The sequence below is a fragment of the Denitromonas iodatirespirans genome (assembly GCF_018524365.1).
Classification (GTDB): Bacteria; Pseudomonadota; Gammaproteobacteria; order Burkholderiales; family Rhodocyclaceae; genus Nitrogeniibacter; species Nitrogeniibacter iodatirespirans.
In genome coordinates this window covers 55,577-166,218 of record NZ_JAEKFT010000004.1, presented here as the reverse complement: position 1 = coordinate 166,218, position 110,642 = coordinate 55,577, and the positions used below count along the sequence as shown (strand labels likewise).

Annotated in this window: 115 protein-coding genes and 1 pseudogene (1 of these 116 cut by a window edge); 63 read left to right on the top strand and 53 right to left on the bottom strand. The window is 67.2% G+C overall.

What is annotated here, in order from left to right:
• The 19 genes from nifS to rsxA form a co-directional block, all read right to left on the bottom strand.
• Positions 1–132: the 5' end (the start) of a cysteine desulfurase NifS gene (gene nifS / locus I8J34_RS05115; protein ID WP_214360306.1), read on the bottom strand. It extends 1,077 nt beyond the left edge of the window; 132 of the gene's 1,209 nt are visible here — the first part of the coding sequence; the start codon lies at positions 130–132; its stop codon lies beyond the left edge, outside the window.
• A gap of 34 nt (positions 133–166) precedes the next feature.
• Positions 167–1,060: a Fe-S cluster assembly protein NifU gene (gene nifU, locus I8J34_RS05110; protein WP_214360305.1), complete on the bottom strand. Its 894-nt coding sequence runs from the start codon at positions 1,058–1,060 to the stop codon at positions 167–169.
• Positions 1,061–1,072: 12 nt separating this feature from the next.
• The gene (locus tag I8J34_RS05105) at positions 1,073–1,396 is read right to left on the bottom strand and encodes a HesB/IscA family protein (protein ID WP_214360304.1); all 324 of its coding nucleotides are present in this window, start codon (positions 1,394–1,396) and stop codon (positions 1,073–1,075) included.
• A gap of 123 nt (positions 1,397–1,519) precedes the next feature.
• Positions 1,520–1,792: a hypothetical protein gene (locus I8J34_RS05100; protein WP_214360303.1), complete on the bottom strand. Its 273-nt coding sequence runs from the start codon at positions 1,790–1,792 to the stop codon at positions 1,520–1,522.
• 152 nt (positions 1,793–1,944) lie between these two features.
• Positions 1,945–2,295, bottom strand: coding sequence for a hypothetical protein (locus I8J34_RS05095; protein ID WP_214360302.1), 351 nt, complete (start codon positions 2,293–2,295; stop codon positions 1,945–1,947).
• Entirely contained in the window at positions 2,292–2,561 is a 270-nt protein-coding gene (gene fdxB / locus I8J34_RS05090; protein WP_214360301.1) for a ferredoxin III, nif-specific, read from the bottom strand. Before fdxB ends, I8J34_RS05095 begins: the two co-directional genes overlap by 4 nt.
• Complete coding sequence (locus tag I8J34_RS05085; protein ID WP_214360300.1) at positions 2,558–2,782, bottom strand: CCE_0567 family metalloprotein; 225 nt, start codon at positions 2,780–2,782, stop codon at positions 2,558–2,560. Before I8J34_RS05085 ends, fdxB begins: the two co-directional genes overlap by 4 nt.
• Positions 2,783–2,797: 15 nt before the next feature.
• Positions 2,798–3,259: a NifX-associated nitrogen fixation protein gene (locus I8J34_RS05080; RefSeq protein ID WP_214360299.1), complete on the bottom strand. Its 462-nt coding sequence runs from the start codon at positions 3,257–3,259 to the stop codon at positions 2,798–2,800.
• 22 nt (positions 3,260–3,281) lie between these two features.
• Entirely contained in the window at positions 3,282–3,716 is a 435-nt protein-coding gene (locus tag I8J34_RS05075; RefSeq protein WP_214360298.1) for a SoxR reducing system RseC family protein, read from the bottom strand.
• Positions 3,713–4,171 (bottom strand): NifB/NifX family molybdenum-iron cluster-binding protein, encoded by a 459-nt coding sequence (locus I8J34_RS05070; RefSeq protein WP_230411716.1) that lies wholly within the window; start codon positions 4,169–4,171, stop codon positions 3,713–3,715. Before I8J34_RS05070 ends, I8J34_RS05075 begins: the two co-directional genes overlap by 4 nt.
• Complete coding sequence (nifN, locus tag I8J34_RS05065; RefSeq protein WP_214360296.1) at positions 4,149–5,543, bottom strand: nitrogenase iron-molybdenum cofactor biosynthesis protein NifN; 1,395 nt, start codon at positions 5,541–5,543, stop codon at positions 4,149–4,151. Before nifN ends, I8J34_RS05070 begins: the two co-directional genes overlap by 23 nt.
• A gap of 10 nt (positions 5,544–5,553) precedes the next feature.
• Positions 5,554–6,951: a nitrogenase iron-molybdenum cofactor biosynthesis protein NifE gene (gene nifE, locus I8J34_RS05060; RefSeq protein ID WP_214360295.1), complete on the bottom strand. Its 1,398-nt coding sequence runs from the start codon at positions 6,949–6,951 to the stop codon at positions 5,554–5,556.
• A 153-nt stretch (positions 6,952–7,104) separates the two neighbouring features.
• On the bottom strand, positions 7,105–7,377 hold the full coding sequence (locus tag I8J34_RS05055; RefSeq protein ID WP_214360294.1) for an RnfH family protein: 273 nt from the start codon (positions 7,375–7,377) through the stop codon (positions 7,105–7,107).
• Positions 7,378–7,401: 24 nt separating this feature from the next.
• Positions 7,402–8,085 (bottom strand): electron transport complex subunit E, encoded by a 684-nt coding sequence (locus I8J34_RS05050; protein ID WP_214360293.1) that lies wholly within the window; start codon positions 8,083–8,085, stop codon positions 7,402–7,404.
• Positions 8,082–8,753, bottom strand: coding sequence for an electron transport complex subunit RsxG (gene rsxG / locus I8J34_RS05045; protein ID WP_230411715.1), 672 nt, complete (start codon positions 8,751–8,753; stop codon positions 8,082–8,084). Before rsxG ends, I8J34_RS05050 begins: the two co-directional genes overlap by 4 nt.
• 1 nt (position 8,754) lies before the next feature.
• The gene (locus I8J34_RS05040) at positions 8,755–9,849 is read right to left on the bottom strand and encodes an RnfABCDGE type electron transport complex subunit D (RefSeq protein ID WP_214360292.1); all 1,095 of its coding nucleotides are present in this window, start codon (positions 9,847–9,849) and stop codon (positions 8,755–8,757) included.
• Positions 9,846–11,357 carry an electron transport complex subunit RsxC gene (gene rsxC / locus I8J34_RS05035; RefSeq protein WP_214360291.1) on the bottom strand — a complete coding sequence of 504 codons (1,512 nt, stop codon included), beginning with the start codon at positions 11,355–11,357 and terminating at the stop codon, positions 9,846–9,848. The genes I8J34_RS05040 and rsxC overlap by 4 nt, the downstream gene beginning before the upstream one ends.
• On the bottom strand, positions 11,348–11,896 hold the full coding sequence (locus I8J34_RS05030; RefSeq protein ID WP_214360290.1) for an RnfABCDGE type electron transport complex subunit B: 549 nt from the start codon (positions 11,894–11,896) through the stop codon (positions 11,348–11,350). Before I8J34_RS05030 ends, rsxC begins: the two co-directional genes overlap by 10 nt.
• A gap of 12 nt (positions 11,897–11,908) precedes the next feature.
• The gene (rsxA, locus tag I8J34_RS05025; RefSeq protein ID WP_214360289.1) at positions 11,909–12,487 is read right to left on the bottom strand and encodes an electron transport complex subunit RsxA; all 579 of its coding nucleotides are present in this window, start codon (positions 12,485–12,487) and stop codon (positions 11,909–11,911) included.
• Between the two features lie 266 nt (positions 12,488–12,753).
• On the opposite strand from rsxA, the gene nifL reads away from it, so the two are divergent.
• The 12 genes from nifL (at position 12,754) to draG (ending at position 22,983) form a co-directional block, all read left to right on the top strand.
• On the top strand, positions 12,754–14,286 hold the full coding sequence (gene nifL / locus I8J34_RS05020; RefSeq protein ID WP_214360288.1) for a nitrogen fixation negative regulator NifL: 1,533 nt from the start codon (positions 12,754–12,756) through the stop codon (positions 14,284–14,286).
• A 19-nt stretch (positions 14,287–14,305) separates the two neighbouring features.
• Complete coding sequence (nifA, locus tag I8J34_RS05015; protein ID WP_214360287.1) at positions 14,306–15,913, top strand: nif-specific transcriptional activator NifA; 1,608 nt, start codon at positions 14,306–14,308, stop codon at positions 15,911–15,913.
• Positions 15,914–16,070: 157 nt separating this feature from the next.
• Positions 16,071–16,400 carry a (2Fe-2S) ferredoxin domain-containing protein gene (locus tag I8J34_RS05010; protein ID WP_214360286.1) on the top strand — a complete coding sequence of 110 codons (330 nt, stop codon included), beginning with the start codon at positions 16,071–16,073 and terminating at the stop codon, positions 16,398–16,400.
• Positions 16,397–16,675, top strand: coding sequence for a nitrogen fixation protein NifZ (locus I8J34_RS05005; RefSeq protein WP_230411714.1), 279 nt, complete (start codon positions 16,397–16,399; stop codon positions 16,673–16,675). The genes I8J34_RS05010 and I8J34_RS05005 overlap by 4 nt, the downstream gene beginning before the upstream one ends.
• Positions 16,676–16,829: 154 nt before the next feature.
• The gene (gene nifB / locus I8J34_RS05000; RefSeq protein WP_214360285.1) at positions 16,830–18,341 is read left to right on the top strand and encodes a nitrogenase cofactor biosynthesis protein NifB; all 1,512 of its coding nucleotides are present in this window, start codon (positions 16,830–16,832) and stop codon (positions 18,339–18,341) included.
• 10 nt (positions 18,342–18,351) lie between these two features.
• Complete coding sequence (locus I8J34_RS04995) at positions 18,352–18,633, top strand: 4Fe-4S dicluster domain-containing protein (protein ID WP_214360284.1); 282 nt, start codon at positions 18,352–18,354, stop codon at positions 18,631–18,633.
• A 20-nt stretch (positions 18,634–18,653) separates the two neighbouring features.
• Positions 18,654–19,100, top strand: a complete 447-nt coding sequence (locus I8J34_RS04990; protein ID WP_214360283.1) for an ArsC/Spx/MgsR family protein — start codon at positions 18,654–18,656, stop codon at positions 19,098–19,100.
• On the top strand, positions 19,093–20,367 hold the full coding sequence (locus I8J34_RS04985) for an FprA family A-type flavoprotein (protein ID WP_214360282.1): 1,275 nt from the start codon (positions 19,093–19,095) through the stop codon (positions 20,365–20,367). The genes I8J34_RS04990 and I8J34_RS04985 overlap by 8 nt, the downstream gene beginning before the upstream one ends.
• Positions 20,368–20,512: 145 nt before the next feature.
• Positions 20,513–20,800, top strand: a complete 288-nt coding sequence (locus I8J34_RS04980) for a 2Fe-2S iron-sulfur cluster-binding protein (RefSeq protein WP_214360281.1) — start codon at positions 20,513–20,515, stop codon at positions 20,798–20,800.
• 60 nt (positions 20,801–20,860) lie between these two features.
• Positions 20,861–21,226 (top strand): 2Fe-2S iron-sulfur cluster-binding protein, encoded by a 366-nt coding sequence (locus tag I8J34_RS04975; protein ID WP_214360280.1) that lies wholly within the window; start codon positions 20,861–20,863, stop codon positions 21,224–21,226.
• A gap of 58 nt (positions 21,227–21,284) precedes the next feature.
• Complete coding sequence (locus tag I8J34_RS04970; protein ID WP_214360279.1) at positions 21,285–21,857, top strand: nitrogen fixation protein NifQ; 573 nt, start codon at positions 21,285–21,287, stop codon at positions 21,855–21,857.
• 250 nt (positions 21,858–22,107) lie between these two features.
• Positions 22,108–22,983: an ADP-ribosyl-[dinitrogen reductase] hydrolase gene (gene draG / locus I8J34_RS04965; RefSeq protein WP_230411713.1), complete on the top strand. Its 876-nt coding sequence runs from the start codon at positions 22,108–22,110 to the stop codon at positions 22,981–22,983.
• A 48-nt stretch (positions 22,984–23,031) separates the two neighbouring features.
• On the opposite strand, the gene I8J34_RS04960 is transcribed toward draG, so the two are convergent.
• From I8J34_RS04960 to I8J34_RS04950, 3 genes are all read right to left on the bottom strand, one after another.
• Positions 23,032–23,433: a bacteriohemerythrin gene (locus tag I8J34_RS04960; protein ID WP_214360277.1), complete on the bottom strand. Its 402-nt coding sequence runs from the start codon at positions 23,431–23,433 to the stop codon at positions 23,032–23,034.
• Complete coding sequence (locus I8J34_RS04955) at positions 23,427–24,293, bottom strand: SIR2 family protein (protein WP_214360276.1); 867 nt, start codon at positions 24,291–24,293, stop codon at positions 23,427–23,429. Before I8J34_RS04955 ends, I8J34_RS04960 begins: the two co-directional genes overlap by 7 nt.
• A gap of 146 nt (positions 24,294–24,439) precedes the next feature.
• Positions 24,440–25,339, bottom strand: a complete 900-nt coding sequence (locus tag I8J34_RS04950; protein ID WP_214360275.1) for an NAD(+)--dinitrogen-reductase ADP-D-ribosyltransferase — start codon at positions 25,337–25,339, stop codon at positions 24,440–24,442.
• 115 nt (positions 25,340–25,454) lie between these two features.
• Here I8J34_RS04950 and nifH point away from each other — a divergent pair, with 115 nt between their 5' ends.
• The 17 genes from nifH to I8J34_RS04865 all read left to right on the top strand — a co-directional run bounded on the left by nifH (position 25,455) and on the right by I8J34_RS04865 (position 38,703).
• Positions 25,455–26,339, top strand: a complete 885-nt coding sequence (gene nifH / locus I8J34_RS04945) for a nitrogenase iron protein (protein ID WP_214360274.1) — start codon at positions 25,455–25,457, stop codon at positions 26,337–26,339.
• Positions 26,340–26,513: 174 nt separating this feature from the next.
• Positions 26,514–27,989, top strand: a complete 1,476-nt coding sequence (gene nifD, locus I8J34_RS04940) for a nitrogenase molybdenum-iron protein alpha chain (protein WP_214360273.1) — start codon at positions 26,514–26,516, stop codon at positions 27,987–27,989.
• A 118-nt stretch (positions 27,990–28,107) separates the two neighbouring features.
• Positions 28,108–29,676 carry a nitrogenase molybdenum-iron protein subunit beta gene (gene nifK, locus I8J34_RS04935; protein WP_214360272.1) on the top strand — a complete coding sequence of 523 codons (1,569 nt, stop codon included), beginning with the start codon at positions 28,108–28,110 and terminating at the stop codon, positions 29,674–29,676.
• Positions 29,677–29,785: 109 nt separating this feature from the next.
• On the top strand, positions 29,786–30,013 hold the full coding sequence (gene nifT / locus I8J34_RS04930) for a putative nitrogen fixation protein NifT (protein ID WP_214360271.1): 228 nt from the start codon (positions 29,786–29,788) through the stop codon (positions 30,011–30,013).
• Positions 30,014–30,030: 17 nt separating this feature from the next.
• On the top strand, positions 30,031–30,222 hold the full coding sequence (locus I8J34_RS04925; protein ID WP_214360270.1) for a 4Fe-4S binding protein: 192 nt from the start codon (positions 30,031–30,033) through the stop codon (positions 30,220–30,222).
• A 66-nt stretch (positions 30,223–30,288) separates the two neighbouring features.
• On the top strand, positions 30,289–31,023 hold the full coding sequence (locus I8J34_RS04920; RefSeq protein ID WP_214360269.1) for a dinitrogenase iron-molybdenum cofactor N-terminal domain-containing protein: 735 nt from the start codon (positions 30,289–30,291) through the stop codon (positions 31,021–31,023).
• Positions 31,020–31,283: a DUF6129 family protein gene (locus I8J34_RS04915; RefSeq protein WP_214360268.1), complete on the top strand. Its 264-nt coding sequence runs from the start codon at positions 31,020–31,022 to the stop codon at positions 31,281–31,283. Before I8J34_RS04920 ends, I8J34_RS04915 begins: the two co-directional genes overlap by 4 nt.
• Before the next feature lie 4 nt (positions 31,284–31,287).
• Positions 31,288–32,067: a 4Fe4S-binding leucine-rich repeat protein gene (locus I8J34_RS04910; protein WP_214360267.1), complete on the top strand. Its 780-nt coding sequence runs from the start codon at positions 31,288–31,290 to the stop codon at positions 32,065–32,067.
• Between the two features lie 62 nt (positions 32,068–32,129).
• Positions 32,130–33,032 carry a hypothetical protein gene (locus I8J34_RS04905; protein ID WP_214360266.1) on the top strand — a complete coding sequence of 301 codons (903 nt, stop codon included), beginning with the start codon at positions 32,130–32,132 and terminating at the stop codon, positions 33,030–33,032.
• 158 nt (positions 33,033–33,190) lie between these two features.
• The gene (nifV, locus tag I8J34_RS04900; RefSeq protein ID WP_214360265.1) at positions 33,191–34,315 is read left to right on the top strand and encodes a homocitrate synthase; all 1,125 of its coding nucleotides are present in this window, start codon (positions 33,191–33,193) and stop codon (positions 34,313–34,315) included.
• On the top strand, positions 34,315–35,112 hold the full coding sequence (gene cysE, locus I8J34_RS04895) for a serine O-acetyltransferase (protein ID WP_214360264.1): 798 nt from the start codon (positions 34,315–34,317) through the stop codon (positions 35,110–35,112). Before nifV ends, cysE begins: the two co-directional genes overlap by 1 nt.
• 10 nt (positions 35,113–35,122) lie before the next feature.
• Complete coding sequence (locus I8J34_RS04890; protein ID WP_214360263.1) at positions 35,123–35,659, top strand: hypothetical protein; 537 nt, start codon at positions 35,123–35,125, stop codon at positions 35,657–35,659.
• Between the two features lie 10 nt (positions 35,660–35,669).
• On the top strand, positions 35,670–36,011 hold the full coding sequence (gene nifW, locus I8J34_RS04885; RefSeq protein ID WP_214360262.1) for a nitrogenase-stabilizing/protective protein NifW: 342 nt from the start codon (positions 35,670–35,672) through the stop codon (positions 36,009–36,011).
• A 9-nt stretch (positions 36,012–36,020) separates the two neighbouring features.
• On the top strand, positions 36,021–36,491 hold the full coding sequence (locus I8J34_RS04880; protein WP_230411711.1) for a nitrogen fixation protein NifZ: 471 nt from the start codon (positions 36,021–36,023) through the stop codon (positions 36,489–36,491).
• 4 nt (positions 36,492–36,495) lie between these two features.
• Positions 36,496–37,338, top strand: a complete 843-nt coding sequence (gene nifM / locus I8J34_RS04875; RefSeq protein ID WP_214360261.1) for a nitrogen fixation protein NifM — start codon at positions 36,496–36,498, stop codon at positions 37,336–37,338.
• A gap of 90 nt (positions 37,339–37,428) precedes the next feature.
• Positions 37,429–38,205, top strand: a complete 777-nt coding sequence (locus I8J34_RS04870) for a ComF family protein (protein ID WP_230411710.1) — start codon at positions 37,429–37,431, stop codon at positions 38,203–38,205.
• Between the two features lie 33 nt (positions 38,206–38,238).
• Complete coding sequence (locus I8J34_RS04865) at positions 38,239–38,703, top strand: tRNA (cytidine(34)-2'-O)-methyltransferase (protein ID WP_214360260.1); 465 nt, start codon at positions 38,239–38,241, stop codon at positions 38,701–38,703.
• A gap of 13 nt (positions 38,704–38,716) precedes the next feature.
• Here the strand turns inward: I8J34_RS04865 and I8J34_RS04860 are convergent, their stop codons facing one another.
• Genes I8J34_RS04860 through I8J34_RS04835 form a run of 6 tightly spaced genes read right to left on the bottom strand, consistent with a single transcriptional unit; the run spans position 38,717 to position 41,737 of the window.
• Complete coding sequence (locus I8J34_RS04860) at positions 38,717–39,700, bottom strand: NAD(P)H-dependent glycerol-3-phosphate dehydrogenase (protein ID WP_214360259.1); 984 nt, start codon at positions 39,698–39,700, stop codon at positions 38,717–38,719.
• A gap of 60 nt (positions 39,701–39,760) precedes the next feature.
• Positions 39,761–40,201 (bottom strand): SH3 domain-containing protein, encoded by a 441-nt coding sequence (locus I8J34_RS04855; protein ID WP_214360258.1) that lies wholly within the window; start codon positions 40,199–40,201, stop codon positions 39,761–39,763.
• A 2-nt stretch (positions 40,202–40,203) separates the two neighbouring features.
• Positions 40,204–40,665 (bottom strand): protein-export chaperone SecB, encoded by a 462-nt coding sequence (gene secB / locus I8J34_RS04850; RefSeq protein ID WP_214360257.1) that lies wholly within the window; start codon positions 40,663–40,665, stop codon positions 40,204–40,206.
• Between the two features lie 33 nt (positions 40,666–40,698).
• Positions 40,699–40,968 carry a glutaredoxin 3 gene (gene grxC / locus I8J34_RS04845; protein ID WP_214360256.1) on the bottom strand — a complete coding sequence of 90 codons (270 nt, stop codon included), beginning with the start codon at positions 40,966–40,968 and terminating at the stop codon, positions 40,699–40,701.
• Position 40,969: 1 nt separating this feature from the next.
• Complete coding sequence (locus I8J34_RS04840) at positions 40,970–41,386, bottom strand: rhodanese-like domain-containing protein (protein WP_214360255.1); 417 nt, start codon at positions 41,384–41,386, stop codon at positions 40,970–40,972.
• A gap of 21 nt (positions 41,387–41,407) precedes the next feature.
• Positions 41,408–41,737 carry an ArsR/SmtB family transcription factor gene (locus I8J34_RS04835; RefSeq protein WP_214360254.1) on the bottom strand — a complete coding sequence of 110 codons (330 nt, stop codon included), beginning with the start codon at positions 41,735–41,737 and terminating at the stop codon, positions 41,408–41,410.
• Between the two features lie 116 nt (positions 41,738–41,853).
• Here I8J34_RS04835 and gpmA point away from each other — a divergent pair, with 116 nt between their 5' ends.
• Genes gpmA through I8J34_RS04810 form a run of 5 tightly spaced genes read left to right on the top strand, consistent with a single transcriptional unit; the run spans position 41,854 to position 46,556 of the window.
• Positions 41,854–42,603, top strand: coding sequence for a 2,3-diphosphoglycerate-dependent phosphoglycerate mutase (gene gpmA / locus I8J34_RS04830; protein ID WP_214360253.1), 750 nt, complete (start codon positions 41,854–41,856; stop codon positions 42,601–42,603).
• A 4-nt stretch (positions 42,604–42,607) separates the two neighbouring features.
• Positions 42,608–43,858: a murein hydrolase activator EnvC family protein gene (locus tag I8J34_RS04825; RefSeq protein ID WP_214360252.1), complete on the top strand. Its 1,251-nt coding sequence runs from the start codon at positions 42,608–42,610 to the stop codon at positions 43,856–43,858.
• Between the two features lie 47 nt (positions 43,859–43,905).
• Positions 43,906–45,297 carry a S41 family peptidase gene (locus tag I8J34_RS04820; RefSeq protein WP_214360251.1) on the top strand — a complete coding sequence of 464 codons (1,392 nt, stop codon included), beginning with the start codon at positions 43,906–43,908 and terminating at the stop codon, positions 45,295–45,297.
• A 30-nt stretch (positions 45,298–45,327) separates the two neighbouring features.
• Positions 45,328–45,783 (top strand): hypothetical protein, encoded by a 456-nt coding sequence (locus I8J34_RS04815; RefSeq protein WP_214360250.1) that lies wholly within the window; start codon positions 45,328–45,330, stop codon positions 45,781–45,783.
• Positions 45,784–45,800: 17 nt separating this feature from the next.
• Positions 45,801–46,556 carry a HesA/MoeB/ThiF family protein gene (locus I8J34_RS04810; RefSeq protein WP_214360249.1) on the top strand — a complete coding sequence of 252 codons (756 nt, stop codon included), beginning with the start codon at positions 45,801–45,803 and terminating at the stop codon, positions 46,554–46,556.
• Here the strand turns inward: I8J34_RS04810 and ribD are convergent.
• The 4 genes from ribD to I8J34_RS04790 all read right to left on the bottom strand — a co-directional run bounded on the left by ribD (position 46,541) and on the right by I8J34_RS04790 (position 50,148).
• Positions 46,541–47,638, bottom strand: a complete 1,098-nt coding sequence (gene ribD / locus I8J34_RS04805; RefSeq protein WP_214360248.1) for a bifunctional diaminohydroxyphosphoribosylaminopyrimidine deaminase/5-amino-6-(5-phosphoribosylamino)uracil reductase RibD — start codon at positions 47,636–47,638, stop codon at positions 46,541–46,543. The genes I8J34_RS04810 and ribD overlap by 16 nt on opposite strands.
• An 8-nt stretch (positions 47,639–47,646) precedes the next feature.
• Entirely contained in the window at positions 47,647–48,120 is a 474-nt protein-coding gene (gene nrdR, locus I8J34_RS04800) for a transcriptional regulator NrdR (protein ID WP_214360247.1), read from the bottom strand.
• 52 nt (positions 48,121–48,172) lie between these two features.
• Complete coding sequence (glyA, locus tag I8J34_RS04795) at positions 48,173–49,423, bottom strand: serine hydroxymethyltransferase (RefSeq protein ID WP_214360246.1); 1,251 nt, start codon at positions 49,421–49,423, stop codon at positions 48,173–48,175.
• 77 nt (positions 49,424–49,500) lie between these two features.
• Positions 49,501–50,148, bottom strand: a complete 648-nt coding sequence (locus I8J34_RS04790; RefSeq protein WP_214360245.1) for a histidine phosphatase family protein — start codon at positions 50,146–50,148, stop codon at positions 49,501–49,503.
• Between the two features lie 140 nt (positions 50,149–50,288).
• Here I8J34_RS04790 and I8J34_RS04785 point away from each other — a divergent pair, with 140 nt between their 5' ends.
• Both I8J34_RS04785 and I8J34_RS04780 read left to right on the top strand, forming a co-directional pair.
• Positions 50,289–50,864: a TRAP transporter small permease subunit gene (locus I8J34_RS04785; RefSeq protein ID WP_214360244.1), complete on the top strand. Its 576-nt coding sequence runs from the start codon at positions 50,289–50,291 to the stop codon at positions 50,862–50,864.
• A complete protein-coding gene (locus tag I8J34_RS04780) occupies positions 50,861–52,420 on the top strand; it encodes a TRAP transporter large permease (protein ID WP_214360243.1) in 1,560 nt (519 codons plus the stop codon). Before I8J34_RS04785 ends, I8J34_RS04780 begins: the two co-directional genes overlap by 4 nt.
• A gap of 67 nt (positions 52,421–52,487) precedes the next feature.
• Here the strand turns inward: I8J34_RS04780 and I8J34_RS04775 are convergent, their stop codons facing one another.
• The 3 genes from I8J34_RS04775 to I8J34_RS04765 form a co-directional block, all read right to left on the bottom strand.
• Positions 52,488–53,072 (bottom strand): DUF3501 family protein, encoded by a 585-nt coding sequence (locus tag I8J34_RS04775; protein WP_214360242.1) that lies wholly within the window; start codon positions 53,070–53,072, stop codon positions 52,488–52,490.
• A gap of 13 nt (positions 53,073–53,085) precedes the next feature.
• Entirely contained in the window at positions 53,086–54,435 is a 1,350-nt protein-coding gene (locus I8J34_RS04770; protein ID WP_214360241.1) for a heterodisulfide reductase-related iron-sulfur binding cluster, read from the bottom strand.
• Between the two features lie 73 nt (positions 54,436–54,508).
• Complete coding sequence (locus I8J34_RS04765; RefSeq protein ID WP_214360240.1) at positions 54,509–54,934, bottom strand: rubrerythrin family protein; 426 nt, start codon at positions 54,932–54,934, stop codon at positions 54,509–54,511.
• Positions 54,935–55,146: 212 nt separating this feature from the next.
• On the opposite strand from I8J34_RS04765, the gene pepN reads away from it, so the two are divergent.
• A complete protein-coding gene (pepN, locus tag I8J34_RS04760) occupies positions 55,147–57,810 on the top strand; it encodes an aminopeptidase N (RefSeq protein ID WP_214360239.1) in 2,664 nt (887 codons plus the stop codon).
• On the opposite strand, the gene I8J34_RS04755 is transcribed toward pepN, so the two are convergent.
• Entirely contained in the window at positions 57,811–59,199 is a 1,389-nt protein-coding gene (locus I8J34_RS04755; RefSeq protein ID WP_214360238.1) for a heavy metal sensor histidine kinase, read from the bottom strand. It lies immediately after the preceding gene.
• Positions 59,196–59,879, bottom strand: a complete 684-nt coding sequence (locus tag I8J34_RS04750) for a heavy metal response regulator transcription factor (RefSeq protein WP_214360237.1) — start codon at positions 59,877–59,879, stop codon at positions 59,196–59,198. Before I8J34_RS04750 ends, I8J34_RS04755 begins: the two co-directional genes overlap by 4 nt.
• A 146-nt stretch (positions 59,880–60,025) precedes the next feature.
• Between I8J34_RS04750 and I8J34_RS04745 the strand changes: the two genes are divergently transcribed.
• The 7 genes from I8J34_RS04745 to I8J34_RS04715 all read left to right on the top strand — a co-directional run bounded on the left by I8J34_RS04745 (position 60,026) and on the right by I8J34_RS04715 (position 68,332).
• Positions 60,026–60,751 carry a c-type cytochrome gene (locus tag I8J34_RS04745; RefSeq protein WP_214360236.1) on the top strand — a complete coding sequence of 242 codons (726 nt, stop codon included), beginning with the start codon at positions 60,026–60,028 and terminating at the stop codon, positions 60,749–60,751.
• A gap of 214 nt (positions 60,752–60,965) precedes the next feature.
• Positions 60,966–61,202, top strand: a complete 237-nt coding sequence (locus I8J34_RS04740; protein WP_230411709.1) for a copper-binding protein — start codon at positions 60,966–60,968, stop codon at positions 61,200–61,202.
• Positions 61,203–61,306: 104 nt separating this feature from the next.
• On the top strand, positions 61,307–62,551 hold the full coding sequence (locus I8J34_RS04735) for a TolC family protein (protein ID WP_214360234.1): 1,245 nt from the start codon (positions 61,307–61,309) through the stop codon (positions 62,549–62,551).
• Positions 62,548–64,074 carry an efflux RND transporter periplasmic adaptor subunit gene (locus tag I8J34_RS04730; RefSeq protein WP_214360233.1) on the top strand — a complete coding sequence of 509 codons (1,527 nt, stop codon included), beginning with the start codon at positions 62,548–62,550 and terminating at the stop codon, positions 64,072–64,074. Before I8J34_RS04735 ends, I8J34_RS04730 begins: the two co-directional genes overlap by 4 nt.
• 1 nt (position 64,075) lies before the next feature.
• Entirely contained in the window at positions 64,076–67,243 is a 3,168-nt protein-coding gene (locus tag I8J34_RS04725; protein ID WP_214360232.1) for an efflux RND transporter permease subunit, read from the top strand.
• 83 nt (positions 67,244–67,326) lie between these two features.
• On the top strand, positions 67,327–67,791 hold the full coding sequence (locus I8J34_RS04720; RefSeq protein ID WP_214360231.1) for a hypothetical protein: 465 nt from the start codon (positions 67,327–67,329) through the stop codon (positions 67,789–67,791).
• Positions 67,792–67,972: 181 nt separating this feature from the next.
• Entirely contained in the window at positions 67,973–68,332 is a 360-nt protein-coding gene (locus tag I8J34_RS04715; RefSeq protein WP_230411708.1) for a c-type cytochrome, read from the top strand.
• 54 nt (positions 68,333–68,386) lie between these two features.
• Here the strand turns inward: I8J34_RS04715 and I8J34_RS04710 are convergent, their stop codons facing one another.
• From I8J34_RS04710 to I8J34_RS04700, 3 genes are all read right to left on the bottom strand, one after another.
• Positions 68,387–70,756, bottom strand: a complete 2,370-nt coding sequence (locus tag I8J34_RS04710; protein ID WP_214360229.1) for a heavy metal translocating P-type ATPase — start codon at positions 70,754–70,756, stop codon at positions 68,387–68,389.
• A 273-nt stretch (positions 70,757–71,029) separates the two neighbouring features.
• The gene (locus I8J34_RS04705) at positions 71,030–71,506 is read right to left on the bottom strand and encodes a cyanophycin metabolism-associated DUF1854 family protein (protein WP_214360228.1); all 477 of its coding nucleotides are present in this window, start codon (positions 71,504–71,506) and stop codon (positions 71,030–71,032) included.
• Between the two features lie 7 nt (positions 71,507–71,513).
• Positions 71,514–73,871 carry a cyanophycin metabolism-associated ABC transporter gene (locus tag I8J34_RS04700; RefSeq protein ID WP_230411707.1) on the bottom strand — a complete coding sequence of 786 codons (2,358 nt, stop codon included), beginning with the start codon at positions 73,869–73,871 and terminating at the stop codon, positions 71,514–71,516.
• Between the two features lie 194 nt (positions 73,872–74,065).
• On the opposite strand from I8J34_RS04700, the gene I8J34_RS04695 reads away from it, so the two are divergent.
• Complete coding sequence (locus I8J34_RS04695; RefSeq protein WP_214360227.1) at positions 74,066–76,225, top strand: cyanophycin synthetase; 2,160 nt, start codon at positions 74,066–74,068, stop codon at positions 76,223–76,225.
• 13 nt (positions 76,226–76,238) lie between these two features.
• Entirely contained in the window at positions 76,239–78,809 is a 2,571-nt protein-coding gene (gene cphA, locus I8J34_RS04690; protein WP_214360226.1) for a cyanophycin synthetase, read from the top strand.
• Between the two features lie 78 nt (positions 78,810–78,887).
• On the opposite strand, the gene I8J34_RS24815 is transcribed toward cphA, so the two are convergent.
• Positions 78,888–79,019 carry a hypothetical protein gene (locus I8J34_RS24815; protein ID WP_255553114.1) on the bottom strand — a complete coding sequence of 44 codons (132 nt, stop codon included), beginning with the start codon at positions 79,017–79,019 and terminating at the stop codon, positions 78,888–78,890.
• Between the two features lie 105 nt (positions 79,020–79,124).
• Here I8J34_RS24815 and I8J34_RS04685 point away from each other — a divergent pair, with 105 nt between their 5' ends.
• A complete protein-coding gene (locus tag I8J34_RS04685; protein ID WP_214360225.1) occupies positions 79,125–79,643 on the top strand; it encodes a L,D-transpeptidase family protein in 519 nt (172 codons plus the stop codon).
• A 10-nt stretch (positions 79,644–79,653) separates the two neighbouring features.
• Entirely contained in the window at positions 79,654–80,016 is a 363-nt protein-coding gene (locus tag I8J34_RS04680; protein ID WP_214360224.1) for a DUF2195 family protein, read from the top strand.
• A gap of 45 nt (positions 80,017–80,061) precedes the next feature.
• Here the strand turns inward: I8J34_RS04680 and I8J34_RS04675 are convergent, their stop codons facing one another.
• Both I8J34_RS04675 and I8J34_RS24605 read right to left on the bottom strand, forming a co-directional pair.
• A complete protein-coding gene (locus I8J34_RS04675) occupies positions 80,062–80,391 on the bottom strand; it encodes a contact-dependent growth inhibition system immunity protein (protein WP_214360223.1) in 330 nt (109 codons plus the stop codon).
• A 235-nt stretch (positions 80,392–80,626) separates the two neighbouring features.
• Positions 80,627–80,719 (bottom strand): alpha-hydroxy-acid oxidizing protein, encoded by a 93-nt coding sequence (locus I8J34_RS24605; protein ID WP_230411706.1) that lies wholly within the window; start codon positions 80,717–80,719, stop codon positions 80,627–80,629.
• On the opposite strand from I8J34_RS24605, the gene I8J34_RS24810 reads away from it, so the two are divergent.
• The 5 genes from I8J34_RS24810 to I8J34_RS04650 all read left to right on the top strand — a co-directional run bounded on the left by I8J34_RS24810 (position 80,720) and on the right by I8J34_RS04650 (position 86,643).
• The gene (locus tag I8J34_RS24810) at positions 80,720–80,845 is read left to right on the top strand and encodes a hypothetical protein (protein ID WP_255553113.1); all 126 of its coding nucleotides are present in this window, start codon (positions 80,720–80,722) and stop codon (positions 80,843–80,845) included.
• Positions 80,846–81,074: 229 nt separating this feature from the next.
• Positions 81,075–81,593, top strand: a complete 519-nt coding sequence (locus I8J34_RS04665) for a sigma-70 family RNA polymerase sigma factor (RefSeq protein WP_214360222.1) — start codon at positions 81,075–81,077, stop codon at positions 81,591–81,593.
• 72 nt (positions 81,594–81,665) lie between these two features.
• Positions 81,666–82,796, top strand: a complete 1,131-nt coding sequence (locus tag I8J34_RS04660; RefSeq protein WP_214360221.1) for a FecR family protein — start codon at positions 81,666–81,668, stop codon at positions 82,794–82,796.
• Positions 82,797–83,033: 237 nt separating this feature from the next.
• Positions 83,034–85,391, top strand: a complete 2,358-nt coding sequence (locus I8J34_RS04655) for a TonB-dependent siderophore receptor (protein WP_214360220.1) — start codon at positions 83,034–83,036, stop codon at positions 85,389–85,391.
• A 1-nt stretch (position 85,392) separates the two neighbouring features.
• The gene (locus I8J34_RS04650; protein ID WP_214360219.1) at positions 85,393–86,643 is read left to right on the top strand and encodes a PepSY-associated TM helix domain-containing protein; all 1,251 of its coding nucleotides are present in this window, start codon (positions 85,393–85,395) and stop codon (positions 86,641–86,643) included.
• Between the two features lie 42 nt (positions 86,644–86,685).
• Here the strand turns inward: I8J34_RS04650 and I8J34_RS04645 are convergent, their stop codons facing one another.
• The 5 genes from I8J34_RS04645 to I8J34_RS04625 all read right to left on the bottom strand — a co-directional run bounded on the left by I8J34_RS04645 (position 86,686) and on the right by I8J34_RS04625 (position 93,196).
• Positions 86,686–87,786 (bottom strand): alpha-hydroxy acid oxidase, encoded by a 1,101-nt coding sequence (locus I8J34_RS04645; protein ID WP_214360218.1) that lies wholly within the window; start codon positions 87,784–87,786, stop codon positions 86,686–86,688.
• On the bottom strand, positions 87,783–89,162 hold the full coding sequence (locus tag I8J34_RS04640; RefSeq protein WP_230411705.1) for an efflux transporter outer membrane subunit: 1,380 nt from the start codon (positions 89,160–89,162) through the stop codon (positions 87,783–87,785). The genes I8J34_RS04645 and I8J34_RS04640 overlap by 4 nt, the downstream gene beginning before the upstream one ends.
• A 2-nt stretch (positions 89,163–89,164) precedes the next feature.
• Positions 89,165–91,141, bottom strand: a complete 1,977-nt coding sequence (locus tag I8J34_RS04635; protein ID WP_214360216.1) for a MacB family efflux pump subunit — start codon at positions 91,139–91,141, stop codon at positions 89,165–89,167.
• A gap of 5 nt (positions 91,142–91,146) precedes the next feature.
• On the bottom strand, positions 91,147–92,334 hold the full coding sequence (locus I8J34_RS04630; protein ID WP_214360215.1) for an efflux RND transporter periplasmic adaptor subunit: 1,188 nt from the start codon (positions 92,332–92,334) through the stop codon (positions 91,147–91,149).
• Positions 92,335–92,467: 133 nt separating this feature from the next.
• Positions 92,468–93,196 carry an SDR family oxidoreductase gene (locus I8J34_RS04625; protein ID WP_214360214.1) on the bottom strand — a complete coding sequence of 243 codons (729 nt, stop codon included), beginning with the start codon at positions 93,194–93,196 and terminating at the stop codon, positions 92,468–92,470.
• A 200-nt stretch (positions 93,197–93,396) separates the two neighbouring features.
• On the opposite strand from I8J34_RS04625, the gene I8J34_RS04620 reads away from it, so the two are divergent.
• The 5 genes from I8J34_RS04620 to I8J34_RS04600 all read left to right on the top strand — a co-directional run bounded on the left by I8J34_RS04620 (position 93,397) and on the right by I8J34_RS04600 (position 101,882).
• Positions 93,397–95,487, top strand: coding sequence for a TonB-dependent receptor plug domain-containing protein (locus tag I8J34_RS04620; RefSeq protein ID WP_214360213.1), 2,091 nt, complete (start codon positions 93,397–93,399; stop codon positions 95,485–95,487).
• Between the two features lie 50 nt (positions 95,488–95,537).
• Positions 95,538–97,481 carry a carotenoid biosynthesis protein gene (locus I8J34_RS04615; RefSeq protein WP_214360212.1) on the top strand — a complete coding sequence of 648 codons (1,944 nt, stop codon included), beginning with the start codon at positions 95,538–95,540 and terminating at the stop codon, positions 97,479–97,481.
• A 163-nt stretch (positions 97,482–97,644) separates the two neighbouring features.
• On the top strand, positions 97,645–98,217 hold the full coding sequence (locus tag I8J34_RS04610; protein ID WP_214360211.1) for a YfiR family protein: 573 nt from the start codon (positions 97,645–97,647) through the stop codon (positions 98,215–98,217).
• Entirely contained in the window at positions 98,204–100,975 is a 2,772-nt protein-coding gene (locus tag I8J34_RS04605; protein WP_214360210.1) for a hybrid sensor histidine kinase/response regulator, read from the top strand. The genes I8J34_RS04610 and I8J34_RS04605 overlap by 14 nt, the downstream gene beginning before the upstream one ends.
• Positions 100,968–101,882 carry a GGDEF domain-containing response regulator gene (locus I8J34_RS04600; RefSeq protein WP_214360209.1) on the top strand — a complete coding sequence of 305 codons (915 nt, stop codon included), beginning with the start codon at positions 100,968–100,970 and terminating at the stop codon, positions 101,880–101,882. The genes I8J34_RS04605 and I8J34_RS04600 overlap by 8 nt, the downstream gene beginning before the upstream one ends.
• 168 nt (positions 101,883–102,050) lie before the next feature.
• Here the strand turns inward: I8J34_RS04600 and I8J34_RS04595 are convergent, their stop codons facing one another.
• Together I8J34_RS04595 and I8J34_RS04590 are read right to left on the bottom strand one after the other, a co-directional pair.
• On the bottom strand, positions 102,051–102,608 hold the full coding sequence (locus I8J34_RS04595; RefSeq protein ID WP_214360208.1) for a hypothetical protein: 558 nt from the start codon (positions 102,606–102,608) through the stop codon (positions 102,051–102,053).
• A gap of 176 nt (positions 102,609–102,784) precedes the next feature.
• On the bottom strand, positions 102,785–103,744 hold the full coding sequence (locus I8J34_RS04590) for a LysR family transcriptional regulator (protein WP_214360207.1): 960 nt from the start codon (positions 103,742–103,744) through the stop codon (positions 102,785–102,787).
• Between the two features lie 93 nt (positions 103,745–103,837).
• Between I8J34_RS04590 and I8J34_RS04585 the strand changes: the two are divergent.
• The 4 genes and pseudogenes from I8J34_RS04585 to I8J34_RS04570 form a co-directional block, all read left to right on the top strand.
• Positions 103,838–104,512, top strand: a pseudogene (locus tag I8J34_RS04585) (NADPH-dependent F420 reductase); the annotation flags it as partial.
• Positions 104,513–104,594: 82 nt separating this feature from the next.
• Entirely contained in the window at positions 104,595–105,515 is a 921-nt protein-coding gene (locus I8J34_RS04580; protein WP_214360205.1) for an ABC transporter ATP-binding protein, read from the top strand.
• Positions 105,512–106,273: an ABC transporter permease gene (locus tag I8J34_RS04575; protein WP_214360204.1), complete on the top strand. Its 762-nt coding sequence runs from the start codon at positions 105,512–105,514 to the stop codon at positions 106,271–106,273. The genes I8J34_RS04580 and I8J34_RS04575 overlap by 4 nt, the downstream gene beginning before the upstream one ends.
• Positions 106,270–106,902, top strand: coding sequence for a glutathione S-transferase (locus I8J34_RS04570; RefSeq protein ID WP_214360203.1), 633 nt, complete (start codon positions 106,270–106,272; stop codon positions 106,900–106,902). The genes I8J34_RS04575 and I8J34_RS04570 overlap by 4 nt, the downstream gene beginning before the upstream one ends.
• Here I8J34_RS04570 and I8J34_RS04565 read toward each other — a convergent pair.
• Complete coding sequence (locus tag I8J34_RS04565) at positions 106,899–107,405, bottom strand: MarR family winged helix-turn-helix transcriptional regulator (RefSeq protein WP_214360202.1); 507 nt, start codon at positions 107,403–107,405, stop codon at positions 106,899–106,901. The two genes, I8J34_RS04570 and I8J34_RS04565, sit on opposite strands and share 4 nt — an antisense overlap.
• A 79-nt stretch (positions 107,406–107,484) precedes the next feature.
• On the opposite strand from I8J34_RS04565, the gene I8J34_RS04560 reads away from it, so the two are divergent.
• Positions 107,485–108,417, top strand: a complete 933-nt coding sequence (locus tag I8J34_RS04560; protein ID WP_214360201.1) for an EamA family transporter — start codon at positions 107,485–107,487, stop codon at positions 108,415–108,417.
• A gap of 10 nt (positions 108,418–108,427) precedes the next feature.
• Here the strand turns inward: I8J34_RS04560 and I8J34_RS04555 are convergent, their stop codons facing one another.
• Complete coding sequence (locus tag I8J34_RS04555) at positions 108,428–108,937, bottom strand: DNA-deoxyinosine glycosylase (RefSeq protein ID WP_214360200.1); 510 nt, start codon at positions 108,935–108,937, stop codon at positions 108,428–108,430.
• A gap of 10 nt (positions 108,938–108,947) precedes the next feature.
• Positions 108,948–110,579 (bottom strand): nitroreductase family protein, encoded by a 1,632-nt coding sequence (locus tag I8J34_RS04550; RefSeq protein WP_214360199.1) that lies wholly within the window; start codon positions 110,577–110,579, stop codon positions 108,948–108,950.
• Positions 110,580–110,642: the final 63 nt, after the last annotated feature.

The following is a 110,642-nucleotide window of genomic DNA, read 5'->3' as shown; positions in this document are numbered from 1 at the left end:
CCCCACCTGACTGCCGAACGCGTGCATGGACGAGGCGTTGCCGAAGTGCTCGGTGAAGAAGGGCAGCATGGCCTCGACCACCGCCGGGTCCACGCGGGTGGTGGCGTTGTTGTCCAGATAGATGGGTTTCATGGGGCGACTCCTCTCAAACCTGTCGGGGCGGGGGTCAGACGTCGACCGGCATGTGCGAGGCCGGCAGGACCTGAACCAGTTCGCCGAGCGCTTCGATCATCTTTTGCTGAATGCCGCCGAGGGTGGCCGCTTCCATCATGCAGCCGGCGCAGGCACCGGTCAGATGCACGTAGATCTTCTTGCCCTGCACATCGGCCAGCGCCACGTCGCCGTGATCGCGCTGGAGCATCGGGCGCACCGATTCGAGCACTTCCTCGATCTTGTGGATCTTCTGTACCAGCGTCATTTTTGCCGCGGGTGCCGGCGCCTCGGCGGTGTTCCCGGCTGGGCGTGGCGGCGGAGCCTCGCCATCGCTGGCGTGTTCGGTCAGCACCTTGGCGAGGATGTCTTCGATGCCTTCATGACAGGCGGCGCAGCCGCCGCCGGCTTTGGTATAGAAGGTGACGTCCTGGACGGTCGTCAGGTTGTTGGCGCGGATCACCTCCTCGATCATCACGGCGTCGATGGCAAAGCACTTGCAGATCAGCGCGCCTTCCTCGTGGTCGTCGCTCCATTCTTCTCCCCGGTAGTTGGCCACTGCCGCCTGCAGGGCTTCCCGGCCCATCACTGAGCAGTGCATCTTCTCCGGCGGCAGGCCGTCGAGATAGTCGGCGATGTCCTGGTTCGACACGTTCAGGGCCTCGTCGAGCGTCATGCCCTTGATGATTTCGGTCAGCGCTGATGACGAGGCGATGGCTGACCCGCAACCGAAGGTTTGGAAATGCGCGTCCAGGATCACCTCGGACTGCGGGTCGACCTTGAGCATCAGGCGCAGCGCGTCACCACACTGGATGGAGCCCACGTCGCCGATGCCGTTGGCGGCGTCCAGAGGGCCGGAATTGCGCGGGTTGTAGAAGTGCTCGCGCACCTTGTCTGAGTATTCCCACATGGCGCTCTCCAATCAGACGGTGAAGGACTGGCCGCAGGCACAGCTGCCGGCCGCGTTGGGGTTGTCGAACTTGAATCCGGTGTGCGTGAGGGTGTCGATGAAGTCGATAGTGACGTTGTCGATCATTGGCAAGGTCATCGGGTCGACCAGCAGCGTGATGCCGTCGATGTCCATTTCCCAGTCATCGGCGTCCTTCTGCGCTTCGAGCTTCATGCCATATTGCAGCCCCGAACATCCCCCGCCGGAGACGACCAGACGCAGGCCGGCCACGGGAGTCTCGGAACCACGGATGAAGCGTTCGACGGCCTGGATGGCTGCAGGGGTGAGGGTGATCATGATCGGTCTCCAAGGATTGACGAGCAGATATGTGCAATCCCTGTGCCACCCCTGAAAAGTGTTGTAAGTGTTTGATAAGAAGTGATTGTTGCATTGCGGCATGTTGTCATGTTTACGACAATGTCAGCCCATGGCGTGCTCGTAGACACGTCCCAGCAACAAGCGCTCGATCGGGGACAGGGCGCGTGCCTCGGTGAGGGCGATGAAATGTGCGCCGACCCGCTCCGCGGCCGCAAACGGGGGGTCGATGGTGGTGAATCGGGCCAGGCCGATGAGGATCTTGCAGGTCGGGGTGTCCGCCCAGGCGTGAAAGCCGGTGTCGGCGACGAGTGCGTCCGGGGCTAGCGCCAAGTGCGCGACGGCCTGGCGGAGTGCGGCGGCCGGGTGAATGGACACCGGAGGCGCCTCGTCCGGTGGGCGCAGGCGGGCATGGGGGGGAAGCGGGGAAAACCCGACAACGCCGTGGGTACCGCACAGAAATCGCACGCGGGCACTGGTGGCTTGTTTGTGCAGCAGCACGAGGCGTGTTTCCGGGGGTGGCATGGGACTCAAGCGGGTTGTGCCACGATCACCGCATCGCCGCGCAGCGCGTCTGCGCTCCCCCATACCTGCACCGCCTCGACATAGTAGTCGGGGCGGGTCGGGTGGGCGGCGAGCACCTGGTAGTCGGCGAACACGCGACCGTCGGCAAAGAACGTGGCTGTGCCAAAACGCGGGCCGCCGCGCCAGGTCACCACCACGGCCGGTGCGCGGGAAAAGGGATCCTCCCGCGTTTCGGACGTGGTGGCCGGCCAGGTGGGTTCGTTGCCGAGGCAGATGCCGATCTTTGCCGCCTGCGCGCGCAGCGCGGAGCACACCGCACGGCCGAACGCCTCGGTCGGGGGCAGGGCGGCGCTCATGCCGGTGCGTAGCGGTAGCAGTTCTTCGGGCAGACACGACCGCAGGCGCCGCAACCAATGCAGTCCATGGCGTTGGCAATGGCCATCACCATCATGTTGTCTTCGTCGTCGTCCTCATCCTCGTCGAGTTCGCGCTCGACCAGATCGAGCACATTGCGCGGGCACACCTTGTAGCAACGCCCACAGCCGATGCACCGGGTCTGATCCAGATCGGTGACGAAGTGCGGCGTCCATTCCGCGCCGCCACGGGTCAGCCCGGTGATCATGATGGACTCGCCGTGTGCCGATGCGCGGCCTGCAGGCGCGCGTTGGCTTCGGCCCATGCCTGGCAGGCATCGAACGTGGATTGAGCGATGTCGGGAATCTCGTGGTAGGACGCCGGCAGGCGATCTTCCACCAGGTCGTGCAATTGCGAAGCCCACTCGGCGGCAACACGCTTGCGCTTCTTGACTTCCTTGTCGAGTTGCTTGAGCTCGTCATCGGTCATGGCAGCGCTCCTCCCTTACATGCCGGCCACATCGGGATGCTGGCCGATGCGTTCGATGGCGACCGACAAGAGCTTGTCGGCTTCGTCCTTCATCTTCGACAGGCTGGCAAACCCGAAGCGATGGACGTCGCGCAGGGTCTTGTCCACGACCACCAGACGGCCCACCGTGATCAGCGCCCGTCCGAAGCCCTCGTGGGTCAGATGGATCAGCGGAACGGCCAGCTGCTTGCACTCCTTCTCGATGAGCACGGCGATGGCGTTGTAGAACGCTTTGACCCGAGACAGGGTTTCCTCGTCCGGGTCGCCGACCAGCGGAATCTGTGCCTTGCGCTCCTTGGTGAGCACGAAGGGATCGAGCAACTTCTCGATCCCGTACCCGGCGTAGGTGCCGTAGGTGTCGAGCGCCCGTGTCTGGCGCGACATCTCCTTGATGAAATCCGTCTCCAGGATGGGATCGGCGGCAATCGTTTCAGTCATGGTGGAACTCCTCGGTCAAGAATCAGGAAGTCGGCGTCAGGCGCGACAGTGTCGGTGTCGGTGTGAGCCCGGGGATGCGTGCGCTCAGTGTCCGCCCGAGCCGAACCGCGACCGCGAAACCGGTCGCCGCGCCGAGCGCCGCGCCCAGGTTGCCGCCGCTGGCATGCCCGATGCCGGCGCCGATCAGCAGGGCCAGTGCCGGGAGCAGGTAGCCGAGCACCGCGTTGAGCACCAGCGCGCGCGCCGTCAGGCGCACCATCACCGGCTCGCCGGTGCGGACGCCGTCGACCGTCGCCAGGCGCAGTATCGTGGCCGGGCGCCCGGCGGCCGACCGGGCGATCCCGCAGTGGCTGCCGTGGCCGCAACTGCGGCAACCGCCGGTCTCGACGCTCACCAAGGCGTCCCCGCCGTCGATCCGGACGACCACGCCGCGGTGCTCGATGGTGTCGGCGCTCATCCGTCCCAGCCCTCGTCTTCCATCGCGCTGAAGCGGTCGTCGCTGCGCCGCTGGGCCGCCATGGCTTTATCCACCCAGGCCACGCCGCCGTCGCGCATCGCGTCCGACAGCTCCTCGAGCAGGACCGGGATGGCGTCGAGTTCGCCAATGCGGATCGGCTGGATGCCGCGGGAGAGCAGTTGCTTGATCGCCGAGGCGCCGATCGCCATGGTGTAGACGGCGTGGCAGCCGGCGAGAAAATCCACCTTGGCGGCCAGCTTCCCTTCGTTGCCATCCATGGCCTCCGCGGCGAACTCGCCGAGCGCGACAAACGAAGCCCGGCCCGGTGCCACCTCGTAGATGGCGAAGGCCTCCGCGGCCCCGAAGTGCTGATTGACGCGCTGACGATCGGTCGTCGCGAACGCGATGCGCAGCACGGTGGACGGCGCCTGCTTAATGGACCAGGCCAGTTGCATCCGGCGCGTGGGGGGCCTCGGCGTCGGCTGCACCTGTCCGATAGGAGGGCTGATAGGGTTCGATGTCATGGTGTGCTCCCAAAAGCAGGTTGGCGAGGTCGAACAGGGCCTGCCGCGAGCCGCGGTAGCCCACCCAGGTCCGCGCGTAGCCGCCCACCAGGTCGTACTGCGGAAACCCCGCTCGCAGCAGCGGCAGGTTGAGGCGGCGTGCGGTTTCGGCGGCGTGGGAATTGGCGATGAGCAGATGTGCGCCGCCGCGGCGGGCGGCGATTTCGAGGTCTTCGAGGTCGCCCACCACGACCTCGGCGAGCGGCAGATGGGTCAGCGCCGGGCCCTTGGCCGGTGTGACGGCGCTGACGATCTCCGCGCCCATGCCGAGCAGGAAGCGTGACAGCTGGCCGAGCACGTCGGGGTCGGCGGCCAGGGCGACCGGCGCGAAGCCGAGCATGAAGTGGCTGTCCACCATGGCGTCCTGCAACTGGGCGCGATGGCGTTCGATGCGCTCGGGGACCGGCCGGCCGGAGATGGTGGCCAGCGCCTGGGTGAAGGCGTCGCAGGCGTCCAGCCCCATCAGGCTGTCGAAACGATAGTCCGGCACGCCGGTGCGCGCCCGCAGCGTGTCGGCTGCGGCGTACAGCGACGGTCCGATCACCAGCGTGGCCGCCGATTCGCCCATGATGGCAATCTCGGCGCGGGGCGTCCCGCCGAGGGTCAGGGCCGAGTACTGTGCCTCGGTGAGATGGCCGTCCAGTGCATCGCCAATGTCCGGCAGCACCACGGCGCGCAGACCGAAGGCCTCGGCCCACTCGCGGATCGCTTCGATGTCACCGGGCGTCAGCATGGCCGAGGCCAGCACGTTGACCTGCCGCGGCCGGCGACCGCCTGCGGTGCCTTCGGGCACCAGGGTGTTGATGATCGCTTCGACCGCCAGCGCATGGCCCGATTCCAGGCAGCCGACGTAGTCCGGCGTGTTCACCGGCACCACGGTCACCCCGGCGAACTGCGGGCATTGGGCGCGGAATTCGCGTACCGCGCGGAGAATGTCCGTCCCCTGGGTCTCCGACAGGCCGGTGGTGACCAGGCCGATCACGTCCGGCGCACTCTTGTCGCACAGCGTGTGCAGCGCCTCGACGATGTTGTCGTCGGCGCCCATGATGCTCGAGACCTGATCCATGGCCGTCGTCTGCAGCGGGATCGGTTCGCGGAAGTGGCGCACGAAAAAGACCTTGCCGAAGGCGGTACATCCTTGCGAGCCATGCATCAGCGGCAGGGCGCGTGCCAGCCCGAGGAAGGCCAGCGAGGCCCCGACGGTCTGGCTGACCTTGAGCGGGCTGACCGCCAGTGCTTTTTTTGAATGGACGATGTGTGCCATGGCGGATTCCTTACACGCTCATCAGGGTGCCGCTGACCGGTTGCGCCCAGGGCGCCGGGCGGCGGACTGCGTCCCACACCGGGCTCTCGATCGACAAGGCCATCTGCCGTGCCAGCTCGACCATGCCGGTGTAACCGGCGTAGGCGAATTCGCGCTCCTGGTTGATATCCAGAAAGGGGATCCTGGCCTTGAGCGCGGTGTACAGGTTGCGGCCGCCGGCGATCAGGATGTCGGCGCGGTACTCGTGATAGACCGAGAGCAGCGCCTTGGGGCTGCCGTCGTCGATCATCCGGGTGTCGTCGCCCATCAGTTCGCGGATGCGCGCCTTGTCTTCTTCGGTCGACTTCTTGGTGCCAGTGGCGACCACCTTCATGCCCAGATCCTGGAGCGCCGAGACGATCGACCAGGACTTCACCCCGCCGGTATAGAGCAGCACCCGTTTGCCGCGCAGGCGCTCGCGCCACGGCGCCAGGGCGGCGTCGGCACGGGCCTGCTCGCGTGCGATGAGCGCTTCGGTGCGGGCGGCCAGATCGGCATCGCCGATCAGGCGGGACAGATCGCGCAGTGCGTTGTTCATGTCCTCGACGCCGTAGAAGCTGCCCTCGAAGTACGGGATGCCGTATTGCTCCTCGAGCTTGCGCGCCACGTTGAGCAGTGCCTTGGCGCAAACCACCATGGTCGCCTGCGCGCGGTGCATGGTCTGCACCTCGGCGAAACGCGCATCGCCCGAGAGGGTGCACAGCACCCGGTAGCCCAGCGCGTCGAGCAGCGGCAGCACATGCCAGAACTCGCCGGCGATGTTGTACTCACCGATGAGGTTGATGTCCCACGTCGGGAGGCCGTCGGGGCGGGCGGGTGCGGTGTCCGGTTCGCGCGTGCCGATCACGTGCTTGAACATCGCTTCGCCAGCCAGGCGGTTGCCCAGATTCTTGGTGCCGTAGAAACCGGCGGCATCGACCGGGACGACGGGTGTGCCCCAGTGTGCGGTGGCTGCCCGGCAGGCCGCCTCCACGTCATCGCCGATCAGTGCCGTGACGCAGGTGTTGTACACAAACACGGCCGCGGGCGAGTAGGAATCGATGGCTTGCTTGATGGCATGGAACAGGCGCTTTTCCCCGCGGCCCATGATCACGTCGGTTTCCGACAGGTCGGTCGTCATGCCGATGCGGAACAGCGCGGGGCCGGAAGCGCGTGTGCCCCGATTGTCCCAGCTCGATCCGGCGCAGGCGATGGGGCCGTGCACGATGTGCGCCACGTCGGCGATGGGGAGCAGCGCGATCTGGGCGCCGTCGAAGGCGCAGCCACCGGCTGCAGCGCCGGGCTTGGGGCGCGCGCAACCCGATTTTTCCTTGCTGTTGTGGTGACAGGCCGGCTCGTCGAGCAGGGCCTGGATCTCGCTGGTCTTCATGGCGTTCTCCACGGTCTCGATGACGATTCAGCAAGTTGAGTGCCAGGTGCAAGGCTTTGATAATCAACGATGTTGCGTGGTGCCACGTGTCGTGAATACGACAACTTAGGGGGAGGTCCGACATTCGCCACGGGGCGACGTCCGGGGGCCGGCTCAATCCGCCTCGTCGATGTCCTTGCGCCGGATGGTGGCTGGATCGGCGATGATGCCGCGGTAGATCTCGACCCGGTCGCCGGCGCTCAGGGGGGCATCGAGCTTCACCATGCGACCGAAGACGCCGACCTTCTGCGTATCCAGATCGATATGCGGGAATTGCTTGAGAATGCCCGAACGCTCGATCGCGTCGCGTACGGTCGACGCGTCCGGCACCTCGATGTTGAGCCATACCTGTTGGCCGGGCTCGGAGTAGGCCACGCCAATCTGCATCAGATGTTCTCCCGGCTTCCGTTGTCAGGCCGTGACCGGGGGCGAGTCGGTCGCCACCGTCGGGGTCGGTGCGTCGCTGCGACGGTTTTCCAGCAGGCGCTTGCCGGCCAGCATGAAGCCGAGCACCGCAAAGCCGCCCGGCGGCAGGATGACCAGCAGTGCGCCGCCGACGCCGGGCAGCGTGAGCTCCAGAAACGCAAAGCCTGGCCCGAGCAGGCTGGAGGCCTGAGCAAACAGGGTGCCGGCGCCGAGGAATTCGCGAACCAGGCCGATCGCGGTCAGCGCACCGGTAAAGCCCAACCCCATGGCCAGCCCGTCGACCGCCGACGGCAGGATCGCCGACCTGGCGGCAAAGGACTCCGCCCGGCCGAGGATGGCGCAGTTGACCACGATGAGCGCAATGAACAGGCCGAGCACCTTGTGCAGATCGTGCAGGTAGGCGCGCATGGTCATATCCACCAATGTGACCAGCGAGGCGATGATGACCACGAAGACCGGGATGCGCACCTGGGGACTGAGCAGCTTGCGGATCGAGGAGACCGCCATGTTGGACAGCACCAGCACGGCGGTGGTGGCCAGCCCCATGCCGAGGCCGTTGGTGCCGCTGGTGGTCACCGCCATGGCCGGGCACAGCGCCAGCATCTGGGTGAGGACCACGTTCTGGTCCCACAGACCCGCTTTGACGATTTCCCCGTAGCGTGTGCTCATGACCCATCTCCCAACATCTGTTCGCGATGTGCGGCGAAAAAATCCAGGCCACCCTTCACCGCGCGGACCACGGCGCGCGGCGTGACGGTGGCGCCGGCAAACTGGTCGAAGACGCCGCCATCCTTTTTGACGGCCCACTGCGCGGGGGCCGGATCGTCCAGCGACCTGCCGGCGAAGCCCTGCGCCCAGTCCGATTTGGCGGGCTCGATCTTGTCGCCCAGCCCGGGGGTCTCGCTGTGCTTGATGATGCGCACGCCGAGGGTCCGGCCATCGGCGTCGACCGCCATCAGCAGCTGGATCTGCGCGGCATAGCCGCGTTCGGACACCTGGAACACGACGGCGCTCACGCGGCCGTTGCGGCGCGCCCGGTAGACGGTGACCGACGTGTCGCCCCGCGGGATCTCGATGACATCGGTCAGGATGTCGTTGTCGGCCAGCCCCTCGGGCAGGACTCGGGTGAGCGACTCGCGCAAGTCGCGCGCTTCGGCGGCGGCAATGGCGTCGTGGGTGAGCAGCGAGGCCAGCGCCAGGGCCCCGCTGGCGAGCAGAGCAACCACCCCGAGCAACACCGGCTGGTAGCCGATTCGCTCGCGAAATCCGGCGCCTGGGGCTGCGTCGGCGCCGGCGGCGGTCATCGGCTCCGGTGTCGCAGGGCTGTCGTGGCGCATGTCAGGTGCCCTCCCGTTCGGGCAGGTCGAGCGGACGGCCGCGGCGGTCGCGCCCCAGCACGCGCGGTTTCACGAAGCGATCGAGGATCGGCGTGAGCGCGTTCATCAGCAGCACGGCGAAGCCCATGCCTTCGGGGTATCCGCCCCAACTGCGGATGATCCAGGCGATCAGGCCGATGCCGAAGCCGAAGACTAGCTGCCCGCTGCGCGTGTTGGGCGACGTGACATAGTCGGTGGCGATGAAGAAGGCGCCGAGCATGGCGCCGCCGCCGAGCAGGTGTACCGACGGGGCCAGGTAGCGGGCCGGATCGAGGCTGTGACCGATGAGCGCCGGCAAGGCCAGCCCGGCCAGCAACGCCAGGGGCGCATGCCAGCTGATCACACCACGGACGATCAGGTATAGACCGCCGGCGAGCAGCAGGACGGCCGACGATTCGCCGAGGCTGCCGGCGCGCAGCCCGGTCCAGGGCAGGGGCGGGGCGGTGTCGCTGCCCGTCACCTGCAGCAGATCCACGCCGCGCATCAGTTCGGTCTTGGCGTGGCCCAACCATGTCGCACTGGTCATCGCATCGGGGATCGGCGCGCCAAGGAAGATCCGCAGGCTGTCGAGCAGCTCCGGTGCCGGCAGTGCGTGGAGCGGCAACGGGCTGATCCATGCCGTCATGGGCAACGGGAAGGACACCAACAGGGCGACCCGCGCCACCATGGCCGGGTTGAAGACGTTCTGCCCGAGACCGCCGAAGACCTGTTTGCCGATGACGATGGCGATGAAACCGCCCACCACCGCCAGCCACCATGGGGCCCACGGCGGCAGGGTCATTGCCAGCAGCCAGCCGGTGAGCGCGGCCGAACCGTCGAACAGCGTCTCGCGCACACGGCCGACGCCCTGCAGGCGCAGGCAGACCGCTTCCCAGAACAGGCAGGCGGCGATGGTGCCCACCCACAAGATGAACGCCGGCCAGCCATAGAGCCAGAAGCCGAACAGCGTGGCGGGGGTGAGCGCCAGCTGCACGTCGAGCATGCAACGGGCGACCGAATTGCCCCCGTGGGCATGCGGGGAGGCGACCGTGGCGGCGCCCTGGGTGAGCGGATTCATGCGGACTCTCCCGCGGTGGCGGTGTCGGTCTTGGCGGCTGCCTTGGCTTCGCGTTCGGCGCGCCGCCGGGCGGCGGCCTCGGCTTTTTCACGGGCCTCGCGCGCCAGCCGGTCGGTACGCTGCTGGGCGAGCCGTTTGGTGGCTTCGTTGCGCAGGCGGTTGCGGTCCTGCCGGGACAGCTCGCCCTTGGCATGCACGAAGTACTGCACCAGCGGAATGCGCGAGGGGCAGACATAGGCGCAACAGCCGCAGGCGATGCAGTCCTTCAAGCCCAGGTCGACCGCGTCGGTGAGCGCATCGTTGCGGATGCGCGCGCTCATCTCGAGGGGTAGCAAGCCCATCGGGCAGGCCTGCACGCAGCGGCCGCAGCGGATGCACGGGTGGCTCTGGCGGGCGGCCGCCTCGTCGGCGTCGAGCGCCAGAATGCCACTGGTCCCTTTGACCACCGGTACGCGCCAGTGCGGGACCTGCAGGCCCATCATCGGCCCGCCGAGCACCCGCCGCGCCAGGCCGAGCCCATCGCCCTTGAGGCCGCCGGCGAAAGCGATGACGTCTTCGGCCAGCGTCCCCAGGCGCACTTCGACGTTGCCCGGCGCATTCATGCAATTGCCGTTGAGCGTGACCAGACGCGACACCAGCGGCTTGCCCTCGACGACGGCCGCGCGCACCGCTCGCGCCGTACCGACGTTATGCACCACCACGCCGATGTCGGCCGGCAGGCCCTCCGCCGGCACTTCCACGCCGGTCAATACCTGCACCAGCTGTTTTTCGGAGCCCATCGGATAGCGGGCGGGTACCGGCCGGATGCGCACGCAGTCGTGCCCTGCGGCGGCCGTGCGCATGGCCGCGATGGCTTCCGGCTTGTTGTCCTCGATGCCGACCAGGGCCGAGGTGGCGCCGGTGGCGCGCAGCATCAGCCGGATGCCCTCGACCACTTCGTCGGCGAAGTCGCGCATCTGGCGGTCGTCGCAGGACAGGTAGGGTTCGCACTCGCCGCCGTTGATCACCAGCGTGTCGACCCGTGCGCGTGCCGCGCCGTCGAGCTTCACCGCGGCGGGAAATGCGGCACCGCCCATGCCGACGATGCCGGCCGCGTAGACCCGTTCGCTGATGGTCTGGGGGGCGAGCTCGAACGGACGCGGACAGGGGCTCAGGGTGCCCCAGACATCGTCGCCGTCGGCCTCGATGACGATGGCCGGCAGGCTCAGTCCCGAGGGGTGCGGTGCGGTGATGTCGGTGACGGCCACGACGGTGCCGGAGGTGGGGGCATGGATCGGTGCCGACACCATGCCTTGCGCGTCCGCGATCCGTTCGCCCTTGCGGACCTTCTGGCCGACCACGACCGTCGGCCGCGCGGCGCCACCCAAGTGCTGCTGCACTGGCAGGTACAGTCGCGCGGGGAGGGGCATCACGCGCAGCGGGGCGTCGGCCGCCGGGCGTTTGTGGTCGTCCGGGTGGATGCCCCAGTCACGACCGGAAAATGGCTTGAGCAGGCGGGTCAGGCGCATGGCATCCCCCGATAGTGCAGGGCGGGCTTGGGCATCACCCAGTGCTGCAGAGTGATCGGCGTCGGGCGCATCGCCAGCGCGTCGGTGGGGCATTTTTCAATGCAGTTGCTGCAGCCGGTACAGGCGTCGCGCATGACGTTGTGGATCTGTTTGGCTGCGCCGATGATCGCGTCGGTGGGGCACACCTTGCTGCAGCGGCAGCAGCCGATGCACAGCTCCTCGGCGACCACGGCCACTTTCGGCCCCTCGTCGGCCACGGTTGTCAGATCGAGCGTCAGGCCCAGTTTGGCCGCGATGGCCGCGGCCAGCGGCTTGCCGCCGGGTGGGCAGCAGGTCGGCGGCGCCGTGCCGTCGATGATCGCTTCGGCGGCCTTGCCGCAGCCAGGAAAGCCGCATTGCCCGCAGTTGGAGCCGGGCATCATGTCGGTCAGCTCATCGACGATCGGATTGCCCTCGACACGCAGCCAGCGACTGGCGGCGCCCAGCAAGAGGCCGAGGGCGGCACCCAGGAGCGCGAGGCTGGAGACAGCGGCAAGCATGAGCAAATCTCCTTAGACGTTGAGGCCCGAGAAGCCCATGAAGGCCAGGGCCAGCAGGCTGATGGTGATGAAGGCGATCGGCGCGCCGGTGAACGCGGCGGGCACCTGCGCAAGCGCGATGCGCTCGCGCAGCCCGGCAAAGATCAGCAGCACCAGGGTGAAGCCGAGCGCCGAGCCGAAGCCGTAGAGCAAGCTCTTGAAGAGCCCGAACTGCTGCTCGACGTTGAGCAGGGCGACGCCGAGGACGGCGCAGTTGGTGGTGATCAGCGGCAGATAGATGCCCAGCGACTGGTAGAGCGCGGGCGAGCGCTTGCGGACGAACATCTCGGTGAATTGCACCACCGAGGCAATCACCAGAATGAAGGTGAGAATGCGCAGGTAGCCCAGCCCCAGCGGCTGCAGCAGCCAGTTGTCGAGCATCCATGAGGCGGCCGAGGCGAGCGTCAGCACGAAGGTGGTGGCCATTCCCATCCCCAAGGCACTGTCGGTGCTTTTCGACACGCCCATCACCGGGCACAAGCCGAGAAACTTGATCAGTACGACGTTGTTGACCAGTGCCGTGCTCAGCAGCAGGAGGAGGATTTCCTTCATGACATTCCACGCTCGGGGTGTTGCATACCGCATTGCACAAGACGTGCCAGTGCCCGGCGGCGACGCCATCGCCCTGACGTTGCGCTGGTTTTGGCGCCTGCGCCCCAGAAAGGTGCGTGGGCGCGGCGCTTTTTTGTGGCAAATCCGACAAAGACTGCGTGGGATTTGCCCCAGTATTTCCCCCTTGTGGCCAGAACGCCCGTGTGTTGCGGTGCGGCATGAAACCTGCTTCGACTCAGGCATCGCCGATGCGAGGAGTCCGACACATGACGGCTGCGACACAAGGAAAAGCCCTTCAGCCCGGCGTGGAGGTGGAGTTGCCGCCCGAGGTCTACCGGCAGGCCGTAGACCAGGCCGACATCGCCATCTCCATCACCGACCCGAAGGCCAACATCCTGTTTGCCAACGAGGCGTTCGTCCGCATCACCGGCTATGAAGCGGCCGAGGTCGTGGGACGCAACGAGTCGTTGCTGTCCAACCACACCACGCCGCCGGCGCTCTATCGCGACATGTGGGCGCACCTGGGCGAGCGGCGCGCGTGGACCGGGCGGGTGCTCAACAAGCGCAAGAACGGCGAGCTGTACCTGGCGGATCTGGCGATTTCGCCGGTGGTCAACTCGGCGGGCAAGGTGACCCACTTCCTCGGGATCCACCGTGACGTGACCGAACTGCACCGGCTCGAACGGATCGTGCGCAACCAGAAAAAGCTCATCGAGTCGGCCGTCGATGCCGCGCCGGTCGCGCTGGTGCTGCTCGACCAGAACGGCCGCGTGATGCTCGACAATCAGGCCTACAAGAAGCTGGTGTCCGATCTGGGCGTCAGCGAGCCGGCGGAACACCTGCTCGACGCCACACGGCCCGACTGGCGCACCGCGCTGGCGGCCACCGAGCCGGGCACGGCATTGTTCATCAACAGCGAAACGCGGGTCGATCGCCACGGCGGCGGGGCGCGCTGGCTGTCGATCACGGCGTCGGTGATCGAGATGCAGAGCGACTGCGCTGACACCTACTTCTGTGTCAGTAGCATGAGCGGACTGCTGCTGGTCATCGCCGACGTTACCCGCGTGCATGAGGAGCGCGAGCGCGCCCGTGCCGCCGCGCTCAAGGTGACGCTCATCGACGAGGAGCGAACTGCGGCCATTCGCGAGGGGCTGTCGGCGGCGGTGTTCCGCATGGATGAGCCGCTCAACATGATGCGCTCGGCGGTGGCCGTGCTGCGCCGGCGCGACCCGGCTGCCGCCAGCGTGCTGGACGAGGCGCTGACCGCCAGTCGCGAACATCTGGACCAGTTGCGCCAGGTGATCCCGCCCGCGCTGCCCGAGATCATGGTCAGCGTGAACCTCAACGAGATCCTGCGCGACGTGCTCGAGGTGAGCACGTCGCGGCTGCTGGCCGCCGGCATTACCGTGGATTGGCGGCCGGCGGCGACCTTGCCGGCGATTGCCGGCCGGCCGTTGCAACTGCGCACGATGTTCAAGGCGCTCGTCGACAACGCGATCGAGGCCATGAACATCAAGGGCTGGGTGCGGCGCGAGCTGTCGATCACCAGCGGCACGGCCGACGAGCGCATCGTGGTGTGCGTGCTCGATACCGGCCCCGGCGTGACGGACGAGGTTCGCCAGCACGCTTTCGAGCCCTTCTTTTCCGCCAAGGCGGGTGGCGGACGCCATCTGGGCACCGGCCTGTCGCGTGCGTTGCATGTCGTCGCCGACCACGGTGGCATCATCGATCTGAATCCGCGCCCGCAAGGCGGCTGCGCGGCGATCGTGGAACTACGCATCGATGGCGACCCGATCTGAAGCGGAGGGTGGGCGGCTCATGCACGATCATGCCAAAGCCCATCTCGACCTGAACCCGGCCACCGGCTTCTGCCGCGCCCACGAGCTCAATCACCTGTTGCTGGGCGCCCTGTATGCGGTCAGCCGGGCGCTGAGTCGATCGCTGGATTTCGGCGGTACGCTCAGCGAAGTGCTGCGCGTGCTTGCCGAGGAGGCGGAGCTCAGGCACGGCCTGATCGCCGTGGTCGACGCTGACAGCGGCGATCTGGTGGCGCATGCCGCCCACTTGCCGGAGGCGGAAGTGCTGCCGGACATCCGCTATGCATCGGGGGAAGGGGTGCTCGGCCGGATTCTCGACAAGCCGCGTACCGTCAAGCTGGTGCGCGTGGCCGATGAACCGCGCTTCCTGAACCGTCTTGGGGTCTATGCGCCCGAACTGCCCTTCATCGCCGTGCCGATCCGTATCGGCAGCGACCTCAAGGGCGTGCTGGCCGTGCAACCCGAGGCGCCCGACGAGGGCCTGCTCGACGAGCGCGTGCAGTTCGTCGAAATGGTTGCCAATCTGATCGGTCAGAACCTGCGCCTGGCCACCGAGGTCGAGCAGGAGAAGAGCCATCTGCGCGAAGAGCGCGATGCCCTGCGCCGCACCGTGCGTCACCAGCATGGTTTTGACAGCATGGTCGGCCATTCGGCGCTGATGCGCCGCGTGTTCGATCAGGCGCGTCAGGTCGCCAAATGGAACACCATCGTGCTCATCCGCGGCGAGACCGGTACCGGCAAGGAGTTGATCGCCAACGCCATCCACTACAACTCCCCGCGGGCACGCAATCCGATGGTGCGGCTCAACTGCGCGGCGCTGCCGGAGAACCTGCTCGAGTCGGAGCTGTTCGGTCACGAGCGGGGCGCATTTACCGGCGCGGTCGAAAGCCGCAAGGGCCGCTTCGAGCAGGCCCATGGAGGCACGCTGTTTCTCGACGAGATCGGCGAGATCTCGCCCGCCTTCCAGGCCAAGCTGTTGCGCGTATTGCAGGAGGGAGAGTTCGAGCGCGTGGGTGGCAGCCGCTCGATCAAGGTGGATGTGCGCGTGATTGCCGCCACTCACCGCGACCTCGAAAGCGCCGTGGAGAGCGGCGACTTCCGCGAAGACCTGTTCTACCGACTGAACGTGATGCCGCTGTTTCTGCCGCCGCTGCGTGAGCGGATTGAAGACATTCCCGATATCGCCCGCCACCTGCTGGGCAAGATCGGCACCGATCAGCAGCGCCGCCTGAGTCTGAGCGACATGGCGATCCGTCGCCTCGCCAAGCATGCCTGGCCGGGCAATGTGCGTGAGCTGGAAAACTGCCTGGAGCGCGCCGCGGTGCTGTCCGAGGATGGCAACATCGACGTGGATCTGATCCAGTTCTCCGTGATCCGCGAGCGTGGGCTCGGCCGCGCTCCCGCGCTCGCCGGGACGTCGTCGCCAGCGCCCGGTCAAGCCCCGGTGGCGGATCTCGACGACCCCGCCTTGTCCGAGCGCGAGCGCGTCGTCGTGGCGCTGGAGCAGGCCGGCTGGGTGCAGGCCAAGGCGGCCCGCCTGCTGAACATGACGCCACGCCAGATCGCCTATCGCATCCAGACACTGGGCATCGAGGTGAAGCAGTTCTGAGGCAGGGCGGGTGGGCCCTGCGGCCCGCCGCTGTCTGACGTCTGCCACCGTTTGTCGCAAAGGCGACAGACCGCCGATCCGGCAAGTTGCTGATTCAAAGCGACTTTCAATCTGGCACTTCCCTTGCAATGCCTGCGTTGTCCCACAGGAGAACGTTATGGCAAAACCGAAGAAACATGTCCTGGTCTGCGTCCAGGGGCGCCCGCCGGGGCATCCGCGCGGGTCTTGTCAGGACAAGGGCTGCGCTCAGGTGTGGCAGCAGTTTTCGGACGCCTTTGCCGCCCGCAAGCTGTGGGAGTCGGGGTTGCAACTGACTCACACCAGCTGTCTCGGCCCCTGTCATCTGGGGGCGAGCGTGCTGGTCTACCCCGAGGGCGTGATGTACACCGGCGTGCAGCCCGACGATGTGGCCATGCTGATCGACCAGCACCTGCTGAACGACACACCGGTCGAACGCTTATTGGCGCCGGCAGAGGTGTGGGCATGAGCGGGCGGATCTTGGGCGCAGCCCGGTACGCGGCGGGTGAGCGGGTGTTTGCTGCCGAAGACATCGTGAACGACGGCGGTATGCCGGGCCTGGCCGAAGACGCCGTGATTGCCCCGGCCGGTACGTGCGGGATGGTGGTCCAGTCCGGGCATGCCGAACTGGACCCTTCGCAGACGGTGTACCTGGTGCGCTTCGAGAATGGGCCGGAGGGTGCGCTCGGCGATCCGGTGGGGGTCTTGCCGGAGGAACTGAGCCAACACTGGCCAGCGCGTTGAGCGATCCCGGTCGGCCGCGGGCTTGTGTCATATGCGACAAAAACCCGACAAGCCGCCGCAAACAGCGCCGCAACATGCTGATTTTCAGCGAATTCACTTCTGGCACAACGATTGCTGCAGTGCAATCAACTGCCCATCAGGAAGGAGAGGCATCGTGGAACTGCCGGTCATCAGCAATGCTCCAAGCGGCGCCCAGGGAGGCGGTTGCGCATCCAGCGGGTGCGGTACCGCACCCGACGCCCTGTCGCATCTGCCCGATCACATCCGCGCCAAGGTGCAGGACCATCCCTGTTATTCCGAAGAGGCCCACCACTACTTCGCCCGCATGCACGTGGCGGTGGCGCCGGCCTGCAACATCCAGTGCAACTACTGCAACCGCAAGTACGACTGTTCGAACGAATCGCGTCCGGGTGTGGTGTCGGAGCTGCTGACCCCTGACCAGGCGATCCGCAAGATCAAGGCGGTGGCGGCACAGATTCCGCAGATGACGGTGCTGGGCATCGCCGGCCCCGGGGACCCCCTCGCCAACCCGGCGCGCACCTTCGAGACCTTCCGCATGCTCTCGGCGCAGACGCCCGACATCAAGCTGTGCGTGTCCACCAACGGGCTGAACCTGCCCCAGTACGCGGACGAGATCGCCAAGCACAACATCGATCACGTGACCATCACCATCAACTGTGTGGCCCCGGAGATCGGCGCCAAGATCTATCCGTGGATCTACTGGGAGAACAAGCGCATCCGCGGTATCGAAGGCGCGAAGATCCTCATCGAGCAACAGCAGAAGGGCCTGGAGGCGCTGACTTCGCGCGGCATCCTGGTGAAGGTCAATTCGGTGATGATCCCGGGCGTGAACGACGCGCACCTCAAGGAAGTGTCGAAGATCGTCAAGGCCAAGGGCGCCTTCCTGCACAACGTGATGCCGCTCATCGCCGAGGCCGAGCACGGCACCTACTACGGCCTCATGGCACAGCGCGGCCCCACCGACGAAGAGCTGCAGGCGCTGCAGGACGAGTGCTCGGGCGACATGTCGATGATGCGCCACTGCCGCCAGTGCCGTGCCGACGCGGTCGGCCTGCTGGGCGAGGATCGCGGCGACGAGTTCACCCTCGACAAGATCGACGTCATGGACGTGGATTACGAGGCCGCGATGGCACGGCGCAAGGTGGTGCACGACGACATCCTCAGCAAGCTGGAAGCCGACCGGGCCGCCAAGAACACCAAGGTACCGGTGCATCTGTCCATCGCGGCCGATGCCCGGCCGGTGCTGATGGCGGTGGCCGGCAAGGGCGGCGTGGTGGCCGAGCACTTCGGTCATGCCAGGGAGTTCCTCATCTACGAGGCCTCACCCGACGGCGTGCGCTTCATCGGTCACCGCAAGACCGAGCTGTACTGCGCCGGCCTGGATACCTGTGGCGAGGGAGGCGTGGCCACCGAGGACGAACCCGAATCGGTGCTCGAGCGCAACATCAAGACCCTGTCGGGCTGCGAAGTCGTGCTCTGTTCCAAGATCGGTTACGAGCCCTGGGGCATGCTCGAAGCGGCGGGCATCGCGCCCAACGGTGAGCACGCCATGGCGCCGATCGAGGACGCCGTGATGGCGGTGTACAAGGAAATGTTCGACGCCGGCAGGCTTGCTGCGCCGGTGGCGGCGGGCAAGGCCGCCTGAGGAGAGCGACATGGCATTGCAAATCACCGCCCAATGCGTCAATTGCTGGGCCTGTTACGACGTCTGCCCCAACGACGCCATCTATGACGACAAGCCGCACTTTCTCATCGACGACGACAAGTGCACCGAGTGCCTGGGCGACCACCCGGACCCGCAGTGCGCCGCCATCTGCCCGATCGAATGCGCCATCGTCGATGAGCTGGGCGAGGCCCTGAATCCCCCCGGATCGCTCACCAACATCCCGATCGAGAAGCTGCACGCGCTCGGGCTGGTGCCGCCGGAGTTTGCTTGATCCCGAAGGGGGAATACGCCATGGCCCACGTCATCTTCTTCGAAAAGCCCGGCTGCGCAGGCAATGCGCAACAAAAGGCACTGCTCGCAGCGGCGGGCCACACCCTAGAGGTGCGCAGCCTGCTGGCCGAGCCGTGGACCGCGGACAGCCTGAGCGCCTTCCTCGCCCCCCTGCCGGTGAGCGAGTGGTTCAACCGCAGCGCACCGGCCGTGCGCGATGGCGCCATCGTGCCCGAGCGGCTCGACGCCGCGCAGGCCATGGCCTTGCTGCTCGAAGACCCCCTGCTCATCCGCCGCCCGTTGATGGCGGTCGACGGCACCCGCCTGGTCGGTTTCGACACCTTCGCGGTCGATGCCTGGATCGGGCTGGTCGACGTGGCGGTGCCCGAACGCAACATGGAAGGCTGCGTCAAGGGCGATGTGCCGCACGCGGCCTGCCCCGATCCCAAGGGGGCGACCCATGGCTGATCGGGGGCTGTCCGACGACGCCGTCGAGCTGGCCCCGGGCGTCCACTGGGTGGGCGCCCTCGACCCGCATCTGCGCAGCTTCGACATCATCCTCAAGACCGCCAACGGCACCAGCTACAACAGCTACGTGGTGCGTGGCGAACAAGGCGTGGCTGTGATCGACACGGTGAAGGAGAACTACGCCGAGGTGTTCTTCCGCCGGCTCGAATCGGTGGCCCGCTATGACGAGATCTCCACCCTCGTGCTCAACCACCTCGAGCCCGATCACAGCGGCGCATTGCCCGAACTGCTGCGCCGCGCCCCGCAGGCCAAGGTGTATCTGTCCACCCGCGCGCAGATGATGCTCAAGGCCCTGCTCAAGCCGCCCATGAGCGATCTGCCCGACTACACGCCGGTGAGCACCGGCGACGAGGTGGACCTGGGCGGGCGCACGCTGCGCTTCCTGCACACGCCCTACCTGCACTGGCCGGACACCCAATGTACCTACCTGGTCGAGGACGGCTTTCTGTTCTCCGGCGACGTGTTCGGCTGCCACTTCTGCGATGCGCGCCTGTTCAACGATCAAGCCGGCGACTTCCGCTTCTCGTTCGAGTACTACTACGCGCACATCATGCGGCCCTTCCGCGAGCATGTACTCGATGCGCTGGCCCTGATCGAACCGCTCGCCATCCACCTCATCGCGCCGGCCCACGGCCCCATCCTGCGCCACCGCCCGCGCGACTACGTGCATCGCTACCGCGAGCTGGCCACGCCGCGCCTGACCAACGAGGCGCGCAGCGAAAAGACCCTGGTGGTGTTTTACCTCTCCGCCTACGGCAACACCCGGCGCATGGCCGAATGCCTGGCCGAAGGCGCCGAGCGCGTCGGCGGGGTGCGCGTCTCGCTGTACGACCTCGAAGGCGGCGAACCCGATGTGTTCTGCGATCTGGTCGAGGAGGCCGACGGCCTCGCCTTCGGCAGCCCCACCATCAACGCCGATGCGGTCAAGCCCATCTGGGATCTGCTCTCCTCGCTTACCTCCGTCAACGTCAAGGGCAAGCTCGGCGTCGCCTTCGGCTCCTACGGCTGGAGCGGCGAGGCCGTGCGCCTGATCGAGGACCGCCTGCGCGGGCTCAAGCTGCGCGTGCCGGTCGACGGCCTGCGCGTCAAGCTGGTGCCCGACCACGACGAGCTGGACGCCTGCCGGGCGCTGGGCCAGGACGTGGCGCGCCACCTCACCGGCACGGTCGAACACCGCGCCATCGACATGTCGGCGCTGGTCGGATGAAGACGCACGATGCTCGCAAGCACGTAGGTCGGAAAAGCGAAGCGCCTTCCGACACCGCAAGCTCACGACGGCCCCAAACGTCGGATGGCGCTTCGCTTATCCGACCTACCCCCCCATTCCATTCCCCGCGAGCCTGAGGCCCCCCATGCCCAAAGCCAAAGTCACCTTCGAAGACATCGGCGTCACCGTCACCGTACCGGCCGGCACCCGCCTGATCGAGGTGTCCGAGCGCGTCGGTGCCGGCATCACCTACGGTTGCCGCGAGGGCGAGTGCTGCACCTGTCTGACGAAGATCGTCTCCGGCGGCGAACACCTGGCCAACCCGTCGGTGCTCGAAGACCAGGTGCTCAAGGACAACCTCGCCCCCCGCGGCCACCGACTCGCCTGCCAGGCGCAGGTCCTCGGCGGCGACATCACCGTGCGCCCCGGCTGATCACTACCCGACAACCGCAACAGAGAGTCCCTCGAACCATCAAGATTTGGAGGTTTTGTCATGTCACTCGTGACTTTCAGCAGCACCCTGCACAAGGACAAGACGGTCTATGCCGTCGCCGGCAGCCACACCCAGACCATCCTGGCGCTGGCCAAGGAGCACCACATCCCCATCGACTTCGGCTGCGGCGAAGGCGACTGCGGCACCTGTCTGGTCAAGGTCTCCTCGGTGGACGGCAAGCGCCGGCCCATGGGCGGCCCGCTGAACGTGCGCGAAGTGGCGGTGCTCAAGGAGATGGGCCGGATCACCCAGGAAGAGATCGACAAAATGTATGTGGACGACATCCCGCCCAACCACTGGCGTCTGGCCTGCCAGATGATCGTGCGCGGCGGCGAAGACCTGCTGGTCGAATACCCCAGCAAATGACCGCGACCGCTGCCCGCCGCCAAGCGCCGCGGGCAGCACCCCACCGGAGGGCTGCGCCATGAACGCCACCGACCCCATCGCCATGCGTGCCAATCTGCATGCCGAGCTGCTGCGCCGACCGGTCGACACCGCCGTCGCCCAAGACCCCAACCGGCGCGTCTTTGCCAGCATGGTCGCCGGCCAGAGCGCCGGCTTCGGCTGTCTGCCGGCCGACCTCGGCCTGGGCACGGTTGCCTTCGTGCGTATGCTCAACCACTTCTTCCCCGGCCCGGTGCCGCGCACCCTGGGCCGCGAAGTCGAAGACATTCCCGAGTGGGAGGATCTGCAAAAGCTGTTGCTCACGCACCGCGCCAACCAACATCGTGCCGAGCTATGGATGGCCGACATCGTCGCCACCGCCTGCGCCGGACGCGACCACCTGTGGCAGGACCTCGGCCTGGCGGATCGCGGCGAACTGTCCCTCCTGCTCACGCACAACTTCCCGGCGCTGGCCGGGCAGAACAGCGGCGACATGAAGTGGAAGAAGTTCCTCTACCGCCAGTTCTGCGCGGCCGAAGGCATTTACGTGTGCCCCGCGCCGTCCTGCGGCGAGTGCGCGGACTACGCCAAGTGCTTCGGACCTGAAGCGTGAAGGCTCAAGTGGACGCTGACCAACGCTGGCCGGATGAATCCGGCCCTACGAATGCCGCCGAAGCCTACCCACGCGTAAGGCCGGATTCATCCGGCCGCCGACGGTGGATAGGCGCATGACCGATCACCTCCCCCTTCAAGGGGGAGGCCGGGAGGGGGATGGGGTGCCGTTGCGTGCGCTCCCGGCCTCAACACGGTCCATCGGATAAATGTCCACGCACCCGACAGCTCCGGGCAGACACCCTGACACCTTGCGCGACCGCGCCGTCGGCGCCTATCTCGGCCTGGCGGTCGGCGATGCGCTGGGCGCTACGGTCGAGTTCATGACGCCACGCGAGATCGCAGACCGATACGGCGTGCACAAGCACATCGTCGGCGGCGGTTGGTTGAAGCTCAAGGCCGGCGCGGTCACCGACGACACCACCATGACCCTCGCGCTCGGCGAGGCCATTCTCGCCCATGACGGCCAGGTGGTGCCCGAGGCCTGCGCCCGCGCCTTCGACGCCTGGATGCGCGCCAAGCCGGTGGACATCGGCAACACCGTGCGCCGCAACCTCATCGCCTGGCGACGTACCGGCGACCCGGTCGCACCCGAATCCGAACACGATGCCGGCAACGGCGCCGCCATGCGCCTGCTGCCGGTGGCCCTGGCCACCTTTGGCCTGCCGCCTGAGGCCATTGCCGCGGCCAATCGCGCCCAGGCGCATGTCACCCATCACAACCGGCTGTCCGACGCCGCCTGCGAGTGCCTCATTGCGCTCATCCATGCCGGCCTTGCCGGTCGGCCGACAGACGCCCTTCGCGCCATCGACATGTTGTTCACCCGCCACCCGGTATTCGTGCCGCCCGAGCGGCGTGTCGACAATCCGAGCGCTTACATCGTCGACACCGTGCACGCCGTGGTGCAGACCCTGGGCGAACACGACGATTTCGAAGCGGGGTTGGTGGACGTGGTCAATCGCGGCGGCGACGCCGACACCACCGGTGCCATCGTCGGCATGCTGATGGGGGCGCGCATCGGCCGCCGTGGCATTCCCCAACGCTGGCTTGCCGCGCTCGACCCGGCGACCCACGCCGCTTGTCGCCTGCAGGCCATCCGCCTGGCATCGTGCGTGTCGCGGCGCTAAGCCCACCCGTCACCACGCCTAGCATCGATACGCGGTGCCCGGCTGCGATCACGGAACCTGGTGCGTCGCGTGTGCCTTGAGTCGGGCGGCGAGGGCCGAATCCATGGTGGCGAGGTGGTGTCGAAACCAGTCCGGCAGGCCAGAGACATAGGTGCGGGCCATCACGAGGTTGCCTTGCTGAACCCGGATCGCAAGGTGCGTGAGGTCGGCCAGTACGCGGGCGTGTTCGGCGCCATGCTCGGCGATGGCCGGAAAGCTGCATTCGTGCATGAGCTGCGTTTCGCGCTCGAAGTGCTTGCGAGTGTGGCCGAGCAGCTGGTGGAAGAGACCCGGAAAGTCCGCCTCGGAAGCCTTGGCCAGCGCGTCAAGGTAGCCGACGAAGGTCCGGTGCGTGTCATCCATTTCCGTCACGCCGAGGGCATGCCCGGCCCTGTCGGTTGCGGTCAGCATGGATGGACCTGCGCAAGCGCGGGGCGGGCCGTTTGGGTGCCCGCGATGAAGGTGAAGATGTCGCTGTCGATGATCTGCAGGCCGAGCTTCTGGCAGAACCGCCGTTCCTTGGCGTTGGCGTCCGGCAGCAGGATCCAGCCGGTCGGGGTGCCGGCGTTGTAGACGATATCGGCCATCACCATGCGCTCGGTGTCCCGGTTCAGGCGCAAACCCATCAGCAGGTAGCGTTTGCCGGCGCGCAAGGCCTTGAGCTGCGGCGGAATGGCGAAGCCGCCCATGAGCTCGGTGATGTAGTCGACATAGTCGGCGTCGGAGGCGATGTAGCTGGCCTCCGGCTGCGGGGTGCCCATGGGCTTGAAGAGGATCGGCAGCGCCAGGTCGAGCGCTTCGGTCGGGTGGTAGGCGCTGCCGTCCCAGCGGTAGAGCTTGTAGCGGAAGGCGGTGCCGGCCATGCGGGCGATGCCGACGATCAGGTTGTGCGGGGTGTGCGCGTAGCTGTCCTGCAGCTGGGTGTCGCGGTTGATGTCGACCACGTAGCGCGGGGCGAGGGCCTTGAGCCACTCATGCACGGCGCCGCGGGTCCAGGCGGTTTCGCCGTAGGTGCGTGTCAGAAAGCGGGTCACGGCGCTGCGCCCGCGCTTGAGTTCGATGTTCATCGCGGCGCGTGGAAATTCGTACATCAACTTCGGGGCCATCGGGCGGCCATCGTTCATGGCCAGGATCAACGAATCGCTGTCGGCGGGGATGCGGACCGCGCTGTCGACCTGGGTGACGTCGGCAAGAACGCCGGGCCCCAGGTAGGGCACGATGCTGCCGTCGGCCAGGCCGGCCTGCAGGGTGTCGTAGAGGTCGGGGGGCATGGGTTTGGCTCCACAAGAGATGCGTGGTGCCTAAGGAGCAAAATCCGGGCCCAAGGCGAAAGCCAGGTAAACCAATGGGTTGCTGTGTCGTGGTGGCCCGCATTGTGGGGTTTGCCACAGCGCGGGTGGGCATCCTCACACGCGGCTCACCAGGTGGTGATCTTGGCCTCGATCACGCCGCCAATCACCAAGTACTCTCCCTCGCCTTGCAGGACGCCCGGCATCAGCCCGTCATGGAACAGGAGCTTCGGCACCGGGATGTCGGCGGTGAGGATGTAGTCGCCGAATTCGCCCGCGCGATCCCGGTTGTCGGTGAACGAGTTGAGGTTGTTGAGCAACACGCGACGGTGACCATTGGCTCCGGTGTCGAGCACTTCGTGGTCGGCCAGCTGGTTGATGCCCCGGTAGAGCGTGATGGAGCGGGTCGCCCGGTGGCGGCTGGCCTGCGCATGCTGGCAAAAGGCATAGACCAGGTCGAGTTGGGCTTCGAGGGCATTGGTGCCGTACAGGCCGCGGGCGCGCATCTCTTGATAGCGGCGGTAGGCCTCGCCGTTCGGATCGCGCAGCGGCGCGCCATGGAAGCGTGGCACGAGGCCGAAGCGCGACTCGACCCAGGCCTTGAGCACGGCGCCTTCCTGACGGTCGGCATCGAAACTCCAGCCGCGCAGGAGGCGATCCCAGGTGGCGCGGATGCGGCCGCCATGCCCTTCGCGCCCGGTGTTGCCGGTGTAGCCGATGTCTTCGGGGTGCTGCAGACGGAATACGACGGTCATGTAGTCGCGAAAGACGTCGGCGCGCGCGGCGGGCGGGGCGGCGTCTAGCCGTCGGAACAGATCCCGGTGCAGCTGCTCGACGCCGTCGATCCGCAGCGGGGCGGGATGTCGCTGGTAGGTCAGGCTGCCGAGGATGACGGCCGGCAGGTTGCAGCGGTTGATGGGCAGGCGGGCATCGCGCGGCAGGGTGCTTTTGTCGGTACCCCGACAAGGCGTGGGGGTTTTGTCGGACCTCGCCGCGCCGGGGGAAACCGGCGAATTTTCTTTTTGCATTGGTAATTCAACGGCTTGTGTGCTGTCGGTCGATCTGGCACGCAACGTGCAGAACGTGAGTCGCGACACTCATGAATTCCTGCAAACCGACTGACAGCAAAAAGGAGATTACACCATGGCAAAGTTGCGTCAATGCGCCATCTACGGGAAGGGGGGGATCGGGAAGTCGACGACCACCCAGAACCTGGTTGCGGCGCTGGCCGAGTCCGGCAAGAAGGTGATGATCGTCGGCTGCGATCCCAAAGCCGACTCCACGCGCCTGATTCTGCACTCGAAGGCCCAAACCACGGTCATGCACCTGGCGGCGGAAGCCGGCTCGGTGGAAGACCTCGAACTCGAAGACGTGCTCTCCGTCGGTTATGGCGGCATCAAGTGTGTCGAGTCCGGCGGTCCGGAGCCCGGCGTCGGTTGCGCCGGCCGCGGTGTCATCACGGCCATCAACTTCCTCGAAGAGGAGGGGGCCTATGACGAAGACCTCGATTTCGTCTTCTACGACGTGCTCGGCGACGTGGTGTGCGGCGGTTTCGCGATGCCGATCCGCGAGAACAAGGCGCAGGAAATCTACATCGTCTGTTCGGGCGAGATGATGGCGATGTATGCGGCCAACAACATCTCGAAGGGCATCGTCAAATATGCCAACTCGGGGGGCGTGCGCCTGGCCGGGCTGATCTGCAACAGTCGCAACACCGACCGCGAGGACGAATTGATCGAGGCGCTGGCGGCCCGCCTGGGCACCACGATGATTCACTTCGTGCCGCGTGACAACGCCGTGCAGCATGCCGAGATCCGTCGCATGACGGTGATCGAGTACGACGCCAAGCACAAGCAGGCGGACGAGTACCGCGCGCTGGCCCGCAAGATCAACGACAACACCAACTTCGTCATTCCGACCCCCATCGAGATGGAAGAGCTCGAAGAGCTGTTGATGGAGTTCGGCATCATGGAGGCCGAAGACGAAACCATCATCGGCAAGACCGCCGAGGAGTTGGCTGCAGGTTGATCTGGGCGAATCCGTCGCTTGGGTTGGGCGCGAGAGACGCCTGCCGATCGGCGTGCGAACCCGCCATGTTGCCTGTGGGGTTTTGCACGCACTCATCCCAAGCCTCGCCCGAAATCGAAGTCACGTTTTTTGGTGTCTTGCGCAGATGAGCGCAGATGTCGAAGGAGAACTGAAATGGCGGTATTGACCCGAGACGAAACCGACGCCCTCATTGCCGAGGTGCTGGAGGTTTATCCCGAAAAAGCAAAGAAGGACCGTGCCAAGCACTTGGCCGTCAATGACCAGAGTGTCGAGCAATCGAAGAAGTGCATCACCTCGAACCGCAAGTCGCTGCCGGGGGTGATGACCATCCGCGGTTGTGCCTATGCCGGTTCAAAAGGGGTGGTATGGGGCCCGATCAAGGACATGATCCACATCTCCCACGGCCCGGTCGGCTGCGGCCAGTATTCCCGCGCCGGGCGCCGGAACTACTACGTCGGGACGACCGGTGTGGACAGCTTCGGCACGATGAACTTCACCTCGGATTTCCAGGAGAAGGACATCGTCTTCGGCGGCGACAAGAAGCTGGCCAAGCTGATCGAGGAGATCGAGGGCCTGTTCCCGCTCAACAAGGGTATCTCGGTGCAGTCGGAGTGCCCGATCGGTCTGATCGGCGACGACATCGAGGCGGTCTCGAAGAAGGCCTCGGCCTCTTTCGACAAGCCGGTGGTGCCGGTGCGTTGCGAAGGTTTCCGTGGCGTGTCGCAGTCGCTCGGCCACCACATCGCCAACGACGCGATCCGTGACTGGGTGCTCGACAAGCGCGACGGGCAGCCTCACGAGAGCACGCCCTACGACGTGGCGATCATCGGCGACTACAACATCGGTGGCGACGCCTGGGCGACCCGCATCCTGCTCGAGGAAATGGGCCTGCGGGTGGTGGCGCAGTGGTCGGGTGACGGCACGCTCGCCGAGATGATGAACACGCCCAAGGTCAAGCTCAACCTGCTGCACTGCTACCGCTCGATGAACTACATCAGTCGGCACATGGAAGAGAAGTACGGCATTCCCTACATGGAATACAACTTCTTCGGGCCGACCAAGATCATTGAGTCGCTGCGCAAGATCGCGGCCTTCTTCGACGATTCCATCAAGGAAAAGTGCGAACAGGTGATCGCGCGCTACCAGCCGATGATGGACGAGATCATCGCCAAGTACCGCCCGCGCCTGGAAGGCAAGAAGGTGATGCTCTACGTCGGCGGCCTGCGCCCGCGCCATGTCATCGGCGCCTACGAGGACCTCGGCATGGAGGTGATCGGCACCGGCTACGAGTTCGGTCACAACGATGACTACGACCGCACGATCAAGGAGATGGGCGACGCCACCCTGCTGTATGACGACGTCACCGGCTTCGAGCTCGAGGAGTTCGTCAAGCGGCTGAAACCCGACATGGTCGGCTCCGGCATCAAGGAGAAGTACATCTTTCAGAAGATGGGCATTCCCCTGCGCCAGATGCACTCCTGGGATTACTCCGGCCCCTACCACGGCTATGACGGCTTCGCCATCTTCGCCCGCGACATGGACATCGCGCTGGCCAATCCGGTGTGGCACAACATGACGCCGCCCTGGAAGAAGACGAGCGACGCGGAGAACGAGGCCATCGCTGCCTGACCGTAGGGCGGGTTTCAACCCGCCAAGCAACGTGGGAGGCCGGCTGAAGCCGGCCCTACGGGTACCCCATTCTTGCGCCCGGCGCCGCGGATGAGCGGCGCGGGCAAGGAGATATGCAATGCAAACCGCAGACACCATCAAGCCCTGCTACCCGCTGTTCCGCGACGACGACTACAAGGAATCGCTCGGCAACAAGAAGGCCGCTTTCGAGGAAGGCCACGCCGCGGACACGGTGTGGGAAACCTTCATGTGGACCACCACCGCCGAGTACCAGGACCTCAACTTCCAGCGCGAGGCGCTGACCGTCGATCCGGCCAAGGCCTGCCAGCCGCTGGGCGCCGTGCTGTGCGCCTCGGGTTTCCACAAGACCCTGCCCTACGTGCATGGTTCGCAAGGTTGCGTGGCCTACTTCCGTACCTACTTCAACCGCCACTTCAAGGAGCCGTGCTCCTGTGTGTCCGACTCGATGACGGAAGACGCCGCGGTGTTCGGCGGCCAGAAGAACATGTTCGACGGTCTGGCCAACGCCAAGGCGCTCTACCAGCCGGACATGATCGCGGTGTCCACCACCTGCATGGCCGAGGTCATCGGCGACGACCTCAACGCCTTCATCAACAACTCGAAGAAGGAGGGGCACATCCCGCAGGACTATCCGGTGCCCTTCGCCCATACGCCGTCCTTCGTCGGCTCCCACACCACCGGCTGGGACAACATGGAGGAGGGCATCCTGCGCTCCTTCACGCTCAACAGCATGGAGGACAAGAAGGTCGGCTCGAACGGCAAGGTCAACATCGTGCCGGGTTTCGAGACCTATCTGGGCAACTACCGCGTCATCAAGCGCATGCTGAGCGAGATGGGGGTCGGCCACACGCTGCTGTCGGATCCGTCGGAAGTCTTCGATACCCCGTCCGATGGTGAATTCCGGATGTATTCCGGCGGGACCACCATCGACGAAATCAAGGATGCGCCGAACGCCTGCACCACCTTCCTGATGCAACCGACTCAACTGGAGAAGACCCGCAAGTTCGTCGAGAACACGTGGAACCACGAAGTCCCCAAGCTCAACATTCCGATGGGGATCGACTGGACCGACGCGTTCTTGATGAAAGTGTCGGAGATCACTGGCAAGGCGATCCCCGAGTCGCTGGAGAAGGAGCGCGGCCGGGCCATGGACGTGCTCGCCGACAGCCATGCCTGGCTGCACGGCAAGAAGTTCGCGCTCTACGGCGATCCGGACTTCGTCATGGGCCTGGTCAAGATCCTGCTCGAATGCGGCGCCGAGCCCACGCACATCCTGTCGAACAACGCCAACAAGCGCTGGGGCAAGGCGATGCAGAAGCTCCTCGACGATAGCCCCTTCGGCGTCAATGGCAAGGTCTATGTGGGCAACGACCTGTGGCATCTGCGCAGCTTGTGCTTCACCGACAAGCCCGATTTCCTGATCGGCAACTCCTACGGCAAGTACATCCAGCGCGACACCCGCTACAAGGGGGAGGCGTTCGAAGTGCCGTTGATCCGCCTGGGCTTCCCGCTGTTCGACCGCCATCATCTGCACCGCCAGACGACGATGGGCTACGAGGGCATGATCCAGGTCGTCACCACGCTGACCAACGCCGTGCTCGAGCAACTCGACAAGGAAACCATCGGCATGGGGACGACGGACTACAACTTCGACCTCATTCGTTGATCGGCTGGCATTGGCGGCTGAAGCCGGCCCGGCGAAAGGCGCACGTCGTCACTCGCAGGGCGGGCTTTGGCCGGCCAAGCCACCACCCGCCACGACCCAGGAGCCCACCATGGCCAACATCATGATCCGACAGGCTGAGCACGGCGGTCTGAGCTTCTACCTGCCCAAGCGCGACCTCGAGGCGAGCATCGAGTCGATCGAGTTCGATACCCCGGAGAAGTGGGGCGGCGAACTGAAGCTCGACAACGGCGGTGCCTATTACATCGAGCCCATCGCCCGCCCCCCGCGCCTGCCCATCTCCCTGCGTGCTCGTCGCCTCGGCGCCGCCGAGGACTGAATCAGGAGGAGTCCACCATGGCAATGACCATCGATCCCGACATGTGCACCGCCTGCGACGACTGTCGCCCGGTGTGTCCGACCAAGTCCATCCACAAGGGCAAGATTTTCTACACCATTGACGCAGCGACCTGCACCGAGTGCGACGGTCATGCCGATTCGCCGTTGTGTGTGGACGTCTGTCCGTCGGGCTGTATCGGCCCCGCGTAAGCGGGTTCAACCGAGCGCCGGTCGCCGCACCGGCGCTCCATTGAGCCCACTTGGCAGGAGCGAATCATGTCCGACACCCCCATTGCTTCGCGCGAGGCGGCGCTGCGCATCGCGCTGGCTGCCCGCGCCCTGGACGGCCTGGAGATCCGCGCTTTCGTCGACGCGCTGGTCGACACCCTGGCGGCGCCGTTGACCGAGCGGAAACTCGCCGGCGTGACGGTCGATACCTTGCGTGAGCTGCTCGCCGGCGATTTCGCCGAACAGGGCTGCCATGTGAGTGCGAATCACGAGCAGCTCAAACGCGCCGTGCGTCTGCTGTGGGGCGAAGGCGTCGAGGCCCGTGACTTTCCGGTCGTCCAGCCGTATGCCGACGGCGACATGCCCGGTTCGCTGCGGGTGGCCGTTGCCGCCAACCGCGGCGAGAACCTGGACGGGCATTTTGGCTCCTGCGATCGCTTCCTCATCTATCAGGTGGGCATGGCGGAGATCCGGCTGGTCGACGTGCGCAGCACCACCGACACCGACGCGGCCGACGACAAGAATGCGGCGCGCGCCGCCCTGATCGGCGATTGCCAGCTGGTCTATGTGCAATCCATCGGCGGGCCGGCCGCGGCCAAGGCGGTGCGTGCCGGCGTGCATCCGGTCAAGAAGGCAGATGGAGGTGCCGCGCGCGAGGTGTTGATCGAGTTGCAGGGTCGCCTGGCCAGTCCGCCGCCCTGGCTGGCCCAGATCATGGGTGTGCCGGCGACCTCGCTGGCCCGTTTCGCGGCCGGGCTCGAGGCCGAGGCATCGTCGTCATGATCGACCCGCGACAACTGGCCGAGGTGGGCGCAGCGCTGGCCGCCAAGGCGTCGATCGCCGATCTGCGCGAACGGTTTCCGGCCTTGCACTTTTCGTCCTGCTCGGATGACGATGTGTCGCCGCGCTTCACTGCCGCACTCGCACTGGACGAGCACCGCCTGTACCTGATCGCCGGTGCGTCCGGCCATTGCCTGACCCTGACCCATGACCCCGCCGTCGCCACCGGCATCCTCATCGCCGACAAGGTCGATGAGGTGTGAGCGTATGGCCGCCGATGTCGGGTCCGTCGAGGGGGCGCGTGGCGGCGGGCTGTGTGCCGGCTGCGTGTACCTGCCCGCCTTGCTGAACGTCGGGCGATGCATCCCGGGCGATACCTGCATCCGGGCCCACAGCGGGCGCCAGATCGACCGGTTTCTGCGGGCAAATCCGGAAGAGGCGGGGGCGTATCTGGACGACATCTTCTGGGAGCGTCGCGCCATCGCCGCACGCTACGCACCGCTCACCGAGGTCATGCGCCTCAAGGACGATCCGGACGAAGTCGTGCGCCGCACCGTTGCCCTGCGCCTGCCCGAGGATGCGCTGGCCGGCATGATCGGCGACCCCGACCGAGAGGTGCGCCAGTCCGTGGCCGCGCGGGTGCCGGTGCCGTTGCTTCCGCGCATGATGTACGACCCCGACTATGTCATTCGGGCCACGGTGGCCAGGCGCCTGCCGCACGGGCAGCTGATGGCTTTGGTGCGCGACCCCGACCGCGAAGTCCGCAAGGTCGTCGCAGCGCGCCTGCCGGCATTCGCCCTGAGCCGCTTGGCCGGCGACAGTGCGCCCGAAGTGCGGGCCATCGTCGCCGAGCGGGCGCTGCCCGGTCTGGCCGAGCGCATGCTGGAGGACGCCGAATGGTGGGTCCGCCTGGCGGCAGTGGCCAACGCACTACCGGAGGCACTGGCCCGCGTCGCCGCCACCGACCCCGAACCCGAGGTGCGCGATGCGGCGGCGGCCCGCCTGTGCGATCCGGCGCATGGTCACCCCCGAGGAAGCTCATCATGAAATCACCGCTGGCTTGGCCGGAATACTGTAAATCGCTATCGCCCGCAATTGTCGAGAGCTGCTTGAGAACGCCGGTCAGCAAGGGCGAGGCAGGGCTCCTCAAGGCTTTCGCGGCGGCGTTGCCCGAATGGCGCTTCCGCCATGCGCTGACACGTGGTGGCTGGTACCGTCTCGGCGGGGTGGTGGATGCCGACGGACAGTCCGTGATGCACGACCTGGAAGCATGGGCGCAGGCCGGGCTGGACGCATGCAACGGCGATGCGGGTGCGTTCGAAGACGCCCAGGACGGCCGGCCGCTCTATGCAACCCGGCTGACCGGAAAGACCCACTACTTCGTCGCTCCGGCCGGCGGCGATCCGGACGCCTTCCTGCAACTCGAAGTGGAAGAGTTGCAGGAAATGCGCGCCCATCGGTTGTTCGCCTCGCACCCGTCAACCGTCGACGAGATCGTTGATCCGCGCGACGGTGCGCCGGGTCTGGTGCCGATCGGCTTGCCATGCTTTCAGTTTCGCCGCCTCCAGCATATCGGCGCCTTTTTCGAGCGCATGCGCTCACGCAGCAGCCAGCCTTCCGGCATCGAGCGCATGCTGATCGACTGGGCCGGTAGCAGTGCCGATGGCGCCACCTGTTTCTCCAATCATTGGGTGGTCAGTACCCGCGAACATGTCGACCACTATCATCAGCCGGTCTTCCGCGCCCGGCCGATCCCTGCGATGGCCGGTGAGCCGCCCGATTTCGAAGCCGATCCGCAGGCCTCCGGCGTCGACCTGGCCGGCGCGCTGACCCGCTTCGACCGTGCGGTCGGCTATCCCATGGCCTGGTACTTCCACATGCTGACCACCAAGGCGGTGCCGCACTGGGTGGCCCGAAGCGTGGTTGAAGACATGCTTTCCGGCTTTGCCTATCTGCCGGATCGGGACATCGAGGTGGTGCGCGGGTGGCTGCATTCGCCCTACGGCGTGTGAGCGCCGCAGCCGCGCCGGCTACCGGACAAGGGACAGACGCTTGTCGGGTTTGCCACAAACGACCCGACAATTCACCAAGGGTCGGCAGTAAAGCGTCTATTTAACAAAGACTTGTGGAGTGGCATCGGCCTTGCTAAGGAACGGGCAAGGAGGATGCCATGACCCCGGCTATCGACATCATCGTCAATGACACGACCCTGCGCGACGGCGAACAGTCGGCCGGGGTGGCGTTTTCACTCGATGAAAAGCTGGAGATCGCGCGCCAGCTGGCGGCCATCGGCGTGCCGGAGCTGGAAGTCGGCATCCCCGCCATGGGCGAGGAAGAACGAGCGGGGATCCGTGCCGTCGCCGAGCTGGGCCTGCCGGTGCGCTTGATGGTGTGGAGTCGCATGCGCGAGGACGATCTGGCCGCCTGCGCCGGGCTCGGCGTGCATATGGTGGATATCTCCGTTCCCGCCTCCGACCAGCACCTGGCGCACAAACTGCACCGCGACCGGCAGTGGTTGCTCGATGCCCTGCCTCGCACCATTGCCACCGCGCGGGCGCTGGGGCTGGACGTCGGGCTGGGCTGTGAAGACGCGTCGCGTGCGGATGTCGACTTTCTGTGCCAATTGGCCGAGACCGCCCAGCGGGCGGGCGCGCGGCGGCTGCGCTTTGCCGACACCCTCGGCATTCTGGAACCGTTTTCGACCCATGCGCGCATCGGCCGGTTGCGCGCGTCCACCGATCTGGAAATCGAGATGCACGCCCATGACGACATGGGGCTGGCGACGGCCAACACGCTGGCGGCATGCATGGCCGGCGCGACCCATGTGAACACCACGGTCAACGGTCTCGGCGAGCGGGCCGGTAACGCCCCGCTGGAGGAGGTGGTGCTGACCCTGGCCAAGTTGTATGGGCGCAATACCGGGGTCGACCTGCGCGCCTTTCCGGCACTGTCGGCCTGTGTCGCCCATGCGTCGGGCCGCGCCGTCCCCTGGCACAAGAGCATCGTCGGCGCCGGGGCCTTTACCCATGAGGCCGGTATCCATGTGGACGGCCTGCTGAAGCATCCCGACAACTATCAGGGATTCGATCCCGCCGAAGTCGGGCAGGCCCATCGCATCGTGCTCGGCAAGCACTCGGGCGCGCATGCCGTGCAGGTGGTGTATGCGGGTCTCGGGGTGAGCCTCGACGATGCCGATGCGATCCGCTTGCTGCCGCGGGTGCGCAGCTTCGTGACCCACCACAAGCACGCGCCGGACAACGCCGATTTGTTCCACCTGCTCGCCGAGGTGTCCTGATGCTCGATACATTGACCGCGGACAGCAAGACAGCGGAGGGGCCGGCAGTCGGTCTGTGGGCCACGCTGAGAGAGGACCTTGCCTGTGTGTTCGAACGAGACCCGGCGGCGCGCTCGACCGTCGAGGTGCTCGTGACCTATCCGGGCGTGCATGCCGTTCTCGCCCATCGGCTGTCGCATCGCCTGTGGCGCTCCGGATGGCGGTTCGGTGCCCGCTTCCTGGCCTTTCTGGCGCGCGCGGTGACCAATGTGGACATCCATCCGGGGGCCGTCATCGGTCGGCGCCTTTTCATCGATCATGGCGCCGGGGTGGTGATTGGGGAAACCGCCGAGGTGGGCAACGATGTGACGCTCTACCACGGCGTCACCCTCGGCGGCACTTCGTCGAGGCGGGGCAAGCGCCACCCGACGCTTGCCGACGGTGTGGTGGTCGGCGCCGGGGCAAAGGTACTGGGTCCGATCCGCGTTGGCGAGCGGGTGCGGGTGGGCGCCAACTCGGTGGTCATCAAGGACGTCCCGGCCGAACGGACGGTGGTCGGGATTCCTGGCCGCATCGTCGAAACGCGCCGTGCCGATACCCGTGACGACGGCATCGATCTCAATCATCACCTGATGCCCGATCCGGTCGCCAAATCCCTGTCGTGCCTCCTTGAGCGCATCGAAACGCTGGAGGGCGAACTGGCTGCGCTGCGCCATGAACCGCTGCCCGGCCGCCACGAAGAGTGCGCTGTGTGCTCGGCCGGCGAGTTGTGTTGCGAGAGCGACACCCGGCATCCCCAAGACGAAGCGATCATGTGAGGCAACCCCCATGGATCTACTCGATTTCACCGACTGCACGCTCTATTTCGAGGACCCGCTTCCTGCGCGCGCCGAAGCCTTGCTGAACCAGGCCGCGCGCGAATACGGGCAAGACAGTGCCGAGATTGCCCTGCTCAGAGCGCATCTGGAAGTGCCTGAAAATCTCACCGTGCTGGTGGGCTTGTACCGCTACTACTTCTACCAACACCGGCTCGACGACGCACTGCTGGTGGCCGAGCGGGCGATGAACGTGTCGGGCCGACAGCTGGGACTGCCGACCGACTGGCGGGCTTTCGACGACGCGCACTTCGGCACTGCCGCGCAGCGTTCCTTTGGCCTGCTGCGTTTCTATCTGTTTGCCTTGAAGGCTGCCAGCGTGGTGTTGCTGCGCCTGCGCCGCGTGGATGAATCGCGCGCCCGGCTCGCCAAACTGGCCAGTTTCGAGTCGCGCGACCAGCTTGGCGTTGCCCGGTTGCTCGAAGTCATCGACGAGTTCCAGAACCCGTCCGCCCCGGCCGAGCACGAACCGGCCAAGATCGCCGCCTGAGGAGCCCCCCATGGAGAACACGCTGAGTCTCGACGAAGCCTTTGACGAACTGAGTTCTGCCGAGGACTTTCTCGCCTATTTCGAGGTGCCCTACGAGCCTGCGGTGGTGCAGGTCAACCGGCTGCACATTCTGCAGCGCTTTCACGACTACCTGACCCGCCATGTGCCGCAGATGCCCGACGACGACGCGGCGGCACGCGCCGTGTACGCCGGGTGGCTGGCACGCGCCTATCAGGATTTCGTGGTCTCCGATGCCCAGACCGAGAAGGTTTTCGCCGTGTTCCAGCATGCGCCGAACGCGTCGGGCGGTACCACGTCGTTCGTCTCCATCGACAAGGTATTTCAGGCCTGAGGGGGCGACATGCTGAACGCGCGATGGGACTATGGGGCGGCCGTGCGACTGACCCGCAACGTCCGCAACGACGGCACGTTTCCGGGGCTCGATCCGGGCGCGCCGCTGGTGCGCCGGGGCAGTGTCGGCTACGTCGTCGATGTGGGTACCTTCCTGCAGGATCAGGTCATCTACTCGGTGAACTTCCTCGATGAAGGCCGCATCGTCGGCTGTCGCGAGGAAGAACTGATCGACGCCGACGATCCATGGACGCCCTCGCGTTTCGAGTTCCGCGACAAGGTGCTTGCGGCCAAGGGCTTGTCGATCAATGGGGCCGTGCTGGTGCCCCGACAGGCCGTCGGGGAAGTCGTCAAGGTGCTGCGCGATGCGCCCGGGGGCGTGGCCTACCACGTGCATTTCGATGTCCTGGCCGGTCGCGTGCTGCAGATTTCCGAAGACCTGCTTCAACCGGCGTCGGCTGGCGCTCCCGCGGAGGATTGATACGATGGGCATCGCCTACCTGCAATTCAAACTGGCCTGGCGGCTTTTTCGCAAGCCGCCGAGTGGGCTCTCCGAGGTCGAGAGCGAGCGCGTGCAGTGCGTTGCCCGTCGCCAGGCAGACTTGGAGCAACAGGTCCTCAACACGATGGAGGCCGCGGGCGTGGTGGTGCCCGACCGCGTGGTGCAGGAGCATTTCGCGCAGATCCGGAGTCGCTACGCCGTGGGGGACGAGTTCCATGCCGATCTGGCCGACAATGGGCTGGACGAAGCGATGGTCCATGACGCCCTGTACCGAGAGTTGCGGGTGGAAGCCGTGATCGAGAAAGTCGCGGCCCGCACGCCCCCTGCCAGTCTGGTCGATGCCGAGCTCTACTACCGTGCGCATCCGGCCTCGTTCGACCGACCGGAAGCCCGCCGGCTGAGCCATGTGCTGGTGACCTACGATACGGCCGCCGAACGCGTCACCGCGTGCAAGGTACTGTCCCACGTGCGTTCGCAGGCACTTTCGTCCGCTCGGTTCGGCGAGGCTGCGCTTCAGTACTCGCATTGCCCGACCGCCATGCAGGCTGGCTCGCTGGGGACCGTCCGCCGGGGTCAGCTTTTCCCTGACATCGAGGCGGTGGCCTTCGCCCTGGCGCAGGACCAGCTGAGCGACATCGTCGAGTCTCCGGTCGGGCTGCACGTGGTGCGCTGTGACGAGATTCTCCCGTGGGGTCCGGTCCCGTTCGACGAGGTGGCGCCACGCATCGTCGCCGCGCTGACGGAACGGCGCCGGGAGAGCAACTGCCGGGCGTGGTTGCGCAGTCTGTCAGCGTGTGATGCGGCGGAGGTGGCTGAGGTTCCTTGAGCATGTTGCGATGCCGAGCGAGGACTGCCCGCGCGGGGACAACGATACTTTGCGCCCGCCGTGCCGGGAGGGCGTCAATATGCAAATCGCTTGATCTTCGGCGAGAATGGCGCACTTCGAGTCATGGTGGCCGTGAGTGCGCGAGGATTGATGAAGGCTGTCTCGAACCGGGTGGGGCGGTGGCGGCGTCAAATCGGTGGCATCGTGCAGCGATGGTGGCCACGACAGTGTGTGCTGTGCGCCAGCACGCGACACCCGGAAGGGCTGTGCGCGGGCTGCCGCCGCGATCTGCCGATGTGCCTGTCGGCGTGTCCTCGCTGCGCATTGCCCGGTACCGGTGGTGAGACTTGCGGGCGGTGTCTGAAGCGGCCCCCGGCGTTCGACGGCACCACGGCACTGTTCAGCTACGACTATCCCGTCGACCGTCTCATTCAGCGGCTCAAGTACGCCAGCGATTTCGGCGTCGCGGATGCGCTGGCGCAGTATGTCGTCGGTGCGGTGGCGCGGCCATCGGTCGATGTGATCGTGCCGGTGCCGCTGCATCCGGCGCGGCTGGCGGAGCGGGGCTTCAATCAGGCGGTGGAAATCGCCCGCCCGCTGGCCCAGGCCTGGGAAATTGCGCTGGTGACGCGCGGCGTTGCCCGCCTGCGCCGCACCGATGACCAGGTGGGGCTTGCGCTGTCAGCACGCCGGAAGAACCTGCGGCATGCCTTCTCCTGCGAGGCGAAGCTCGACGGCGCGCGCGTGCTGATCATCGACGATGTGATGACCACCGGCGCCACGCTCGACGCGCTGGCGCTGTGCCTGAAGCGGGCCGGCGCCGCATCGGTGTGCAATCTGGTGATCGCCCGCACGCCCTTGCGTTGATCCGTGCAGGCGCTGCGGGCACAATGCCGCCCCATGTTCCATATCGTTCTCTATCAGCCGGAAATTCCGCCCAATACAGGCAACGTCATTCGCCTCAGTGCCAATGTCGGCGCGCGCCTGCATTTGATCGAGCCACTCGGCTTCGACATGTCCGACAAGGCGCTGGCGCGGGCCGGGCTCGACTATCACCAGCTCACACATGTGCAGACCCATGCCGACTGGGCCGCGTTTCGTGCATGCGTTCCCGGCGGCCAGCTTCACGCCCTGACCACCCGCGGTGGCCGCTGGTTCGGCGAGGTGCGCTACGTGCCGGGCGACGTGTTGCTGTTCGGTTGCGAAACGCGCGGCCTGCCCGAGGACATGCTCGCCATGCTGTCCGACGAGCAGCGGGTACGCATCCCGATGCGCGCCGGCAACCGCAGTCTTAACTTGTCTAACGCGGTGGCGGTGGTGGCCTACGAAGCCTGGCGTCAACAGGGGTTCGAGGGCGGCGTGTAGACACCCTGGCCCGTCACTCGCTGCGCGGATCGCGGGCGAGCAGGCGTTCGACCGCTTCGCGCGCGCTCAAGGTACCCGAGAGCAGGGCGTCGACCCCTTCGGTGATCGGCATTTCCACCTGATGGCGATGTGCCAGAGCGACCGTCTCGCGCGTGGTCAGCACGCCTTCGGCGACATGGCCCAGATCGTGCAGAATCTGCGCCAACGGCTTGCCTTCGGCCAGTGCGAGGCCGACGCGGCGGTTGCGCGACAGATCGCCGGTGCAGGTCAGCACTAGGTCGCCCATGCCGGCCAGTCCCATGAAGGTTTCCTGGCGGGCGCCGAGCGCAACGCCCAGGCGCGCCATTTCGGCCAGACCGCGGGTGATCAGCGCGGCGCGGCTGTTCAGGCCGAAGCCGAGACCGTCCGAGACGCCCGCAGCGATGGCCATCACGTTCTTGACCGCACCGCCGACCTCGGCACCGATCAGGTCGTCGTTGTCGTACAAGCGCAGGCGCGGCTGGTGCAGTTCGGCCACCCAGGCGGCCGCCTGGGTCGTGTCACGGGCGGCCAGGGTGATGGCGGTAGGCAGGCCGGCAGCGACTTCGGCGGCAAAGCTCGGGCCGGTCAGCACGCCACAGGGGTACTCGGTGCCCAACTCGTCGTCGACGACTTGATGCGGGAGCTTGCCGGTGCCGGATTCGAAGCCCTTGCAGGCCCAGATCAGCGGGGCGGTGACCTTTTCGGCCGCAAGATGCCGGGCAACGGCGCGCAGGCCGGCCACGGGCGTGACGACCAGGTGCAGGTCCGCCCCCTGGCCGGCGCGGTGCAGATCGGGCTCGAGCACCAGCGCGTCGGGAAAGGGCGCGTCCGGCAGCAGGGCGTGGTTGGTGCGTTCGATGGCGCAGCGTGCCAACGCCTCGGTGTCGCGCCCCCAAAGGGTCACCTGGTGCGAATTGGCGTAGGCGATTGCCAGAGCCGTGCCCCAGGCGCCGGCGCCATAGACCGTGATCTGCATGTTCACCCCGGTGTCTGATTGCGAAGAGGCCGGGCCGCGAACGCCGCCCGACCGCGAATGCTAGTGGCCCCAGACGTCGACCCGACGGATGAATCCGCGATCGCCGTCGGCATGGCGAACCGGCAGCCAGGTGCCCGTGGCCGGGCCGGATACGTTGAGGATGACGCCGCGCGAGGCTTCGAAGCTCTTCGGCGCATCGGTGGCGGCCTGCTGATGGACGACCGCGCGCTCGGCGGTCACCACAACGGTTTGCCCGTCGGCCAGGGCGCTGCGCTCGATCCAGGCCAGGTGGCCTTCGCGGTCGCGCACCTTGACCCACTTTTCGAGCGTCACGATGACTTCCAGCGGGCTGCCTGCCGACACCACGAAGACCCGCTTGCCTTGGGCCGACGGGGTGTCGTACAGGATGGCCGGGCCCGCCGTCGACCGGAAATCGAGCGCCATGGCCGGCGCGCACGCGGCACCGGCCAGGATCAGCGCGAAGAGACGGTGGGCGCGCATGCTCACTGGACCGGTACGTCCTGGCCGGCGTTCTGCTGTTCCTGCTGACGGGCCTGGTAGATTGCCTCGAAGTTGACCGGAGCCAGCAGCACCGGCTGGAAGCCGGCGCGGGTGACGGCGTCGGAGATCGCTTCGCGGGCGTAGGGGAACAGGATGTTGGCGCAGCCGATCATCATGATCGGTTCGACATCGGACTCGGGCACGTTGCGGATCTGGAAAATACCGGCCTGGGCGGCTTCGACCAGGAACACGGTTTTCTCTTCACCGATCTTGGCGGTCACCGTGACGGTCAGGACCACTTCGTACACGCCTTCGTCGATGCCCTTGCTGTCGGTGCGCAGCTGCACATTGATCTGCGGTGTTTCGCGATCCAGGAAGATCGTCGGTGCGTTGGGCACTTCGACCGACAGGTCGCGGATGTAGAGCTTTTCGATGGTGAAGACGGGTTGGGTGTTTTCGGTCATGGTTCTGCCTTGTGTCAGATTGGAATGAATCGTTCAGGCCGCTTCGGCATTCAGAAGCGGATCGAGCTTGCCTGCCTGGTCGAGCGCATGGAGCTCGTCGCAGCCGCCCACGTGCATGTCGTCGATGAAGATCTGCGGCACGGTGCGCCGGCCGGTGATCATCATCATTTCCTGCCGACGAGCCGGATCGAGATCGACACGGATCTTTTCGATGTCGGTGACGCCCTTGCGGTTGAGCAGGGCTTCGGCACGCACGCAGTAGGGGCAGCCGAGCGTGGCGTACATGCGGATGCGAGCGACCATGTTATTTCCTCTTGCGCGAGACGGGTTGGCCCGCTTGCTGCCAGCCGGCAATGCCACCGCGGAGGTTGAACACTTTTTCGCAGCCGAGCTTGCGCAGTGTGGCCATGGCCGCACTCGAGCGTGCGCCGGACGCGCAGCATACGATGATCGGTTGTTGTTTCAGTTTTTCCAGTTCGGCCGTCCGCTTGTCCAGGGCGGAGAGAGGGATGTGGCGGGCGTTCGGGATGTGGCCCTGGATGAACTCGTTCTGCTCGCGCACGTCGATCACGGTGGCGTCTTCGCGGTTGATCATCAGGGTAGCCTGCACCGGTGACAGGCTGCTGCTGTCGCCGCGCTGGCGCAGGGTCTCGATCACCAGGAAGGCGCCGCTGGCGACCGCGAGGGCTGCCCAGTACCAATTTTGCTGCAAAAACTCCACGGAAATTTCCTTCTCGAAATGTCAGGATTGGGCCGGCGCTTCGCCGCAGAAGACTTCGCGCATCAGGACGATCAGCTGCAAGGTGCGCTGATCGCCGACCCGGTAGTAAACACGGTTGGCGTCCTTGCGCGTGAGCAAGACACCCTTGTCACGCAAAATGGCCAGGTGCTGGGAAATGTTGCTCTGGGAGGTGCCGACGGCCTCGACGATGTCCTGGACGCAGACCTCTCCTTCACCGATCACGCACAGGATCTTGAGCCTGAGCGGGTGGGAGATGGCCTTGAGGGCCCGTGCGGCGGTTTCGATCTGCTCGGTCTTGCCGATCAGATCAACAATGGGATGACTATTCACGATCGGCGATCGATTCGACAAAGATGAATGTAATAAAATACCATTTTTTGCCGTAGCGGCGACTTGGCGCGACGCAAGAACCCGTCTTAACCACCCTAGCGAGTTGATAGCCCCTCATGTACAAGATCGTATTGCTTCGCCACGGAGAGTCCACCTGGAACAAGGAAAACCGGTTTACCGGCTGGACCGACGTTGATCTGACCGAAAAAGGCGTGGAGGAGGCGCGCGTCGCCGGCGACCTGTTGCGCGAGAAGGGCTTTGCCTTCGACGTGGCTTTTACCTCGGTGCTCAAGCGGGCGAACAAGACGCTGAATCTGGTGCTCGAGCGCATGGATGCGCTGTGGTTGCCGGTCGAGCATTCGTGGCGGCTCAACGAGCGTCACTATGGCGCGCTGCAAGGGCTGAACAAGGCCGAGACCGCCGCCAAATATGGCGACGACCAGGTGCTGCAGTGGCGCCGCTCCTACGACGTGCCGCCGCCCGCGCTGGAGGCCGGCGACGCCCGTCTGACGCCGGACGATCCGCGCTACGCTAGTCTGCCTGCCGATCGCTTCCCTCGCACCGAGTGCCTGAAAGACACCGTGGCGCGGGTGGTGCCTTACTGGGAAACGGTGATCGTGCCGCGCGTGCTGGCCGGCGACCGGATCCTGATCGCGGCGCACGGCAACAGCCTGCGCGCCCTGATCAAGTATCTCGACGGCGTGAGCGATGCCGACATCGTCGGCCTCAACATTCCCACGGCCCAGCCGCTGGTGTATGAACTCGACGCCAATCTGCGCCCGATCCGCAGCGACTACCTGGCCGATGCCGACACCATCAAGGCCGCCGCTGCTGCGGTGGCGGGGCAGGGCAAAGCCAAGGTCTGACACAGTGAGCCCCTCTGCCGCCAAGCGCTGGCGGCCCATGACGGCGATCGCGCTGACGCTGGCGCTCGTCGTCATGCCGGGTCTTGCCGGTGCCGACGAGGCCACGGCGCGTATCGCCGCTTCGCGTAGCGAGCTGGACGCGGTCAAGGCGAAACTGCGCGCGGCCGAAGCCGAGGTGGCGGACACCGAGTCAACCCATTCGGATGCCGCCAAAGCGCTCAAGCAGGCCGATGTCGCGGTGTCGAAAATCCTGCGGCGCGTGCGCGAACGGGTGCGCGAGCGCAAGGCGGCGGACGAGGCCGTGGCGCAGATCGAAGCCGCCCTGCGTCAGACGCAGTCCCGGATCGAGGCCGGGCGTGCAGCGCTGGCCGACTGGCTGCGCAGCTACTACCAGCATGGCGGCGAACCGGGGGTCGGCTATCTGCTCAGTGCGCGCGAGCCCAATCAACTGGCGCGCGATGCCTACTACCTGGAGCAGATCGGGCGCGAAAAGCAGGCCATCGTGAGCCGTTTGCGCGAGGCCATGGCGCTCCAGGCCCGCCAGCAGGAAACGGCCGAGGCGCACCGCGCCGAGGTTGCCCGACTCGAGGCCGAACAACGGCGCGAGCTGGCCGAACTCAAGAAGGAACGGGATCGGCGCGGACAGATCCTGGCCGAGCTGGCGAAGGAATTGAAAACCCAGAAGGACGAGGTTGTCAGCCTGCAGCGCGACGAAGCGCGGCTGCGGGCCTTGATGATCGAGTTGGCCAAGGCCCGGGCCCGCCCTCGACCGACCCCGCCGAGGACGACGGAGGCGCCGAGCGAGCCAGTGGTGGCGTCGTCCAGGCAAAGCGCCGATCAGAGCGCACGCGGCAAGGCGTTCGCCGCCCTGCGCGGTCAGCTCAAGGCGCCGCTCAAAGGTCAGGTGGTGGGTCGCTTCGGCGCCGACCGCGCTGCGGGCGGGACGACCTGGAAAGGCATCTTCATCCGCGCCGACAATGGCGACGAGGTGCACGCGGTGGCCGATGGCGAGGTGGTTTTCTCCGATTGGTTGCGCGGCTTCGGAAATCTCATCATCATCGATCATGGCCAGGGATATTTGACGGTGTACGGAAACAATGAGGCGCTGTTCAAGTCCAACGGCGAGCGTGTGTCGGCCGGCGATGTGCTGGCCGCGGCCGGTGACAGCGGAGGAAATCCGGAGCCGGGGCTATACTTCGAGATCCGCCATCAGGGGCGTGCCGTGGATCCGATGGACTGGATCCGCCTGAACTGAATTCCCGGGGCGCGCCAGGAGGCGGCGTCCCTTCGTTTGGAGTAGTCATGCGTAGCAAACTGCAGCAGTTTGGACTGATCTTCACCGGTATGTGTGCGGGCGTCCTGATCAGTCTGAATTTCCCGGCCAATGCCGACAAGGCCGCGCTGGCGCCCTTGCCGATGCAGGAGTTGCGCGCGCTGGCCGATGTGTTCAACGCCATCAAGCAGGGCTATGTCGAGCCGGTCGAGGACAAGGCTCTGCTCACCGATGCCATCAGCGGCATGCTCAGCGGGCTCGATCCGCATTCGGCCTATCTCGATGCCGATGCGTTCAAGGATCTGCAGGTCGGCACGCAAGGCGAATTCGGCGGCCTCGGCATCGAGGTGGGCATGGAGGATGGCTTCGTCAAGGTCATCTCGCCGATCGAGGACACGCCCGCGTTCCGCGCCGGCATCAAGGCCGGCGACCTGATCGTCAAGCTGGATGACACGCCGGTCAAGGGCATGACCCTGGGCGATGCCGTCAAGCAGATGCGCGGCAAGCCGAACACCAAGATCGTCCTGACCATCGTGCGCAAAGGCGATGAGAAGCCGCTGGTGGTGACCATCGTGCGCGAGATCATCAAGGTGCGCAGCGTCAAGTCGAAGCTGGTCGAGCCGGGCTATGGTTACCTGCGGGTGGTTCAATTCCAGGAGGCGACCGCGGCGTCGCTGGCCGAGCATCTGACCAAGCTGTATGCCAAGGAGCCGCTCAAGGGGCTGGTGCTCGATCTGCGCAATGACCCGGGTGGTTTGCTGCATGGCGCGGTCGGTGTGGCAGCGGCCTTCCTGCCGCCGGAGGCGCTGGTGGTGTCGACGGATGGCCGCACGCCGGACGCCAAACGTAAGTATCTGGCCACGCCGGATGACTATCTGCGCGGCACCCGGACCGATTTCCTGAAAGACCTGCCGGCGGCGGTCAAGAATGTGCCGATGGTCGTACTGGTCAATGGCGGTTCGGCCTCGGCCTCGGAGATCGTGGCGGGCGCGCTGCAGGATCACCAGCGGGCCAAGGTGCTGGGAACCCAGACCTTCGGCAAGGGCTCGGTACAGACCATTCTGCCGCTGACCAACAACACGGCGATCAAGCTGACCACCGCGCGCTACTACACGCCAGGTGGCCGCTCCATCCAGGCCAAGGGGATTGAGCCGGACTACACCGTCGAGGATCCGCAGGACAAGTCGGCCCAGCTGCGCGTTCGCGAAGCGGACCTGCGCGGCCACCTTGAGAACGACAAGGATCCGGAAGCCGAACGCAAGGCCGCGGCGGCCCGTGAGGCGGCGCGCGCGGCCTCGGAAGAGGCGTCGGGCGACGAGGCCTTGCCCAAGCGGATCGAGCCGGCCAGCGAGGAGGATTTCCAGTTCCAGCAGGCATTGAATCTTCTCAAGGGGCGCGAGATCGTCCAGAATGCGAAGTAATCGAATAACCATGACGCAGCGGGGGTGATCATGCGCCGGGAAACGGCCTACAAGCTGGCAGGCAGGCGGCATGAGTCCCATGTGGGCGCCGGGGCCAGCGGGCTGATCAAGACGCGTGAGATCCGTTTCCGTCCGCTGCCCCCCGGGCAGGTCGACCGCGCGCTGGCTGCCCTGCGCCGGTTGCGCGACCTCAAGGTCACGCCTGGTGCGCGGCCCCTGCATCTCGAGGTGGAATATTCGGTCATCGATTATTCGCTCGAACTGCTCGAAAACGCGCTACGTGACGCCGGCTTCCATCTGGACAACTCCTTGTATGTGAAGCTGGTGCGCGCCCTGGTGTATTTCAGCGAAGAAACGCAACGGCACAACATCGCCTCGCCCGAGCGACTGATCAAGCAGTCCAACGAGGTCTATATCAACGTCTACGATCACCATCCGCACGGCGATCACGACGAAACGCCGGTCGAGTTGCGCGACTACAAATAGCCTCTGCGTCCCACGCCATGAACGACGACCAACTGCTGCGCTACAGCCGCCATATCCTGCTGCCCGAAATCGGCGTAGAGGGCCAGCAGGCCTTTGTCGATGCCCGGGTGCTGGTGGTCGGCGCCGGCGGACTCGGTTCGCCGGCCGCCATGTATCTGGCGGCGGCGGGGGTGGGAACCCTGGTGCTGGTTGACGACGATGATGTTGACCTGACCAATCTCCAGCGCCAGATCCTGCATACCGCCGAGGCGGTCGGCCGGCCCAAGGTCGAGTCCGGTCGCGCCACGCTGGGCCGCCTCAATCCCGAGGTCGAGGTGGTGCCGTTCGCGCTGCGACTGGCTGGAGAGGCGCTCATGCGGGAAGTGGCGCTGGCCGACGTGGTGCTCGATTGCTCTGACAACTTCGAGACGCGCCATGCCATCAACCGGGCCTGTCATGCCCATCGCACACCCTTGGTGTCGGGGGCTGCGATCCGTTTCGACGGCCAGTTGTCGGTGTTCGATCTGCGCACCGACGACAGCCCCTGTTACCACTGCCTGTTTCCGGAAGGGGAAGATGTCGAGCAGGTGCGCTGCGCGGTGATGGGGGTCTTCGCGCCGACCACCGGCATCATTGGCGCCGCGCAGGCGGCCGAGGCACTCAAGCTGCTGGCCGGTGTCGGCACGTCGCTCGCCGGGCGGGTGCTGTTGCTCGACGGCTTGAACATGGAATGGCGCAGCATCGGCCTGACCAAGGACCCGGCCTGCGCCGTGTGTGCTCAGCCGCCGCGCTGAAAGCGGCCGATCCAGCGGGTGTCGTTGCCGACCTGGCGGATGTCGCGCCATGTCAGGCGATGCGCTTGCGTCAGGGTGCTCAGTTCGGGCAGGTTGAACAGCCCCTGGGCCGCATCGCCGACCAGCATCGGCGCGGTGTATAGCAGCAGTTCGTCCACACACCCTTCGCGCAGCAGCGAGCCGTTGAGCTTGAAGCCTGCCTCCACATGCAGTTCGTTGATGCCCCGACTGGCCAATGCGGTCAGTAGCAGCGGCAGATCGACCTTGCCGTGCGCATTGGGCAGCAACAAGGTGTCGACATTGCGCCCGGCGAGTGCGGCGGCTTTTTCCGGATTCGGTTCGGCGATGACCACCAGCACCGGATCGCCGTTGAACAAGCGTGCCGTCGGGCTGACCTCGAAGCGGGCGTCCACCAGCACCCGCAAGGGCTGCCGGTCGCAGGGCACGTCGCGTACGGTGAGTTGGGGGTCGTCGGCGCGGACGGTGCCGAAGCCGGTCAGGATGGCGCAGGCTCGCGCGCGCCAGCGATGGCCGTCGGTGCGTGCGGCAGGGCCCGTGATCCACTGGCTGATGCCGTTGGCCAGTGCCGTCTTGCCATCCAGCGTGCTGGCCGCCTTGAGGCGTACCCACGGCCGGGCGCGAGTCATGCGCGAGACGAAGCCGATGTTGAGCTCGTGCGCTTCGTCGCCCAGCAGGCCGACCTCGGCGACGATGCCGGCATGGACGATGCGGTCCAGCCCCTGGCCGGCGACCAGCGGGTTGGGGTCGGTCATGGCGACGACGACTCGTGCCACGCCGGCGGCGATCAGCGCGTCGGCGCAGGGCGGGGTGCGGCCATGGTGGGCGCAGGGTTCCAGCGTGACGTAGGCGGTTGCGCCGCGCGCGCGATCACCGGCGGCGCGCAGGGCATACACCTCGGCATGCGCTTGGCCGGCGCGCTGGTGCCAGCCTTCGCCGAGTCTCTGATCGTCGCGGGCGATGACGCAGCCGACGCGCGGATTGGGCGAGGTGGTGGTCAGCCCCCGTTCGGCCAGTTGCAGCGCACGGGCCATGTGCTGATGGTCGAGCGCGGAAAATGCCATGGGAAAGGTCAGTCGGTCTTGGTGCCGCGTGAGCGGCGTGTCACCTCGCGGACGGCTTCGGAGAAGGCGTCCACATCCTCGAAATTGCGATACACCGAGGCGAAGCGCACATAGGCCACCTTGTCGAGCTTCTTGAGCTCGCGCATGACCAGTTCACCGACCTTGACCGAGGGCAGCTCCCGCTCGCCCATGGCCAGCAGGCGGCCTTCGATTCGGCCCGCGGCGGCCTCGATGTCCTCGACCGGTACGGGGCGTTTGCGCAGCGCCAGCGTCATGCTGGCGAGTACCTTGCTGCGGTCGAATTCGGCCCGGTGCCCGTTGCGCTTGACGATGAGCGGCATCTTGAGGTCGATGCGCTCATAGGTGGTGAAGCGCTTGTCGCACTTCACGCAGCGCCGGCGACGGCGAACGATGTCGCCGTCCTCGTTCTCACGGGTATCGGTGACCTGGGTCGAGGGGTCGCCGCAGAAGGGGCACTTCATGAGTGATGCTCATCCGCCGCAACGGGCGCCGGGGCACCCGTTGCGGCAAGGATCAGTCGCCGTAGACCGGGAACTTGGCGCACAGGTCGGCGACCTGCTTGCGCACCCGCTCGAGGTTCTCGGTGTCGTCCGGCGCGTCGAGCACGTCGGCCACCAGATGGGCGATCTTCTCGGCTTCGATCTCGGTGAAGCCGCGGGTCGTCATGGCCGGCGAGCCGAGGCGGATGCCGGAGGTGACGAAGGGCTTTTCCGGATCGTTGGGGATGGCGTTCTTGTTGACCGTGATGTGCGCCATGCCCAGCGCGGCTTCGGCCACTTTGCCGGTGACATGCTTGTTGCGCAGGTCGACCAGGAAGACGTGGCTTTCGGTGCCGCCGGAGACGATGCGCAGGCCGCGCTCTTCACCCAGCACGCGCGCCATGACGCGGGCGTTGGCGATGACCTGCTCCTGGTAGTTCTTGAAGGCCGGCTTCATCGCCTCTTTGAAGGCCACTGCCTTGGCCGCGATGACATGCATCAGCGGGCCGCCTTGCAGGCCGGGGAAGATGGCCGAGTTGATGGCCTTCTCGTGCTCGGCTTTCATCAGGATCAGGCCGCCGCGCGGGCCGCGCAGGGTCTTGTGGGTGGTGGTGGTGACCACGTCGGCATGCGGCACCGGGTTGGGGTAGAACCCGGCGGCGATCAGGCCGGCGTAGTGGGCCATGTCGACCATGAAGATGGCGCCGACGGCCTTGGCGACCTTGGCGAAGCGCTCGAAGTCGATGCGCAGCGAGTAGGCCGAGGCGCCGGCGATGATCAGCTTGGGTTTGTGTTCATGGGCCAGACGCTCCATGGCGTCGTAGTCGATGGCTTCTTTTTCGTTCAGGCCATACGACACCACGTTGAACCACTTGCCACTCATATTGAGCGCCATGCCGTGGGTGAGGTGGCCGCCTTCGGCCAGGCTCAGGCCCATGATGGTGTCGCCTGGTTTGAGGAAGGCCATCAGCACGGCCTGGTTGGCCTGCGAGCCGGAGTTGGGCTGCACGTTGGCTGCGTCGGCGCCGAACAAGGCCTTGGCGCGGTCGATGGCCAGCTGCTCGGCCACGTCGACATGCTCGCAGCCACCGTAGTAGCGCTTGCCGGGATAGCCCTCGGCGTACTTGTTGGTCAGCTGGGAGCCTTGGGCTTCCATGACCGCGTGGCTCACATAGTTCTCGGAGGCGATCAGTTCGATGTGGGCTTCCTGACGGCGGTTCTCGGCCTGGATGGCCTCCCACAGGTCCGGATCGGCTTTGGCGAGCGTGTTTTGCTTGGAAAACATGGTCTTGGGTCTACATGGCTGGGTCAAAAGCGGATTCTATCACGCAGCCTGGGTGAAATTCCCAGTGCCAGCGGGGATCAGCTGTTGGGCAATTCGTCGCGGGCACGATCCAGGTGGGCCTGTTCGGCCCATCGCTCGATGACCCATGTGTCCGGCGCGTCGTGGCGGATCCAGTTGAGTGCAGCGTTCGGGATCTTGAAGTCGCGTGGTAGATGCAGCGCTCGCCCGCTGGCGATGCGATGGACGATGTCGAGCACGCCGCCGTGGGCGACCACCAGAATCTGCTGGCCGGCATGGCGGCAGACGAGGGTGTCAAGCGCGCCGGTGATGCGCGCGGCGAAGGCGCGCAGGCTTTCGCCTCCGTCAGGAAGGGCGACATCGGGGGTGCGCGCTTCGAAATGGGCGTAGGCGGCCGGGTGGCGGGCGCGTGCCTCGTCGTAGGTCAGCCCCTGGAAGGCGCCATAGTGGCGCTCGCGCAGGGCGGCCAGCGGTGTGGCATCCAGGCCGCGGCGCCGGCCGATGGCTAGTGCGGTGTCGGCGGCGCGGGACAGGTCGCTGGTGTAGGCGGCGTCGAAGTGCAGCGGGGCGAGCAGGGCCGCGGTGGCTTCGGCCTGGGCCCGCCCGGTGTGGTTCAAGGGAATGTCCGTATGGCCTTGCAGGCGACGTTGGGCGTTCCAGTCGGTTTCGCCATGGCGGACGAGGCAGATGCGCAGGCTGAGTGTCATGGGGTCGGTCGGGGTGCGCTGCTTAGGCGTTTCCCCTGATATGCCTTTTCGGGCTGAGCCCGGATAATGCGGCCCGTCGAAAGCCGGATTTCGAAGGTTGGAGTTCGGCCATTCTAAAACGAGTCGGGAGGGGGCTGTTCGTGTCCTTATTACTAAAACTTGCCGCGCTGATCGATTGGATCAACACGCGCGTTGGTCGATTCTCGATCTGGCTGGTGCTGGCCGCGTCGGTGATCAGTGCCGGAAATGCGTTCAGTCGTTACGGCTTCAGCCTCAGTTCGAATGCCATGCTCGAAGTGCAGTGGTATCTGTATGCCGCGGTGTTCATGTTGTGTGCGGGTTATACGCTGCTGCGCAACCAGCATGTGCGCATCGACCTGATCTCCAACCGGATGTCGGCCAAGGGCCGCAACTGGGTGGACGTGATCGGCATCGTCGTCTTCCTGATTCCGGTCGCCGTGATGATCATGTGGATGTCGTGGCCCGGTTTCGTCGATTCCTACGTGAACATGGAGGAGTCCTCCAACGCCGGCGGCCTGATCCGCTGGCCGGTGCGCTTGCTGATCCCGGTGGGCTTCGCCCTGCTGGCCTTGCAGGCCCTGTCCGAATTGATCAAGCGGGTGGCCTTCCTGGTAGGTGCGGGCCCCGATCCGCTCGAGAAGCCGGTCGAACATGGTGTGGCGGCAAGTGGTGATGCTCAGGAGGGCACGAAATGACGGAGTTCCTGATTGCAAACATGGCTCCGATCATGTTCGGCTCGCTGGTCATCTTCCTGCTCAGCGGGTTCCCGGTGGCCTTTGCGCTCGCCGCCAACGGTCTGTTCTTCGGTTTCGTCGGCATCGAGCTGGGCCTGCTGACGCCGGCGCTGCTGCAGGCGCTGCCCGAACGGGTGCTGGGCATCATGTCCAACGACACGCTGCTGGCCATTCCGTTCTTCACCTTCATGGGCATCATCCTCGAGCGCAGCGGCATGGCCGAGGATCTGCTCGAATCGGCCGGCCAGCTGTTCGGTCCGATCCGCGGCGGCATCGCCTATGCGGTGATCTTCGTCGGCGCGCTGCTGGCGGCGACCACCGGCGTGGTGGCGGCCTCGGTGATCTCGATGGGCCTGATCTCGCTGCCCGTCATGTTGCGCTACGGCTACTCGCGTGAAGTGTCTGCCGGCGTCATCTGCGCCTCGGGCACGCTGGCGCAGATCATCCCGCCGTCGCTGGTGCTGATCGTGCTGGCCGACGTGCTGGGCGTGTCGGTGGGCGATGCCTACGCCGGCGCGATCATCCCGTCACTGATGCTGGTCGGGCTGCTGGTGCTCTACATCTTCGTGCTGACGATCATCAAGCCCGATGCGGTGCCGGCGCTGCCCAAGGAGGCCCGTACCCTGCAAGGGAAGGCGCTGCTTGCGCGCGTGCTGGTGGCCATGGTGCCGCCGGTGGTGCTGATCTTCCTGGTGTTGGGTACGATCTTCATCGGTCTGGCCACGCCGACTGAAGGCGGTGCGATGGGTGCCGTCGGCGCGCTGGCGCTGGCCGGCATCCGCAAGCGGCTGAACTACGAAATGGTGCGCAGCGCGCTGGACACCACGGCCAACCTGGCCACCTTCGTGATGTTCATCCTCATTGGTTCGACCATCTTCGCCCTGACCTTCCGGGCGGTGAATGGCGACCTGTGGGTGGAGCACCTGTTCAGCCTGGTGCCGGGCGGCCAGTGGGGCTTCCTGGTGGTGGTCAGCCTGCTGGTGTTCATCCTCGGGTTCTTCATCGACTTCTTCGAGATCGCCTTCATCCTGCTGCCCTTGTTCGCACCGGTGGCCGAGAAGCTGGGCATCGACATGGTGTGGTTCCTGGTGCTGGTCGGCATGAACATGCAGACCTCCTTCCTCACGCCACCGTTCGGCTTCGCGTTGTTCTACTTACGCAGCGTGGCGCCAGCGGCCGCCTATGAGGACACCCAGACGGGCAAGACCATTGCCGGCATCAAGACGATGCAGATCTATCGTGGCGTGATCTCGTTCATCGCCATCCAGGTCTTCGCCCTGATCATGATCCTGGTGTTCCCGCAGCTGGTGACCGGTGGCCTCGAAGAGCATGAAAAGGTGGACCTCGATGCCGTCGAGATCAACATCCAGCAGGACAGCTACGGGGGGTCGGGCGCCTACGACACGCCGTCCTTCCCGAGCCTTCAGGACAGTGATGCCGCGCCGGCGGCCGAGCCGGATCCGAACGCGGCGCTGATGGATGCGCTGCGCGAAGGCAGCGAGCAAGAGAAGAAGTAGGCGCAAGCATGCAGAACGAACAAGGGGCCGTGATAGGCCCCTTGTTCATTGATGGATAGCTTCGCCGTCAGCGCAGATCGGCCACCAGCGACACCTGGGTTTCCGGCGCGATTTCACCGACGGCCACGGTGTAGGCTGGGTGGTCGATGCCCATGCCGAGCGCGGCGCCATCCTTCAGCGTGGCGATCATCGGTGCGCTCAGTTCGAAGCGCAGGAAATGCACCGAGGAGGTTTTGATCTCATTCTCGCGCACCAGGTCTTCGTCGGCGATGGCCAGTACCTTGGGGTGGCCGTCGACGCGCAGCCATACCTGTCGCTCGATGTCTTTCAGCGCTTGCAGGCGGGCGGCGCGCTCGGCCGGGTCGGGGTACTTGATCAACATCGTCGCCTTGAGATTGCTGCCGTCCGGAATCAACGGGTTGTAGACATCCAGTTCGTCCTGGATGCCGGCGGCCTCGAAGGTGCGCTCGATGCGCAGCATCTCCTGGATCTGGTAGCGGATGGTGGTCTCGTCCTCGAACAGCAAGGTCACGTTCGGCCCCAGATGCACGGTCCGGCGTCGCTTGTGGGCCATCACTTCCTGGCGGAAAGCGGGGCGGCGCTCGGCGTAGGTTTCGAGGGACCACAGCGCGTCACGGGTCAGTCGGGGCATGAGTCGGTCTCCTTCAGATGCCGTAGGCGCGCCGCACCAGGCTGATCGGGTGGGCGAGTTCCGGCGTTTTCTGGTGGTTCTGTGCGATGCCCTGGGCCAGATGATGGCCGCCCAGCGGACAGTCCGAGCTGATGAAGTCGGGCTCGGACTCGGCCATCTTGCGAAACACCGGCCGGCCGATTTTCATCGCCATGGCGTGGAACTCCTTCTTCACGCCGAAGGTGCCGGCGTGGCCGGAGCAGCGTTCGGTGGTGTCGACGTCCAGGCCGGCGATCTTCTTGAGGAACTCCTCGGTCTTGCGGCCGATGGCCTGCACCCGGCCGTGGCAGGGTACGTGGTAGGCGATCTTGCCCAGGGTGTCCTTGAAATCGGTCTTCAGCAGACCGTCGCGGTGGCGTGCCACCAGGTATTCGAAGGGCTCCCACATGGCGTCGCGCACCGCCAGCACGTCCGCGTCGTCGGGGAACATGAGCGGCAACTCCTGCTTGAACATCAGCGTACAGGAGGGCACGCCGGTGAGAATCGCGTAGCCTTCGCGCGCCAGCGCCACCAGTTGCGGGATGTTGATGGCCTTGAGTGCCTCGACGCCGTCCAGGTCGCCCTGTTCGAGCTTGGGCATGCCGCAGCAGGCCTCTTTCTTCGCCAGCCGCCAGGGAATCTCGTTGTGGTCGAGGATGGCCACCAGGTCGAGGCCGATGCCCGGTTCGTTGTAGTTGATGAAACAGGTCGAAAACAGCACCACCTTGCCGGGCGTGCGCTCGCCCACCTTCACCACGCTGGAGGCGGCCTCGCCGGCTGCGCTGCGGAACTTGCGCGTGGCAAAGCTCGGCAGCCAGGCCTTGGCATCGACGCCCAGCGTCTTTTCCATCAGCGCGCGCATCGGTTTGCTGCGATTGACCGCGTTGATGGTCTGGGTCACGACCGGGATGCCGGCGAACAGACCGGTCTTGTCGGTGGAGGAGAGCACCGTGTCGCGCAGGCGCGGACCGTTCGTCTTCCGCTCGACCGCCTTGGCGCGCAGCATCAGGTGCGGGAAGTCCACATTCCACTCGTGCGGCGGCACATAGGGGCATTTGGACATGTAGCACATGTCGCACAGGTAGCACTGGTCCACCACCTCGCCGTAGCGCGCCTTGGGCACGCCGTCGACCTCGCCGGTCGGCCCCTCGTCGACCAGGTCGAACAGTGTCGGGAACGCGCCGCACAGGCTCACGCAACGCCGGCAGCCGTGGCAGATGTTGAACACGCGCTCCAGTTCCGCGTCGAGCGATGCGGCATCCCAGAAGTCGGGGTTCTTCCAGTCGAGCGGGTGGCGGGTGGGTGCTTCCAGACTGCCTTCGCGCACGGTTCCCTTGGACGCCATGGGGCACCTCGTGGTGAGTGGGAGCGGAGAAAATGGGCCGGCCGCCGCGCATGGGCGGACCGGCGGGGCAGGTTCAGGCGTTGGCCTTGACCTCGTCGAGCGTGCGCTGGAACTTGTTGGCGTGGCTGCGCTCGGCCTTGGCCAGGGTTTCGAACCAGTCGGCGATTTCGTCGAAGCCTTCGTCGCGGGCTTCCTTGGCCATGCCGGGGTACATGTCGGTGTACTCGTGGGTTTCGCCGGCAATGGCGGTGGCCAGGTTGTCGGATGTGCTGCCGAAGGGCAGGCCGGTGGCCGGGTCGCCACAGGCCTCCAGATATTCCAGGTGGCCATGGGCATGGCCGGTTTCGCCTTCGGCGGTGGAACGGAACACGGCGGCCACATCGTTGTAGCCCTCCACGTCGGCCTTGCTCGCAAAGTAAAGATAGCGACGGTTGGCCTGCGATTCGCCGGCGAACGCGGCTTTCAGATTGCCCTCGGTCTTGCTTCCCTTGAGTTGCATGGTCGTTCTCCCTGTTGATCGGATGGCGCCAAACCGGCCAAACACTGCCGGAAGGTAGTCTCAACATAGGTGTGCCACCGGGCTGGATGAAATTGGAATGACCAATGGTCGGCATAGGCAGCTGCTATCGTCAGCGGCCGGCTGCATTTGCAAGGCTGCGCCGGTACACTGCAGGTCTTCCGATTCCTCCGGCCGCAGCCAAGGCGACTCCCATGAAAACCGAACACGCCCCGACCATCCGCCGTACCGACTACCAGCCCCTGGCGTGGACCGTGGAGGCCGTGGATCTGTATTTCACGCTCGATGCGACGGCCACCGTGGTGCGCAACCGCATGCGCTGCCGCCGTCAGGGTACGGGGCCGCTGGTGCTGATGGCCGAAGGGCTGGAGCGCCTGTCGCTGACGATCGACGGCGCGCCGGCCGAGACGGTGCGCGAGACCGATACCGGCCTCGAGATCGATCTGCCCGACGACGCCGACGAAGCGGTGGTCGAGGTCGTCACCCGCTGCGATCCGTCGGCCAACACCGAGCTGTCCGGCCTCTACCATTCCGGGGGCGGGCTCTACACCCAGTGCGAGGCCGAGGGCTTCCGCCGCATCACCGCCTACCCCGACCGGCCGGACGTGATGGCGCGTTTCACCGTCACGCTGGAGGCCGACAAGGCCGCCTTCCCGGTCCTGCTGTCCAACGGCAATCTCGTCGATTCGGGCGATCTGGCCGATGGTCGGCATTTCGCCAAGTGGGACGATCCCTTCCTCAAGCCCAGCTACCTGTTCGCCCTGGTGGCGGCCGACCTGGTGGTGCTCGAACGCCGCGAGACCACCCGCTCGGGCCGCGAGGTGCTGCTGCAGGTGTGGGTCGAAGACGGCAACCTCGACCGCGCCGGCCATGCCATGGACTCGCTGGTGCACTCGATGCGCTGGGACGAAGCCACCTTCGGCCTGGAGCTCGATCTCGACCGTTACATGATCGTCGCCGTCAGCGACTTCAACATGGGCGCCATGGAGAACAAGGGGCTCAACCTCTTCAACGCCAAGTTCGTGCTGGCCAAGCCCGAGACCGCCACCGATGTCGACTACGAGCACATCGAAAGCGTGGTGGCGCATGAGTACTTCCACAACTGGACCGGCAACCGTGTCACCTGCCGCGACTGGTTCCAACTCACCCTCAAGGAAGGGCTCACCGTCTTCCGCGACCAGCAGTTCTCGGCCGACATGCTGGCTGCTGCCGGCGGCGAGTCGGCCCGCGCGGTCAAGCGCATCGAGGACGTGCGCGTGCTGCGTACCGCCCAGTTCCCCGAAGACGCCGGCCCCATGGCCCACCCGATCCGCCCGGACGAATACCAGGCCATCGACAACTTCTACACCGCCACGGTGTACGAGAAGGGCGCGGAGGTGATCCGCATGCTGCACACCCTGCTCGGCGCCGAGGGCTTCCGCAACGGCATGGACCTGTACTTCAGCTACCACGACGGCCAGGCGGTGACCTGCGACGATTTCGTCGAAGCCATGTCCGAGGCCAACGGCGTGGACCTCGACCAGTTCATGCGCTGGTACAGCCAGCGCGGCACGCCGCGCCTGCGTGCCGAGGGGCGCTTCGATGCCGCTGCGCGCCAATACACGCTCACGCTCACCCAAGTGCGCCCGGACGGTGACGCGCCACTGCACATTCCGGTTGCGCTCGGCCTGATCGGCCCGAAGGGCGCCGACCTGCCGCTGACCCTGGCCGGCGAGGCCGTCGGCACCGTCACCACCCGCCTGGTCGAGCTCAAGGACACCACGACCACGCTGGTGTTCGAAGGCATCGACGCCGAACCCGTGCCCTCGCTGCTGCGCGGTTTCTCCGCCCCGGTGATCCTCGAACTGGAGGAAGACGACCGCCGCCTGGCCTTCCGCATGGCCCACGATTCGGACCCCTTCAACCGCTGGGATGCCGCCCAGCGCTACATGCTGCGGGTGATCCTGGCAATGAGTGCCGACGCCGCCAAGGGCGAGCTGCCGCAGGTGCCCGAGCCCTTCATGTCGGCCTTCGGCGCCTTGCTGCACAACGAAAAACTCGACCCGGCCTACCGTGCCGTGGCGCTCACGCTGCCGGCCGAAGCCTATCTGCTCGAGCAAATGAGCCCGGCCGATCCGGTCGCCCTGCGCCGGGCGCTGATCGTGCTGATGCGCCATCTCGGCGAGCGCCTGGCCGACAGCTGGCTGGGGCTCGACACGCGCCTGGCAGTCGCCGGCGACTACCGCTACCACCCGGCCGACGCCGGCCGCCGCGCGCTGCGCAGCCTGGGGCTGCGTTACCTGTGTGCGGCCGGGGTGAGCCAGGGCGTCGAGCGGGCGCTGGCCCGCGCCACCGGCGAGAGCCACATGACCGACCGTTTCGGTGCCCTGGCCGCGCTGGTCAACAGTCCGGCCAGCGCCGAGGCCGCGATCGCACTGGCCGACTTCGAGCGCCGCTTTGCCAAGGACGCCCTGGTGATGGACAAGTGGTTCGCCATCCAGGCCGGTGCCTGGCGCTGGATCGACTCGGCCCAACCGGCGCTGGCACGCATCGAAGCGCTGATGGGCCACCCCGCCTTCAGCCTGAGCAATCCGAACAAGATCTATGCGCTGTTCGGTGCCTACTTCCGCGCCAACCCGGCCGAATTCCACCGCGCCGACGGCGCCGGCTACCGCTTCTGGGCCGATCGCATCCGCGACCTCAACGGCCGCAACCCGCAGGTGGCCTCGCGCATGGCACGGGTGCTGGAGAACTGGCGACGTCTCACCCCGGCCCTGCAAAGCGCGGCGCAGGCGCAGATCAAGGCGCTGTTGGCGGACAAGGCGCTGTCGGCAGATGTGCGCGAGGTGCTGGAGAAGGCGCTCGGCGACGCCACCTGATCACGGGGAAGCTGGCAGGCGGATGGTGAAGGTGGTTGCCCCGTCGGCGGAGTCGGCGTCGATCCGCCCGCCATGGGCGAGGACGATCGAGCGGGTGATCGCCAGACCCAACCCGGCGCCCTCGCTGGTGTGGCGGCGGGCCGGGTCGGCACGGTAGAAGCGTTCGAACACGCGTGTCAGGGCCTCTGCCGGCACGGTGTCGCCCGCATTGCGCACGCGTACCCTGGCGCCGTCGTGACCCGTTTCAATCGCCACGTCGACCGTGCTGCCCGGCGATGCGTGGCGCACGGCGTTGGACAGCAGGTTCGACAAGGCGCGGCGCAGCATCAGGCGGTCTCCGGTCACCGAGGCCTGTCCGCTCATGACTAGGCGGATCGCCTTTTCCTCGGCCAGCGCATCATAGAAATCGAACAGCGCCGCCATCTCGGCGCGCAGGTCGACCGCCTCCCGGTTGGGAATGACCAGACCGTGTTCCGATTTGGCCAGAAAGAGCATGTCCGCGATCATCTTCGAGAGGCGCTCGAATTCCTCGGCATTCGAGGCGAGGATCTCCCGGTAGTCCTCGGCCGGGCGCTCCCGGGACAGCGCCACCTGGGTCTGCGTCATCAGGTTGCTGATCGGGGTGCGAAGCTCATGGGCGAGGTCGGAGGAAAAGTCCGACAAGCGGGCGAATGCCTCCTGCAGCCGGGCCAGCATGGCGTTGAGGCTGGCCACCAGCGTTCGCAACTCTTCGGGCAGCTGGACGTCGGGCAGGCGCTCGTCGAGCCGTTGCGCGGTGATCGAGGCGGTGCGCGCCGCCACCGCGGCCAGTGGGGCGAGTCCGCGCCGGGCGGCCACCCAGCCGAGCAGCCCGCTCAGCGCAGCCGCGCCCAGCACGAAAGCCCACAAGGTATAGGAGAACGCGTTCATGAACTGGATGTGGTGGGCGATGTCGATCGCCACGGCCACCGTCAGCGCTCGGGCGGGTTGCGTGGGCAAGGTGATGCGTGTGGCCAGCCCCCGGTACACCGTGTCCTGCTGCGTCCAGACGAAGGGACGCGCGTCTCCGCCATCAGACGTGGGGAAGGGCGCCATGGCAGGGAAGTGGGCGTCACCCGCCTCGAATACCGGTGCCTGGTCGGCGTCGAGCACCCGCACCGACATGGCCTCGTGGCCGATGAAGGTATGTGAGAGCATCGGCGGCAGCGGCTCGGGTAGCTTGGCCCCCAGGTGCTGCTGGAGGGTATGGGCGATCAGCCCCAGCTTGGCCGACAGGATGTCGACATCCTGCTCCTCGAAATGGCGTTCCATGGCCGAGCCGATGACCAGACCGAGGGCGAGCAGCACCGCGCTCGAGGCGGCGGCAAAGAGCAGGGTGAGGCGCGCGGTGAGCGAGGCGTGGCGGCTCATGCGGCGTCGGGCGCCTCCAGGACGTAGCCCATGCCGCGCACGGTATGGATCAGCTTGGGTTCGAAGGGGTCGTCCACCTTGGCACGTAGGCGGCGCACCGCCACCTCGATCACGTTGGTGTCCGAATCGAAATTCATGTCCCACACCTGCGAGGCGATCAGCGAGCGTGGCAGCACCTCGCCCTGGCGGCGCAGGAGCAGTTCGAGCAGGCTGAATTCCTTGGCGGTGAGGTCGATCCGCCGGCCGCCGCGGGTTACCCGCCGGCGCAGCAGATCCAGTTCCAGATCGGCGGCGCCCAGCGTGGTCGGTTCGGTGCCATTGCGTCCGCGGCGGAAGAGCGTGCGCACCCGCGCGAGCAGCTCGGCGAAGGCAAAGGGCTTGACCAGGTAGTCGTCGGCGCCGAGTTCCAGGCCCTTGACCCGATCCTCGACCTGGTCACGGGCGGTCAGGAATAGCACTGGCAAGTCCCGTCCGCTGCGGCGAACGGTCTCCAACACCTGCCAGCCGTCGAGCTTGGGCAGCATGACGTCGAGAATCACCAGGTCGTAGTCGCCGGTCAGTGCCAGATGCAGGCCGTCCATGCCGTCGCGGGCCAGGTCGACGACATAGCCGGACTCGGTGAGCCCCTGTTTGAGGTAATCACCGGTCTTGGCCTCGTCTTCGACGATGAGGATGCGCATGGTTCGCCTCCCGAATCAGAAGGTTTCATTGTGCCCCATGGGTTTCTTCGCCGAGGAAAGATAACGAAGATGTAATCTGACGGTCAGTTTGAAGTCGACCACGTGTCTGCATGCTCAGTCGCTTAGTGTCAAATGGGGAAAGTCTAATGAATCGATTCGTGCTGGGTGCGCTGACGGCGCTTGCAGGTCTGGGCGTCGCCGGTGCCGGTGTGGTGATGACGGGGGCGGTCAGCGTGGCGGCCGACGAGCCGCACAGCGAGGCGGTGTTCGGTTTCTTCGAACTGGCCCGTTCGCGCGCGGTCGCCGCCAGCGCGGCGGGCATCGACGTGCCTGCGCTGGACGACGATGAACGAGTGCGGCGTGGCGCGGGCAACTATGCCGCGATGTGTGTCAGCTGTCACCTGAGACCGGGTAGCGGTCCGACCGAACTGAGTGAAGGGCTGTACCCGGTGCCGCCGGACCTGACCGCCGCTGCGCCCGACCCGGCCGTCGCCTTCTGGACGATCAAACACGGCATCAAGGGGTCCGGCATGCCGGCCTGGGGCAAGAGCATGGCCGATGAGCACATCTGGGACATGGTGGCCTTTTTGCAGCGCATGCCGTCCATGGGGGGCGAGCAGTATGCGGCCGTGGTTGCAGCCAGCGACGGGCATTCGCACGGTGGTGACGAGCACATGATGGACGAGCATCACGATTCGGCGGAGGGGGGGCACAAGCATCCGACGGCGGACGACGATCACCATCCCGTGGGGGACCACCACGCTCAACCGGCGGCACCCGAGGTTCCGGCGCCGGTTGAGCCGGTCAGCGCCGCTCCCAAGCCAGGCGGAAAGACGCATGTCCATGCCGACGGCAAATCGCACGTTCATTGATCCGCGAATGCGGAGAAAGATGACAGGAATGTCATCTTCGCGTCAGCCGGGTGACGGCCAGTGCCCGACATACTCCATGTCATTCGGTTGTTGCTTAACTCATCTTGGAGTCCTGAACATGAAACGCCTTTTTGCCGTCGCTGCCTCTTTCCTTGCCCTCGGGGCCTCAGTTCCGGCCATGGCTGGCTCGGGGCATGGCCATGGTGCCATGCCCATGGCTGAGCAGCATGCCCAGATGTCCGATGGCGAGATCAAGAAGCTCGATGCGGGCAAGGGGCAGGTGACCATCAAGCACGGGCCGCTGCACAACCTTGGCATGGGCGCCATGACCATGACCTTCCGGGCCGATGGCGCGATGCTCAAGAACCACAAGCCGGGCGACAAAGTGCGCTTCCTCGCCGAGGATCGCGACGGCAAGCTGACGGTCACCAGCATGGAAGCGGCCCAGTAACTTCCGTCTTCGGGTGGGCCTTGCAGCTCGCCCGGATCGACTCCCCGAACCCGGAGCCTTCCATGCCTCCTCTTCATCCGGTGCGCGGCCGGCGCGGCCTGCGCATGCTTGCGCTCGCGCTCGTCCCCTTGCTGGCCGGGCCGGCGCTGGCCGGCGACGCCCCGCTCGGCAGCGACCTGCAGGCACTCATCGACCATGCCGTTGCGCAAAACCCGTCGCTGGCCGCTCGTGGCCATGAGGCTCAGGCCGCGCAGGCGCGGATCGAGCCCGCCGGCGCCTTGCCTGATCCGCGCTTCCAGCTCGAACTCATGGATGCCACCAACACCATGTCCAGGCGCGGTGCATCGTTGATTCCCGGCGAGGTCGGCCAGACCCGGTACCGCGTCATTCAGGCCGTACCGTTTCCTGGCAAACGCGACCTGCGTGCGGCGGTCGCCGAGGCGCGGGCCGGCCTGGCGGAAGCGGATGTGGTCGGCGCGCGCGTCGGGATCGAAGCTCAGGTCAAGACCGCCTTCGCGCGGTACTACCAGGCGGCCGGCCAGCGCCGGATCCTGGAAGGGACGTTGAGCCTGCTCGGCGCGCTCGAACCGATCGTGTTGACCCGCTATGGCGTCGGGCTGGTCCCCCAGCAGGACGCGATCCGCGTTCAGAGTGAGATCTCGGCGCTGCGTGTCGACTTGCTGGATGTCACCCGACGCGAACGCGATGCCGCCGCCAGCCTCAATGCCGCGCTGGCGCGGTCGGCCGATGCGCCGCTCGCCGTCCCCGAGGCGCTGCCTGCCATGCCCGAGCGGTTGAATTTGGCCGACCTGCGCGCCCGCATGGATGCGCATTCGCCCGAGCTGGCCCGGCTTCGCGCCGACCGGCAGGCGACGGAACATACCCGCGACCTGACCTACCGGGATCGCTATCCGGACATGGCGTTCGCGCTCACCAACAACCGGCCGCGCAGCGGCACCGACAGCTGGGACGTGATGTTCGAAGTCGCCATTCCGCTTCAGCAATCGGCCCGCCGAGCCCGCGAACGCGAGGCCGAGCGCATGCGCGATGCCGCCGAGGAGCGGATCGAGGCCGGCCGGCTGGCGCTGGAAGGGCGTATCGGCGCATCGTGGGCCGGTTTCGAAGCCAGCCGCGACAAGGCCCGCCTGCTGCGCGACACACTGCTGCCGCAGGCCGAAGCGGCCTATGCCGCGGCCGAGGCCGGTTACGAGACCGGCCGGGTGAACTTCAATACCGTGATCGAGGCCGAGCGCCAGATCCTGCGGACCCGATTGGCCCTGCTCGATGCCGAGGTCGACCGCTTCGTGCGGGCGACTGAATTGGAACAACTGACCGGAGCGCCCCTGTGAAACGCGCCTCATTCTTCGCCCTCGTCGTCGCTGCCGCTGCCGCAGCCGGTGGTTATTACCTTGCCCAGTCCGGCCTTTTGCCGGCTGTGGGCGATGTCCACGCTCAGGCTGCCGCGCCGGCAGCGGCCGACACGTCTGCTGGCGAACGCAAGATCCTCTATTACCGCAACCCGATGGGGCTGCCGGACACCTCGCCCACGCCCAAGAAGGACTCGATGGGCATGGACTACATCCCGGTCTATGCCGACGAGGCGCCCGACGACAGCGGGGCAGTCGCGGTCAGCCCGGCGCGGCTGCAGACGCTCGGTGTCAAGACGGCAAAGGCGCAGGTCCAGCCACTCGACGCCGCCTTGCGCGCGGTCGGTCGGGTCGAGATCAACGAGCGTGCCATCCACGACGTGTCACCGCGCTTCGAAGGCTGGATCGAACGGCTGCACGTGAATGCCAGCGGCGATCCGGTCAAGCGTGGCCAGGCCTTGTTCACGGTCTACAGCCCGGAGCTGGTGTCGGCGCGCAAGGAGATGGAGATTGCCGAACGCCTGGTCGAGGCCGGGCAGGCCGATCCGGTGGCGCGCGAGAGTGCCCGCCGCCTGCTCGCGGCAGCGCGCGAACGCTTGCGCCACTGGCAGGTGAGTGGCGGCGGAGCCGACGCGGCCAACATCACCTTCACCTCGCCGGCGAACGGGGTGGTGCTCGACAAGAAGGCGGTGGAGGGCATGCGCTTTTCGCCCGGCATGGCGATCTATCGCATTGCCGACCTGAGCACCGTATGGGTGATCGCCGATGTGTATGAGCAGGATCTGGCCCGGGTCAAAGTCGGCCAGGTGGCACAGGTGCAGGTCGAGGCCTTTCCGGCCCAGCGCTTCGCGGCGAAGGTGACCTATCTTTATCCGACACTCAACGCGGCGACGCGCACGACGCCGGTGCGCCTGGAACTGGACAACCGGGATGGCCTGTTGCGCCCGGGCATGTTCGTTCATGTCGAGCTGGCCGACGGTGGTGCTGCGCCGCGCCTGACGGTGCCCCGCTCGGCGCTGATCGATACCGGCGAGCGCCAGGTGGTGCTGCGGGTGGCCGGCGAGGGACGCTTCAAGCCCCAGCCGGTGACGGTCGGGCAGCGCGGGCGCGAGCATGTCGAGATTGTCGACGGGCTCGCCGAGGGTGACGACGTGGTGGTGGCGGCGAACTTCCTGATCGATGCCGAGAGCAACCTGAAGGCGGCGCTGGCGACCTTCTCCGCGCCGGAGACGGCCAAGGCGGCAGCCAAGACCTACGAGGCGGTGGGCAGCATCGATGCGCTCGACGCGGCGTCGAACAGCGTGTCGATGAACCACGAGGCGATTCCTGCGTTGAAGTGGCCGGCAATGACCATGGATTTCGGGCTCGACTCGGCCGAGGTGGCCAAGGGCCTGCTGCCCGGCGAGCCGCTGCGCTTTACCTTCGAGGATCGCGGCGATGGCGAATTCGTGATCCTCAAGATGGAAAAGGCCGATCCGGCCGCCGCCGCGGACAAGGGGCACTGAGATGCTCGATCGGCTCATCGAATGGTCGGCGCGCAACGTCTTCATCGTGCTGCTGGCGACGTTGGCCGTGGTGGCTGGCGGCGTGTATGCGGTCAAGCAGACGCCGCTAGACGCGCTGCCCGATCTGTCGGACGTGCAGGTCATCATCTACACGCCGTATGCCGGCCAGGCGCCCAAGGTGGTGGAGGATCAGGTCACCTATCCGCTCACCACGGCCATGCTGGCGGTGCCCAAGGCCAAGGTCGTGCGCGGTTTTTCGATGTTCGGCGCGTCCTACGTGTATGTGATCTTCGCCGACGGCACCGACATCTACTGGGCGCGCTCGCGGGTGCTCGAATACCTCAGCTCGGTGCAGGGCAGCCTGCCCGAGGGCGTCTCGCCGCAACTCGGGCCGGACGCCACCGGCGTGGGTTGGGTGTTCCAGTACGCGCTCACCGGCAAGGATCAGTCGCTGGCCGATCTGCGCAGCGTGCAGGACTGGTATGTGCGCTACCAGCTCACCAAGGCCGGCGGCGTGGCCGAGGTGGCGAGCGTGGGCGGCTTCGTCAAGGAATACCAGGTCATCGTCGATCCGCACCGGTTGGCGAGCTACGGCATTGCGCTGGCGCGCGTCTCGCAGGTGATCCGCGAATCGAACCGCGATGTCGGCGGCCGGGTGGTCGAGCTGGCCGAGAAGGAATTCATGGTGCGCGGCCTCGGCTATCTGAGGGGTGTCGAGGACATCGAAACCCTGGTGCTCAAGGCCGACGGCGGCACGCCGGTGCTGGTGCGCGACGTGGCGCGGGTGGAGCTGGTGCCGGCCGGGCGGCGCGGCATCACCGAACTGAACGGCGAGGGCGAGGTGGCGTCGGGCATCGTCATGGCGCGCTTCGGCCAGAACGCGTTGGATGTGATCGCCAACGTCAAGGCCAAGATCGAGGAACTCAAACCCGGCCTGCCCGAAGGCACCGAGATCGTGCCGGTGTACGACCGCGCGCCGCTGATCGAGCGCGCCATCGCCAACCTGAAATGGACGCTGTTCGAAGAGAGCCTGATCGTCGCCGCGGTGTGCGTGATCTTCCTCATGCATGTGAGGAGCGCGCTGGTCGCCATCCTCACGCTGCCGATCGGCATCCTGATCGCCTTCATCGCCATGCGCTCCATGGACATGGGCAGCAATATCATGAGCCTGGGCGGCATCGCCATCGCCATCGGTGCCATGGTCGATGCGGCCATCGTGATGATCGAGAACGCCCACAAGCACCTGGAGCGCTTGCCCGACGATGCTACCCAGCGCGCGCGCGGCGAGGCGATGATCCGCGCCTGCAAGGAGGTCGGCCCGGCGCTGTTCTTCTCGCTCCTGATCATCACCGTCTCCTTCCTGCCGGTGTTCACGCTGGAGGGGCAGGAGGGCCGCCTGTTCAGCCCGCTGGCCTTCACCAAAACCTTTGCCATGGCCGGCGCCGCGCTGCTGTCGGTCACATTGGTGCCGGTGCTGATGCTGTTCTTCATCCGCGGGCGCATCATGCCCGAGCAGAAGAACCCGGTGAATCGCTTCCTGATCTGGGCCTACCGCCCGATCATCCAGTGGGTGATGCGCCGCAAGTGGACCACCCTGGTGCTGGCGGCGGTGGCCATGGGCGCGACCATCTACCCGGCGCGCCAGATCGGCTCCGAGTTCATGCCCACGCTCAACGAAGGCGCCATCTTCTACATGCCGGCCTCGCTGCCGGGCATGTCGGTGACCGAGGCCGCGCGGCTGCTGCAGACCACCAACCGCGTCATCAAAACCTTCCCCGAGGTCGAATCGGTGTATGGCAAGGCCGGCCGCGCCGCGAGCGCCACCGACCCGGCGCCGATGGAGATGTTCGAGACCGTCATCAACCTCAAGCCCGAGGCCGATTGGCGGCCGGGCATGACCGTCGACAAGCTCATCGCCGAGATGGATGCGGCGCTCAAATTCCCCGGCGTGGCCAATTCCTGGACCATGCCGATCAAGGCGCGCATCGACATGCTGTCGACCGGTATCCGTACCCCGGTGGGGGTCAAGGTGTTCGGCAATGATCTGGGCGAGATCGAGAAGCTGGCCCGCCAGATCGAGCAGGCGGTGAAGACCGTGCCGGGCACCTCCAGCGCCTACGCCGAGCGGGTCACCGGCGGCTATTACCTCGACATCGAGCCGCGTCGCGACCAGCTCGCGCGTTACGGCATCACGGTGGGCGACTTCCAGCAGGTGGTGGCCACTGCCCTCGGCGGCGCGCCGGTAACCACCGCCGTCGAAGGGCTGGAGCGGTACACAGTGTCGGTGCGCTACCCGCGTGCGCTGCGCGACGATCCGCAGCGCATCGCCAATGAAGTCTTCGTGCCCAGCAGCGGCGGCATGATCCCGCTGGGGCAGCTGGCCGAGGTGCAGCTACGCAACGGTCCGCCGGGCATCAAGACCGAGAACGCGCTGCTGGCTGCCTACGTGTTCGTCGACATCCGCGATCGCGACGTCGGATCGTATGTGAAAGAGGCGCAGCAGGCGGTGTCCGACAAGGTCAGCTTCCCGCCCGGCTACTACGCCACCTGGTCCGGCCAGTTCGAGTACATGGAGCGCGCCAAGGCCAAGCTGGCGGTGGTGGTGCCGCTGACGCTGGCGATCATCTTCGTACTGCTGTACCTCAACTTCCGGCGGCTCACCGAGACGCTCATCGTCATGCTGTCGGTGCCTTTCGCGCTGGTCGGCGGTATCTGGCTGATGTGGTGGCTGGGCTACAACATGAGCGTGGCCGTAGCAGTCGGCTTCATCGCCCTGGCCGGCGTGGCGGCGGAGACCGGGGTGGTGATGCTGATCTATCTCGATCAGGCCTGGCAGGCGATCCGTGCCGAGCGGGCGGCCGAGGGGCGCGAGCCGACGGTGGCCGATCTTTATCACGCGATCATGGAAGGCGCGGTCGAGCGCGTGCGCCCGAAGATGATGACAGTGGTGGCTATCATGGCCGGCCTGCTGCCGATCATGTGGAGCACCGGCACCGGCTCCGAGGTGATGAGCCGCATCGCCGCGCCGATGGTGGGCGGCATGATCTCCTCGACGGTGCTCACCCTCGGCGTGATCCCGGCCTTGTACGCGCTGGTCAAGCAGTGGCGGCTCAAGCGGGGGATGGAGGAGTGGGTGACGGTGCGCCCGGTGCTGGAGCCGTCAAGCTGACGGAAATGTCATCTTGTCGTCAGGCGAGTGTCGGTGATCCGGGCGCAAGCTGAACACCGATGATCCTTCGAGGGAGACACATCATGAAATCCGTTCAAGCGATCGCTCTGTGCCTGGGGCTGATGGTGTCCGTGCCGGCGCTGGCCCATGGTGGCCCCTACATGGGCGGGGCGTCATCGGCCATCGAGCCGGCACAGGCTGTCGAGAAACTCAAGGAAAACGCCACCCGGCTGCAGGCCCAGGTGGCGCGTATTGCCGAGGCGGGGAACGACGAGGCGCGTGGCAAGGCCGTTGCCGAGTACATGCAGAGTCTGGGCGAGGGCATGATGCTGGCCCGCGCATTGGATCCGCACGGTGTGAACTGCCCGATGGGGTGGGGCGGCATGGGCATGATGGGCTACGGCATGATGGGACCGGGCATGATGGGCTGCGGGGGCGGCGGTGCGGATGAGGCGGCGCGCCTGCAGGCGATCGAGGCCCGCATGGGGATGATGCAGATGATGATGCAACACATGATGGGTGGCCAGCCGTTGCCACCCGCGAAGTAACGATGCTGCAGCGTCTGTTCTGGCGACTCTACGGCGCGCTGCGCAGCGGGATGCGTCAGAACGCGGCAGCTCACGCCAACGCCCGCCCGCGTCCGTGCTGCTCGGCCCCGCCGCCTGGCGCAGGTCGGCAGCCGTCTGATTCCGGAAGGGCGACACCATGAGGACGTCACGCGCATCCGTCATGCTGCTCGCAGTTGCCGTGCTGGCGGGCGGCGCCTGGGCCCAGGGGATGCAGATACCCAAACCGTCACCGGGTTTGATGCCGAATCCGACCGCGGGCAAGCCCCTGTTCGAAACGCATTGCGCCAGCTGCCACGGCACCGATCTGAAAGGCAGCGACAAAGGGCCGCCGCTGATTCACAAGATCTATGAACCCGCGCACCACGGAGACGTTGCTTTCCAACTCGCGGCCAGGAACGGCACCCGCGCCCATCACTGGCAATTCGGCGACATGCCGCCGGTGCCCGGCGTGAGCGCTGACGACGTGGCTCACATCACTGCCTATGTGCGCATGCACCAGCGCCGCGCCGGCATCCGCTGAGCGAGGTGTTGGACGGGATGGCGGACGTGTCTTTCGGTGTTCGTTGGACCGGCATCAGATATCGATCCGTCGCAGCCGCAGGGCGTTGGCGATGACCGACACCGAGGACAGGCTCATCGCCGCGGCGGCGAACATGGGCGAAATCAGCATTCCGAGGAAGGGGTAGAGCACCCCGGCGGCCACGGGTACGCCGGCGGCGTTGTACACCAGGGCGAAAAACAGGTTCTGGCGAATGTTGCGCATGGTGGCCACTGACAGGCGCCGGGCGCGGACGATGCCCGTCAGGTCGCCCTTGACCAGGGTGAAGCCCGCGCTTTCGATGGCCACGTCGGCGCCGGTGCCCATGGCGATGCCCACGTCGGCCTGCGCCAGCGCTGGCGCATCGTTGACCCCGTCGCCGGCCATCGCGACGCGGTGCCCCTCGGCCTGTAGCGCCTTGATGACGTCTGCCTTGTCGGCCGGCAATACCTCGGCGTGGAGGTCGTCGATGCCGAGCGTGCTGGCCACCGACCGTGCGGTGCGCGCGTTGTCGCCGGTGGCCATGACGATGCGCAGCCCCAGCCCGTGCAAGGCCTCGAGCGCGGCCGGCGTGCTGTCCTTGATCGGATCGGCGACGCTGATCAGGCCGGCGATCCTTTCATCCACGAGCAGGTACATCACGGTTTCGCCCGCGTCGCGCCGGGTGTCGGCGTCGTCGCTCACGCCAGCGTCTGGGCTGACGCCCATGTCCTCCAGCAGCTTGGCGTTGCCCAGCGCCACGGCCTTGCCATCCACCGTGCCGGTCACGCCTTTGCCGGTGATGGCCTCGAAATCGTCCGCCTTGGCGAGCGAGATGTCGCGCGCCCCGGCCCCCGCGACGATGGCCTCGGCCAAGGGGTGCTCGGAGCCGCGCTCCAGGCTGGCGGCCAGGCGCAGCACCTCGTCCTCGTCACGGTCGTCGGACGGCACGACCGCGACCAGCTTCGGCTTGCCGACGGTGAGCGTGCCGGTCTTGTCGACGATCAGCGTATCGACCCGGGCGAAGCGCTCGAGCGCCTCGGCATTCTTGATCAGCACGCCGGCTTGGGCGCCCCGGCCGGTGGCGGTCATGATCGATACCGGCGTGGCCAGCCCGAGGGCGCAGGGGCAGGCGATGATCAGCACCGACACGGCCGAGACCAGCGCATAGGCCAGTGCCGGCGCGGGGCCCCACTGCGCCCAGGCGGCAAAGGCCAGCATGGCGATGCCGACCACGGCCGGAACGAAGACGCCCGCCACCGAGTCGGCGAGCTTCTGGATGGGGGCGCGCGAGCGCTGGGCGTGCGACACCATATCGACGATCTGCGACAACAGCGTGTCGGCGCCGACCCGCTTCGCTTCGATGACGAGCGAACCGGTGCCGTTGAGGGTGGCGCCGGTGACCGGGTCGCCCTCGGTCTTCTCGACCGGCACCGGCTCGCCCGAGATCATCGATTCGTCGACCGACGAGCGGCCTTCGCGCACGACGCCATCGACCGGCACCTTGTCGCCGGGGCGCACCCGCAGCCGGTCGCCGACCGCGACGTCTTCGAGCGGAATCTCTTCTTCCTGCCCGTCGTCGCGGACGATGCGCGCGGTCTTGGCAGCCAGATCGAGCAGGGCCCGGATCGCCGAGCCGGTGCGCGCGCGGGCGCCCAGCTCCAGCACCTGACCCAGCAGCACGAGGACGACGATCACCGCGGCGGCTTCGAAGTACACGCCGACATGGCCGTCGGCGTCGCGGAAGCCTTCGGGGAAGGCGCCGGGCCACAGCACGGCGACCACGCTGAACAGGTAGGCCGAGCTGACGCCCAGACCGATCAGGGTGAACATGTTCAGATGCCGGCTGACGACCGACTTGACGGCCCGCACCAGAAACGGCCAGCCGGCCCACAGCACGACCGGGGAGGACAGGGCCAGTTCGACCCACTGGGCGCGAGCTTCACCGAGCGCGCTGCGTAGAAAACCGAGACCGACCAGGGGGCCCATGGTGAGCATCATCAGGGGAACGGTCAGGCAGGCGCCAATCGCCAGCCGGCGCTTGAAATCCACCAACTCGGGGTTGGGGCCGTCGTCTGGCGAGGGTGCGTCCGCCGGTTCGAGTGCCATGCCGCATTTGGGGCATTCGCCCGGCGCGTCGCGGATGATTTCCGGATGCATCGGGCAGGTGTAGCGCGTGCCCTCGGCCGCCTTCGCGCGCGGCGAGTCGCTCAGGAAGCGTTCGGGCGCCGCGACGAATCTGTCGTGGCAGCGATCGGAACAGAAGTGGTAGCGGTGGCCCCCGACATCTGCCGTCGGCGTGTCGGCGTCGGGCACCACCGTCATGCCGCAGACCGGATCGGTGGTCGATGCCTTGGCCGTTTCCTGCGCGGGTCGGTCATCGTCTGGAGCGGGGGCGGATGCCGCTTTGGCGTCGCGATGTTCCATGGGGTGGCTCCATCGGTGCGGTGACGCGAGTTGTGCCGCCCGTCGGCAGGCGCCGAGCGGTGGATTCGCCGAAGCCTTCGTCACCGCGTCGTTGTCCTGACTGTGACTCGATGCCCGGCCAAAGGTGCCGGCGGTCGTGGGCGCAACGGGTCGGGCGCTGGTGTGCCGGAACCATTCTCGCGCCGGCCGGTGAACGCGCACATGACCGGATGCTGACGAATCTGTCATCCGGACGCGTGCGGATACCCCGTGGCGCCCGACCGTGTCGTTCGTTCAGAGAAAGCGGTCGAGCAGCTTGCGCGAGTGCGCGTCGAGGCCCCGCAGTTTGCGGATCAGGTACTGGATGCCGTGTTCGTCGGCGATCATCAGCATGCCGCCGGGCAGGCGGCGGATGTTCTCTTCGCCGCGCAGCACCAGGCGGGTGGGGCCGCGGTCGGTGTCGACCTCCCAGGTGCTGGGCGTGGCGAAGCTGGAGACCGATTTGAGGCGCAGCAGCACGGGCATGAAGTCGCGTGCCGCGAGGGTGTCTTCGATCAGCCGGCGGGTGTTGGCATCGAGCTGGTCGAGATGGGCGATCCAGGCCAGCTCGTGGCCGTCGGCGCTGAGCAGCGAGATGCCTTCGTCGGGCGCGGCGATGGGGAAGGCGCGTACCACCTGAACCTGTTCGTGACGGACGCCCTCGGCGTCGGTCAGGCAGAGGTGGCCGAAGGGGCTGCGGGTGAGGGTGAAGTCCATGGCGGGCGTCGTCATGCGGGGCTCACTTGAGCGCGGGCTCGGCGGCAATGCCGGCGGTGTGGGCGCTGGGCATGGCCGGCGCCGTGGCGGGGCTGATGGCTTCGCCCTCGACCTGGCGCTGCTGGGCTTCGTACAGGCGCCAGTAGAAGCCGCGGTGGTCGATCAGGGTGTCGTGATCGCCTTCTTCGACGACACGGCCGCGATCCATCACCACCAAGCGGTTGGCCTTGCGCAGCGTAGACAGGCGGTGGGCGATGGCGATGGTGGTGCGCCCGCGCACCAGGTTGTCGAGCGCTTTCTGGATTTCCTTTTCGGTCTCGGTATCGACCGAGCTGGTGGCTTCGTCGAGGATCAGGATCTTCGGGTCGATGAGCAGCGCGCGGGCGATCGAGATGCGCTGACGCTCGCCGCCCGACAGGCCCTGGCCGCGCTCGCCGACCAGCGAGTCGTAGCCCTGCGGCAGGCGCAGGATGAACTCGTGAGCATGGGCGGCACGGGCGGCGGCAACCACTTCGTCGCGGGTGGCGTCGGGTTTGCCGTAGGCGATGTTCTCGGCGATGGTGCCGAAGAACAGGAAGGGCTCCTGCAGCACCAGGCCGATGTGCTTGCGGTATTCGGTCACCGGCACCGAGCGCACGTCGATGCCGTCGATGCGGATGGCGCCTTCGCTCACGTCGTAGAAGCGGCACATGAGGTTCACCAGCGTGCTCTTGCCCGAGCCGCTGTGGCCGACCAGGCCGACCATCTCGCCGGGCTGGATGACCATGTCCACATCGCGCAGCACCGAGCGGTTGCCATAGCGGAAACCGACACCGGCGACGGTGATCTCGCCGCGCACCGGGCCCAGGTGCACCGGGTTGGTCGGCTCCGGCACGCTGGAGGCATGGTCGAGGATGTCGAACACCCGCTTGGCGCCGGCGGCGGCTTTCTGTGTGACCGAGACGATGCGGCTCATCGAGTCGAGCCGGCCGTAGAAGCGCCCGATGTAGGCCAGGAAGGCGGTCAGTACGCCGACGGTGATGTCGTTGTTGGCCACCTGCCAGATGCCGAAGGCCCACACCACCAGCAGGCCGATTTCAGTCAGCAGGGCGACGGTGGGCGAGAACAGCGACCACACGCGGTTGAGCTTGTCGTTGGCCTGCAGGTTGATGCGGTTGGCTTCGTGGAAGCGCTCGGATTCGCGCTTCTCCTGGGCAAAGGCCTTGACCACGCGGATGCCGGGGATGGTGTCGGCCAGCACGCTGGTGATCTCGCCCCAGACCCGGCCGGTCTTGTCGAAACCGGTGCGCAGGCGGTCGCGCACCAGGTGGATCAACCAGGCGATGAAGGGCAGCGGCACCAGCGTGACCAGCGCCAGCCACGGGTTGATCGAGGCGAGGATGATCGCGGTCATGATGATCATCAGCACGTCGGTGGCGAAGTCGAGCGCATGCAGCGAGAGGAACACGCAGATGCGGTCGGTCTCGGAGCTGATGCGCGCCATCAGGTCGCCGGTGCGCTTGTTGCCGAAGTATTCGAGCGACTGGCGCAGCAGGTGATCGTAGGTGGTGGTGCGCAGGTCGGCGCCGATGCGCTCGGAGAACAGCGCCAGGATGTAGGTGCGCGCCCAGCCGAGCAACCAGGCCACCAGCGCGGAGGCGAACAGGCCGCCCAGGTAGAGCGTCACCAGCGAGGTGTCGATCTGCTGGCCGTTCTGGTAGGGGATCAGCACGTTGTCCATCAACGGCATGGTCAGGTAGGGCGGCACCAGGGTGGCGCCGGTGGCGGCCAGCGTGAGCAGGAAGCCGAGCAGCAACTGGCCCTTGTAGGGTTTGGCGAAGCGCCACAGGCGGAACAGCGTCCAGGTGGATGGCGGCCGGTCGATGGTGCCCGAGCAGGCCGGGCAGTCGTCCTCGTCCGGCGGCAGGGGGGCGTGGCACTGGGCGCACAGCACGGCCGGAATCGGGCCGGCCGGGCGGCCTTCGCGCAGGGCGTCGCGCAGCTGCTCGAAGCGGCGGGTGAAGCGCAGCGCGGCCGGGTTGTGGGTGAGCGTGAAGCGCCACAGCGCCAGGCGGGCGGTGTCGTCCTGCAGGGCCAGACTGGCGACGCCGGCATGGTCGCCCAGATGCAGCTCGAAACAGGTATCCAGCGGCCAGATGCGGAGGTCGCCCTCGGCCGGGCAGCTGATCAGGCGGCGGTCGGTGAGGACCAGCAGCGCCTCGGAAAAACGCAGGGTGTCGTCCAGATCGAGCGGTAGAACGGCCTCGACGGACTCATCGGCAGCGAGCGTGTCGTGCAGGCGGGATTGCCACGGTGCGGGCAGGAGCGGAGCGGCCTGGGATGCGGTGTCGGCGATGGACATGGCGTCGGTCGGAGAATCGGTTTTGGCGGCGCCCGGCATGGGCGCAATCCTGCAAGGCTGCGAACTATACGCCGCCCGCGCCGGGCTGACGCGTTCCTTTCAATTCCTCACAAAAGATAGGGGGGGTGCTGCCGTAGAATCGGCCGCCATGGTCGCTATGATACGCGCCGGTTGTACCGTGCTGCCCTCGGGGGGCACGGGTCCGATTTCCGCTTTGGTGGTCCTTTTTCGCGATGACCCAACGAACCCTGCAAGTGCTGCGCGTGCGCTACCTCGATGGCCCGAACATCTGGACCTACCGTCCGGTGATCGAAGCCTGGGTGGACATCCATGATCTGGAAGACGCGCCGTCGAACCTGATCCCCGGTCTCTACGAACGCCTCACCGCCCGGCTGCCCGGGCTGGTCGAGCATCGATGCGGGGTGGGCGAACGCGGCGGCTTTCTCGAGCGCCTGCGCGAGGGCACCTGGGCGGCGCACATCCTCGAGCATGTGGTGATCGAACTGCACGGCATGGTCGGCGTGCCGGAAGGCTTCGGCAAGGCGCGCATGACCCCCGTGCGCGGCGTCTACAAAGTGGCTTTCCGCTCCCGCAACGAGGCTATCGGCCGCATCTGCCTGGCGCTCGGCGTCGAGCTGCTGCAGGCGGCCATCGACGACACGGCCTTCGATCTGGATGGCGCGCTGGCCGGACTGCGCGCGGTGGTCGACCGCCACGCGCTCGGACCGAGCACCGGCTGCATCGTCGAGGCCGCCTATGCGCGGCGTATCCCGACCGTTCGCCTGACCGGCGGCAACCTGATCCAGATGGGTTACGGGGTGTGCCAGCGGCGCATCTGGACGGCCGAGACCGACCGCACCAGCGCCATCGCCGAAGGCGTGGCCAGCGACAAGGTGCTCACCAAACAGCTGATCGCCGCCTGCGGCGTGCCCGTGCCGGCCGGCGAGATCGCCGCCTCGCCCGAGGCCGCGTGGTCGGTCGCCGAGGACCTCGGCCTGCCGGTGGTGGTCAAGCCCACCGATGCCAACCACGGGCGCGGCGTGTCGATGGCGCTCGACTCGCGCGAGGCGGTCGCGGCGGCCTGGGCCGTGGCGGACCGCGAGGGCAGCGAGGTGATCGTCGAGCAATACATCCCCGGTGACGAATACCGCCTGCTGGTGGTGGGCGGGCGCGTGGTCGCCGCCTGCCGCGGCGAGACGGTGTGCGTGGTCGGCGATGGGGTCAGCACGGTCGAAGCGCTGATCGACGCGCAGATCAACGTCGATCCGCGGCGCGGCAGCGAAGAGATGTTTCCGCTCGACGTCATCGTGCTCAAGGACTGCCCGACCGTGGTGCTGGAACTCGAACGCCAGGGCTTGAGCGGCGAGTCGGTGCCCGCCGCCGGTCGTCGCGTGCTGATCCAGCGCAATGCCAACTACGCGGCCGACGTGACGGCGCGGGTGCATCCCGAGGTGGCGGCCGATGCGGTGCTGGCGGTCAAGGTGGTGGGGCTGGACATCGCCGGGGTCGACCTGGTGTGCACGGCCATCGACCGGCCGCTGCGCGAGCAGGGCGGTGCGGTGGTCGAGGTCAATGCCGGCCCCGGTTTGCTGATGCATCTGAAACCCACCGAGGGCGAGGCCCAGCCGGTGGGTGAGGCGATCGTGGCGCATCTGTTCCCCGAGGGCGATTCGGGCCGTGTGCCGGTCATCGGCGTCAGCGGCGCCGAGGGGCGCTCGGCAATCGCGCATCTGGTGGCATGGCTGATGCAGAGCGAGCACCGCTATGTCGGTCTGGCCTGCGAAGACGGCCTGTGGATGGGCGGGCGGCTGATCACCACACGCAAGGGCGCCAGCTGGGATTCGGGCCGGCGGGTGCTGATGAACCGCTGCGTGCAAACCGCGGTGATCGAAAACGGCCCCGAGGTGATCCTCGACCAAGGCCTGGCCTATGATCGCTGCGCCGTCGGGGTGGTGACCACCGCCGGGGCGCCGGCCGATCTGGCCGCCTGGCACATCGCCGACGAGACGCATCTGCGCAACGTCTGGCGCACCCAGGTGGACGTGGTGCTCGCTGCTGGTGCCGCGGTGCTCAACGCCGACGACGCGCAGGTGGCCGATCTGGCCGAGCTGAGCGACGGCGCGGTGTGGTTCTACAGCGCGCGGCCCGATTCGCCGCTGATTGCCGAGCATCTGGCCGGTGGCGGCGCCGCCGTGTGGCTCGACGGCGACGAGATCATGCTCGGGCGCGGCGGCGAGTCGACCAGCGTCGCTCGCCGGACGGCCCAGGGCATTGCCGGGCTCGATCCGCGCTGGGCCGTCGCCGCCATCGCCGCAGCCCTGGCTGCCGGCTTGGCCGGCAACCTCGTCCAGGCCGCGCTCGATACCTATCGCGCCCCCGTCAGCGCCCTTTAAGGATTCGTGAATCATGGAAATCACCCGTCTGCGTGCCCTGCGCGGCCCCAACCTGTGGAGCCGGCTGACCAGCTTCGAAGCCCTGGTGCATTGCACCGACACCGAGCTGGCACTGGCCGATCTGCCCGGCTTCGAAGCGCGCCTGCGCGAACGCTTCCCGACCATCGGCGCGATGCGGCCGGTCGGCCATCAAGGCGACATCACACTGGCCCATGTGCTGGGCTTCGCCACCCTCGGCCTGCAGGCCGAGGCCGGTTGCCCGGTCAGCTTCGTGCGCTGCAACGCCACCGTGGATCGCGGGGTGTTCCAGGTGGTGGTGGAATACACCGAAGAGGCCGTGGGGCGCATGGCGGTCGATTTCGCCGAGCAGCTGATCGCCGCGGCGCTGGCCGATGCGCCCTTCGATCTGGCCGCGATCGTCCAGCAGCTGCATGAACTCGATGCCGACATCCGCCTCGGACCGAGCACCGCATCGATCGTCCATGCCGCCGTGGCGCGCGGCATCCCCTACCGCCGGCTGACCGACGGTTCGCTGGTGCAGTTCGGCTGGGGCAGCAAGCAGCGGCGCATCCAGGCGGCCGAGATCGATTCCACCTCGGCCATCGCCGAGTCGATCGCCCAGGACAAGGACCTGACCAAGCAGCTGCTGCGCGCCGCCGGCGTGCCCACGCCCGACGGTCGGCCGGTGACGGACGCCGAAGACGCCTGGGCGGCGATGTGCGAGATCGGCGACGCGGTGGTGGTCAAGCCGCAGGACGGCAACCAGGGCAAGGGCGTGACGGTGAACATCCTCACCCGCGACCACCTCGAAGTGGCCTATCACGCCGCGCACGACTACAGCGACGAGGTGATGGTCGAGCGCTTCAGCCCGGGCCATGACTTCCGCCTGCTGGTGGTGGGCAACACGCTGGTTGCCGCTGCGCGGCGCGAGCCGCCGCACGTGATCGGCGACGGCGAGCACACCGTGCGCCAGCTGGTCGACATCGTCAATGCCGATCCGCGCCGCGGCGAAGGCCATGCCACCTCGCTGACCAAGATCCGCTTCGACGAGATCGCCGTGGCCCGTCTCAAGCTGCAGGGCTTCACCCCGGAAGACGTGCCGCCCAAGGGGGCGCGCGTGGTGTTGCGCAACAATGCCAACCTGTCGACCGGCGGCACCGCCACCGACGTGACCGACGATGTCCACCCCGAGGTGGCGGCGCGTGCCATCGAGGCCGCGCAGATGATCGGCCTCGACATCTGCGGTGTCGACGTGGTGTGCGAGACGGTCGGCCAGCCGCTCGAAGCGCAGGGCGGCAGCATCGTCGAAGTCAATGCCGCGCCCGGTCTGCGCATGCACCTGTCGCCCAGTTACGGCAAGGGGCGCGACGTGGGTCAGGCGGTGGTCGACATGCTCTACACCAACGGCGACAACGGCCGCATTCCGGTGGTGGCCGTCACCGGCACCAACGGCAAGACCACCACGGTGCGCCTGATGGCCCACCTGCTCACGCAGGCCGGCTACCGCACCGGCTTCACCGGCACCGAGGGCGTGCATGTGAACGGCCGCTGCACCGACACCGGCGACTGCAGCGGACCGAAGAGCGCGCGCAACGTGCTCAGCCATCCCGAGGTCGATGCCGCGGTGCTCGAATGCGCGCGCGGCGGCATGCTGCGCGAGGGCCTGGGCTTCGACATGTGCGATGTGGCCATCGTCACCAACATCGGCGTGGGCGACCACCTCGGGCTCAACTACATCAATTCGGTCGAAGATCTGTCGGTGCTCAAGCGCGTGGTCGTGCAGAACGTAGCGCCCACCGGCACCGCCGTGCTCAATGCCTGCGATCCGCACACCGTGGCGATGGCTGTGCACTGCCCCGGCAAAGTGGTGTTCTTCGCCAGCCAGGCCGATGCGCCGGCCGCCGCCCTGCACCGGGCGCTGGGGCGCCGGGTGGTGGTGCGCGAGGGCGACGATCTGTGCGCGGTCGAAGGCGAGGTGATTCATCGCATCCCCCTGGCGCGGGTGCCGCTGACGCTGGGCGGCGCGATCGCCTTCCAGGTCGAAAACGTCATGGCCGTCATGGCAGCGGCGTGGTCGCTGGACATCGACTGGGCGGTGATCGACCGTGCGCTGGAAACCTTCGAGAGCACCACGGCCTCCGCGCCGGGGCGTTTCAACCTGTTCCGCCACCGCGGTGCCACCGTGATCGCCGACTACGGCCACAACCCGGATGCCATCTCGGCGCTGGTGCGGGCCGTCGAAGCCATGCCCGGCAAGCGGCGCAGCGTGGTGATCAGCGGCGCCGGCGACCGGCGCGACGAAGACATCACCGCCCAGACGCGCCAGCTCGGCGACGCCTTCGACGACGTGATCCTCTACGAGGACGCCTGCCAGCGCGGCCGTGCCGACGGCGAAGTGCTGCGCCTGCTGCGCGAAGGGCTGGCCGACGCGCGCCGCACCGCCCGGGTGGACGAGATCTACGGCGAGTTCCTGGCCATCGACACCGCCCTCGACCGCCTGGACGAGGGCGACCTGTGCCTGATCCTCATCGATCAGGTGGACGCGGCGCTGGCTCACATCGGTCAGCGGGTGGTCGCCCGCTGATGTGAATCGGTATCAAACGCGGGCATTGCGGCGAAGACTGCCGCAATGCCCGTGGCGGCATGCCCCCCGGGGTTTAGGTCATCGATCGACCCGGCCCGAACTCGCAGCGCCCACCGTCGGCAGGCCCATCGTCACTCGATACAGCCCCCACAGCAAGGCCAACGGGACGACGACCGTCCGCATCAGAAAGACGACGATCAGGCGGATCATGCGTTCCGCGCCATGGGATCTGCGATGTTTGCTGTCTTGCGACTATGCTGATGTGCTATTTTGCGCGCTGATGGTCAACGCACAAGCGGCAAAGAGGAGAGAAGCATGCACGCAGACATGAGTTTCGACGGACAACGTCTGACCTGGTCCGGCTCCGGGGTGTTCAAGGCGACATCGGGCATGGTGGGTTTTCAGATGCCGACGAACGATTGTGTGCCGGATGCGGGGCCGACGCCGCAGGGATTGTACAAGGTCTATGTGGCGGATCGGGGCGTGGCCAAGGATGACGGCAGCGGCACCTGCAACCTGTCGCCGGCCTGGGGGGTTCAGTCGATTCCGCGCGGTGTCGATGCGGGCGACTGCGAGCCCTACTGGGCCAACTGGGGGCGCAACCGGGTTCGACTGGAGCCGGCCGATGCCGAGACGCGAAACGCCTGCTCACCGCGCCGCGGGGGCTTTTATCTGCATGACTCGACCAAAGGCTACAGCCACGGTTGCATCGAGGTGGAGCCCGGGTTTTTCCCTGTCTTGCGTGCGCGCTCCGTGGGGGCGACGAAAGGCTATTTCCTGCTGCGGGTGAAGTACGCGGAAGGTAGGCGGACCAATGGGGGCACGCGTGTTTAGGCCCTTCTGTTTGCTCGGTGCTGTTTTTCTTTCAACGGCATGCGCGGCTGTTGACGGCCCGGTGATGCCGTTGCCTGCCATGGATAATCGCTTGGCCGACTGCGTGGATCTCGTCCCTAGGAGCTTGCGTGTCGAGCACGGTTCGCTCTGGCTTGATGCGGATGCCACCGTGATTCAACCGATCGGGGCCTGCGGCTGTGTGTCCGCCATGGCGGGGTATCACAGCCTGGTTCTGCAGGGAGGCAGGCAGATCCTGCTCCATCGCGGCGAAGTGAATCTGAAATCCGGTGGATTGAAGGCGTTTGATTTGGGTGCCGTGGGGGCCGATGGTGATGCCAGAACCTTGCGTTTGATGTGCGCCGGGCCGCGTTGAGAGGATCATTGGGGCCGGTGTCATTGATCAGTAGCCCCATCAATCTCAACTGGGCGACGCCGGACGAACCGGTGCGCTCTCTTTGTCGGACTGGAGCTGATCCCGCGCGCGCCTCAGCCACGCTTGCGCTTCATCGTCGTTCGTGCCGGTTGCAATCATCGGCGTGAACTCGCGTTCAAAGGCCTCCAGAAGGTTTGTCGGATGGTCGCGCAGATACCGATCGATCTGCTCAATTGTCCATATCACTTCATCCCGCCACGTGGATTTCAGGTAATCGGCAAGCACGTCGGCTTCGGTGTTGTGGTCATCGCACCAGTCCTGATGAAAGTACGCACTCAAGAGCTGTTCGAGTGCGGGATATGAGGTGTCGCTCATCGGGAAACTCAAGGGATCGGGAACGCCGTCAGTATGTAGTAAAGCTTGCCGGCAATCGCCTTCTTCTGCAGCACGGTGCGCACCGTCGACATGGGCGCGAGCTGCCCGCTGGTGCGGGCGACACCGTGGCTGGTGCGACCCGATGCAGGCCGCTGGTAGGAATCCGGGGGTCCTCCGATTTCCCGGATTTCCCTGCGCTGCATTCGAGCGAGGGTGAGCTTTGTGCCCCCGTGGCTCAGGCCAGCCGCGAGCGGTCGATGTCGGCCAGGGTGGCGCAACCGGTCAGCGCCATCGTCACTTCCAGTTCCTCGCGCAGCAGCTTGAGCACGTGGGCGACACCCAGCGCGCCGACGGTAGCCAGGATTGCCTGGACGAGGGCGACCTGTGCCTGATCCTCATCGATCAGGTGGACGCGGCGCTGGTCCACATCGGTCAGCGGGTGGTCGCCCGCTGATGTGAATCGGTGTCAGACGCGGGCATTGCGGCGGAGGCTGCCGTGATGCCCGTGGCGCCGGTGCATCGGGAGTGCGCAGGGGCGCATGCCATGATCGGTCCGGTGGATTCAACCGCGGGGAACTGCGCTAGAATGCTGCGCATTGAGAAGCAATCGCATTTACCGGTCGTGTAGCCAAGCCGCCGCCAGGAGGCACATCGGTGATCTCTTCAGCCTTCCTCCCTGGCCCATGTTCGAGCGCTACTACCGCGAGCTGAAAAACTTCCTCACCCGCAAGGTCAATGACAGCGATACCGCATCGGACTTGGCGCAGGAAAGCTACATCCGGGTCCTGGCGCTACAGCAGTCGGGGGCGGTAATCGGCGATCCCAGAGCGCTGCTCTATCGGGTGGCCCGGAATCTGCTCGTCGACCGGGCACGCCACGATGCCGTCCGCGGCCTCGCCTCGCTCGATGCGCTCGGGGATGACCAGGGTCCGCACGCGCCGACCCACTTGCAGCCCGAAGCGCAGTACGCGGCGCTTCAGTATGTCCGGGCGATGGTTCAGGCCATCGAGAGCCTGCCGCCCCGGTGCCGGGAGGCGTTCATCCTCAATCGCTTCGATGGGCTATCGCACCAGGAGATTGCCGATCGCATGGGGATTTCCCGCAACATGGTGGCGCAGCACATCATGCGCGGTGTCCTGGTCTGCAAGGCCTGTGACGATCGCCATCGCGACCGGGGCGGTGTCGGTCAGGCTGGCGAATGACACCTACATGTGTGTGACCTCAACATGCCATGGTCTCGCTCGTCTACAAAGACATCACGCCCGTACCCGCCCATGAACGCACATCGCCCGACCGACAACCCCTTGAGCGTCGCTGCCAGTTCGCAGGCGTTAGATGAGGGGCGGGATCTGGCGGCGTTCCTGGCCGCTCAAGACGCCGCCACGGTGGTCGCCGCCCGTTGGCTGGTGCGACGACAGGACGGGCTCGGTCCGGAAGAACAGGCCGAACTCGACGCCTGGCTGGCGGCGGACCCGGTCCATGGCGAGGCGCTGCAGGACCTCGAAGGGACTTGGGGCCGGATGGACGAGATCCCGCCGGACAGGGTCGACAGCCTGAAGGCTGCATTGGCGCGGCCATCGGTTTCCCCGCGGACGTCGGCTGTCTGCCACGCCAACAAGCCCACGGGTTTTCTCGGTATCGGTCGGTTCGTGCCGCAACTGGCGACTGCGGCGCTGGTTTTAGCCGTCCTGGGCGGCGGCTGGATGGGGTGGCAGGAGTGGCAAGCGCAGCCGGTATATCAGCAACATCTGGCCACGAACCGCGGCATGCAGCAGCAATTTACCCTGCCGGACGGCAGCACCATCTTGCTGGACACTGCCACACGGGCCGATGTCGTGCTCTACCGCAATCGTCGAACGGTTCGCCTGGACGAAGGGCAGGCGCATTTCAGCGTGAGCCCCGATAGCCGGCGCCCCTTCCATGTTCATGCGGGGACGACGGAGGTCACCGTGGTGGGCACCCGCTTTACCGTCCGGCGAACGCCCTCCGGCGTGCTCGACCACGGTGTCGGCGTTGCCGTCGAAGAAGGGCGGGTCCGGGTTGCCCAAGCACACGCGGCGGTGCGCGGCGAGGAGGGCGACGTGTTGGTGCTCGGCGCGGGCGAGTCGGCCACCGTCGATGCGGCCGGCCGTGTGGCCTTGGCGGATCGTTCCGTCGACATGACGGAGGCGTGGCGGCTCGGTCGCGTCAGCTTCGCGGGAGCCACGCTCGCTCAGGCCGTGGCGGAGTTCGAGCGCTACGGCGACACGCGGGTGGTCATCGACGATCCGGTCGTGGCCAGACTGCGGGTTCACGGGAGTTTTGAGCTGCGCCGGCTGGACGCTTTCCTGAAGGCTTTGCCCGAGGTACTGCCCGTGCGGTTGCGCCGGAGCGGCGGCAAAGTCGAGATCATCCGCGCAGGTTAGCCGCTCGCGGGCGGCTTCCAGTTCCCCGGGGCGATTGCCCGTGCCGGCCGGTGCTCGGACGACCGCGCCGGCTCCATCGCGAGCGCCGGTGCGCCAAGTTCGCCTGACGGCAGCGGTGCCCGCATGCGCCGGCCGGCTTGGCCGGCAAACACTTCTTGCACCGCCCACCTCAACACTCTGTTGCGTCATCCGTCTTCACGGTTGGAAATACTTATCAATCTCATTAAGGGTTCGTTGATGCGCCAACCGTCTCTTTGCCTGAAGCCGCTCGCGGTGGCTACGGCGTTTGCGTTGTTTTCCATCGGCGTCGTCGCGCCGCTCCATGCACAGCAAGGTACGGCGGCGGTCGACATTTCCTTGAAAGCCCAGCCGCTCGGCGCCGCCTTGAACGAACTGGCCAAGCAGGCGGGGCTTCAGCTTCTGGTCAATCCCGACTTGCTCACGGGCAAACAGGCCCCGGCCGTCACCGGTGATCTGACGGTGCGCCAGGCGCTCGATCAAGTGCTTGCGGGGAGCGGCCTGGCGGCCAGGATCGACGGCAGCAGCGTGGTGATCCTGCCTCGGCCCGGCGCAGCCGGGCTGAACCGGGACGTGCAGCTGGCCGAAGTCATCGTGCGGGCGGGCAGCGAGCCGATCAGCCGCTACTCCGGCGCGTCGAGCAATGCCGCCGCCCGTCTGCCGGCCGACCCGATGGATTTGCCGGTGGCCGGTGTCAGCATTCCGCGGGCCGTGATCGAGGATCAGGGCGTGATCCGTGCGGCCGAAGCCGTGCGCAACGTCAGCGGCGTTACCCGCAATCCGGCCTATGTCGGTTTCACCGACAGCTATCGCGTACGCGGCTTCCTGTCTGATACCGGCCTGTGGAACGGTTTTCGCCGCGACTTCTACTTCACCTTTACCGACACGGCGCACCTGGAGCGTGTCGAAGTCATCAAAGGGCCGGCGTCGGTGACCTACGGTGACCTGGAGCCGGGCGGCATCATCAACTACGTGACAAAGCGACCGTCGCGAAACCCGGTCAATAGCGTGCAACTGACGGTCGGCAGCGACAATCTGCTGCGTCCGGAATTTGACGTGGGGGCGACGGCCGGGGAGGATCGCTCGGTGCGTATGCGCTTCACCGGTGCTTTCGAGCAGGCCGACAGTTTCCGCGATCATGTCGACAACCGCCATGCCACGTTGGGCGCCACGCTGGACTGGGACATCCAGCCGGATACCCGCCTGGCGTTGTCCGGCTACTGGCTCGACAGTACGAATACAGCCGACCGTGGCTTCACCAACGATGCCGGACCGATCGTGCTGAAGCTGCCGCGCAGCCGCTTCCTCGACGAGCCGAAGAACCGCTACGATTTCGAACAGACCGACCTCTCGGCCGTGCTCAACCATCGTCTCGACGCGGCATGGTCGGTTCGCGGCGGCGTGAATTGGTATCGCGCCGACAGCGTGCGGGACTCCATCGAGAACGGGCAACTGTCCGGCCAGACCATGTTCCGCCAGTATGTCTATATGCCGCAGACCGACGAGAACACGACGGTCTTTGCCGAGCTGCGCGGGGACCTGCACCTGGCCGGCACCATCCATACGCTGGTGGCCGGCATCGAGCAGGTCGACAAGGCGCAATCGTACGATTTCCGGCGCAACTTCAATGCGAGCGGCACGCCGTTCTACCCGATCGACATTTTCAATCCGGTCTACGGCCAGTATCCGCGCGAGCGCGGTCCGCAGGACCGCTACGACATCGATACGCAAAGCCGTTCGCTGTACGTGCAGGACCTGATCGAGCTCGGCGAGCATTGGCGCATTCTCGCGGGCCTGCGCTACACCTGGTACGAGCAGCGCAACCGCGCCCGCGACCAGAACAGCGACACCTCGCTGGACAAGTCGGAGACGACACCGCGTCTTGGCGTGCTCTACAAATTCAATCCCGAACACAGCATCTTTGCCAGCTACGGCCGTAGTTTCACTCCGCAATTTGCCAACTATGCGCAGCTGGCACCGGGCACCAGCCCAACACCGGAACGGGGCGAACAATATGAAGCCGGCTACAAATACACTTCGCTGGACGAGTCGGTGATTGCAGGCGTGACGCTGTTCCAGATCGTCAAAGAAAACGTGGCAACCACCGATCCCAGCGACAGCAACCAGTTGATCCTCAGCGGCGAGCAGCGCGTGCGTGGCATCGAGTTCGATCTCAATGCCAAGCTCGGCGACGGCTGGAGCCTGATCGGCAGCTATGCCCATCTGCAGGCCGAACTGACCCAGGACACGACGTTGCCGGTCGGTGACCGTCTGCTGAACACGCCGCGCAACCAGGCCAGCCTGTGGGTTCGCCACGATTTCCGGGGCTTGCCCGGCGTGGGTATCGGGGTGGGCGCGTTCTATGTCGGCAAGCGCGAGGCGGAACTGCCCAACACATGGCAGATCCCTGCCTACACGCGCATCGATGCCTCCGCCTACTGGAAGATCGATCGCCAGACCGATCTCGCGCTGCATATCAAGAACGTGACCGACAAGACCTACTACGATACCCAGGGCAACTATCTCTACCCGGGGGCGCCGCGCAGCGCGATGCTGGCGCTCAGGTACACGTTCTGAGATGCGTGCCGGACTCGTCGTGCTGCATCGCTATGTCGGTCTTGCGCTGGCGATCTTCCTCGCCGTCGCGGGCCTGAGCGGTGCGCTGCTGGTGTGGCAACACGAGCTCGATGCGACCTTGAATCCGCGGTGGTTCAAGGTCCATCCGCCGAGTCCGGAGGCACGCCCGCTCGACCCGCTCGCGCTGCGAGAGCGGGTCGCTGCGGCCTATCCCCAGGCTGCGGTCAATGACGTGAATCTGCATATTCGACCACAGGCTTCAATTGTCTTCGGTCTCGAAGCCCGTGCGACGGCGGCAGACGGAGCATCGCTCCCCCTCACCGTCGACGAGGTCTTCGTCGACCCCTACACCGGCAACATTCTCGGCGCCCGCCGTCGCGGGGCGATCCAAGAGGGCTGGCACAATCTCATTCCGTTCATCGATCGGCTGCATTACGCCCTGGCCCTCGACCGGCTGGGGGTGTGGCTGATGGGTGTCGTGGCCTTGTTGTGGACCATCGATTGTTTCAACGGCGCTTACTTGACCTTTCCCGCCCGGCCGCGTGGAGGGCGCCGGCCTGATCGTGCGTGGCCGGCGCGTTGGTGGCGGGCCTGGCAGCTGCGCTTGCGAGGCGGCGTCTACAAACTCAACTACGACTTGCACCGGGCCGGCGGCCTCTGGACATGGGCGATGCTGTTGGTCTTCGCCTGGAGTGGGGTCGCCTTCAATCTCGGGCGCGAGGTCTATCTGCCTGCCATGCAGCAAGCCTTTGTCTTTCAGCCGCTCCCTGAAGCGCTTGCGCCGCGTCGTTCCGAATCGACGACGCCCCGCCTCGACTGGACGGCGGCCCTGGCGATCGGCGAGCGACACATGGCGGCGATGGCCGTCCGGGAGGGGTTCGAGGTGATTCGTGCCGAGAGCCTGCAGTATCAGCCGGCCTCTGCCAGCTACCGCTACCGGGTCACCAGCAGCCTCGACATCCGTGCGGAAGGCAGCACCCAAGTGCTGTTCGACGCCGAAAGCGGCGACCGCTTGCTCTCCTATCTGCCGACCGGCAAAGCGGCCGGCGATACGATCACGACTTGGCTCACGTCGCTGCACCGGGCGCAGATCTGGGGCTTGCCTTACCGGCTCTTCGTCACTGCGCTCGGACTCGTCGTCGCCATGCTGTCGCTGACCGGTGTGTATGTGTGGTGGAAGAAGCGGAACGGGCGTTTGCTGTCGGCAAGCCGGAAGACCCTCCGGCCCGTCACCGATACACCGGCGAATTGAGGCGATCGCCCGGTTTTCCAAACGGACGCTGCGCTGGGTGGCTCAGGCCAGCCGCGAGCGGTCGATGTCGGCCAGGGTGGCGCAGCCGGTCAGTGCCATCGCCACTTCCAGCTCCTCGCGCAGCAGCTTGAGCACGTGGGCCACGCCCAGCGCGCCGGCGGCGGCCAGGGCGTAGGCGTAGGGGCGGCCGATCAGCACGGCGCGGGCGCCCAGGGCGAGCGCCTTGAACACGTCGGTGCCGCGGCGGATGCCGCCGTCGAGCAGCAGGGGCATGGCGTTGCCGACCGCCTCGGCGATCGGCGGCAGGGCGTCGAGGCTGGCCGGTAGGGTGTCGAGCACGCGCCCGCCGTGGTTGGAGACGATCAGCCCGTCGATGCCGATCGCCTGCGCCTGGCGCGCGTCGGCGACGCTCATCACGCCCTTGAGCAGCACCGGCAGGCGGGTGTGCTCGCGCAGCCGGGCGATGTCGCGCCAGGTGGGGGCGCGTGCCATCAGGCCATCGAACACGATGCTGGCGTCGGGCGCCAGTTCGCGCGGCGCGGGGGTGGGCAGGCCGTGCAGGTTGACCGCCTCGACACCGGCCGGCAGATGAAAGCCGGCGCGTTGCTCGCGGTTGCGCACGCCGTTGATCGGCGCGTCCACGGTGATCACCAGCGCGCGGTAGCCGGCCGCCTCGGCGCGTTCGATCAGCGCGCGGTTGGCGCCGGGGTCGGGCTGCACATAGAGCTGAAACCACAGCGGCGCCTCGCTGGCGGCGGCGATCTCTTCCAGGCTCGCGCTGGCCAGCGTGCTCACCACCATGCCGGCGGCCATGGCGCTGGCGGCCATCGCGCTGGCCAGCTCGCCGTGCGGGTGAGCGAGGCGCTGGTAGGCGAGCGGGGCGAGCATCACCGGGTGGGCGAAGGGCTGGCCGAAGAGTTCCAGCCGGGTGTGACCGCCGGCCACCTCGGCGAGCACGCGCGATTCCAGGCGCAGGCGCTCGAAGGCCTCGCGGTTCCAGCGCGCGCTCAACTCGTCGGCGGCGGCGCCGTTGAGGTAGGCCCAGGCGTTGTCGTCGAGGCGCTCGCGGGCGAAGGCTTCGTAGTCGGTGACGGCGGCGATCTCGCGTGGGATGCGCTCGAGGGGCGGCGGGCGGTGGGTCATCGGGCGGGCTCGTGGGCGATCGGATCGGTGGGTGACTGCCAGCCGCCGCCCAGCGCGAGGCTCAGCGCGATGGCGGCGGTGAGGCGGTCGCGGCGGAAACCGGCGAGCTGGTCTTTGGCGTCGAACAGGGTGCGCTGGGCGTCGAGCACCTCGCTCAGGGGGTCGGCGCCCTCGCGGTAGCGCAGCTCGGCAAGCGCCAGGGCGCGGCGCGACTCGGCGACGATGGCCTGCGCGGCCGTTTGCTGGCGGGCGCCGAGCGCGACGTTGCCGAGCGCGTCTTCGACTTCCTTGAGCGCGGCGAGCACCGTCTGGCGGTAGCGTGCGATCTGCTCTTCGCGCCGCGCCTCGGCGCTGTCGATGGCGGCCGCGCGCGCGCCGCCGTCGAACAGGCGCTGGGCCAGCGCGGCGCCCAGGCTGGCGCTGCGGCTCGGGTTGGTGAAGGCGAGCAGGGCCTCGCTGGCCAGCCCGCCGGCGGCGGTCAGGCGCAAGGCGGGCAGCAGCGCGGCGCGCGCGGCGGTGACGTCGGCCGAGGCGGCGGCGAGGCGTGCCTCGGCGGCGGCCAGGTCGGGGCGGCGCAGCAGCAGCTCGGCTGGCAGGCCGGGGGCGACCTCGGGCACCGTCAGTGTGTCCAGCGCCTCGTCGCCGAGGGCGAAGCCCTGCGGTGGTCGGCCGAGCAGCAGGGCGAGCGCCGAGCGGGTCTGCACCAGCTGCTCTTCGAGCGGCAGGATCGCCGCCCGCCGCGCCAGCACGGTGGCGCGCTGGCGGGCGAGGTCGAGCGCCGAGGCGGCGCCGTTGCGGTAGCGCGCCTCGACGATGGCCAGCAGGCGCTCGGCGATGGCCAGGTTGTCGCGCGCGATGGCCAGGCGCGCGCGCAGCGCCAGCGCGTCGACATAGCTGCCGGCGACGCCGGCGGCGAGGCTCAGGCGCAGGGCGACCAGGTCGTGGCGGCTGGCCGCGAGGCCGGCCTCGGCGCCGCTGACCCCGGCGGCGATGCGGCCCCACAGGTCGAGCTCGACGCCCATGCCCAGCGAGGCGCGGGTGCTGCGGCGCTCGACGCCGTCGCTGCGCCGCGCGTCGGTGCCGGCGTCGAGGTCCACGGTGGGGTAGCGCGAAGCGCCGGCGCTGCGCAGCGCGGCCTCGGCCTGGCGCACGCGCGCCGCGCCGATGCCGACATCCGGGCTGGCGGCGAGGGCTTCGTCGATGAGTTGCGCCAGATGCGGCGAGCCGAAGGCCGGCCAGGGGTCGGCGACCGGTGCGCCGGCGGGTGTCGGTGCCGACCACGCGGCGGGCATGTCGATCGACGGCGGCGCCGGCGGTGGCGTGAGCGCACAGGCGGCGAGGCTCAGGGGCAGGAGGAGGGCGGACAGCGGTCGCATGATCATTCCGAGGCCAGCGCCACGACAGGGTCGAGGCGCGCGGCCTTGCGTGCCGGCAGGTAGCCGAAGACCAGGCCGGTGGCGAAGGCGCAACCGAAGGCGAGCAGCACCGGGGCCGGCGAGTAGGCCACCGGGGTGCCCAGCGCACCGATGATCGCCGCCACGCCGAGGCCGATCGCCACGCCCAGCGCGCCGCCGAGTGCGGAGATCACCACCGCCTCGATGAGGAACTGCTGCAGGATGTTGCGCATACGCGCGCCGGTGGCCATGCGGATGCCGATCTCGCGGGTGCGCTCGGTGACCGACACTAGCATGATGTTCATCACCCCGATGCCGCCGACCAGCAGCGAGATGGCGGCGATGGAGCCGAGCAGCACGGTGAGCGTGTTCTGGGTCTCGGCGGCGGTCTCGATGATCGAGGCCATGTTGCGGATCTGGAAATCGACCACCCCGTGGCGTTCGAGCAGCAGCGCCTCGACCGCGGCCTGGGTGTCGTCGATGTGCGCCACATCCTCGACCGCTACGGTGATGTTGCGCAGGTGGCGCTGGCCGAACAGGCGCATGCTGCCGGTGGAATAGGGCACGAAGATCACGTCGTCCTGGTCGCGCCCCCAGCTGGTGGCGCCCTTCGGGGCCATCACGCCGATCACCTGGAAGAGGATGTTGTCGGCCAGCACGTATTGGCCGACCGGGTCGCGCCCGTCGGGGAACAGCGCGCGCGCGACGGTGCGCCCGAGCACCGCCACGCTGGCGTAGCGCTGCTCGTCCTCGGCGGAGAAGAAGGTGCCGCTGGCCAGCGGCCAGTGGCGGGCGACGATGTAGTCGGCGCTGGTGGCGTTGGCGTCGGTGCGGTGGTCGTTGGCGCCGAAGCGCAGCGTGATCGCCGCGTTCTGCTCGGGCACCGCGGCGCGCACGTTGGGCAGCTCGGCGATGGCCTCGGCGTCGGCTGGCACCAGGGTGGTGATGCCCGCGCGGCCGCGCTGGTTGGGCGCGCCGGGGCGCACCGAGAGCAGGTCGCTGCCCATCGCGGAGATGCGGTCGATGACCTCCTGGCGCGCGCCGTCGCCGATCGCCAGCATGGCGATCACCGAGGCGACGCCGATGACGATGCCCAGCAGGGTGAGGACGGCGCGGAACACGTTGGCGCGCAGCGAGCGCAGCGCGGTGCGGGTGGCCTCGATCAGGTCGGCGACATGCGAGACATGGTCGGGGCGCAGCACGAAGGCCGGCGGCGGCGCGGCGGGCGGCTGCGGGCCGGGGTCGGCGACGATGCGCCCGTCGCGGATCTCGATGCAGCGCTCGGCCACCGCGGCCACCTCGGGCGCGTGGGTGATGAGGATCACCGTGTGGCCGGCGGCGGACAGCTCGGCGAGCTGGCGCATCACCGCGGCGCCGCTGGCGGTGTCGAGCGCGCCGGTGGGCTCGTCGGCGAGGATCACGCGCCCGCCGTTCATCAGCGCGCGGGCGATCGACACGCGCTGCTGCTGGCCGCCGGAGAGCTGGTTGGGGCGATGGTCGAGGCGGTCGCCCAGGCCGAGCGCGTCGAGCAGCTCACCGGCGCGGCGGTGGCGTTCGGCGGTCGGCATGCCGGCATAGACCGCCGGCACCTCGACATTCTCGCGTGCGCTGGCGCCGGCGATCAGGTGGTAGCCCTGAAACACGAAGCCGAAGGCCTCGCGGCGCAGCGCGGCCAGCTGGTCGGCGTCGAGCGTGGCGACGTCATGGCCGAGGAAGCGGTAGCGCCCGCTGCTGGGGCGGTCCAGGCAGCCGAGCAGGTGCATCAGGGTGGACTTGCCCGAGCCCGAGGCGCCCATGATGGCGACGAACTCGCCGGCGTGGATGGTCAGGTCGATGCCGTGCAGCACCTCGACCGCCAGCTCGCCGTTGCGGTAGGTCTTGGTGACGCCGGCCAGCGCGATCAGCGGCACGGCGGGCGGCGTCGGCGTGGCCGCGAGGGAGGGCGCCGCGTCGCGCTTCATCGTCGTCACAGGCCGCGCAGCGGGCGGCGGCGCGTGTCGTCTGCCGTGCCGTCGCGCAGCCCGGCGACCACCTGCTCGCCGGCTTCGAGGCCGGACAGCACCTGCGCCTGGATGCGATTGGTGGTGCCGATGGTCACTTCGCGCTCGACCAGGCTGCCGTCCGCCGCCACCACCTGCACCATGGCGCGCCGCCCTTCGCCGGTGGCGGTGCCGCGCCGGCCGGCGAAGCGCACCGCGCCCATCGGCACCAGCAGCGCATCGCGCGCCTGCGCGGTGATGAAGAACACCTGCGCGGTCATCTGCGTCATCAGCGCGTGCTCGGGGTTGGGCACGTCGAACAGCGCGTTGTAGAGCACCACGTTGTTGGTCACCGTGGGCGTCGGCTCGATCTTTTCGAGCGTGCCCGGCCAGCGCCGGCGCGCATCGCCCAGGGTGGTGAAGTAAGTGGCCATGCCCGGCCGCAGGCGGCCGATGTCGGCCTCGGAGACCTGGGTCTGCACGGTCATCGTCGACAGGTCGGCGATGCGCAGAATCACCGGCGCCGACTGGTTGGTGTTGAGCGTCTGGCCCTGGCGCGCGGTGATCGATACCACCGTGCCGGCCATCGGTGCGTAGATGCGCGCGTAGTCGAGGTTGGCCTCGTCGGCGCGCAGGCTCGATTCGCTCTGCGCGATCTGCGCACGCAGCGCCTCGATCTGCGCGCGCGCCGAGCGCAGCGTGGCCTCGGCCGCCTGCACCGCCTCGGTGGTGGTGGCGTCGGCGGCGATCAGGTTCTTCTGGCGGCGCGCCTGCAGCTGCGCCAGTTCGAGCTGGGCGCCACGGTCGTCGAGCTGGGCGCGCAGGCTGCGCAGCTGGGCGCGGCGCTCGTCGACACGGGCGCGATACACGGTGGGGTCGATCTCGGCCAGCAGCGCACCGGCCTCGACCTGTTCGCCGACCTCGACATGAATCTTGCGCAGCTGGCCGGAGACCTGGGCGCCGACATCCACATGGTCGCGCGGCTGCAGCGTGCCGGTGGCGGTGACCACATCCTCCAGCTCACCGCGCTGCACGGTGGCGAGCAGGTAGCGCTCGGCGGCCGGCGGTGCGGCGGAGAAGTGCACCCAGGCGGCGAGGCCGGCGGCCACGAGGGCGAGCAGCAGGGCGGCGGCCAGCAGGCGGCGGCGAAACGGGCGAGGTGCGTCTGGCGTCATGGCGCGGGGTATGGGAGGGGGGCGCAGGCGGCGGCCGGTCGGTGAGGCAGGGCGTGTCGGCCGGGGCGGAGGGAGTAAACGAAAACGGTTCGCATTTGATCAGAGGCCGTCCGCCGCGGTCAAGCGACCGGCGTCATGCGGCCCGCAGATCGGCCGTCGGCTGTGCGCCGAAGCCGCTCGACAAGAGAAAATCGACCAGTCGCGCCGCACAATCCGCCGGCGCCACCAGTGCGCCCTCGCGCTTGAGCGCTTCGAAGCGCGGCCGCGCCGGAAAGAGCGCTTTGTCGCTGATGCGCACCTGCTGCTGCATGTCGGTGTCGATCACGCCAGGCGCCAAGCTGCAGATGCGCAGGCGCGGCAGGGCGTCTTCGGCCACCGCGCGGGCATGGTGGTCGAGCGCCGCCTTGGTGGCGCAATACACGCTCCAGCCGGCGTAGGCCGAACGGGCCGCGCCGCTGGAGATGTGCAGGATGCGCCGGTCGCGGGCACGCGCGGTGGCGGTGATGAAGGCGTCGGCCAGCATCAGCGGTGCGGCGACATTGAGGGCGACCGCCTGCGCCACCGCCCTGGCGCCCTGGTGGCCGGGCGGGCCGACCGGGGCGACGGTGCCGGCGTTGTTGATCAGCAGCACGTCGTCCGCATCGCCGATGAAGCGGCTCAGGGCGTCGCCCGCCAGCCAGCGCGCCAGGGCGTCGGTGTCGGACAGGTCGATCGCCACCTGACTGAAATGCTTGCCGAAACGCTCGCCCAGCGCGGCATTCTCATGCCGCGCCAGACCGAGCACGCTGGCGCCCCGGTCGAGCAGATTGGCGGCAATCGCGGCGCCCAGGCCGCGGCTGGTGCCGGTGAGGAGGGCTTTCATGAGGACTCCTTTCGGGTGACTCGCAGACACCAGCGTAGCGAAGGCAGGGCGTCGGCGTCGAGCACGGCATGTGGCCGCGGGGGCGGGCGCCGCCGCCAGCAGCCGATATATATAAAGATGTAGGAATTTTCGTCGATATGAAATTTCGTTGGCGAAGCGCACTACGCACGGTACCCTCGCCGCGCCAGGGAGAAAAAAAAATGACGAAAACGGGACGCCGCCGCTGGGCGACGGGGTTGATGTTGATCGGGGTCGCCGGGATGTCTGCGTTGGCTTGGGCGGCATCGGACGGCGAGGATGCGGCCGAACTGCAGGGCTTGCTCGAGGTGCTCGAGCAGCAGACCGAGATCGCCACCAAGACCAAGCTCAACGCGGATTATGTGCCGGGCCTGGTGACGGTGCTGCATGGCGAGGAGATGGAGGCCCTGGGGGCGCGCACGGTGTGGGACGCCCTGCGCCTGGTGCCCGGCATCGAACCGTCGGCCGACGCCATCGGCGCACGCCAGATCCTGGTGCGCGGCATCGGCGGCAGTTTCGCCTCGGGCAACATGAAGATTTTGCTCAATGGCCGGGCGATGAACTCGGCCCTGTCGGCCTCGGCCAACCCGGTGCTGAACCTGTCGATCGCGCAGGTCGACCATATCGAGGTGGTGCGCGGGCCGGGCTCGGCGGTGCATGGCGAGTTCGCCTATGCCGGCGTGCTGAACGTGATCACCCGCAAGCAGGGCCGCGAAGTGTTCTTGCATGCCGGTGAGTCCGAGGTGTATGCGGCCGGCGGCTTCGCCCACTGGCGCAGCGAGGACGGGCGCGGCGGCGGCAGTATCAACGTGGGCGGCTGGCATGGCGCGGCCGGTACGAATGCCGGCCAGGACGCGCTCTACAACGGGTTCAACGCCTCCCAGTCGGCCCTGTCGAACGCGCCGGGCCGGATCGATGACGAGGTCGAGCAGCGCTCGGTGCTGTTGGATCTGTACCGCGACGCGCTGTCCCTGTCGCTGGTGTATGTGGAAGATGGTCATGGCGACCATTTCGGCACCATCAACGTGCTCGACAATGATCAGGGCATCGACTACCGCAACCGCTACCTGATGGCCAGCGGCAAGGGGAGCTGGGCGTTGACCGAGCACCTGAGGACCGAGCTGGCACTCGGTTGGCAGTACTACGAGAACCGCTACAACACGCGCCTGCTGCCGGACGGATTCTTCTGGTTCAACAAGACGCCGGCGCTGACGCAGTTGCCCGGCGGCTACCTCTCCAAGGGCTACTACGAAGAGCAGCGCCTGTCGGCCGACCTGGACGTGCATTGGGACGGCTGGGAAGGGCATCGCTGGCTGGCGAGCCTGGGGCTGGCGCGCATTTCGGTGGGCGATTCGTGGCAGGAGAACAACGTCGATCCGGCGACCAACAATCCGACCCCGACGCAGCGCTTTTTCAAGGAAGACGGCATCCCCTGGCCGTCGGAGCATCGCTCGCGGCGCATTGCCAGTTTCACGCTGCAGGACGAATACCGCCTCTCCGAGGATGTGACCCTGACCGCCGGCGCACGCTACGACGACTACGACGATTTCGGCAGTAACACCTCGCCCCGCCTGGCCGCGGTGTGGCGCCTCGACCGCAGTCACATCCTCAAGGCACAGTACGCCGAAGCCTTCCGCCCGCCCACCTTCTACGAGACCGGCTTCGCCCCGGATCTGAAGCCCGAGACGATCCGCACCGCGGAGCTGGGCTATGTGTTCAAGTCGGCCGAGACCGAGGTGCATCTCACCGCCTTCCGCTCGCGCCTGAGCAACCTCATCGTGAACAACGGCATTCTTGGCTACGGCAATGCCGACACGGTGCGGGTCAAAGGCGCCGAGGGCGAGATCCAGCAGCGCTTCGGGCCGCACTTCCGGATCGAGGCCAACCTGACGGTCACGGATACCGAACAGGCCGGCGGCGGCACGGTGGCCGGGGCGGCCAACCGGCTGGCCAACCTGGTGCTGCGCTACGAGCCGCGCTCCACGCAGACCTACGCGATGTGGCTGCGCCATGTGGGCGAGCGGGGCCGGGAAGCGAGCGACCCGCGCGAGAAACTGTCGGGCTACGAGACCGTCGATCTGGCCGCCAGCTTCGGCAACCTGGGTGTCAAGGGGCTGACGTTGCGCATCGGCGTGAGCAACGTGTTCGATCGCGAAGTGCGCTACCCGGCCTTCAACACGCTCGATCTGGCGGGACAGACGATCCGCTCCTATGCCAACGACTATCCGCAGCCCGGCCGTGCCGGCTGGCTGCAAGTGTCCTACGCCATGTAAGCCGGCGTTCCTTTCCACTCCCGGCGTCAGCCGATCACCGGAAGTCCGACATGCACTCTTTGAATCCATCGGCCGGCTTCGTCCTGCTGCAAACCCTCAACTATCTGCTCACCGCGGCCTTGTTGGTCCATGCCTGGCGCAAGCAGCGTGCGTTGTTCTGGGTCATCCCTGCGGCCATCGTGTTCGGTTTCGTGATCGAGTATTCGCAGGTCTCGAAAGCGGTGCCACCGTATTACTACACCGAAGCGTTGCTCGCCCTGCCCGGGCCGGTGCCGCTGGGGGTGGTGCTCAGCTGGGGGACGATCATCTACGCGGTGCTGGCCACGGTCCGCTCGCTGGCCGTGCCGGCGCGCTGGGCGCCGGTGGTGGCGGGCTTGCTGGCCACGTCGATCGATTTCGTCTCGGACCCGGCCTTCGTTTCGTTGGGCTTCTGGGTGTGGGCCGAGCCCGGCGCATGGTTCGGCATTCCGTGGACCAACTATGTGGGCTGGTTCGTCATCGTGGCGTCCTACACGGCGTGCTTCGAGCTGGTGACGCGTTTCGGCCCGAAGCGCGGCGTGTTCCCGGCGCTTGCGCCGTGGCTGGCGATCGCGCCGGCCTTCGGTATCTTCGTCGGCACGATGCTCGGTTACCTGTGGCTGGAAAGTCGTGCCATCGTCGATCCGGAGACGCTGGTGGCGATGTTCTTCGGCCTGTGGCTGCTCATCGTCCTGTCGCAGCTGGCCCGTCTGCGCGGCGACAACACGCTCAGCGGGTGGACGCTGGCGGCGCCGCTGTTCCTGTTCTGTGCCTCGCTGGCGATCCTCTTCGGCACGCCCCTGCATCGGCATGCGCCTGAACTGGTGCTGGTGCTGCCGGCCTTCACGCTGCTTGGCATGGCCGGTTTCCTGTGGCCGTATCGTTCCGCCTTGGGCATGGCATCGCGGGCGGCGGCGCATCCGGTGGCCTCGTCGGTGTCGCGCAAGCGCATGCTGGCGATGCTGTTCGTCGGTGCGGTGGCCGGTGTCGGCCTCACCGCGGCCACGCCCGACAAGGGGCTGATCGGGCCGGTGAATCTGCCCGGCGACGATGCCTTCCTGCCCAGCCAGGATGTGCAGTGGTGGTACTGGACCGGCCATCTGGAAACGGAGGAGGGGCGCAAGTTCGGCTTCGAAGTGGTGTTCTTCAGCTTCGACAGCTTCCTGGTGATGCGCGACCAGCTCACCCAGGTGGCGATCACCGATGTGGAGGCCGACACCTTCAAGTTCGACGAACACCTGGCCTTTCACCTGCCGCAACGCACGAGCAAGCGCTTCGACCTGAAAGCCGGGCCGGGCGACATCATCCGGGCGGTGGGCGACAGCCAGTTCGATCGGCTGCACAGCGAGGTCGGCGGCTATGTGCTCGATCTGGAGCTCGAAGCCAGCAAGGCGCCGGTGCTGCACTACGGCGGCGATGCCCACCCCTATCGCTTCGGCGGCTACACCTACTACTACTCGCGGGTGCAGATGAAGACCCGCGGCACCATCACCGTCGATGGCAAGACCTATCACGTCAAGGGCACCAGCTGGTACGACCGCCAATACGGCGAGCTCTACCAGGCCATCGTCAAGGGCTGGCAGTGGTTCGCCATCGAGCTGGCGGACAACCGCCAGATCATGCTCTACGACATCCTCGGCAAATCCAACCAGGTCGAGCGCGCCGGGTCGATCACCGATGCCGACGGCAACACCCGCGCGCTGGCCGGGCATCAGTTCCAGGTCGAGGTGCTCGGAAAGTGGAAGAGCCCGCATACCGGGTGCATCTATCCGTCGGGCTGGCGTGTTATCGTCGAGGGCGAAACCTTCGAGGTCCAGCCGATGGTGCGCGACCAGGAACTGCGCGCCAAACACGGTTTTTGGCCGGGTCCGGAATATTGGGAGGGGGCCGCCTCGGTCGGCGGTGCCAGCCCGGGCAAGGCCTATGTCGAGCTCAACGGATTCTGCCGCGGCGTCGAAGGCACACTGGCGTTTTAGGGCCCCCGGCCGCGCGGGCCGGGGCGAAGTGAGACGGGAAGCATGAACAGGCTGCAGCGCATGGGCGGGACGCACGATTGACACGGTCGCTACCGCCGCCGAGCCCCGGTGTGTCGCACTGCCGTGTCTTGTCGGTGTCGCGGTGGCGGCCATGAGCCGCGCGATGAGCGCGCGTCGCCTGATGTGCATGCTGCTGGCGACGCTGCTGATCGCCGGCTCGCCCTGGCTGGGGGCGATTGCCGCCGACGAGCAGGATGCTCGCCGCGTGATGGTCGGCATCAACCTGTTTCCCGCCGTGCTGGCCGCCGACCAGGACATCGGCGACAAGCGCAACGGCAACGAGCCCCTGCTGTTGCTACTGGTTCACCGCGACGAGGCGGTGCTGGTCGAGCAGCTGGCCGCCGTGCTGCGCGACAAGGGTGCGGTGCGCGGCATCCCGTTCAAGGTCAAGTCGGTGGCGGTGTCGCAGCTGCCGGACTACGCCAAGGCGAAAGTTGCCGGCGTCTTCGTCGCCCAGCGCATGGGCGATGACCTCGGCGCCGTTCTCGATTTCAGCCGCCGTCAGAAACTGCTGAGCTTTTCCCCGTTTGCCGGCGATGTCGAGCGCGGCGTGGCCGCCGGTCTGGTGGTCAGCGACCGGGTGCTGCCTTACGTCAATACCGGCGCGGTCGATGCGGCCGGTGTCCGCATCAAGCCCTTCTTCCTGAAAATCGCGGAGCGTTATGAGCAGCGCTGACAAGACGCGGCGGGGCCGCATCAAGCTGCCGGCCGGGGTCGCGGTGACGGCACTGTTCCTGGCGCTTGCGGTGTGCCTGGCGGCCATTCTCGCCTACTACTGGTTCGCGGTACTGGCGCCGCGGCTGGACGCCAACGCCCGCGCCAACGCCACGGCACTGGCCAGCTCCCAGGCGCTGACGCTGGCCGACGCCCTCACCGGGGGCGACGCGGACGCCGCGCAGCGCCGCCTGGCCGGGGTCATGGACGAAATCCTGATCGCGCGCGAGCCGACCACCGGCGCGCCGATCTTCCTCGGCCTGAAGACCGAAATCGACTACGACGTGGTGAATGCGCCGCCGGGCATGCTCGACATCGCCAAGGACAGCGGGGCGTGCAGCGACTGCCTCGACATCGACGTGCCGCTGTATGCGCGCCGCAGCCGGGAGCTGCTGGGCATTGCCCATTTCAGCGCCAACATGCAGTTCGTGAGCGAGCTGAAGACCGATGTGCGCGACAAGCTGTCGATCGGCGCCGCCCTGTTGCTGGTGGTGATCGGCGGCATCTGGTGGGCGGTGGTCAGCCTGCTGCGCAAGCTCGTGCGCAGCGAACGCAACCTGCGCGCGCTGTTCGAAGTGGCGCCGGTGCCGATGGTGCTGGCGCGGCGGCGCGACGGCCACATCCTGCGCGGCAACCAGGCTGCGGCCGAACTGTTCGGCGTGCCCGCCGACGCGCTGGCGGACCAACCCGCCTACACCTTCCATGGCGATGCCGCGGGGCACAAGCCCTTGTGCGGCCCGGACGCCGATTCGCGCAATGTGGATAGCCGCGAGATCGAATTCACCGACCGCCGCGGCGAACATCACTGGGCGCTGGCCTCGGCCTATGCGATCGGCTATTTCGATGAGGCGGCGCACATCCTCAGCTATGCCGACATCACCGCGCTCAAGCGCGTCCAGCAGGAACTGACGATCGCCAAGGAAGCCGCCGAAGCCGCTACCCAGGCCAAGAGCGTGTTCGTCGCCAACATGAGCCACGAGATCCGCACCCCGCTCAACGCCGTGCTCGGCTTCTGCCACCTGGCCCAGCGCACGCCGCTGAGCGACGAGCAGCGCGACTACCTGGGCAACATCCGCAAGGCCACCGACGCACTGCTGGCGGTGATCAACAACATTCTCGACTTCTCCAAGCTCGACGCCGACAAGCTGGAGCTCGAAGCGGTCGATTTCAGCCTCGCCGACCTCGTGGACGACCTGCTCGGCCTGTTCGGCGTGCTCGCCGACCAGCGCGGCCTGAGCCTCGCCGCCGAGGTGGCCGACGACGTGCCCGGCCGGGTCAACGGCGACCCGCAACGGCTGCGCCAGGTGATCATCAACCTGCTGGGCAATGCGCTCAAATTCACCGAACTGGGCGGGGTGCAGCTGCGGATCGGGCGCGAGCCGGGCGCCGAGGGGCGGCTGCGGCTGTGTTTCGAGGTCAGCGACACCGGCGTCGGCATCGCGCAAGACGTCATGCCCAGCCTGTTCGAATCCTTCACCCAGGCCGACAGCTCGATCACCCGCAAGCATGGCGGCACTGGCCTGGGCCTGGCGATCTGCCGCAGCCTGGTGGACCTGATGGGCGGGCAGATCGGTGTGCGCAGCGCGCCGGGGCAGGGCAGCACCTTCTGGTTTACGGCCGAGCTGGGCGTTGCGAGCGCGGTTGCGCCGGCGCCTGCCCCGGCCGCTGCCGAGGCGAGCCAGCCGCGCCCGGGCGCGCGCGTGCTGGTGGTCGAGGACAACCCGATCAACCAGCGCATCATGCGCGAGCTGCTCGAACACATGGCCCTGAACGTGAGTCTGGCCGGTGACGGTCAGGCCGCGCTGGAGGCGGTTGCGCAGGCGCGCTTCGATCTGGTCCTGATGGATCTGCAGATGCCGCGGCTCGACGGCTACCAGGCGACCGCCGGCATCCGTGCGCAACACGATCCGCTCAGCCTGCCGATCATCGCCATGACCGCCCACGGCCGTGACGAAGACCGCGAGCAGTGCCTGGCCGCCGGCATGAACGACCACCTCAGCAAGCCGGTCGATCCGGCGCTCTTGGCGCGTACGCTGGCGCGCTGGCTGCCGGCCGCGCCCTCGGCACCCGGCGCTGCCCCGGCACCGTCGCCTGCCGTTGTCGCCAAGAACGATCCGGCCTTCGATCTGCCCGGCCTCGATGCCGCCGCCGGCCTGGTCCGGGCCGGCCACAACCGGGACCTCTACCGCCAGCTGCTGTGCGACTTCCGCCAGGACCATGCCGACAGCGTCGTGCGGATGCGCCGTGCGATCGCAGCCGGCACGCCCGGCGAAGCGCTGCGCATCGCCCACAACCTCAAAGGCACCGCCGGCAACCTCGGCGCCCGGGCCCTGGAGCGCAACGTGCGGGCACTCGAGCGCACGCTGCGCAGCGAGGTCGATGCCGAGGCGGCACTGGCGGCGGTCGAGGATGCGCTCACGCAACTGGGCGACGGCATCGCCGGCCTCGACACGCCGGCGCCGACGGTCGCCTCCGGCCCGATCGACCCGGTACGGCTGCAGGCGAGTGTGGCCGCGCTGGCGCAAGCGCTGGGCGACGGCAATTTCGACGCCGTGCAGCGGCTCGATCCCCTGGCCCGCGCCCTGGGCGGCCACTTGGCCGACCCCTACCAACGGCTTGCCCGCCAGGTGCGGGCCTTCGAATTCGACGCCGCGCAGGCCACGCTGGCCGACTTGTCGCGGCAATTGGCGACGATCCCCGGAGAACAGACGCATGACTGACGACAAGCCCCGAGTCCTCATCGTCGACGACGAACGCTCCAACATCAGCCTGCTGGGCAACCTGTTGCAGCCGGACTGCGAGGTGGTGGTCGCCACCGACGGCGAATCGGCCCTGCGCCGCGCCGCCGCCGCGGCCCGACCCGACCTCATCCTGCTCGACGTCATGATGCCCGGCATGGACGGCTATCAGGTGTGCAAGCAGCTCAAGGACAGCGACGCCACCCGCGACATTCCGGTGATCTTCATCACCGCCATGGGCGAGGAGGACGACGAGGCGCTGGGGCTGCGCATCGGCGCCGTGGATTACGTCACCAAGCCGTTCTCGCCGGCCATCCTCAAGATGCGCATCCGCACCCATGTCGAGCTCAAGCGCCTGCGCGACCACTGGCAGCGCCTGTCGACGGTCGACGCGCTCACCCAGATCGCCAACCGCCGCTGCTTCGACGAGGCGCTCGACACCGCCTGGCGCAGCGCCATGCGACAGAATCAACCGCTGGCCCTGATCATGGCCGATGTCGATCACTTCAAGGCCTACAACGACCACCACGGCCATGCCGCCGGCGACGACTGCCTGCGGCGCGTGGCCCAGGCCTTGCGCCAGGAGGTCAAACGCGCCGGCGATCTGCTCGCGCGTTTCGGCGGCGAGGAGTTCGCCTGCCTGATGACGGACGTCGATCTCCATGGCGCCGAGACGGTCGCCAAGCGCATGTGCGGCGCCGTCACCGAGCTGGCGCTGCCGCACCAGCACCCGGCGGTGCAGGGGACGGTCAGCATCAGCATGGGCCTGGCGGTGCTGGTGCCCAACAGCGCGCAAAGCCCCACCGAATTGATCATCCAGGCCGACCGCCGGCTCTACGACGCCAAGCGCGGCGGCCGCAACCGGCTGTGTGTCGGCTCGGCGGAGTAAGTATCGATCATCGTTGCCGGGCTGGATTCATCCGACCTCGGGCCGCTCACTCACGCGAAGCGCACGTTCGAGCAAGGTCGCAGTAGGGCTTGGGCGTCATTCGGCGCCTTGCGCCTGGCCTGTCGCGGGTGATTGCGGCCGATCGGGGATGAGGCCGTCCGCGGTGTGTCAGTAGCCGCGGATGTGTTGATACATCGCGACCTGCTCGGCTGTGAGAATGTCCATCATGGCGAGGTGATAGCGCAGGTGGGTGGCGCGTAGCCGGCCCTGGAGCTGGGCGGCAGCGGCCGTGCTCGCCGCGACGGTATCCGGCCCGGCCTGCCGCGATCGGAACAGGGTGTCGAGCTGGCGCTCGGCGGCAATGAGCTGCTCGCCCAGGGTCCGGGCCTCCTCCTGCATGCGGGTAAATAGCATTTGTGTCTTGTGGTGCTGATCCGCACTGAGCTTCAGCTCGGCGGCGAGATCGAGCACATGGGCCGGGCCCGGGTAGCCGTTCAGCTCGGCAGGCAAGGCCATCGCCAGCCCCTTGCCCGCTCTCAGATCGGCCATCTGCTGCTCGGACAACGCCTTGATTTCACGTTGCTGCATGCCGGCATAGGGCGCGGTTGTGGTGCCGGGATGCCGGGATGCTTCATGCGTGCCGTGCCCTGAAGGGGGCTGGGCAACGGCAAGGCCAGAGGTGGTGGAGATGGCCAGCGAGACGAGTACGGGGCGGAGGATTTTCATGGGCACCTCAAGGCAAAGCGCGGAGTTCAAAGGGGCGTGTTGCATTCCGGGGCAGGGGCGAGCAGGCGCGTGCGACTTGTTCCGATGACCGCCGCCGCGCAGAAAAAGTTCTTACGTCAGACATGCCCGCGCCACGCGATCCCGCGCACTTGATCCGGCCGACGCCGCCCCCGGCCTCAGTCGCCAGCGCTGGCCACGAAGGGCGCCAGGTCGGCGCGACTGACGGTCAGGCGGGCATCGGCGCGCAGTTGGTCGACGAAGAAATCGATGGTGTGGCGCACCCGCGGCGCGATCAGCGCGCGGTGCGGGTATTGCAGGCTGAGGCTCATGTCCGGACTGCGCAGTGCGTCGAACAGCACGATCTTGAGCCCGCCGGCCTGCAGGTGCGGCCACACATGCTGGGTGCCCAGCTGGGCGATGCCCAGGCCGGCCAGGGCGCCGGCGAGCAGGGCGTCCGGGTCCGAGAAGGTGAAGGCGGCCGGGTAGGCATGGGGCTGCGCATCGCCGTCGGTATCGAACAGCCAGATCCATTCGCCGCTCGACAGGAAGCGGGCGGCCAGCAGGTCGTGCGCCACCAGCTCGCGCGGCACCGTCGGCACGCCCTTGCGGGCGAGATAGTCGGGCGAGGCGACCAGCACCGAGAAGAAACGGCAGACCTGCCGCGCGGCAAGGTTGTTGTCCTTGATCACGCCGCCGCGCAGGACGCAGTCGTAGCCGCCGCTGACGATGTCGACGAAGCGGTCGTCCGAATCGATCTCCAGCGCGATGCCCGGGTAGAGGCGGCGAAAGGCCGGCAGCAGCGGCACCAGGAAGTGACGCACCATGCTGCCGCCGGCGGACATCCGCACCCGGCCGCTCGGCCCGGTGCGCCGGGTGGCCAGATCGTCCACCGCGCCGTCGAGCGCCTGCAGCGCGCCGCGCACCTGGTCGAAAAAGGCGGCGCCCTCGGCCGTCAGGTTCAGCGAACGGGTGCTGCGGTTCATCAGACGGATGCCGAGCTTCGCTTCGAGCCGGGCGATGTTCTTGCTGACGGCGGCGGCGGAAATGCCCAGATGGCGGGCGGCGGCCGAGAAGCTGCCGAGTTCGGCCGCGCGGACGAAGGACTGGATGCCGCTCAGGTGCGGGGTGATGGTCATGGCAGGCCTTGATTGATAACTTTTGGTTGATAGCGATTCGATGAGTTTATGGCTTATCGATGGTAATCGACCGCGGCACACTGGGCGCACCTTTTCACAACAGGAGCACCCAACATGAACAAGCATGTGGTCATCATCGGTACGGGCAATGTCGGCACGGCACTGGCCCGGGGGTTTTCGGCGCGCGGCGACCGGGTGGTGTTCGCCTCCCGCGCTCCGCAGGGCGAGGCGGCACGCCAGGCGCTGGACGCCGTGCCCGGCAGCGCAGCGGGCACGCTGGCCGAGACGCTGACCGCGGCCGACATCGTCTGCCTGGCGGTGCCTGGCAGCGCGCTGGAGGCGGTGCTGGCCGAGATCGCGCCGGTGGTACCGGTGGGTACGCTGGTCATCGATGCCACCAATCCGCTCGATTTTTCGCAGGGCGCCCCGCGCCTGGCGCTGGGCTTTTCCGATTCGGCGGGCGAGGCGGTGCAGCGCCGGCTGCCGGCGGCCCGGGTGGTCAAGGCCTTCAACAGCATCGGTGCCGGCCTGTTCGTCCGCCCGGCCTTCACCGGCGGTGCGCCGGACATGTTCATCGCCGGCAATGATTCGGCGGCCAAGGATGAGGTGGCGGCGATCCTGCGCGATTTCGGCTGGCGCGGCGCGATCGACGTCGGGGCGATCGACGCCTCGCGCCTGCTCGAGCCGCTGGCCATGCTGTGGATCGACTACGGCGTGCGCCGCGGCCACTGGACGCACGGCTTCAGCCTGCTCGGCCAGGCGGCATGACAATGGGGCGGGACGCGTACCGTCCGGCGCTCGCCGATTGTTCCGGGACGCAGGCGGCCCGCCTCTGGTATCGTCACCGCCCATGACGACCATGCTTTCCGTTTCCAATCTTTCCAAGGTCTACGAGGGCGGCTTCACCGCGCTCAAGGCCGTCGATCTCGACATCCGCCGCGGTGAGATCTTCGCGCTGCTGGGGCCCAACGGCGCCGGCAAGACGACGCTGATCAGCATCGTCTGCGGTCTGGTCAATGCCTCGACCGGCACGGTGAAGGTGGGCGGGCACGACATCGTGACCGACTACCGGGCCGCGCGCAGCCTGATCGGGCTGGTGCCGCAGGAGCTGACCACCGAGGCCTTCGAGTCGGTGTTCTCGGCGGTGAGCTTCACCCGCGGCCTGTTCGGCAAGCCGGCCGATCCGGCCTATATCGAGAAGGTGCTGCGTTCGCTGTCGCTGTGGGACAAGCGCAACCACAAGATCATGACGCTGTCGGGCGGCATGAAGCGCCGGCTGCTGATCGCCAAGGCGCTCTCGCACGAGCCGCGCGTGCTCTTCCTCGACGAGCCCACCGCCGGGGTCGACGTCGAGCTGCGCCGCGACATGTGGAACCTGGTGCGCGGCCTGCGCGAGGACGGGGTGACGGTGATCCTCACCACCCACTACATCGAAGAGGCCGAGGAGATGGCCGACCGCATCGGCGTCATCACCCATGGCGAGATCATCCTGGTCGAAGACAAGGCCACGCTGATGCACAAGCTGGGCAAGAAGCAGCTGACCGTGCATCTGCACGAGCCCATCGACACGGTGCCCGAGGCGCTAGCCGCCTATGCGCTGGAGCGCACCGACGACGGCCATGCGCTGACCTACACCTACGACGCCGAACGCGAGCACCCCGGCATCGCCGACCTGCTGGCCGACCTCAACGCCGCCGGCGTCGGCTTCAAGGATGTGAACACGACACAAAGCTCGCTCGAAGACATCTTCGTGAGCCTGGTAAAGCAATGAACCTCTACGCCATCAAAGCCATCTACCGCTTCGAAATGGCGCGCGCCTGGCGCACGCTCACGCAAAGCATCATCTCGCCGGTGATCTCCACCTCGCTCTACTTCGTGGTCTTCGGCGCCGCCATCGGCTCGCGCATTCCGGAAGTGGACGGGGTCAGCTACGGCAGCTTCATCGTGCCCGGCCTGATCATGCTGGCGCTGCTCACCCAGAGCGTGTCGAACGCCTCCTTCGGCATCTACTTTCCGCGCTTCACCGGTACCATCTACGAGGTGCTCTCGGCGCCGGTGTCCTACCTCGAGATCGTCATCGCCTATGTGGGCGCGGCGGCCACCAAGTCGCTGATCCTGGGCAGCATCATCCTCGCCACGGCGGGGCTGTTCGTGGATATCCGCATCGAGCATCCGCTGTGGATGCTGCTGTTCTTCGTGCTCACCGCCTTCACCTTCAGCCTGCTCGGCTTCATCATCGGCATCTGGGCCGACGGCTTCGAGAAGCTGCAGCTGGTGCCGATGCTGATCGTCACGCCGCTGACCTTCCTCGGCGGCAGCTTCTACTCCATCCACATGCTGCCGCCGTTCTGGCAGACGGTGACGCTGTTCAACCCGGTGGTGTACCTGGTCAGCGGCTTCCGCTGGAGCTTCTACGGCCTGGCCGACGTCAGCCCGGCGCTCAGCCTGGGCATGACGTTGCTGTTCCTGGTGGTGTGCATCGGCGTCGTGGCGTGGATCTTCCGCACGGGGTATCGCCTCAAGCCGTGAGCCGGCCCGTCCTGTATTCCTTCCGCCGCTGCCCCTACGCGATCCGTGCGCGGCTGGCGTTGGGGCAGGCCGGGGTGGCGGTCGAGTTGCGCGAAGTGGTGCTGCGCGACAAACCCGCCGCGATGCTGGCGATCTCGCCCAAGGGCACGGTGCCGGTGCTGCAGCTGCCCGACGGCCGGGTGATCGACGAGAGCCTCGACATCATGCGCTGGGCGCTCGGCCGGCATGACCCCGAAAACTGGCTGACGATTGGCGACGCCGACACGCAGGCCGCGCTCATCGCCCGCAACGACATCGGCTTCAAACCGCTGCTCGACCGCTACAAATACGCCGAACGCTTCCCCGAAAAGCCGGCAGCCGCTTGGCGCGACGAAGCAGTCGCCGTGCATCTGGCCGATCTCGATGGGCGCCTCGCGCACGCCCCCTACCTCTTCGGCGCCACGCCCGCGCTCGCCGATGCGGCGCTGTTTCCCTTCGTGCGCCAGTTCGCCGGTGTCGATCCGGCATGGTTCGACATGGCGCCGCTGCCGGCGCTGCGGAGGTGGTTGGCCGGCTGGCTGGGGTCGGATCTGTTCGCCGCGGTGATGAAAAAACAGCCGCCTTGGCGCGCGGCAGACGGCTGCGCCTAACGCGGCTCCAGCACCGCCAGCAGCTGCGCCAGCCGCGCGTCCAGCGCGGCGACATCCGCCGCTGCGAGTGGCGCCAGGATGCGCCGCTCGTTCTCCAGGTGCGCTTCGACGGCGCGGTCGATCAGCGCGAGACCGTCGGCGGTCAGCGTCACCAGTTTGCTGCGCGCATCCTTCGGGTCGGGCTGGCGCTCGATCCAGCCGCGCGCTTCGAGCCCTTGCAGGCGATGGGTCATGGTGCCCGAGGTGATCATCAGCGAGGAGAACAGCGCGGTCGGCGTCAGGGCGTAGGGCGCACCGGCGCGGCGCAGCGTGGCCAGCACGTCGAACTCGCCGCGGCCGATGCCGAAGGCACTGAACACGGTGTCCAGCTCGCGCCGCATCAGCGAGGCGCAGCGGGCCAGACGGCCGATCATGCTCATCGGCGCCAGATCGAGGTCCGGCCGTTCGCGGCGCCATTGCGCCAGGATGGTGTCCACTGCGTCGCCATGTGTCGGTCCGTTCATCGCTTGCTCCCGGCTATTGTCTTGAGTTCAAGATAAATCCGTGTCAGGCTCCATTTTATCTTGATATGAAGATAAAGCCATGAGCACGACACCCTCCACTTCCGTTTGGCGCGATGGGCTCCTCACCGCGCTGGCGCCCATCATCTGGGGCACCACCTACATCGTCACCACCGAGCTGCTGCCGCCGGACCGGCCGTTCACCGCCGCCTTGCTGCGCACGCTGCCGGCCGGCCTGGCCCTGGTGCTGTGGTGCCGGCGCCTGCCGGCCGCCGGCTTCTGGGGGCGGATGGCGCTGCTCTCGGCGCTCAACATCGGCGTCTTCCAGGCCTTGCTGTTCGTTGCCGCCTACCGCTTGCCGGGCGGGCTGGCGGCGGTGGTCGGCGCCATCCAACCCCTGCTGGTGATGGCGCTGGCCTGGGCGGTGGACCAGCAACGGCCGGTGCGCCTGGCGGTGTGGGCGAGCGTGGCGGGGGTGTTCGGCATGGGGGCGCTCTTGCTGTCGCCAGACACGGTGTGGGAGCCGGTGGGCATTGCGGCGGCGCTGGCCGGCGCGGCCTGCATGGCCGCCGGCACGTTTCTGGCGCGGCGCTGGCGGCCGGATCTGCCGGTGCTGGCCTTCACCGGCTGGCAGCTGCTGCTGGGCGGCGCCATGTTGGCGCCGGTGGCGTGGATCATCGACCCGCCGCTACCCGCGCTGAGCCTGCTGAATGTGGCCGGCTATGCTTATCTGGCGGTGTTCGGCGCGCTGGTGTCTTACGGCTTGTGGTTTCGCGGCGTGGCGCGCCTGTCGCCGGTGGCGGTGTCCTCGCTCGGTCTGCTCAGCCCGCTGACCGCGGTGCTGCTCGGCTGGCTGCTGCTCGGCCAGAGCATGCGCGGGCTGTCGTTGCTGGGGCTGGTGATGGTGCTCGGCAGCGTGCTGGCGGTGCAGTGGGCGATGTCGCCGCCGCGTCGCACACCGGTCATCGACGCGGCGCCGTCCGCGGCCGACGGCGTGGTGCGCAACCCGGTCTAGGCGACGCGCTTCAGGGCGCGATGGCGCGCTGCCAGGCGGCCAGCTTGGCGTCGAAGCGCAGGCCGGCGTGGGCCGGGCTGGTCGAGGGCAGGCGGCGATGGCGGGGAATGGCCAGGTGCGGGTCGCTCAGCGACGGCAGCACATGCTTGAGAAAGCTGGTCTCGGCCTTGGCGCCGTTGAAGTAGATGGCCTGGATGTGCGGGTGCGTGTCGAGAAAGCCGGCGAAATCGTTCGGCACGATGCTCGACTCGACGATGTCCGAATCCAGGCTGGACTCGCGCGTGCAGGCGGCCAGCACGTCCCACACCGCCACGCCGGCGGCGGTCAGCGCGGCGCAGCGCTCGGCATAGGGCGCGGTGACCTCGATGTCGAACAGCTCGGCCATGATCGGCCAGAAAGCGTTGTGCGGATGGGCGTAGTACTGCTGCTCGGCGAGCGAGCGTCTACTCGGCATGCTGCCGAGAATCAGCAGTCGGGCGTCGGGACCGGCCAGCGGCGGGAAACTCTGAACGTAGGACATGGTGGGCAGGCTACTCGCGGTCGAGATGGGCGTAGGGCGGCAGGGTCTGCAGGCGGTCGTCGTCGACCGGGCCGCCGAGGGTGAAGTGATAGAGGCTTTGCCAGGTGGTGTCGGTGATGCCCATCAAGGTGTGCATCAGATCGTCGAAGAAGCAGCCGATGCCGGTGCCGCGCAGGCCGGTGGCCTCGGCTTCCAGATACAGCACTTGGCCGACCAGGCCGGTCTCGCGGAACAGGCGCGGATAGGCGCGCGCACCACCGGCCGCCAGCGCGGCATCGAACTCGGCCAGCAGGCCGACGGCGAAGGCGCCGTCAGAAGCAATCGCCTGCTGGCAGCTCACCGTTTGCGCCGCGCGGCGCGTGTCGTCGGCGATCAGGCGGAACAGCGGCAGATCCGCCGGGCAGCCCTCGGGCGTCTCCCACACGAATTCCCCCGAGAGCGATGCGCGCAGACTGGCTTCGTGCGCCGGGTCGCGCACCAGCAGGTAGAAGCCGGGCGTGAGGTCCGTGACCCGGTGCACCATCAGCGCCAGCGACACCCGCGGCGGGCCGGGGAGCGCGGCGGCGGGGAAGGCGCCGGGCAGGGTGCGTGCCAGCAGGCGGTAGAAGTCGGCGCGCGCCAGCGGGCTCTCGCCGTCCATATCCACCGCGCTGCGCCGCTGGCGGATGAGCTGCTCGGCGCTGTGGCCGCGGTCGGGGCCGGTGTCGAGGCAAGGTTCGGCCGAGGGCGTGTCCGGGGCAGGGCCGGGGGTTGCGGCGGCGGCTGCCACGGTGTCGATGATCGGCCAGGGGTGGTGATCGTGGCTCAGACGACTGGGCGAGCCGAGCAGGTCGAGGGCGGGGATGCGTGCCTGCCAGGCCTTGGCGTCTGGATCGATGACAGGCATGCCGGCCGGCGTGAGCAGGATCAGGCAGTCGGCCTGCTCGGCCTCGGGGCCGGCTTGACGGTCGGTACCGAGCAGGCGGGCGAGGTCGGCGTCGGCGATCGTGTCGATCACCCGCGCTTGCCAGCCGAGCGTGCGCGCGGCGAAGGCGATGGCGCCGATGGCGTGGCCGACATCGTGCTGGCAGTAGCGGTAAGCGCGCTCGCCGTACTTCCAGGCTTCGCGCCAGTGGATCGAGCTGAGCCCCATCAACAGGCAGGGGTGCGGCAGGCCGGCCGTGAGCACCGCCCATTGCGCCTCGGTGAGCGCGGCGCGCCGCTCCAGCGTGTGGGTGTAGGGCGCGTAGTGGAAGACGCCGGGCGCATCGATCAGGCCGGGCACCGGGCCGCTGATCACATAGCCCTCGGTCGGATGCAGCGCGCCGCTGGAGGGGTTGATGCGCAGCGACCAGGCTTGGCCGGGCGCCACCTGCTTCCAGGCCGACAGCGCCAGGCTGTGGTAGAGCAGGCGGCCGACGGTGTCGGCATCGAGCGGGGCGGGTACGGGCGGCGCGGCGAACAGGCTGTCGTAGCTCGGCGCCGCGCGCAGCGGCGGGTGCGGCAGGGCGATCGTGGGTGCGCCGTCGAAACGGCGGAACGGGTCGGGCTGGGTGGCCCAGTCGAGATAGCCGAGCGAGGCGGCATAGCGCTGGGGATGGTGCTTGGTGCGCGTGTGGTAGTGGCGCACCACGTCCAGCGAATCGGTGTCTGGGGAATTCATGAGGCCGATCATCGCATACCCGGGGTTTGATGTCGGACGCTGGCAAGGGCGGTGAAAAGGTGT

Coding starts and splice junctions, on each gene's coding strand:
- nifU (WP_214360305.1), bottom strand. CDS start 1,060: ATGTGGGAATACTCAGACAAGGTGCGCGAGCACTTCTACAACCCGCGC.
- I8J34_RS05105 (WP_214360304.1), bottom strand. CDS start 1,396: ATGATCACCCTCACCCCTGCAGCCATCCAGGCCGTCGAACGCTTCATC.
- I8J34_RS05095 (WP_214360302.1), bottom strand. CDS start 2,295: ATGAGCGCCGCCCTGCCCCCGACCGAGGCGTTCGGCCGTGCGGTGTGC.
- fdxB (WP_214360301.1), bottom strand. CDS start 2,561: ATGATCACCGGGCTGACCCGTGGCGGCGCGGAATGGACGCCGCACTTC.
- I8J34_RS05085 (WP_214360300.1), bottom strand. CDS start 2,782: ATGACCGATGACGAGCTCAAGCAACTCGACAAGGAAGTCAAGAAGCGC.
- I8J34_RS05080 (WP_214360299.1), bottom strand. CDS start 3,259: ATGACTGAAACGATTGCCGCCGATCCCATCCTGGAGACGGATTTCATC.
- I8J34_RS05075 (WP_214360298.1), bottom strand. CDS start 3,716: ATGAGCGCCGACACCATCGAGCACCGCGGCGTGGTCGTCCGGATCGAC.
- I8J34_RS05070 (WP_230411716.1), bottom strand. CDS start 4,171: ATGCAACTGGCCTGGTCCATTAAGCAGGCGCCGTCCACCGTGCTGCGC.
- nifN (WP_214360296.1), bottom strand. CDS start 5,543: ATGGCACACATCGTCCATTCAAAAAAAGCACTGGCGGTCAGCCCGCTC.
- nifE (WP_214360295.1), bottom strand. CDS start 6,951: ATGAAGACCAGCGAGATCCAGGCCCTGCTCGACGAGCCGGCCTGTCAC.
- I8J34_RS05055 (WP_214360294.1), bottom strand. CDS start 7,377: ATGCAGATTGGCGTGGCCTACTCCGAGCCCGGCCAACAGGTATGGCTC.
- I8J34_RS05050 (WP_214360293.1), bottom strand. CDS start 8,085: ATGAGCACACGCTACGGGGAAATCGTCAAAGCGGGTCTGTGGGACCAG.
- rsxG (WP_230411715.1), bottom strand. CDS start 8,753: ATGCGCCACGACAGCCCTGCGACACCGGAGCCGATGACCGCCGCCGGC.
- I8J34_RS05040 (WP_214360292.1), bottom strand. CDS start 9,849: ATGAATCCGCTCACCCAGGGCGCCGCCACGGTCGCCTCCCCGCATGCC.
- rsxC (WP_214360291.1), bottom strand. CDS start 11,357: ATGCGCCTGACCCGCCTGCTCAAGCCATTTTCCGGTCGTGACTGGGGC.
- I8J34_RS05030 (WP_214360290.1), bottom strand. CDS start 11,896: ATGCTTGCCGCTGTCTCCAGCCTCGCGCTCCTGGGTGCCGCCCTCGGC.
- rsxA (WP_214360289.1), bottom strand. CDS start 12,487: ATGAAGGAAATCCTCCTCCTGCTGCTGAGCACGGCACTGGTCAACAAC.
- nifL (WP_214360288.1), top strand. CDS start 12,754: ATGACGGCTGCGACACAAGGAAAAGCCCTTCAGCCCGGCGTGGAGGTG.
- nifA (WP_214360287.1), top strand. CDS start 14,306: ATGCACGATCATGCCAAAGCCCATCTCGACCTGAACCCGGCCACCGGC.
- I8J34_RS05010 (WP_214360286.1), top strand. CDS start 16,071: ATGGCAAAACCGAAGAAACATGTCCTGGTCTGCGTCCAGGGGCGCCCG.
- I8J34_RS05005 (WP_230411714.1), top strand. CDS start 16,397: ATGAGCGGGCGGATCTTGGGCGCAGCCCGGTACGCGGCGGGTGAGCGG.
- I8J34_RS04995 (WP_214360284.1), top strand. CDS start 18,352: ATGGCATTGCAAATCACCGCCCAATGCGTCAATTGCTGGGCCTGTTAC.
- I8J34_RS04990 (WP_214360283.1), top strand. CDS start 18,654: ATGGCCCACGTCATCTTCTTCGAAAAGCCCGGCTGCGCAGGCAATGCG.
- I8J34_RS04985 (WP_214360282.1), top strand. CDS start 19,093: ATGGCTGATCGGGGGCTGTCCGACGACGCCGTCGAGCTGGCCCCGGGC.
- I8J34_RS04980 (WP_214360281.1), top strand. CDS start 20,513: ATGCCCAAAGCCAAAGTCACCTTCGAAGACATCGGCGTCACCGTCACC.
- I8J34_RS04975 (WP_214360280.1), top strand. CDS start 20,861: ATGTCACTCGTGACTTTCAGCAGCACCCTGCACAAGGACAAGACGGTC.
- I8J34_RS04970 (WP_214360279.1), top strand. CDS start 21,285: ATGAACGCCACCGACCCCATCGCCATGCGTGCCAATCTGCATGCCGAG.
- I8J34_RS04960 (WP_214360277.1), bottom strand. CDS start 23,433: ATGCTGACCGCAACCGACAGGGCCGGGCATGCCCTCGGCGTGACGGAA.
- I8J34_RS04955 (WP_214360276.1), bottom strand. CDS start 24,293: ATGCCCCCCGACCTCTACGACACCCTGCAGGCCGGCCTGGCCGACGGC.
- I8J34_RS04950 (WP_214360275.1), bottom strand. CDS start 25,339: ATGCAAAAAGAAAATTCGCCGGTTTCCCCCGGCGCGGCGAGGTCCGAC.
- nifH (WP_214360274.1), top strand. CDS start 25,455: ATGGCAAAGTTGCGTCAATGCGCCATCTACGGGAAGGGGGGGATCGGG.
- nifD (WP_214360273.1), top strand. CDS start 26,514: ATGGCGGTATTGACCCGAGACGAAACCGACGCCCTCATTGCCGAGGTG.
- nifK (WP_214360272.1), top strand. CDS start 28,108: ATGCAAACCGCAGACACCATCAAGCCCTGCTACCCGCTGTTCCGCGAC.
- nifT (WP_214360271.1), top strand. CDS start 29,786: ATGGCCAACATCATGATCCGACAGGCTGAGCACGGCGGTCTGAGCTTC.
- I8J34_RS04925 (WP_214360270.1), top strand. CDS start 30,031: ATGGCAATGACCATCGATCCCGACATGTGCACCGCCTGCGACGACTGT.
- I8J34_RS04920 (WP_214360269.1), top strand. CDS start 30,289: ATGTCCGACACCCCCATTGCTTCGCGCGAGGCGGCGCTGCGCATCGCG.
- I8J34_RS04915 (WP_214360268.1), top strand. CDS start 31,020: ATGATCGACCCGCGACAACTGGCCGAGGTGGGCGCAGCGCTGGCCGCC.
- I8J34_RS04910 (WP_214360267.1), top strand. CDS start 31,288: ATGGCCGCCGATGTCGGGTCCGTCGAGGGGGCGCGTGGCGGCGGGCTG.
- nifV (WP_214360265.1), top strand. CDS start 33,191: ATGACCCCGGCTATCGACATCATCGTCAATGACACGACCCTGCGCGAC.
- cysE (WP_214360264.1), top strand. CDS start 34,315: ATGCTCGATACATTGACCGCGGACAGCAAGACAGCGGAGGGGCCGGCA.
- I8J34_RS04890 (WP_214360263.1), top strand. CDS start 35,123: ATGGATCTACTCGATTTCACCGACTGCACGCTCTATTTCGAGGACCCG.
- nifW (WP_214360262.1), top strand. CDS start 35,670: ATGGAGAACACGCTGAGTCTCGACGAAGCCTTTGACGAACTGAGTTCT.
- I8J34_RS04880 (WP_230411711.1), top strand. CDS start 36,021: ATGCTGAACGCGCGATGGGACTATGGGGCGGCCGTGCGACTGACCCGC.
- nifM (WP_214360261.1), top strand. CDS start 36,496: ATGGGCATCGCCTACCTGCAATTCAAACTGGCCTGGCGGCTTTTTCGC.
- I8J34_RS04865 (WP_214360260.1), top strand. CDS start 38,239: ATGTTCCATATCGTTCTCTATCAGCCGGAAATTCCGCCCAATACAGGC.
- I8J34_RS04860 (WP_214360259.1), bottom strand. CDS start 39,700: ATGCAGATCACGGTCTATGGCGCCGGCGCCTGGGGCACGGCTCTGGCA.
- I8J34_RS04855 (WP_214360258.1), bottom strand. CDS start 40,201: ATGCGCGCCCACCGTCTCTTCGCGCTGATCCTGGCCGGTGCCGCGTGC.
- secB (WP_214360257.1), bottom strand. CDS start 40,665: ATGACCGAAAACACCCAACCCGTCTTCACCATCGAAAAGCTCTACATC.
- grxC (WP_214360256.1), bottom strand. CDS start 40,968: ATGGTCGCTCGCATCCGCATGTACGCCACGCTCGGCTGCCCCTACTGC.
- gpmA (WP_214360253.1), top strand. CDS start 41,854: ATGTACAAGATCGTATTGCTTCGCCACGGAGAGTCCACCTGGAACAAG.
- I8J34_RS04820 (WP_214360251.1), top strand. CDS start 43,906: ATGCGTAGCAAACTGCAGCAGTTTGGACTGATCTTCACCGGTATGTGT.
- I8J34_RS04815 (WP_214360250.1), top strand. CDS start 45,328: ATGCGCCGGGAAACGGCCTACAAGCTGGCAGGCAGGCGGCATGAGTCC.
- I8J34_RS04810 (WP_214360249.1), top strand. CDS start 45,801: ATGAACGACGACCAACTGCTGCGCTACAGCCGCCATATCCTGCTGCCC.
- ribD (WP_214360248.1), bottom strand. CDS start 47,638: ATGGCATTTTCCGCGCTCGACCATCAGCACATGGCCCGTGCGCTGCAA.
- nrdR (WP_214360247.1), bottom strand. CDS start 48,120: ATGAAGTGCCCCTTCTGCGGCGACCCCTCGACCCAGGTCACCGATACC.
- glyA (WP_214360246.1), bottom strand. CDS start 49,423: ATGTTTTCCAAGCAAAACACGCTCGCCAAAGCCGATCCGGACCTGTGG.
- I8J34_RS04790 (WP_214360245.1), bottom strand. CDS start 50,148: ATGACACTCAGCCTGCGCATCTGCCTCGTCCGCCATGGCGAAACCGAC.
- I8J34_RS04780 (WP_214360243.1), top strand. CDS start 50,861: ATGACGGAGTTCCTGATTGCAAACATGGCTCCGATCATGTTCGGCTCG.
- I8J34_RS04775 (WP_214360242.1), bottom strand. CDS start 53,072: ATGCCCCGACTGACCCGTGACGCGCTGTGGTCCCTCGAAACCTACGCC.
- I8J34_RS04770 (WP_214360241.1), bottom strand. CDS start 54,435: ATGGCGTCCAAGGGAACCGTGCGCGAAGGCAGTCTGGAAGCACCCACC.
- I8J34_RS04765 (WP_214360240.1), bottom strand. CDS start 54,934: ATGCAACTCAAGGGAAGCAAGACCGAGGGCAATCTGAAAGCCGCGTTC.
- pepN (WP_214360239.1), top strand. CDS start 55,147: ATGAAAACCGAACACGCCCCGACCATCCGCCGTACCGACTACCAGCCC.
- I8J34_RS04755 (WP_214360238.1), bottom strand. CDS start 59,199: ATGAGCCGCCACGCCTCGCTCACCGCGCGCCTCACCCTGCTCTTTGCC.
- I8J34_RS04750 (WP_214360237.1), bottom strand. CDS start 59,879: ATGCGCATCCTCATCGTCGAAGACGAGGCCAAGACCGGTGATTACCTC.
- I8J34_RS04745 (WP_214360236.1), top strand. CDS start 60,026: ATGAATCGATTCGTGCTGGGTGCGCTGACGGCGCTTGCAGGTCTGGGC.
- I8J34_RS04740 (WP_230411709.1), top strand. CDS start 60,966: ATGGCTGAGCAGCATGCCCAGATGTCCGATGGCGAGATCAAGAAGCTC.
- I8J34_RS04735 (WP_214360234.1), top strand. CDS start 61,307: ATGCTTGCGCTCGCGCTCGTCCCCTTGCTGGCCGGGCCGGCGCTGGCC.
- I8J34_RS04725 (WP_214360232.1), top strand. CDS start 64,076: ATGCTCGATCGGCTCATCGAATGGTCGGCGCGCAACGTCTTCATCGTG.
- I8J34_RS04720 (WP_214360231.1), top strand. CDS start 67,327: ATGAAATCCGTTCAAGCGATCGCTCTGTGCCTGGGGCTGATGGTGTCC.
- I8J34_RS04715 (WP_230411708.1), top strand. CDS start 67,973: ATGCTGCTCGCAGTTGCCGTGCTGGCGGGCGGCGCCTGGGCCCAGGGG.
- I8J34_RS04710 (WP_214360229.1), bottom strand. CDS start 70,756: ATGGAACATCGCGACGCCAAAGCGGCATCCGCCCCCGCTCCAGACGAT.
- I8J34_RS04705 (WP_214360228.1), bottom strand. CDS start 71,506: ATGACGACGCCCGCCATGGACTTCACCCTCACCCGCAGCCCCTTCGGC.
- I8J34_RS04700 (WP_230411707.1), bottom strand. CDS start 73,871: ATGCCGGGCGCCGCCAAAACCGATTCTCCGACCGACGCCATGTCCATC.
- I8J34_RS04695 (WP_214360227.1), top strand. CDS start 74,066: ATGACCCAACGAACCCTGCAAGTGCTGCGCGTGCGCTACCTCGATGGC.
- cphA (WP_214360226.1), top strand. CDS start 76,239: ATGGAAATCACCCGTCTGCGTGCCCTGCGCGGCCCCAACCTGTGGAGC.
- I8J34_RS24815 (WP_255553114.1), bottom strand. CDS start 79,019: ATGATCCGCCTGATCGTCGTCTTTCTGATGCGGACGGTCGTCGTCCCG.
- I8J34_RS04685 (WP_214360225.1), top strand. CDS start 79,125: ATGCACGCAGACATGAGTTTCGACGGACAACGTCTGACCTGGTCCGGC.
- I8J34_RS04675 (WP_214360223.1), bottom strand. CDS start 80,391: ATGAGCGACACCTCATATCCCGCACTCGAACAGCTCTTGAGTGCGTAC.
- I8J34_RS04665 (WP_214360222.1), top strand. CDS start 81,075: ATGTTCGAGCGCTACTACCGCGAGCTGAAAAACTTCCTCACCCGCAAG.
- I8J34_RS04660 (WP_214360221.1), top strand. CDS start 81,666: ATGAACGCACATCGCCCGACCGACAACCCCTTGAGCGTCGCTGCCAGT.
- I8J34_RS04655 (WP_214360220.1), top strand. CDS start 83,034: ATGCGCCAACCGTCTCTTTGCCTGAAGCCGCTCGCGGTGGCTACGGCG.
- I8J34_RS04650 (WP_214360219.1), top strand. CDS start 85,393: ATGCGTGCCGGACTCGTCGTGCTGCATCGCTATGTCGGTCTTGCGCTG.
- I8J34_RS04645 (WP_214360218.1), bottom strand. CDS start 87,786: ATGACCCACCGCCCGCCGCCCCTCGAGCGCATCCCACGCGAGATCGCC.
- I8J34_RS04640 (WP_230411705.1), bottom strand. CDS start 89,162: ATGCGACCGCTGTCCGCCCTCCTCCTGCCCCTGAGCCTCGCCGCCTGT.
- I8J34_RS04635 (WP_214360216.1), bottom strand. CDS start 91,141: ATGAAGCGCGACGCGGCGCCCTCCCTCGCGGCCACGCCGACGCCGCCC.
- I8J34_RS04630 (WP_214360215.1), bottom strand. CDS start 92,334: ATGACGCCAGACGCACCTCGCCCGTTTCGCCGCCGCCTGCTGGCCGCC.
- I8J34_RS04625 (WP_214360214.1), bottom strand. CDS start 93,196: ATGAAAGCCCTCCTCACCGGCACCAGCCGCGGCCTGGGCGCCGCGATT.
- I8J34_RS04620 (WP_214360213.1), top strand. CDS start 93,397: ATGACGAAAACGGGACGCCGCCGCTGGGCGACGGGGTTGATGTTGATC.
- I8J34_RS04615 (WP_214360212.1), top strand. CDS start 95,538: ATGCACTCTTTGAATCCATCGGCCGGCTTCGTCCTGCTGCAAACCCTC.
- I8J34_RS04610 (WP_214360211.1), top strand. CDS start 97,645: ATGAGCGCGCGTCGCCTGATGTGCATGCTGCTGGCGACGCTGCTGATC.
- I8J34_RS04605 (WP_214360210.1), top strand. CDS start 98,204: ATGAGCAGCGCTGACAAGACGCGGCGGGGCCGCATCAAGCTGCCGGCC.
- I8J34_RS04600 (WP_214360209.1), top strand. CDS start 100,968: ATGACTGACGACAAGCCCCGAGTCCTCATCGTCGACGACGAACGCTCC.
- I8J34_RS04595 (WP_214360208.1), bottom strand. CDS start 102,608: ATGAAAATCCTCCGCCCCGTACTCGTCTCGCTGGCCATCTCCACCACC.
- I8J34_RS04590 (WP_214360207.1), bottom strand. CDS start 103,744: ATGACCATCACCCCGCACCTGAGCGGCATCCAGTCCTTCGTCCGCGCG.
- I8J34_RS04580 (WP_214360205.1), top strand. CDS start 104,595: ATGACGACCATGCTTTCCGTTTCCAATCTTTCCAAGGTCTACGAGGGC.
- I8J34_RS04575 (WP_214360204.1), top strand. CDS start 105,512: ATGAACCTCTACGCCATCAAAGCCATCTACCGCTTCGAAATGGCGCGC.
- I8J34_RS04565 (WP_214360202.1), bottom strand. CDS start 107,405: ATGAACGGACCGACACATGGCGACGCAGTGGACACCATCCTGGCGCAA.
- I8J34_RS04560 (WP_214360201.1), top strand. CDS start 107,485: ATGAGCACGACACCCTCCACTTCCGTTTGGCGCGATGGGCTCCTCACC.
- I8J34_RS04555 (WP_214360200.1), bottom strand. CDS start 108,937: ATGTCCTACGTTCAGAGTTTCCCGCCGCTGGCCGGTCCCGACGCCCGA.
- I8J34_RS04550 (WP_214360199.1), bottom strand. CDS start 110,579: ATGAATTCCCCAGACACCGATTCGCTGGACGTGGTGCGCCACTACCAC.